The organism is Archangium sp. (genome assembly GCF_057119385.1).
On record NZ_DBNGVP010000095.1, the window covers coordinates 57,672 to 173,014 of the forward strand.

At 68.9% G+C, this 115,343-nt stretch carries 90 protein-coding genes and 2 pseudogenes (1 of these 92 only partly in view); 54 read left to right on the forward strand and 38 right to left on the reverse strand.

Translation table 11 applies throughout. The annotated features are described in order from the left end of the window. The first annotated feature begins 44 nt into the window (after window positions 1–44). Window positions 45–830 carry an SAM hydrolase/SAM-dependent halogenase family protein gene (locus AC16DP_RS23240; RefSeq protein ID WP_329726674.1) on the forward strand — a complete coding sequence of 262 codons (786 nt, stop codon included), beginning with the start codon at window positions 45–47 and terminating at the stop codon, window positions 828–830. A gap of 124 nt (window positions 831–954) precedes the next feature. Beyond that, window positions 955–1,560 (forward strand): DUF488 domain-containing protein, encoded by a 606-nt coding sequence (locus AC16DP_RS23245; RefSeq protein WP_329726673.1) that lies wholly within the window; start codon window positions 955–957, stop codon window positions 1,558–1,560. A gap of 125 nt (window positions 1,561–1,685) precedes the next feature. Here the strand turns inward: AC16DP_RS23245 and AC16DP_RS23250 are convergent. Continuing rightward, a pseudogene (locus AC16DP_RS23250) lies at window positions 1,686–1,844 on the reverse strand (tyrosine-type recombinase/integrase); the annotation flags it as partial. On the opposite strand from AC16DP_RS23250, the gene AC16DP_RS23255 reads away from it, so the two are divergent. Next, window positions 1,810–2,190, forward strand: coding sequence for a hypothetical protein (locus AC16DP_RS23255; RefSeq protein ID WP_329726757.1), 381 nt, complete (start codon window positions 1,810–1,812; stop codon window positions 2,188–2,190). The pseudogene AC16DP_RS23250 and the gene AC16DP_RS23255 overlap by 35 nt on opposite strands. A 104-nt stretch (window positions 2,191–2,294) precedes the next feature. Here the strand turns inward: AC16DP_RS23255 and AC16DP_RS23260 are convergent, their stop codons facing one another. The 3 genes from AC16DP_RS23260 to AC16DP_RS23270 all read right to left on the reverse strand — a co-directional run bounded on the left by AC16DP_RS23260 (window position 2,295) and on the right by AC16DP_RS23270 (window position 7,552). Continuing rightward, window positions 2,295–3,857, reverse strand: coding sequence for an SEL1-like repeat protein (locus AC16DP_RS23260; RefSeq protein ID WP_329726672.1), 1,563 nt, complete (start codon window positions 3,855–3,857; stop codon window positions 2,295–2,297). Between the two features lie 1,095 nt (window positions 3,858–4,952). Then, entirely contained in the window at window positions 4,953–6,224 is a 1,272-nt protein-coding gene (locus AC16DP_RS23265; protein ID WP_329726671.1) for an Ig-like domain-containing protein, read from the reverse strand. Between the two features lie 74 nt (window positions 6,225–6,298). Then, the gene (locus tag AC16DP_RS23270; protein WP_329726670.1) at window positions 6,299–7,552 is read right to left on the reverse strand and encodes an MFS transporter; all 1,254 of its coding nucleotides are present in this window, start codon (window positions 7,550–7,552) and stop codon (window positions 6,299–6,301) included. Between the two features lie 169 nt (window positions 7,553–7,721). Here AC16DP_RS23270 and AC16DP_RS23275 point away from each other — a divergent pair, with 169 nt between their 5' ends. The 5 genes from AC16DP_RS23275 (at window position 7,722) to AC16DP_RS23295 (ending at window position 14,905) form a co-directional block, all read left to right on the forward strand. Further along, window positions 7,722–8,096, forward strand: coding sequence for a DUF488 domain-containing protein (locus AC16DP_RS23275; RefSeq protein ID WP_329726669.1), 375 nt, complete (start codon window positions 7,722–7,724; stop codon window positions 8,094–8,096). Between the two features lie 51 nt (window positions 8,097–8,147). Continuing rightward, complete coding sequence (locus tag AC16DP_RS23280) at window positions 8,148–11,291, forward strand: tetratricopeptide repeat protein (protein WP_329726668.1); 3,144 nt, start codon at window positions 8,148–8,150, stop codon at window positions 11,289–11,291. A gap of 97 nt (window positions 11,292–11,388) precedes the next feature. Continuing rightward, window positions 11,389–11,757, forward strand: a complete 369-nt coding sequence (locus tag AC16DP_RS23285; protein ID WP_329726667.1) for an Hpt domain-containing protein — start codon at window positions 11,389–11,391, stop codon at window positions 11,755–11,757. A 2-nt stretch (window positions 11,758–11,759) separates the two neighbouring features. Further along, complete coding sequence (locus AC16DP_RS23290) at window positions 11,760–11,954, forward strand: hypothetical protein (protein WP_043392229.1); 195 nt, start codon at window positions 11,760–11,762, stop codon at window positions 11,952–11,954. Next, entirely contained in the window at window positions 11,951–14,905 is a 2,955-nt protein-coding gene (locus AC16DP_RS23295) for an ATP-binding protein (RefSeq protein ID WP_329726666.1), read from the forward strand. Before AC16DP_RS23290 ends, AC16DP_RS23295 begins: the two co-directional genes overlap by 4 nt. On the opposite strand, the gene AC16DP_RS23300 is transcribed toward AC16DP_RS23295, so the two are convergent. After that, the gene (locus AC16DP_RS23300; protein WP_329726665.1) at window positions 14,859–15,827 is read right to left on the reverse strand and encodes a hypothetical protein; all 969 of its coding nucleotides are present in this window, start codon (window positions 15,825–15,827) and stop codon (window positions 14,859–14,861) included. The two genes, AC16DP_RS23295 and AC16DP_RS23300, sit on opposite strands and share 47 nt — an antisense overlap. Window positions 15,828–15,998: 171 nt before the next feature. Between AC16DP_RS23300 and AC16DP_RS23305 the strand changes: the two genes are divergently transcribed. Further along, complete coding sequence (locus AC16DP_RS23305) at window positions 15,999–17,366, forward strand: sigma-54-dependent transcriptional regulator (protein ID WP_329726664.1); 1,368 nt, start codon at window positions 15,999–16,001, stop codon at window positions 17,364–17,366. 5 nt (window positions 17,367–17,371) lie between these two features. Here AC16DP_RS23305 and AC16DP_RS23310 read toward each other — a convergent pair whose 3' ends face one another. Beyond that, window positions 17,372–18,325 carry a MauE/DoxX family redox-associated membrane protein gene (locus AC16DP_RS23310; RefSeq protein ID WP_329726663.1) on the reverse strand — a complete coding sequence of 318 codons (954 nt, stop codon included), beginning with the start codon at window positions 18,323–18,325 and terminating at the stop codon, window positions 17,372–17,374. A gap of 255 nt (window positions 18,326–18,580) precedes the next feature. On the opposite strand from AC16DP_RS23310, the gene AC16DP_RS23315 reads away from it, so the two are divergent. From AC16DP_RS23315 to AC16DP_RS23335, 5 genes are all read left to right on the forward strand, one after another. After that, the gene (locus tag AC16DP_RS23315) at window positions 18,581–20,488 is read left to right on the forward strand and encodes a two-component system sensor histidine kinase NtrB (RefSeq protein WP_329726662.1); all 1,908 of its coding nucleotides are present in this window, start codon (window positions 18,581–18,583) and stop codon (window positions 20,486–20,488) included. Between the two features lie 271 nt (window positions 20,489–20,759). Next, window positions 20,760–21,311: an acetyl-coenzyme A synthetase N-terminal domain-containing protein gene (locus AC16DP_RS23320; protein WP_329726661.1), complete on the forward strand. Its 552-nt coding sequence runs from the start codon at window positions 20,760–20,762 to the stop codon at window positions 21,309–21,311. Further along, window positions 21,304–21,489 (forward strand): hypothetical protein, encoded by a 186-nt coding sequence (locus AC16DP_RS23325; protein ID WP_329726660.1) that lies wholly within the window; start codon window positions 21,304–21,306, stop codon window positions 21,487–21,489. The genes AC16DP_RS23320 and AC16DP_RS23325 overlap by 8 nt, the downstream gene beginning before the upstream one ends. 26 nt (window positions 21,490–21,515) lie before the next feature. Continuing rightward, window positions 21,516–21,794 (forward strand): DUF485 domain-containing protein, encoded by a 279-nt coding sequence (locus AC16DP_RS23330; protein WP_329726659.1) that lies wholly within the window; start codon window positions 21,516–21,518, stop codon window positions 21,792–21,794. Between the two features lie 16 nt (window positions 21,795–21,810). After that, the gene (locus tag AC16DP_RS23335; RefSeq protein ID WP_329726658.1) at window positions 21,811–23,436 is read left to right on the forward strand and encodes a sodium:solute symporter family transporter; all 1,626 of its coding nucleotides are present in this window, start codon (window positions 21,811–21,813) and stop codon (window positions 23,434–23,436) included. 67 nt (window positions 23,437–23,503) lie between these two features. On the opposite strand, the gene AC16DP_RS23340 is transcribed toward AC16DP_RS23335, so the two are convergent. After that, window positions 23,504–23,899 (reverse strand): RidA family protein, encoded by a 396-nt coding sequence (locus tag AC16DP_RS23340; RefSeq protein ID WP_329726657.1) that lies wholly within the window; start codon window positions 23,897–23,899, stop codon window positions 23,504–23,506. Window positions 23,900–24,050: 151 nt separating this feature from the next. On the opposite strand from AC16DP_RS23340, the gene AC16DP_RS23345 reads away from it, so the two are divergent. Next, a complete protein-coding gene (locus AC16DP_RS23345; protein WP_329726656.1) occupies window positions 24,051–24,359 on the forward strand; it encodes a hypothetical protein in 309 nt (102 codons plus the stop codon). Between the two features lie 19 nt (window positions 24,360–24,378). Then, window positions 24,379–24,978: an RNA methyltransferase gene (locus AC16DP_RS23350; protein WP_329726655.1), complete on the forward strand. Its 600-nt coding sequence runs from the start codon at window positions 24,379–24,381 to the stop codon at window positions 24,976–24,978. Window position 24,979: 1 nt separating this feature from the next. Here AC16DP_RS23350 and AC16DP_RS23355 read toward each other — a convergent pair whose 3' ends face one another. Then, window positions 24,980–26,170 carry a GNAT family N-acetyltransferase gene (locus AC16DP_RS23355; RefSeq protein ID WP_329726654.1) on the reverse strand — a complete coding sequence of 397 codons (1,191 nt, stop codon included), beginning with the start codon at window positions 26,168–26,170 and terminating at the stop codon, window positions 24,980–24,982. A 182-nt stretch (window positions 26,171–26,352) separates the two neighbouring features. Between AC16DP_RS23355 and htpG the strand changes: the two genes are divergently transcribed. Next, the gene (gene htpG / locus AC16DP_RS23360) at window positions 26,353–28,383 is read left to right on the forward strand and encodes a molecular chaperone HtpG (protein ID WP_329726653.1); all 2,031 of its coding nucleotides are present in this window, start codon (window positions 26,353–26,355) and stop codon (window positions 28,381–28,383) included. An 80-nt stretch (window positions 28,384–28,463) separates the two neighbouring features. Here the strand turns inward: htpG and AC16DP_RS23365 are convergent, their stop codons facing one another. Next, window positions 28,464–29,756: a hypothetical protein gene (locus tag AC16DP_RS23365; RefSeq protein WP_329726652.1), complete on the reverse strand. Its 1,293-nt coding sequence runs from the start codon at window positions 29,754–29,756 to the stop codon at window positions 28,464–28,466. A 393-nt stretch (window positions 29,757–30,149) separates the two neighbouring features. Between AC16DP_RS23365 and AC16DP_RS23370 the strand changes: the two genes are divergently transcribed. Together AC16DP_RS23370 and agmC are read left to right on the forward strand one after the other, a co-directional pair. Next, window positions 30,150–32,252: a PQQ-binding-like beta-propeller repeat protein gene (locus tag AC16DP_RS23370; RefSeq protein ID WP_329726651.1), complete on the forward strand. Its 2,103-nt coding sequence runs from the start codon at window positions 30,150–30,152 to the stop codon at window positions 32,250–32,252. Between the two features lie 318 nt (window positions 32,253–32,570). Then, window positions 32,571–37,505 carry an adventurous gliding motility protein AgmC gene (gene agmC, locus AC16DP_RS23375; RefSeq protein WP_329726650.1) on the forward strand — a complete coding sequence of 1,645 codons (4,935 nt, stop codon included), beginning with the start codon at window positions 32,571–32,573 and terminating at the stop codon, window positions 37,503–37,505. A gap of 404 nt (window positions 37,506–37,909) precedes the next feature. On the opposite strand, the gene AC16DP_RS23380 is transcribed toward agmC, so the two are convergent. Beyond that, complete coding sequence (locus AC16DP_RS23380) at window positions 37,910–39,718, reverse strand: OmpA family protein (RefSeq protein WP_329726649.1); 1,809 nt, start codon at window positions 39,716–39,718, stop codon at window positions 37,910–37,912. Between the two features lie 410 nt (window positions 39,719–40,128). On the opposite strand from AC16DP_RS23380, the gene tssJ reads away from it, so the two are divergent. The 14 genes from tssJ to AC16DP_RS23450 all read left to right on the forward strand — a co-directional run bounded on the left by tssJ (window position 40,129) and on the right by AC16DP_RS23450 (window position 58,634). Continuing rightward, window positions 40,129–40,665: a type VI secretion system lipoprotein TssJ gene (gene tssJ, locus AC16DP_RS23385; protein WP_483956863.1), complete on the forward strand. Its 537-nt coding sequence runs from the start codon at window positions 40,129–40,131 to the stop codon at window positions 40,663–40,665. Beyond that, window positions 40,662–42,029, forward strand: coding sequence for a type VI secretion system baseplate subunit TssK (gene tssK, locus AC16DP_RS23390; RefSeq protein WP_329726647.1), 1,368 nt, complete (start codon window positions 40,662–40,664; stop codon window positions 42,027–42,029). Before tssJ ends, tssK begins: the two co-directional genes overlap by 4 nt. Before the next feature lie 15 nt (window positions 42,030–42,044). Beyond that, window positions 42,045–42,737, forward strand: a complete 693-nt coding sequence (locus AC16DP_RS23395) for a DotU family type IV/VI secretion system protein (protein WP_329726646.1) — start codon at window positions 42,045–42,047, stop codon at window positions 42,735–42,737. Then, on the forward strand, window positions 42,734–46,360 hold the full coding sequence (gene tssM, locus AC16DP_RS23400; RefSeq protein ID WP_329726645.1) for a type VI secretion system membrane subunit TssM: 3,627 nt from the start codon (window positions 42,734–42,736) through the stop codon (window positions 46,358–46,360). Before AC16DP_RS23395 ends, tssM begins: the two co-directional genes overlap by 4 nt. A 2-nt stretch (window positions 46,361–46,362) precedes the next feature. Further along, entirely contained in the window at window positions 46,363–47,292 is a 930-nt protein-coding gene (gene tagF / locus AC16DP_RS23405) for a type VI secretion system-associated protein TagF (RefSeq protein ID WP_329726644.1), read from the forward strand. A 14-nt stretch (window positions 47,293–47,306) separates the two neighbouring features. Next, window positions 47,307–48,977, forward strand: a complete 1,671-nt coding sequence (gene tssA, locus AC16DP_RS23410; RefSeq protein ID WP_329726643.1) for a type VI secretion system protein TssA — start codon at window positions 47,307–47,309, stop codon at window positions 48,975–48,977. Between the two features lie 83 nt (window positions 48,978–49,060). Further along, window positions 49,061–49,558: a type VI secretion system contractile sheath small subunit gene (gene tssB / locus AC16DP_RS23415; protein WP_329726642.1), complete on the forward strand. Its 498-nt coding sequence runs from the start codon at window positions 49,061–49,063 to the stop codon at window positions 49,556–49,558. 21 nt (window positions 49,559–49,579) lie between these two features. After that, complete coding sequence (tssC, locus tag AC16DP_RS23420) at window positions 49,580–51,064, forward strand: type VI secretion system contractile sheath large subunit (RefSeq protein ID WP_329726641.1); 1,485 nt, start codon at window positions 49,580–49,582, stop codon at window positions 51,062–51,064. Between the two features lie 114 nt (window positions 51,065–51,178). Next, window positions 51,179–51,670 (forward strand): type VI secretion system tube protein TssD, encoded by a 492-nt coding sequence (gene tssD, locus AC16DP_RS23425; RefSeq protein WP_329726640.1) that lies wholly within the window; start codon window positions 51,179–51,181, stop codon window positions 51,668–51,670. 65 nt (window positions 51,671–51,735) lie between these two features. After that, on the forward strand, window positions 51,736–52,134 hold the full coding sequence (gene tssE / locus AC16DP_RS23430) for a type VI secretion system baseplate subunit TssE (protein WP_329726639.1): 399 nt from the start codon (window positions 51,736–51,738) through the stop codon (window positions 52,132–52,134). A 10-nt stretch (window positions 52,135–52,144) separates the two neighbouring features. Continuing rightward, window positions 52,145–53,896: a type VI secretion system baseplate subunit TssF gene (tssF, locus tag AC16DP_RS23435; protein ID WP_329726638.1), complete on the forward strand. Its 1,752-nt coding sequence runs from the start codon at window positions 52,145–52,147 to the stop codon at window positions 53,894–53,896. A 23-nt stretch (window positions 53,897–53,919) separates the two neighbouring features. Further along, window positions 53,920–54,900: a type VI secretion system baseplate subunit TssG gene (tssG, locus tag AC16DP_RS23440; RefSeq protein WP_329726637.1), complete on the forward strand. Its 981-nt coding sequence runs from the start codon at window positions 53,920–53,922 to the stop codon at window positions 54,898–54,900. A 69-nt stretch (window positions 54,901–54,969) separates the two neighbouring features. Then, a complete protein-coding gene (gene tssH / locus AC16DP_RS23445; protein WP_329726636.1) occupies window positions 54,970–57,621 on the forward strand; it encodes a type VI secretion system ATPase TssH in 2,652 nt (883 codons plus the stop codon). Window positions 57,622–57,629: 8 nt separating this feature from the next. Next, window positions 57,630–58,634 carry a hypothetical protein gene (locus AC16DP_RS23450; protein WP_329726635.1) on the forward strand — a complete coding sequence of 335 codons (1,005 nt, stop codon included), beginning with the start codon at window positions 57,630–57,632 and terminating at the stop codon, window positions 58,632–58,634. A 15-nt stretch (window positions 58,635–58,649) separates the two neighbouring features. On the opposite strand, the gene AC16DP_RS23455 is transcribed toward AC16DP_RS23450, so the two are convergent. Together AC16DP_RS23455 and AC16DP_RS23460 are read right to left on the reverse strand one after the other, a co-directional pair. Then, on the reverse strand, window positions 58,650–59,333 hold the full coding sequence (locus AC16DP_RS23455) for a hypothetical protein (RefSeq protein WP_329726634.1): 684 nt from the start codon (window positions 59,331–59,333) through the stop codon (window positions 58,650–58,652). A 38-nt stretch (window positions 59,334–59,371) separates the two neighbouring features. Next, window positions 59,372–60,235 carry a hypothetical protein gene (locus AC16DP_RS23460; protein ID WP_329726633.1) on the reverse strand — a complete coding sequence of 288 codons (864 nt, stop codon included), beginning with the start codon at window positions 60,233–60,235 and terminating at the stop codon, window positions 59,372–59,374. A gap of 113 nt (window positions 60,236–60,348) precedes the next feature. Here AC16DP_RS23460 and AC16DP_RS23465 point away from each other — a divergent pair, with 113 nt between their 5' ends. Then, complete coding sequence (locus tag AC16DP_RS23465) at window positions 60,349–62,007, forward strand: N-6 DNA methylase (protein WP_329726632.1); 1,659 nt, start codon at window positions 60,349–60,351, stop codon at window positions 62,005–62,007. Between the two features lie 88 nt (window positions 62,008–62,095). Continuing rightward, window positions 62,096–62,665, forward strand: coding sequence for a superoxide dismutase family protein (locus AC16DP_RS23470; RefSeq protein WP_329726631.1), 570 nt, complete (start codon window positions 62,096–62,098; stop codon window positions 62,663–62,665). 53 nt (window positions 62,666–62,718) lie between these two features. Here AC16DP_RS23470 and AC16DP_RS23475 read toward each other — a convergent pair whose 3' ends face one another. Genes AC16DP_RS23475 through AC16DP_RS23490 form a run of 4 tightly spaced genes read right to left on the reverse strand, consistent with a single transcriptional unit; the run spans window position 62,719 to window position 68,423 of the window. Further along, window positions 62,719–64,503: a hypothetical protein gene (locus AC16DP_RS23475; RefSeq protein WP_329726630.1), complete on the reverse strand. Its 1,785-nt coding sequence runs from the start codon at window positions 64,501–64,503 to the stop codon at window positions 62,719–62,721. Window positions 64,504–64,554: 51 nt separating this feature from the next. Continuing rightward, window positions 64,555–65,718: an N-acetylglucosamine-6-phosphate deacetylase gene (nagA, locus tag AC16DP_RS23480; RefSeq protein ID WP_329726629.1), complete on the reverse strand. Its 1,164-nt coding sequence runs from the start codon at window positions 65,716–65,718 to the stop codon at window positions 64,555–64,557. After that, the gene (locus tag AC16DP_RS23485; protein ID WP_329726628.1) at window positions 65,718–66,752 is read right to left on the reverse strand and encodes an SIS domain-containing protein; all 1,035 of its coding nucleotides are present in this window, start codon (window positions 66,750–66,752) and stop codon (window positions 65,718–65,720) included. Before AC16DP_RS23485 ends, nagA begins: the two co-directional genes overlap by 1 nt. Window positions 66,753–66,809: 57 nt before the next feature. Next, on the reverse strand, window positions 66,810–68,423 hold the full coding sequence (locus tag AC16DP_RS23490) for a hypothetical protein (RefSeq protein WP_329726627.1): 1,614 nt from the start codon (window positions 68,421–68,423) through the stop codon (window positions 66,810–66,812). A gap of 55 nt (window positions 68,424–68,478) precedes the next feature. Between AC16DP_RS23490 and AC16DP_RS23495 the strand changes: the two genes are divergently transcribed. From AC16DP_RS23495 to AC16DP_RS23505, 3 genes are all read left to right on the forward strand, one after another. Beyond that, on the forward strand, window positions 68,479–69,018 hold the full coding sequence (locus AC16DP_RS23495; RefSeq protein WP_329726626.1) for a DUF1697 domain-containing protein: 540 nt from the start codon (window positions 68,479–68,481) through the stop codon (window positions 69,016–69,018). Between the two features lie 120 nt (window positions 69,019–69,138). Further along, window positions 69,139–76,896: a non-ribosomal peptide synthetase gene (locus AC16DP_RS23500; protein WP_329726625.1), complete on the forward strand. Its 7,758-nt coding sequence runs from the start codon at window positions 69,139–69,141 to the stop codon at window positions 76,894–76,896. Between the two features lie 131 nt (window positions 76,897–77,027). Next, the gene (locus AC16DP_RS23505; protein WP_329726624.1) at window positions 77,028–78,338 is read left to right on the forward strand and encodes a golvesin C-terminal-like domain-containing protein; all 1,311 of its coding nucleotides are present in this window, start codon (window positions 77,028–77,030) and stop codon (window positions 78,336–78,338) included. Window positions 78,339–78,342: 4 nt separating this feature from the next. Here the strand turns inward: AC16DP_RS23505 and AC16DP_RS23510 are convergent, their stop codons facing one another. From AC16DP_RS23510 to AC16DP_RS23565, 12 genes are read right to left on the reverse strand one after another with little or no spacing between them, the layout of a single operon-like run. Next, complete coding sequence (locus tag AC16DP_RS23510; RefSeq protein ID WP_329726623.1) at window positions 78,343–79,746, reverse strand: class I adenylate-forming enzyme family protein; 1,404 nt, start codon at window positions 79,744–79,746, stop codon at window positions 78,343–78,345. 2 nt (window positions 79,747–79,748) lie between these two features. Then, window positions 79,749–80,327, reverse strand: a complete 579-nt coding sequence (locus AC16DP_RS23515; RefSeq protein ID WP_329726622.1) for a coronafacic acid synthetase — start codon at window positions 80,325–80,327, stop codon at window positions 79,749–79,751. Then, entirely contained in the window at window positions 80,324–81,445 is a 1,122-nt protein-coding gene (locus AC16DP_RS23520; RefSeq protein ID WP_329726621.1) for a beta-ketoacyl-[acyl-carrier-protein] synthase family protein, read from the reverse strand. The genes AC16DP_RS23515 and AC16DP_RS23520 overlap by 4 nt, the downstream gene beginning before the upstream one ends. Continuing rightward, the gene (locus AC16DP_RS23525; RefSeq protein ID WP_329726620.1) at window positions 81,439–81,933 is read right to left on the reverse strand and encodes a 3-hydroxyacyl-ACP dehydratase FabZ family protein; all 495 of its coding nucleotides are present in this window, start codon (window positions 81,931–81,933) and stop codon (window positions 81,439–81,441) included. The genes AC16DP_RS23520 and AC16DP_RS23525 overlap by 7 nt, the downstream gene beginning before the upstream one ends. After that, on the reverse strand, window positions 81,930–82,346 hold the full coding sequence (locus AC16DP_RS23530; RefSeq protein WP_329726619.1) for an acyl-CoA thioesterase: 417 nt from the start codon (window positions 82,344–82,346) through the stop codon (window positions 81,930–81,932). Before AC16DP_RS23530 ends, AC16DP_RS23525 begins: the two co-directional genes overlap by 4 nt. Further along, on the reverse strand, window positions 82,346–83,743 hold the full coding sequence (locus tag AC16DP_RS23535; RefSeq protein ID WP_329726618.1) for an aminotransferase class III-fold pyridoxal phosphate-dependent enzyme: 1,398 nt from the start codon (window positions 83,741–83,743) through the stop codon (window positions 82,346–82,348). The genes AC16DP_RS23530 and AC16DP_RS23535 overlap by 1 nt, the downstream gene beginning before the upstream one ends. After that, complete coding sequence (locus AC16DP_RS23540; protein ID WP_329726617.1) at window positions 83,740–84,012, reverse strand: acyl carrier protein; 273 nt, start codon at window positions 84,010–84,012, stop codon at window positions 83,740–83,742. The genes AC16DP_RS23535 and AC16DP_RS23540 overlap by 4 nt, the downstream gene beginning before the upstream one ends. Before the next feature lie 52 nt (window positions 84,013–84,064). Beyond that, the gene (locus AC16DP_RS23545) at window positions 84,065–84,523 is read right to left on the reverse strand and encodes an aminoacyl-tRNA deacylase (protein WP_073559293.1); all 459 of its coding nucleotides are present in this window, start codon (window positions 84,521–84,523) and stop codon (window positions 84,065–84,067) included. After that, entirely contained in the window at window positions 84,516–85,496 is a 981-nt protein-coding gene (locus tag AC16DP_RS23550; protein WP_329726616.1) for an NAD(P)H-quinone oxidoreductase, read from the reverse strand. Before AC16DP_RS23550 ends, AC16DP_RS23545 begins: the two co-directional genes overlap by 8 nt. A 5-nt stretch (window positions 85,497–85,501) precedes the next feature. Beyond that, window positions 85,502–86,032 carry a MaoC family dehydratase gene (locus AC16DP_RS23555; RefSeq protein WP_329726615.1) on the reverse strand — a complete coding sequence of 177 codons (531 nt, stop codon included), beginning with the start codon at window positions 86,030–86,032 and terminating at the stop codon, window positions 85,502–85,504. 33 nt (window positions 86,033–86,065) lie between these two features. Continuing rightward, window positions 86,066–87,298, reverse strand: a complete 1,233-nt coding sequence (locus AC16DP_RS23560; RefSeq protein ID WP_329726614.1) for an 8-amino-7-oxononanoate synthase family protein — start codon at window positions 87,296–87,298, stop codon at window positions 86,066–86,068. 54 nt (window positions 87,299–87,352) lie between these two features. Next, a complete protein-coding gene (locus tag AC16DP_RS23565) occupies window positions 87,353–88,207 on the reverse strand; it encodes an HpcH/HpaI aldolase/citrate lyase family protein (RefSeq protein WP_329726613.1) in 855 nt (284 codons plus the stop codon). Between the two features lie 538 nt (window positions 88,208–88,745). On the opposite strand from AC16DP_RS23565, the gene AC16DP_RS23570 reads away from it, so the two are divergent. After that, window positions 88,746–90,536 (forward strand): hypothetical protein, encoded by a 1,791-nt coding sequence (locus AC16DP_RS23570; protein ID WP_329726612.1) that lies wholly within the window; start codon window positions 88,746–88,748, stop codon window positions 90,534–90,536. 206 nt (window positions 90,537–90,742) lie between these two features. On the opposite strand, the gene AC16DP_RS23575 is transcribed toward AC16DP_RS23570, so the two are convergent. Beyond that, complete coding sequence (locus tag AC16DP_RS23575) at window positions 90,743–91,174, reverse strand: nucleotide triphosphate diphosphatase NUDT15 (RefSeq protein WP_329726611.1); 432 nt, start codon at window positions 91,172–91,174, stop codon at window positions 90,743–90,745. A 213-nt stretch (window positions 91,175–91,387) separates the two neighbouring features. On the opposite strand from AC16DP_RS23575, the gene AC16DP_RS23580 reads away from it, so the two are divergent. Beyond that, a complete protein-coding gene (locus AC16DP_RS23580) occupies window positions 91,388–92,491 on the forward strand; it encodes a hypothetical protein (protein ID WP_329726610.1) in 1,104 nt (367 codons plus the stop codon). 25 nt (window positions 92,492–92,516) lie between these two features. Continuing rightward, complete coding sequence (locus AC16DP_RS23585; protein ID WP_329726609.1) at window positions 92,517–93,356, forward strand: hypothetical protein; 840 nt, start codon at window positions 92,517–92,519, stop codon at window positions 93,354–93,356. A gap of 25 nt (window positions 93,357–93,381) precedes the next feature. Here the strand turns inward: AC16DP_RS23585 and AC16DP_RS23590 are convergent, their stop codons facing one another. From AC16DP_RS23590 to AC16DP_RS23610, 5 genes are all read right to left on the reverse strand, one after another. Further along, the gene (locus tag AC16DP_RS23590; RefSeq protein WP_329726608.1) at window positions 93,382–94,668 is read right to left on the reverse strand and encodes a WD40/YVTN/BNR-like repeat-containing protein; all 1,287 of its coding nucleotides are present in this window, start codon (window positions 94,666–94,668) and stop codon (window positions 93,382–93,384) included. Between the two features lie 9 nt (window positions 94,669–94,677). Then, window positions 94,678–95,145 (reverse strand): hypothetical protein, encoded by a 468-nt coding sequence (locus AC16DP_RS23595; protein WP_329726607.1) that lies wholly within the window; start codon window positions 95,143–95,145, stop codon window positions 94,678–94,680. 57 nt (window positions 95,146–95,202) lie between these two features. Beyond that, window positions 95,203–96,498 (reverse strand): M20/M25/M40 family metallo-hydrolase, encoded by a 1,296-nt coding sequence (locus AC16DP_RS23600; RefSeq protein ID WP_329726606.1) that lies wholly within the window; start codon window positions 96,496–96,498, stop codon window positions 95,203–95,205. 117 nt (window positions 96,499–96,615) lie between these two features. Next, window positions 96,616–99,894, reverse strand: coding sequence for a galactose-binding domain-containing protein (locus AC16DP_RS23605; protein ID WP_329726605.1), 3,279 nt, complete (start codon window positions 99,892–99,894; stop codon window positions 96,616–96,618). 166 nt (window positions 99,895–100,060) lie between these two features. Further along, a complete protein-coding gene (locus AC16DP_RS23610) occupies window positions 100,061–101,086 on the reverse strand; it encodes an aldo/keto reductase (protein ID WP_329726604.1) in 1,026 nt (341 codons plus the stop codon). 116 nt (window positions 101,087–101,202) lie between these two features. Between AC16DP_RS23610 and AC16DP_RS23615 the strand changes: the two genes are divergently transcribed. The 3 genes from AC16DP_RS23615 (at window position 101,203) to AC16DP_RS23625 (ending at window position 103,716) form a co-directional block, all read left to right on the forward strand. Next, entirely contained in the window at window positions 101,203–102,237 is a 1,035-nt protein-coding gene (locus AC16DP_RS23615) for a hypothetical protein (protein WP_329726603.1), read from the forward strand. Window positions 102,238–102,360: 123 nt separating this feature from the next. Next, the gene (locus AC16DP_RS23620) at window positions 102,361–102,972 is read left to right on the forward strand and encodes an aldo-keto reductase family protein (protein ID WP_329726602.1); all 612 of its coding nucleotides are present in this window, start codon (window positions 102,361–102,363) and stop codon (window positions 102,970–102,972) included. 120 nt (window positions 102,973–103,092) lie between these two features. Then, a complete protein-coding gene (locus AC16DP_RS23625) occupies window positions 103,093–103,716 on the forward strand; it encodes a glutathione S-transferase family protein (RefSeq protein ID WP_329726601.1) in 624 nt (207 codons plus the stop codon). Window positions 103,717–103,724: 8 nt separating this feature from the next. Here AC16DP_RS23625 and trhA read toward each other — a convergent pair whose 3' ends face one another. Both trhA and AC16DP_RS23635 read right to left on the reverse strand, forming a co-directional pair. Further along, entirely contained in the window at window positions 103,725–104,384 is a 660-nt protein-coding gene (gene trhA / locus AC16DP_RS23630) for a PAQR family membrane homeostasis protein TrhA (RefSeq protein ID WP_329726600.1), read from the reverse strand. After that, window positions 104,381–105,196 (reverse strand): fatty acid desaturase, encoded by an 816-nt coding sequence (locus AC16DP_RS23635; protein WP_329726599.1) that lies wholly within the window; start codon window positions 105,194–105,196, stop codon window positions 104,381–104,383. Before AC16DP_RS23635 ends, trhA begins: the two co-directional genes overlap by 4 nt. Window positions 105,197–105,279: 83 nt before the next feature. On the opposite strand from AC16DP_RS23635, the gene AC16DP_RS23640 reads away from it, so the two are divergent. The 7 genes from AC16DP_RS23640 (at window position 105,280) to AC16DP_RS23670 (ending at window position 110,046) form a co-directional block, all read left to right on the forward strand. Beyond that, on the forward strand, window positions 105,280–105,918 hold the full coding sequence (locus AC16DP_RS23640) for a TetR/AcrR family transcriptional regulator (protein WP_329726598.1): 639 nt from the start codon (window positions 105,280–105,282) through the stop codon (window positions 105,916–105,918). Between the two features lie 284 nt (window positions 105,919–106,202). Next, window positions 106,203–106,796 carry a transposase gene (locus AC16DP_RS23645; RefSeq protein WP_414640677.1) on the forward strand — a complete coding sequence of 198 codons (594 nt, stop codon included), beginning with the start codon at window positions 106,203–106,205 and terminating at the stop codon, window positions 106,794–106,796. 118 nt (window positions 106,797–106,914) lie between these two features. Continuing rightward, window positions 106,915–108,351 (forward strand): ice-binding family protein, encoded by a 1,437-nt coding sequence (locus tag AC16DP_RS23650; RefSeq protein ID WP_483956861.1) that lies wholly within the window; start codon window positions 106,915–106,917, stop codon window positions 108,349–108,351. Between the two features lie 140 nt (window positions 108,352–108,491). Beyond that, window positions 108,492–108,761 (forward strand): helix-turn-helix domain-containing protein, encoded by a 270-nt coding sequence (locus AC16DP_RS23655; RefSeq protein WP_329726596.1) that lies wholly within the window; start codon window positions 108,492–108,494, stop codon window positions 108,759–108,761. A gap of 200 nt (window positions 108,762–108,961) precedes the next feature. Beyond that, window positions 108,962–109,207 (forward strand): hypothetical protein, encoded by a 246-nt coding sequence (locus tag AC16DP_RS23660; protein WP_329726595.1) that lies wholly within the window; start codon window positions 108,962–108,964, stop codon window positions 109,205–109,207. Beyond that, window positions 109,208–109,576, forward strand: coding sequence for a transposase (locus AC16DP_RS23665; protein WP_329726594.1), 369 nt, complete (start codon window positions 109,208–109,210; stop codon window positions 109,574–109,576). Between the two features lie 176 nt (window positions 109,577–109,752). Beyond that, window positions 109,753–110,046 carry a Kelch repeat-containing protein gene (locus tag AC16DP_RS23670; protein WP_329726593.1) on the forward strand — a complete coding sequence of 98 codons (294 nt, stop codon included), beginning with the start codon at window positions 109,753–109,755 and terminating at the stop codon, window positions 110,044–110,046. 548 nt (window positions 110,047–110,594) lie between these two features. On the opposite strand, the gene AC16DP_RS23675 is transcribed toward AC16DP_RS23670, so the two are convergent. Next, a complete protein-coding gene (locus AC16DP_RS23675; protein WP_329726592.1) occupies window positions 110,595–112,880 on the reverse strand; it encodes a glutamine amidotransferase in 2,286 nt (761 codons plus the stop codon). 21 nt (window positions 112,881–112,901) lie between these two features. After that, the gene (locus AC16DP_RS23680) at window positions 112,902–113,660 is read right to left on the reverse strand and encodes a DUF4159 domain-containing protein (protein ID WP_329726591.1); all 759 of its coding nucleotides are present in this window, start codon (window positions 113,658–113,660) and stop codon (window positions 112,902–112,904) included. Window positions 113,661–113,716: 56 nt separating this feature from the next. On the opposite strand from AC16DP_RS23680, the gene AC16DP_RS23685 reads away from it, so the two are divergent. The 3 genes and pseudogenes from AC16DP_RS23685 to AC16DP_RS23695 form a co-directional block, all read left to right on the forward strand. Continuing rightward, on the forward strand, window positions 113,717–113,977 hold the full coding sequence (locus AC16DP_RS23685) for a molecular chaperone DnaJ (RefSeq protein WP_329726590.1): 261 nt from the start codon (window positions 113,717–113,719) through the stop codon (window positions 113,975–113,977). A gap of 9 nt (window positions 113,978–113,986) precedes the next feature. Then, window positions 113,987–114,703, forward strand: a complete 717-nt coding sequence (locus AC16DP_RS23690) for a hypothetical protein (protein ID WP_329726589.1) — start codon at window positions 113,987–113,989, stop codon at window positions 114,701–114,703. Between the two features lie 83 nt (window positions 114,704–114,786). Further along, window positions 114,787–115,343 (forward strand): annotated as a pseudogene (locus AC16DP_RS23695) (DUF6250 domain-containing protein); its annotated part runs 289 nt beyond the window's last position; the annotation flags it as partial.

Below are 115,343 nucleotides of genomic sequence, written 5' to 3' on the forward strand. Positions count from 1 at the left end.
ACTGAATCCCGGAACCGGGGCGGTGCGGCTATCCTCCGGGAGCGATGCCTCCACTCATCAGCCTGTTGACGGACTTCGGCGTGAAGGACACCTACGTGGGCCAGATGAAGGCGGCACTACTCCGGGTATGTCCGGGGGCGAGCCTCGTGGACCTGACGCACGAGGTGCCCGCACAGGACGTGAGGGGCGGAGCCTTCCTGCTGTGGAGCGCGGTGGAGGCCTTTCCCGAGGGCTCGCTGCACCTGGCGGTGGTGGATCCAGGAGTGGGCTCGACACGGCGCGCCGTGGCGGCGAGGACGCGGCGGGGAGACGTGCTGGTGGGGCCGGACAACGGACTGCTGGTGCCGGCGCTGGAGCAGCTCGGGGGACTGGCGGCGGCGGTGGAGCTGACGGAGTCCGCGTACTGGGGCCCGAGGCAGTCGAGGACATTTCACGGGCGGGATGTGTTCGCGCCGGTGGTGGGGCACCTGGCGGCGGGCGTCCCACTGGAGAAGCTCGGCCGGGAGCTGAAGGACCTGGAGCGGCCGATCTCATTCCCGAAGCCGGGGGAGGAGGACGGATGCCCGGTGGGCGAGGTGGTGCACGTGGACACCTACGGCAACCTCATCACGAACCTGCCGGGGGCGGTGTTGCCGGCGCGCTTCCGGGTGCACGTGGGGAGCACGATCATCGAGGACGCGCCGCACGCGCACTACCAGGCAGTGCCAGCGGGGAAACCCCTCTCCCTGGTGGGGAGCGCGGGATTGCTGGAGGTCTCGGTGAGGGACGGCAGCGCGGCGAAGGAATTGGAGACAGGCCGGGGAGCGCGAGTGCGCATCGAGCCGCGTTGAAGCAAGCCCCCTGAGAGCCCACGGTGGAACGCCCCCTCTCCCTCCGGGAGAGGGTCAGGGTGAGGGTGCCTGCTTCCCACCGTTCATCCCCGTGCCCAGGCTTCCCCCCAGGGGAATGCCCGCGATGAGCACGGAGCGGCCGAAACGAAAGGCCCCAGGCTGGGCCAGAGCGAGCATCTACACGGTGGGCCACTCGACGCGCTCGGCGGAGGAGCTGGTGGAGCTGCTCCAGGCGCACGGAATCCAGACGCTGGTGGACATCCGCACGGTGCCGCGCTCGCGGACGAATCCGCAGTTCAACCAGGACACGCTGCCGCGGACGCTCGCGAAGGCGGACATCCGGTACGTGCACCTGCCGAGGCTCGGAGGGCTGAGGCGCACGAGCAAGGACTCGCCCAACACGGCGTGGCGCAACACCAGCTTCCGAGGCTACGCGGACTACATGCAGACGGACGAGTTCGCACGGGGACTCGAGGAGCTACGAGAACTGACGCCAGACGGCCCCCTTGCGCTCATGTGCGCCGAGGCGGTGCGCTGGAGGTGCCACCGCTCGCTGGTGGCGGACGCGCTGTACGCGCGGGGCGTGGAGGCGCGGCACATCACCAGCCGCACCCGCGCCGAGCCGCACAAGCTCACGCCCTTCGCGGTGCTCCACGGCAGACAAGTGCTCTATCCGGGAGACCGGGAAGAGGAGCATCGACGCTCCTCCTCCAGCCCTTCGTCGGTGTAACGGAAGAGCGACCTGGCCGGAAGCCATCGGCGGCGTCTTCGATTCCCGCCGCCTCCACACTCAGAAGCTCAGCAATCCCGAGGGGTTGCTGGGCTTTTTCTTTGCCCTCGTTTCCGCATGTGCCCTCAGTGTGCCCCTTCGGCGCTTCTGGCCGGAGCAGCTTGGAGCTGGGGCACAGGAAGGTCGAGCTGCTGCACGGCGCTCGCCCGTACCTCAGGGGACAGGTGCGCGTAGCGCTCCGTCATCTCAATGGTAGCGTGCCCCATCAGTTCCTGGAGCGCCTGTGTCGCCGGGACGGGCCAGAGCTGCGACGGCGTGGACGGAGACGGCTGCCACGAGGGCATCGTCCAGTGCCATGGCGCCTGCTCCGACACCACGGGGACACAGGTCGAGGTCTGCGGCGATGGTCTGGACAACGACTGCAATGGCACCATCGACGACCGTTGCACCATTTGCGGCGACGGCGTGTGCGACGCGGGGGAGGACGGCATCTGCAACGCCGACTGCCAGCCGTGCGGTGACGGGTTCTGCAACTGGAACGAGCGCTGTGCGGAGGACTACGACTACTGTGGGGATAGGGACTGCTTGGCCCACGAGTATGGATACTGCTCGACGGACTGCGGCTCCTGAGTTCCCGGCCCCCGGTCCGTGGTCCGAGTCCATGGCCGGGCGTTGAAACAGGGCGTCAGGCGAAGGTCTGGCGCCCCGTGGTCTTCATGTCGCCGAAGCGAGCCTCAGAACGCCTTGGAGCTCTTCTTGCTCTGCTTCTCGGCCTCTGCCTTCTTGTTCGCTTCGAACTCAGCATCCATGGCGTGCTTCGCGGCGGGAACCGAGAAGGTCAGGAAGGTCGTGGTGGAGGGCCAGCCACGGGAGACGGTGATGATCACTCCATCCTGCCGCGACCAAGTATGCACCACCTTCCCGAGGCCGATGTCCCCTTGCTTGGAGGTCGGTGCTCCGTACTTCGCCTGGACCATGGAGGAGATCCGACCGACCTGCTCGGTGTCCAGGGAGGAGGGGAACTCGTACTCGAAGACCGCCAACCGACCCGTGGCGGAGACGTAGCCCACCCGGAGCTTCTCGGCGCCATCGATCAGACCCTTGGCCGAGTAGAGGTCGTACCAATAGGCGTCGTCCTCGCGCTCTGACACCGCGCCTTCCTTCTTGGCGGCAACCCGCATGGCCTGCCGCGTGGCGGAGGTGAGCACCACATCGAAGACGGTCGTGGGCGAGGCCGCCTCGCGCGGCTTGTCCTGGGCTCCCCCCTGCTCCCACTCTTTGAGGTACTTGCACGACGGGGTGACCCCGCCCTTACAGGCCTTCTCAAAGAGTGCGAAGGCGCGGCGCTTGTCCTTAGGCACGCCGCGGCCATCCGCGAGGTGATTGCCGAAATTGTGGCATGCCATGACAGACCCGTCCTCGCACGCCTTCTCATAGAGTGCGATGGCGCGGCGCTCGTCCTTGGGCATGCCGCGGCCATCCGCGAGGAGGCGGCCGAGATCGTTGCAAGCCGGGACAAACCCGTCCTTGCACGCCTTCTCGTGGAGGACGGCGGCGCGGCGCTCGTCCTTGGGTACGCCAAGGCCCTCCGAGAGGAAGACGCCGAGGTAGCTGCAAGACGGGACATGCCCGCCCCCGCACGCCTTCTCGAGCAGGACGGTGGCGCGGCGCTCGTCCTTGGGCACGCCGGTGCCATGCGCGTATTGCAGGCCAAGGTTGCTGCAACCCGTGGAGGAGCCGCCCTCACAAGCCTTCTCGTGGAGGACGACGGCGCGGCCCTCGTCCTTGGGCACACCACGGCCAACCAGATAGGACAGACCGAGGTTGTTGCAAGCCATGGCGAACCCGCCCTCACAAGCCTTCTCGTAGAGGACGACAGCGCGGCCCTCGTCCTTGGGCACGCCAATGCCCTTCTCGTAGTGCACGCCGAGACCGTTGCAAGCCATGGCGAACCCGCCCTCACAAGCCTTCTCGTAGAGGACGACGGCGCGGCGCTCGTCCTTGGGTACGCCAAGGCCATCCGCGAGTTGATCGCCGAGCGCGCTGCAAGCCGGAGCATTTCCGCCCTCGCACGCCTTCTCGAACAGCACCGCAGCACGGCGCATGTCTCGAGCGACCCCCTGTCCCTTCATGTGGAGCAGGCCAAGCTCATGGCACGCCGAGACACTCCCGCCCTCGCACGCCTTCTCGTGGATGGCGGCGGTGCGGCGCTCGTCCGGGCGAGCGCCACTGTCTGCCTGGGAGTGCTCGGCGCTGCCGGGTTTCAACTGGGCGGACGAGACCCCCTGTTGTGCCATGGCACATGGACCCAACAACCCGAGGACCACGCACAGTTCCCTGCTTCGCCGAGCCACGATTCCCATCCATCCAGACATGACAGCCCCTTTCATGTGTGGACGGGACCCTCCAGCGCCGCGGCCACATGGCCCAAAATCATACATTCCGGGAAACAGACAGCGCCAGAACCGTAGGCACGCTGCCCAGGCCGCGCTCCCCTCAGGTGTATGGCAGGGGCCTGGACCTCTTGGCTGGCGAGACTGGGGAACTCGGGCCGCTTGCGTCGGTGAGCGGGTTGACCCTGTGGGGCCGCATGTGCCCCCAGTGTGCCCCGCCAGCGGGGAAAGGGGCGGAACACGAGGGAACGGGGTGGGACGGGTCGGGATGACGAACCCCAGGAGAATCAAGGCAATAGCGGGTAACAGCGCGTCCTGCTTAGGGTTTTCCATCGCCTTGTTCACGGGTTCGATTCCCGCCGCCTCCAGATGGAGCAACAGGCACCGAGTCGGCCACGTGTTACGGAGAGTCGTGTGAGCCCGCGTTTGTACCGAGGATGCCGGTGAGTGGCTCCGCACGCTCGTCGATACCGTGGCAACCTGGAGCCGCGCGCAGACCACGGAGCTGCTCGCCGCCGGTACGCCCTGAGCCGCTCTGGCGCAACACCATGCCTGCTGGGCGTACGTTCAGGCGCGGCGCTTTGGAGTCCGTGGAGAGAGCGCCGCGTCGACTTCGCGCAGCGCGGCGGCGAGCCCCGGGAGCTTCGGATTCAGGCTGCATGCCGCCTCCAGCTTCTCCTTGGCGAGGTGGGCGCGCCCCTCGGCCCTGAGCTTGCCCAGCCCGAGCCATAGGAAGGCCCGGGCCGGGTCGCGGAGCTGAAGGTAGTGCTCGTGCAGCGCCAGGTAGGGCGCGGGCCGCTCGGGGGCCGCCCGGATCTGGGCCTCGAGGAAGCGCGCCGGATTCTTCTGTTCCGGAGGACTCGAAGTGCAGCACCTGCTCGTCGCCGCGTTTCGCGTCCCACGCGGGAACTGGCTCGAAGCCGGGGACGGAGAAGCTCTCGCTGATGCGCGTCTGGAGTTTCATGGGAGACAACCGTGTAGGCACACGCGATGCTGCCACTAATTGTCGAGCGCGCCCGCGAGGATCCACGAGCGGATCTGCGTGAGCTCTCCCGGGTTGAGATCGAAATAGTCGGAATCGCCCATGGGCATCCGGCGGCCGCACGCATCGCCGCTGATGCGCGTCACCAGCAGGGACTCGTCGGGGCGGCCGGGCGTGACCCGGGGGCCCGCGGCACACTGCCCCACCCCCGCCGCCATCAGCGAGGCATGCGACTTGCCCGCCTGCAGGTTCAGCCCCTCGGAGCCATGCTCGTTGTGGCAGTCCGAGCACTTCGCGCTCCAGATGGGCTCGATATCCCGGGCATACAAGGGAACGCCCACCTCCACGTTCACCGAACGTGTCTCCGAACGGGAGCCATCGGACACGGTGACCTTCAGGGTATAGGCGGCGGGCTTGTCGAGCTCCCCCGAGCGCCACTCGGCGGAGGCCTGGTTCGGGCGGGTGAAGGTCCCCGCTCCGCCCGGCTCCGTCGTCCAGGAATAGGTGAGCGGATCCCCATCCGGATCCCTCGCGGAGATGTAGACGGGGAGCACCTTGCCCGCGACGAGCCCCTGGGTGTCCACGCTGATGGCCGCGTCCACGATGGGCGCCTGGTTGAGGGCGGGGACGTTCACCACGGTGACCGACACCGTGCCCTGCGCCGAGCCCCCCTTCCCGTCCGAGACCGTCACCTTCAGCACGAAGGTCGTGTTGCTGGAGATGAACGGCGCGGTCCACGAGGCGGTGGAGCTGCTCCCCTCGGCGAACGTCCCCAGGGGCGAGAACGGGCTCTGGGTCCAGGAATAGGTGAGCGTGTCGCCATCGGGATCCGTGGCCGTCACCGAGAGGCTCGCGGTGGAGCCCTCATTGAGGGTCGTCTGCGTCGAGGCCACCGGTCCGAGCGTGGGGGCGCGGTTGGGCGGCAGGACGGTGAAGGAGATGGGGGCGGAGACGGTGCTGTTGCCCGCGGCGTCCTGGGCCTTCACGGTGAGCTGGTGGCTCCCCGGGGGTGTGCTGGACGCGTCCCAGGTGCACGAGAACGTCGAACCGGAGCTCCGCGCGGTGGCGTCCACGCACGCCGACGCGCCAGAGACGAGGAACTCCACCCGGGCCACCGTGCCCGAGTTGTCCTCGGCGGTGGCCCGGAGGACCCGCGAGCCCGAGACGCCCTCTCCCGCCGTCACGCCCTCCACCACCCGGACATTCACCGGCGCAACGGAATCCGCATCCCCCCCACACCCCATCATCCCCAAGACAAGACATCCCACGACGAGCCGAAGTGCTTTCATGGGACGACTATCGCATGCCCGGCAGGACTGGCTCGGGCATGTCTCGGGATGGGCAAGCGTCGCGCGCAGGGTATTCACGCCACACCGCCCTGCTGGGTCCGGCGCAGCAGCAGCAATCCAGCCACCGTCACGAAGGCCAGGGCGGACAGCGCGAGCGACACGTGGGGGTTGGTCAGGCTCCCCAGGAGACCCACGGTCACGCCGCTGAACGCCCGCAGGCCGGAGGCCGACATGCTGAAGAGCCCCAGCACGCGGCCTCGGATGGCGTCCGGCGCGTTCAGCTGCACGAGCGCCTGGGTCATGCTGCTGAAGGAGAGCTCGAGGAATCCGGCCAGGAACAGCACGCAGATGGCCGCCGGATACCAGCGCATGAACGAGAACGTGAAGAGCGAGCAGCCCCACAGGAAGGCGAGCTTCATCGCGGAAGCGGGCGCCATCCGCAGCCAGTTGCCGCGCGTCTCGAGCAGGATGCCCGCGAGCAGCGCTCCGGCCGCATCCGCTCCCAGCAGGAGCGTATAGGTCAGGCCGGGGTCCCCATGGCCCAGGTCATGGGCGAAGCCCGGCATCTGCGCATGGTAGCTGTTGCCGATGAAGAAGGAGGCCGCCCCCGCCAGCAACACCATGGCCGCGACCACGGGTATCCCGCGCACGTCGCGAAGGGTCTGGACGATGTCGGCGAAGCCCCGGACGGCCCGCCTCGCGCCTGGCGCCGCCCCGCGGAAGTGCCGGCCATACGGTGCGCGCACCAGCCAGAGCAGGAGGGGCAGATAGAACACCGTGTTGATGAAGATGCCCCAGGTCGGCCCGAACAACCGCATGACGAGGCTGCCCACGCCAGGGCCCACCAGGAAACCGAGGTACCGGGCCGTCGCGTTCAGGCGCACCGCGCTGGCCAGGTGGCTCGGGCCCACGATGTCGTAGAGCAACATCTGGCTGGAGGTGCCCCAGAGCACGCCCGCGCAGCCGTGGAGGGTGAGGAGGAGCATCGCGTGCCGCACCCGCAAGGTGTCCGTGACGAAGAAGTATCCCCACCCCACGGAGGCGGTGATGAAGAGCACCATGCCGGCCTGGATGAGGCGCCTGGAATCGAACCGGTCATTGAGCGCGCCCACCGGCACCGAGAACATCAAGAAGGGCAGCCAGTGGGACACCACCGCGAACCCACCCAGCGCCGGTGAGTGGAACTTCTGGAACGCCACCCAGTAGCTGATCACGTGCTCGATGTTGTCGGCCATCATCGCCAACAGGAACGTGATGAGGAAGGTCCGGAAGCCCGGGGCGCGGAGCGCGCTCGATTCAGCGGGGGCGGTGGCCACGGTGGAGGTCATGGAGGTTCGCGCACGGGCGGGGGGAGACCCACCATACCTCAGCAGGAAAGCGCCCCCCCGCCGCATCAACGGTGGCTACATGGAAGGCGAGGCGCCTGGCCCGTGTGCAGCGGAGCGAGCGGGCGCCCGTGGCTGGGATGACCGGGGGCCGTGCTAGTGTTTTCGGAGAATGCCGATCAAGACCCGCCGCTGGTGCGTGCCCGGGGAGCCCGATGACGGACTGCGCATCCTGATCTGCCGCTTCCGTCCTCGCGCGCTCCCCAAGGCCAAGGAGACGTGGGACGTGTGGATGAAGGACCTGGGTCCCAGTCCGCCGCTGCTCGCCGCCTTCCAGGGCAAGGGCCAGACGCCCATCTCGCTCGACGAGTACCGCGAGCGCTACGTGCGCGAGATGGAGTCCCAGCGGGACACCATCGCGGAGCTCGCGGCCCGCGTGGACCGGGGAGAGACGCTCACGCTGATGTGCTCCAAGGACTGCATCATCGACAAGGCGTGCCACCGCACCCTCCTCGCCGAGCTCATCGAGGCCGCCCGGGCGAAGTGAGCCCCCGCGCGCTCCGCGTCACGCCACCCGCACGCCACGCCACGAATCCCCATGAACACTCGCCCACGCCCTTCCCGCTCCCTCGCGCTCCTGATGTGTCTGGGAGTCGCGTCCAATGCCTGCTCGAAAGACGCCGAGACGCCTCCGCCCCGTCCCGCGGGACGCCCACTCCAGGTCGCCCGGGACGCGGACATCGCCAAGGCAGACAGCCTCACGGGTTTCCGGACCGCGTATGAACAGGCCTACCGGCTCACGCCGGATGCACGCTTCACCCGCGCGCTCGCCCTCCTCGAGCAGCTCCTCACCGGACAGCCCGCGCCCAAGGTGGAGGCACGCTTCCAGGAAGGCCAGTGGCACCTCCTGAGCAACGGCACCGAGGTGGGCTCGCTGCCCGAGTTCCCCGACTTCCCCCAGGCCCTCGCGCTGCTCGAGGCCCGGGCCCGTCAGCTCGGCACGGAGAAGCTCGACCTCCAGAAGGGCGCGGACACCGCCACGCCCACGCCGCCCTCCCCTCCCCCGAAGAAGAAGCCCGCCCCCAAGTCCGGCAAGCGCGGCTCCCGGCGGATGAAGAAGCTCGCCCAGCAGGTGGCGGGAAACGTCTCCGGCGACACGCTCCCGCTCGGACGGGCGGCGATCGACGTGCTGCACCAGCACGACCGGGACTGGGCGGCTGGCAAGCGGAGTGTGTCCTCGGTGCGGGAGGGAACCCGGGCCCTGGTGTCGCTCGCCTTCCAACTGGTGGACCTGACCGGGACGGCCGATGAGGTCCCCGCCCGCGCCCTGGCGCACCTGGCCCTGGCGCGCGTCGTCACGGGCGAGCCCCTCACTCAGGAGCAGGCGTTGCTCGCCAGTGCCCTCGGCCATGACCGGGCGGCGCGCCAGCTCGCGGAGACGCTCTCCGCCGGCTCGCCCGTGCGCCTCTACTTCCTGCGGGAGGATGCCCGGCTCGAGTCCCTCGCCAGGGAGCAGCAGGGGCTGGCCTGGTACCTGTGGCTGCGCCGGGCGTCGGAAGTGGGCCTCACGGAGCGCTCGCGCCGGTTGAGCAAGATCGAGCTCGACCCGCACACCGCCATCCACGAGCTCACCGCCCTGCTACACGGCAGAGAGTTCGATCTGGATCGCACCCTGGGCATGAGCCTCCCGCCGCTCGTGCTGCGCGAGATGGCCGCGGCCACCGGGCGGACCGACGCGGAGGAGCGCGCGCCCGCCAGGAAGGGGGCCCGCAAGACGAAGGGCCAGGAGATGGAGCGCCTGTTGAAGCAGCTTCACGAGCGCTTCAACCTCCTGCAGCGGGGCATCCTCCCCGCCTTCGAGGAGCAGCTCGCCCTGGTGGGCAACACCGAGGGCTTCTTCCTCGATGCCGGAACGGAGCGCGCCTACTTCCAGGGGCTCTTCTTCTCCGCGCAGTACCGCCTGGGGCTGCACCTCCTCGACTCGTTCGCCTCGGCCGAGGCCGCCGGCGCGTTCTCGAAGAGTCTCGGGAGCGGCGGTACGCCCGCGGGCAAGGAGTTCCAGGAGTGGATGTCGCGGCTCGTCGCCGCCGGGTCCGGCCAGCGCGTGGAGGCCTCGCTCATGCAGTCCCTCACGGAGCTGAAGAGCTTCGGCACCGCCCCCCTCCTCCGCGTGTACGAGGAGCTCCTGGACGCCGCCGATTGGATGGACCCGGCGCTCTCGTCGATGGCCCGGCGCATCGCCGCCCGGATGGACTCGCGGCCAGAGCACCGCTTCTTCCTGGCGCAGATCGCCCGGGGCACCCTGTACGACATCGTGCTCTCGGAGAAGCTCTACCGCGCCACCTTCGAGGCCACGGAGGGGGTCAAGAGCGGGGCCTGGGTGGCCTGGCTCGACCGGGACTCCGCGAAGCTGCAAGCGCTGCTGGACTCGCCCCACACCTACGGAAGCATCCGGCAGCAGGTGCTCGCGCATCTGCTGGAGTCCCAGCCGGTGCCGCCCGAGGCCCTGATGACGAAGCTCGCTCCCTTGCTGGCCACGCACGGGGACGAGTGGACCTTCACCTCGGGCTGCGTGGAGCTGCTCGAGAAGCACGGACGCTACGGCGAGGCCCGCGGGGTGGTGGAGCAGTGGCTGGCGCAGCACCCGAATCCGGGAGGGTTCCAGGGCATCAACGCCCGCACGACGCTCGCCCGGATGTACCAGCTCGAGGGCAACGCCCAGGCCGGGTGGACGGCGATGGAGCCGGCCCTGGAGAGCTACCAGTTCGGTGCCATGCGGCAGGCGGCGCTGCTGTCCCTGGACCTCGGAGAGGAGAAGCGGGCCCTCTCGCTGGCGGAGGCCGCGGCCGGCCGCTACCCGGGGCCGAAGAGCCTGACCCTGATGGCCGAGGTGCTGTGGCGCACCGGTGAGCTCGAGGCAGCGGCCGGACTCCTGGCGTCCCCCCAGCGCTCCCTGCGGGGCATCGACTGGCGCTGGAGCATTGGCGCTCGCTTCGCCGCCGTCTTCGGCAAACGTCCGGTGAAGGAGGGGCTGGAGGCGTTCAAGGCGCTCCAGAAGAAGGGCATCGGGGCCATGGAGCTGAGCCAGCTCGCGCTCGAGGTGAATCGCGCGGGCAACCCCGAGCTCGCCTTCGAGCTGCAATCGCGGATCGACGCCCCGGGTCTCCAGAAGCTGGAGATGATCATGGACGCGTACCGCTACCTGAAGAAGTGGAAGTCGGAGAAGGACGCGGTGGCGTGGCTGCGCACCCGGGTGCCGAAGAACCTGCTCGAGCCGCTGAGCATGTTCGCCTTCCGGGAGAAGGAGGACGGGGTGCTCTGGGACGTCATCCCCCTCGCGGAGGGCACGGCGGAGACGACGGACTACGTCTGGCTCACGCGAGCGGCCGCGAGCACCCGCGCGAGGGACACGGACGCGGCGCACCAGGCCGCGCTGCGCAAGCGCTTCGAGGTGGACCGCCCCGGCTTCTACCACCAGGTGGGCCGCCACCTGCTCGGCCTCATCCCCGAGCAGGCCGTCATCGCGGCGGCGGCCACGGCCAGGAACCGCCAGGAGCTGCCCTACTTCCTCGGCCTCGAGGCCCAGGCCGAGGGGCGCTACGAGGACGCGGTGACGTGGTACCGGGCCATCGTCGAGACGAGCAACCCGAAGGTGGGCGAGTACCAGTGGGCCTACGGGGAGCTCATGCGCTTGAAGCAGGCCGAGCTGAGCCTGGCCCTCCTGAAACAGCGCGCACAGTGAAGGCCCGCATGGGCGGGCGAGGACGAGCAGTGAAAGGAGGGCGGGGGCGCACATGGGCTTTTTCCGCCCGACGCAGGTAGGGCAGAATGCGCGCCCTATGGAGCAGCAGGTCCTCGCGATGGATGTGCGGCAACTGGAGAAGTTGAGCGTGCTTCAGGACGAGGACTCGCCCAACCTGGTGGCGGACATGGCCCGTGGGTACCTCGAGCGCACGCCCCAGCGGCTCGTCCGCATGAAGGAGCTGCTGGCCGCGAGGAACGCCCACCAGCTCGCGAGCGAGGCCCACGGCCTGGCGACGAGCAGCGGCATGTTCGGGATGATGCGCGTGCGCCAGCACTGCAAGGCGCTGGAGAACCTCGCGCGCGGCCCCAGCCTGGATGGCGCCGAGGCGCTGCTCGCCCAGATGGAGCAGGCCTACGTGGAGGCCCGGCCCCTGCTGATGATGCAGCTCGGCATCCAGGAGTGACGATGAAGCCCTCGTCCGGGCCGGGCGGACAGCCCGTCATGCTCTCGCTGTTCGTCTTCGCCGTGGCGGCGCTGCTCTTCGGCTCGCCACTGCGCCACCTGTGGCTGCGCGAGGGCGCCTCCTGGTACCAGCCCTTCGCCGTGTGGCTCGGCGTCATCGTGCTCGGCGCCTGGGCCGCGCGCCGGAGCGCGCCATGACGTTCGAGCTGGGCACCCTCGTCATCGCCTCGCTGACGTACCTGCTGGTGCTCTTCCTCATCGCCTACGCCGCCGAGCGCGGGCGCATCCCCTCGCGCATCACCCAGCACCCGCTCGCCTACGCGCTGGCGCTCGGCGTGTACGCCACCTCCTGGTCCTACTTCGGCAGCGTGGGCTACGCCTCGCAGCACGGCTTCCGCTACCTGGCCATCTACCTGGGCGCCACCCTCTCCTGCCTGCTCGTCCCGGTGCTGTGGCGTCCGCTGCTCGAGCTCACCCGGCAGTTGCGGCTCACCTCGCTGGCGGACCTCTTCGCCTTCCGCTACCCGGGCCAGGCCACCGGCACCGCGGTGACGTTGGCGCTGCTGGCCGGCACCCTGCCCTACCTGGCCCTCCAGGTGCGCGCCGTCGTCGAGTCCGCGCGCGTCCTCAGTCCCCCGGCCTCGGCCACCACGGTGGGCCTGGGCTTCTGCGCCATCTCCCTCGTCTTCTCCGTCCTCTTCGGCGCCCGCTACGTCACCCCGCGCGAGCGCCACGAGGGCCTCGCGCTGGCCATCGCCTTCGAGTCCCTGGTGAAGGGGGTGGCGCTGGTGCTCGTGGGCGCCTGGGCGGTGGTCTCCGTCTTCGGCGGCCCGGGAGGCCTCCAGGCCTGGCTGGACGCACACCCCGAGGCCCTGCGCGCCATGCAGCAGCCCGCGCGCGAGCAGTCCTGGGCGCCGATGCTCGTCATCTCCTGCGCCGCCGCCTTCCTCATGCCCCGCCAGTACCACGTGGCCTTCACGGAGAGCCCCGAGCGCGACACCCTCTCCACCGCTGCGTGGGCCTTCCCGCTGCTGCTGCTGTTGATGAACATGGCCGTGCCGCTCGTCCTCTGGGCGGGCCGCGAGCTGGGCCTGCCGGGGCCCGCGGACTTCCACGTGCTCGCCGTGCCCGCGGCCCGGGGGGCGCCCGCACTCGCGATGCTGGCCTTCCTCGGGGGCATCTCCGCCTCCAGCGCCATGGTCATCGTCACCACCCTGGCCATGGCGCCCATGTGCCTCACGCACCTGGTGCTGCCGCTGGGCTACGCGCGCTCGCCGGGCAACCTGTACCGCCGGCTCCTCTGGGCCCGGCGCGTCCTCATCGCCGCCATCATCCTCGCGGGCTACGCCTTCTACGTGCACCTGGACCGGCGCGCCTCGGGGCTGGTGGACCTGGGGCTCGTCGCCTTCGTCGGCGTGGCGCAGTTCATCCCCGGCCTGCTGGGCCTGCTCTTCTGGCCCCGGGCCACGCGCGTGGGCTTCCTCTCGGGCCTCGCCGCCGGCACCACGCTCTGGGCCCTGCTGCTGCTCGTGCCGCTGTGGAGTGGCTTCGGCCTGCCGCCCTGGGCGCGGGAGCTGGAGACGCTCCTGGGCTTCACCCCCGGCGAGCCGTGGAGCTTCGTCACCTTCACCTCCCTCACCCTCAACGCGCTGGCCTTCGTGGGGCTCTCGCTGGCCACGCGCCCCTCGCCCGAGGAGGCCGAGGCGGCGAGGCTGTGCGCGCGCGAGGCGCCCTCGTTGGCCGCGGGCAGCGTGACGGCCGGCTCTCCGGACGAGTTCCGCCGCCAGCTCGCCCCCGTGCTGGGGCCGCAGGCCGCCACCGCCGAGTTGGACCGGGCCCTGCGCGAGCTCGGCCTGTCCGAGGGCGAGCGCCGCCCCGCAGAGCTGCGCCGGTTGAGGGATCAGATTGAGCGCAACCTGTCCGGCCTGCTCGGCCCGGTGCTGGCGCGGCTGGCGGTGAGCGAGGCGCTGCAGGTGGACCCGCGGGCCCGCACGGCGCTGGCCGAACAGTTGCGCTTCGTGGAGGAGCGGCTGCGCGACGCACGGGGCATGACGGGCCCGGTGCGCGAGCTGGAGGCGGTGCGGCGCTACCTGCAGCGCATCCTCGAGGAGCTGCCGGTGGGCGCCTGCGCGCTGGGGCCGGACCAGGACGTGGTCATCTGGAACGAGGCACTGGAGCGGCTGTCCGGCCTGCGCTCGGAGGAGGTGCGGGGCCAGACGCTGGCGCACCTGCCGGAGCCGTGGGGCGGGCTGCTCGCCGGCTTCGCCTCGGGGCCGGACGCGGGCGCCGAGACACAGGTGAGGCTGGACGGGCGGGAGCGCATCCTCCGGCTGCACCGCTCGCTGGCCACGCCCTCGGAGACGCCCCGGGAGGAGCCCGAGCAACTGAAGGGCGCGGTGCTGCTGGTGGAGGACCTGACGGAGCGCAAGGCGATGGACGCGCGGCTGGCGCACCAGGACCGGCTGGCCTCGGTGGGACGAGTGGCCGCGGGCGTGGCGCATGAGATCGGCAACCCGCTGACGGCCATCACCAGCGTGGCGCAGAACCTGCGCTACGAGGAGGACCCGGCGGAGATCCGCGAGCGGGTGCAGCTCATCCTCCAGCAGGCGCGGCGCATCGACGCCATCGTGCGGGCGCTCGTCACCTTCAGCCACGCGGGGGTGACGGGGGGCCACGGCGTGCCCGTCACCCGCGTGCCCCTGGCGCCGCTGCTGACGGAAGCCGCGCAGCTCTCACGCCTGGGCCGCAAGGACGCGGACGTGCGGTGCGTGAGCCACTGCCCCGAGGGCCTGGAGGTGGTGGGCAACACGCAGCGGCTGGAGCAGGTCTTCGTGAACCTCATCACCAACGCCATCGACGCCTCGCCGCGAGGCGGACAGGTGGAGCTGTTCGCCGGAGAGGATGGCGAGCGGGTGCGGGTGCGCGTGGTGGACCAGGGCCACGGGATTCCCCCCGAGCTGGCGCAGCGCATCTTCGAGCCCTTCTTCACCACCAAGCAGCCGGGAGAGGGCACGGGGCTGGGGCTCGCGCTGGTGTCCAGCATCGTCCGGGAGCACGGCGGCACGCTGGAGGTGGACAGTCAGCCCGGAGCCGGCACCACCTTCACCGTGACCCTTCCGAAGGCGATGAGCCAGCGGGCGATGGCATAGTGGGCACCGCGCGCCGCGGCGCCGGAGGCGGCTCGCGCCAGAAGCGCACCACGAACCACAGACACACGACGAAGGCCACCAGGTTGAGGAGCCCCCCGGCACGGGAGGACCTCGGAAAGAGCCTGGGCGGAGGACCCGGGCGCGTCGCGCTGGCCCCGGGCGAGCCCAGCCTCGGCAGCTTCAAGCGCTCGCGCTGGGTCGCCCCCACGTCATGCACCGAGCGCACGGCCTGCCGCGCATAGCGCCACGCGCCCCTGCGCGTATAGCCGTACTCCCCGGGCGCCTCGGGCTTCCACCGGGCATCGCCACTGCGCACCCAGAGATTCACCGAGCGCTCGCTCAGCTCGCGCAGGGCCTCGAGGACCTGACCGGATTGCCACGTGCGCAGGGGAGCCTGGGCCTCGGCCTGGAGCCGTTGCTGGTGGAAGGCCTGGAGCTCCGCCGGGGCCGCGTGCAGCAGGCTCGCCATGGACGAGGCCCCGCCGAACTGGTCCCCCGTGCCGGGAAGATCGTTCGTCGTCACCACCTTGCCGCTGGCGTCCTGGCTCACCAGCACCGTGCGCTCGACGGAGTCCGTGGCGGCTCGCGTGGCCACCACCGCCCCGAGCGTGGTGCCGTCCGGAGAGAGCCACAGGGAGAAATCGGCCTGGGGAGCCTCTCCCGGGGGCACCTTCTGGCAGAAGCCCTCGAAGCGCCAGCCCAGCGCGGCGAAGGCCTCGTGGGTCGCACCGAGGTAGGGCCGGGCCTCCGGTGGCGGCGAGTCCCCCGGCACGGGACGCATGAAGTCATCCACGGCCAGCCGGGCGCTACGCACCTGCCGCCAGGCGATTCTCATCGTCAGCAACTGCCATCCGCCCACGAGCGCCGACAGCAGCACCACCAGGTGCACCGCCACCACGAACACGCCTTCGAGCAATCCCATGACATGCCCCCCTGCCACTCCGATTGCGGCTGCAACAGCTGACGGCAACGTACCAGGACAGGCAGGCGGACCCGCCATGACGCATCTCGTCATCCCACCTGGGAAGTGGACAAGGGACGGGGGCACGGGACTAGCCTGAGGGGCAGGTCTTCCGGGGGTTTCGAGCACCGCATGAGCCGCATCCTGGTCATCGAGGACGAGCCCATCATCCGCACGGAGTTGCGGCGGCTGCTGACTCGCGCGGGGCATGAAGTGTCCGAGGCCGGCGCGGTGCACGAGGCGGAGACGGACTCCGCGCTGGACACGTTCGAGCTCATCCTGAGCGACCTGCGGCTGCCGGGAGCTCCGGGAACGGACGTCATCGCCAAGGCGCCGGGAGTGCCGGTGCTCATCATGACCAGCTACGCCACGGTGCGCTCGGCGGTGGAGGCCATGAAGCTGGGGGCGGTGGACTACATCGCCAAGCCCTTCGATCACGACGAGCTGCTGTTGCAGGTGGAGCGCGTGCTGCGCGAGGGGCGGCTGACGCGGCAGAACGCGGCGCTCAAGCGCGAGGTGGAGCGCGTGTACGCGGTGGGCGGAATCGTGGGCCACTGCGCGGCGATGCGGGACGTGTTCGATCGCATCCGGAAGGTGGCGGCCTCGCCGGCCACGGTGCTGGTGCTGGGCGAGTCGGGCACGGGCAAGGAGCTGGCGGCGCGGGCCATCCACGCGCAGAGCCCGCGGCACGACGGGCCGTTGGTGGCCGTCAACTGCGCCGCCATTCCCGAGAGCCTGTTGGAGTCCGAGCTGTTCGGCCACGAGAAGGGCGCCTTCACGGGAGCGCAGGCGGCGCACGCGGGCCTGGTGGAGAGCGCGGATGGAGGCACGCTCTTCCTCGACGAGATTGGCGAGTTGCCCCCACCCGCGCAGGCGCGCCTGTTGCGGATGCTGCAGGACGGAGAGGTGCGGCGGGTGGGCGCCACGCGCTCGCGCAAGGTGGACGCGCGCATCATCGCGGCCACGCACCGGGACTTGCCCAAGCGCGTGCAGGAGGGCTCCTTCCGGCAGGACCTCTACTTCCGCCTGCGCGTGGTGGAGATCAAACTGCCGCCCCTGCGCGAGCGCGGAGAGGACGTGCCGGCGCTCGCGAAGCACCTGCTGGAGAAGGCGTGCCAGCGATTGAACCGGCCGCCCGCGACGTTCTCGCCCGATGCGCTGGTGGCCATCACCTCGCACCCCTGGCCCGGCAACGTGCGCGAGCTGGAGAACGCCATCGAGCGCGCCGTCATCCTCGCGGATGGCCCGGTCATCACGCCCGGACTGCTCTCGCTGGAGCCCGGCGGAAGTAGCGCCTTCGAGACGCACGAGTTGCCGGAGGCGGGGCTGGCCCTCGAGGGCAGCGCCTCCCCGGACTCGCTGGAGGAGTACTTCCGCCGCTTCGTGCTGGAGCACCAGGACAAGCTGGGCGAGACGGAGCTGGCACGCCGGCTGGGCATCAGCCGCAAGGCATTGTGGGAGCGGCGTCAGCGGCTCGGCATTCCACGCACCCGCGCGTGAGCCAGTCATGGCTCCTTCGCACCCACTGCCGGCGACTCATACTCCTCGAACTGCGTACTCAGGTACATCCTCGTCAGGAGGTATCCCTGGATGATGCCCGCCACGAAGAAGTAGACAATGATGGCCTGTGCGAAGGACGTCGCCAGACCTTCGACTTGATCACCCGCTTGCAGTGAGAGCGCCCTGCCGAGCTCGGCGGAGATGTTCCTCACGAACCCGCCAATGGCGTGGAACTCGATCAATCCAACACCCACGAGGGTCTTCGTCAGCCAGTCCGACACGACCTCGATATTGGAATTCGGGCGGTGCGTGCCCCACCGGACCGCATCCAGGGTCACCCTCGGTACACCAAAGAGGAATCCGACGAGTGCGCCGGTGGCAAGACACATCAGGCCCCAGAATCCAGCCGTCTCGGAAGCCCAACGCGAGGCCCAGATGCCCACGAACCCGGCGGTATTCGCCGCGAGCATCACCCCCGCGACCATGAGCGGTGGTCCCGGACGTCGGGGTTCCCGCCGGCGCGTCAACACCGCCTCCAGGGCTTGAGCCGGTCCCATCGCCGCCGACTCCCGCGACCGCCACAGATGCAGGGCGAACAAGACCAGCATGACATTGTTTGGCACGACCGTGACGCGCCAGAGATTGCGCCAGGCCACGCTGCCCGGAATGGCCGAGTCATTGGCCAGGATGTTGTAGACCGCGGGAACAAAGAGCCCCAGCAGCACGAGCGACGCCAGGGCCGCCCACCTGCGAGTACTGGGAAGCAGGATCAAGATTCCAATGACCACCTCGGCCATGCCCGTCGAGATGGCAACGAAGGTCTTGAAGGGAATGAAGTCGGGAATCTGCGCTTCCGCCAGCTCTCGGAAGGCGAAGTGGGTGGAGCCGAAGAACAGCCATTCCACGGAGAGCACGAGAATGGCCACCTGGGACACACGGGGTGTTTCTTGCTCGGGCATGGGGCCACCCTCCGGGATTTCCCAGCGGGGCTCAACACACCCCTCGCATCAACTGTCGGGCATACCATCGGGCACACAGCCCCACCCGAAGTGTGCTCTGTCCAACACGTTCCGGAGCCGGGACGCTCCGTGTTGGTGGGCCATCAACGTCCGCCCGGGTGAAAGACCCGCCCCTGGCACCCCGCGGAAGGCAGGCGTGCTCTCCTGATTCCCGATGTCTCCGGACGCCGGGGAATTCACGGGGGGTCCCTACCCATGCCCATCACGTCGACCATGGAAGCCCGGCTGCATGCGGACAGGCCGTCGCAGCCCTCCCTGCCCTCGGTGTCACGCCGGGGTCTGTGGGCCTGGGTCATGACACGGCTCGATGCGTGCCTCTCGGAGCCGCTGCGCCAGGGCTCTCCCGTGGAGCTCAGCCGGGGCCGGTTGCTGGTGGGCGTCCTTGGCATGCTGCTGCTGTTCGACCTGCACGTCCTCGTCTTCTTCTTCCGGGTGAAGCCGGACCCGTTGCCCTCCAGCCTCGTCGAGCTCACGTGCCTGGTGCTCTTCTCCGCGACGCTCTGGAGGCTGCGCCGGGCCCACTCGCTCCAGGGGCCGGCCCTGCTCCTGTGCTCCCTCGTGACGGCCGCCATCGGCGCCGAGTCCCTGCGGACCGGCTCGCAGGCCGTGGCCGTGAACGTCATGGCCATGCTGGTGCCCATGTTGACCGTGTACCTGGTGGGGGTGCGCTGGGGCTTGTTCTTCACCCTGCTCACCGCCGTGAACATCGGCCTCGTCCACCCGTACTTCTTCCCGCCGCCCAGGAGCACGGCGCTGAACCTCTATTCCGCGCTCTTCCTCCTGTGTGGCTGGCTGGTGAGCTGGATGTTCCTCGCCTCGCGTGACGAGGCGGTCGCGGCGCTCGAGCAGGCGCTGCGGACGCTGCGCGAGAGCGAGGAGAAGCTCCTCAGCCTCGTGGAGAGCACGGATGATCCGGTGTGCTCGCTCGACGTGTGGGGCCGGGTCCTCACCCTCAACCAGGCGGGGACGGACCTGTGCCGCCAGCTCTTCGGAGCGGCCCCCCTCCCGGGCAGCTCCCTCTTCGATGCGCTCCCTCCCGAGCAGCGGTCCGTCTGGAAGGAGCGGACCCGGCGGACGCTCGGCGGGGAGCACATCCGCGTCCAGCTGAAGCTCACGCTGGAGGGCCGGCCCCGGGTGATGGACATCAACCTCAGCCCCCTGCTCGGGGCCGAGCGGCGCCCGGTGGGGATGACGATCTTCGGGCGGGACATCACCGCGCTCAAGGAGGCCGAGGCCCGGCTGGGCGAGCTGCACCGCGGCCTGCTGGACGTGTCACGCCATGCGGGCATGGCGGAGATGGCCAACGGCATCCTCCACAACGTGGGCAACACGCTCAACAGCGTGAGTGTGTCCTCGGGGCTGCTCGTCCATCGGCTGCGGAAGCTGAAGATGTCCGGCGTGGCCCGGGCCTCGGCGCTGCTGCGCGAGCAGGCACAGGACCTGGCCTCCTTCTTCACCCGGGACCCACGGGGCCAGCAGTTCCCCCAGTACCTGGAGGTGCTCTCCCAGCACCTCACCACCGAGCAGGAGGCACTGCTGGCCGAGGCGCGGACGCTCGAGCAGAGCGTGGAGCACATCAAGGCCGTGGTCAGCATGCAGCAGGCCCACGCGCGCGTGACGGGCGTGGAGGAGGTGGTGTCGGTGCCTCAGTTGATCGACGACGCGGTGCGCCTGCACAGCGCGTCCTTCGAGCAGGCGGGCATCCAGGTGCGGACCGACTACGCCTCGCGGCTGCCTCCGGTGAGGGTGGATCGGCACAAGCTGCTGCAGATCCTCGTCAACCTGGTGAGCAACGCCCGGCACGCGGTGCTCGACAGCCGCAAGCCCGACAAACGCATCTGCCTCCGGGTGGAGCGGAGTCCCGAGGGGCGGCTGCGCATCCAGGTGGACGACAACGGCGTGGGAATCCTCGCGGAGAACATGCCGCGCATCTTCACGCAGGGCTTCACCACGAAGGAGGACGGGCATGGCTTCGGCCTGCACATCAGCGCGCTGGCGGCCGAGGAGATGGGCGGCTCGCTCACGTGCGCGAGCGCGGGCCCCGGCCAGGGGGCCACCTTCACCATCGAGCTCCCCTTCCAGGGAGGGGAGCCCCAGGCCTGAGGCCGTCAGCGCGAGCGGCGGCCCGGCTTCTCCGGCACCACCCAGAAGTAGAGGGTGCGCCCATCGGCCTCGATGGGCAATGCGCCCCGGGGCCACGGCCGTTACCGGGTGCTCGGCGGGGCGCCAACGGAGCGGGGGGCGGGTGTTACCCGCGTTACCTCGGGGACGGAGACGTTACCTTTCGAAACGTTCGACGCGGCGTGGCAGGCGCCAAGCGCCCGAGAACATTCATGCTGTGGGCTGGAATGAGCGTTGCTCATGGAGGCCCGCGATGATCTACGCACCCAAGGAAGGCTTCGGCAGGACCGCTCGCATCCAGAGCATGGAGGACTACCAGCGCCTCTACCGCAAGAGCATCGAGCGGCCCGAGGAGTTCTGGGGCGAGATGGCCCAGGCGCTCACCTGGTTCCACCCGCCGGAGATGGTGTTGGACGCGGACCCGGACCAGGTGGACTTCTCCTGGTTCGGCGGAGGCCGGCTCAACGCCTGCTACAACGCGGTGGACCGGCACGTGCGCACGCGGCCCGGCAGGCCCGCCATCATCTGGGCGAAGAACGAGCCGGGGCAGTACGAGCTCATCACCTGGAGGGTCCTGAAGCACAACGTGGGGCGCGTGGCCAACGTGCTCAAGGCGCACGGGGTGAAGAAGGGAGACCGGGTCTGCATCTACCTGCCCATGGTGCCGGAGCTGGCCTACACCATGCTGGCGTGCGCGCGCATCGGCGCGGTGCAGACCAAGGCCATCAGCGACGAGGCGGTGGAGCGCCTCTCGCAGGTGCGGTCCGTGGGACGGGTACTACTGGATTACGGGCCGCGTGGATGACGTGCTCAACGTCTCCGGCCTGCCCAAGACGCGCTCCGGGAAGATCCTCCGCCGCATGCTGCGGAAGATCGCCTGCGGTGAGACGCAGGACCTGGGCGACACCTCCACCCTCGCCGAGCCCACCGTGCTCGACGAGCTGCTCCAACAACAGTCCCAACTGCAGTCCCAGCGCTGCTGACCATCTCCCGAGGAGAACCCCGACCCATGTCCCAGAAAACCAAGGCCGAAGAGCTCGAAGCCCTGGCGGCGACGCGCTGGCGCGTGGCCGCCGTGCTCACCGCGGCCATGCTGATTTCCTATTTCGGTTTCATCCTGCTCGTCGCGTTCGACAAGCCCCTGATGGGCAAGCAGCTCGTCCCGGGGTTGTCGCTCGGCATCCTGCTCGGCGCACTGGTCATCGCCTCGGCCTGGGTGTTCACCGGCATCTACGTGATGTGGGCGAACAACCGCTACGACAAGGCCCTCCACCAGTTCCGCCGCTGAATCAGGAGCCACGCGAATGAATCCCCAACAGGCACAAACCACGATTGGCCAGCCGAACACCACGGCCATCCTCTTCTTCCTGGCCTTCGTGGGCCTCACGCTCGCCATCACGTACTGGGCGGCGCGCAAGACGAAGACGACCTCCGAGTTCTTCGCCGCCGGTGGAGGCGTCACCGGTCTGCAGAACGGCTTCGCGCTCGCCGGTGACTTCATGAGCGCCGCGAGCTTCCTGGGCATCGCCGGCCTGGTGGCGCTCTCCGGCTTCGACGGCCTCATCTACTCGGTGGGCTGGCTGGTGGGCTGGCCGGTGGTGACGTTCCTCATCGCCGAGCCCCTGCGCAACCTGGGCAAGTACACCTTCGCGGACGTGGTGGCCTACCGGCTGAAGCAGACGCCGGTGCGCATCTCCGCCGCGCTGGGCACCCTGACGGTGGTGGCCTTCTACCTCATCGCGCAGATGGTGGGCGCCGGCAACCTCATCCGCATGATGTTCGGCCTGTCCTACGAGGCGGCCGTGATGATCGTGGGCGTGGTGATGATCCTCTACGTGCTCTTCGGCGGGATGATCGCCACCACGTGGGTGCAGATCGTCAAGGCGGTGCTGCTGCTGGGCGGCGCGACGGCGCTGGCGGTGATGGTGCTGGCGAAGTTCGGCTACAGCCCGCTGGCGCTCTTCCAGGAGGCGGTCAACCAGTACGGCCCGGAGGTGCTGGCGCCGGGCAAGCTGGTGACGAACCCGCTGGAGGCGGTGTCGCTGGGCCTGGCGCTGATGTTCGGCACGGCGGGCCTGCCGCACATCCTCATGCGCTTCTACACGGTGCCCAACGCGAAGGCGGCGCGCAGCTCGGTGTTCTACGCCACGGGCCTCATCGGCTACTTCTACCTGGTGACGTTCATCCTCGGCTTCGGCGCGTCGGTGCTGCTGGGCCGCGGGGCGATTACGGGTGTGGACAAGGGCGGCAACATGGCGGCGCCCATGCTGGCCGAGGCGGTGGGTGGAACGCCCTTCCTGGGCTTCATCTCGGCGGTGGCCTTCGCCACGATTCTGGCGGTGGTGGCGGGACTGACGCTGTCGGGCGCGGCGGCGCTGTCGCACGACCTGTGGACGCATGTGGTGCGCAAGGGCAAGTCGCCCGAGCACGAGCAGCTCCGGGTGGCGCGGCTGGCGAGCCTGGGCCTGGGGATTCTCGCCATCCTGCTGGGCATCCTCTTCAAGGGGCAGAACGTGGCCTTCATGGTGGGCCTGGCGTTCGCGATCGCGGCGAGCGCCAACTTCCCGGCGCTGCTGCTGTCCATGTCGTGGAAGGGCTTCACCACGCGAGGGGCGGTGGCCAGCATGGTGACGGGCACGTTGAGCGCGGTGCTGCTCATCTTCCTGTCGCCCACGGTGCAGGTGGACCTGCTGGGCAACAAGGAGGCGATCTTCCCGCTGAAGAACCCGGGCATCATCACCATGCCGCTGTCCTTCCTGGTGGGCTGGTTGGTGTCGCTGCTCTCCCCCGAGCACGAGGCCTCCAGCCGCTACGCCGAGGTGAAGCACCGCATGCACGTGGGCGCCGAGGCGGATGCACCCGAGCATCCGGCCCCCGGCACGACCGCGGCGGCCACGCCCGTGACGACGCCGAGCACGCAGACCACCTGAGCGCCCTGCCCTGCCCTCCCCTGCCCTCCCTCTCCCTCTGGGAGAGGGTCGGGGTGAGGGTCTTCCCTCAAGTGGGCGGAACCACCGCGATGCAATCGATCTCCACCCGCGCGCCCTTGGGCAGGCCCGCCACCTGCACGGTGGTGCGCGCGGGGGGAGTCCCCTGGAAGTAGCGGCCATACACCTCGTTCATCTCGGCGAAATCAGCCATGTCGACGAGGAACACGCCACACCGGACGACGTGGGAGAAGTCCAGGCCACCGGCCGCGAGCACCTCCCGCAGGTTGTCCATGGCCCGAGCCGTCTGGACCTTGACGCTGCCCTGGACGAGCTCGCCGGTGGTGGGGTCGATGGGCGTCTGACCGGAGAGGAAGACCATCCTCCCGAGGCCCACCTCGACGGCCTGCGAGTAGGGACCAATGGCCTTCGGGGCCTTGTCGGAGTGCAGCGTCTTGCGAGCCATGGAGACCTCCAGGAGGGCCTGTCTACCACGCGGCCTCGGAGGGTGGACCGCGTTCAATACAAGACGCCCACGCGTATCCGCCCGTGGGAGGACAGGAGCCCGGGAGCATGCTCGGCGTTCCACCCCCCTGCACCCAGCAAGGAGTCCTGTCATGAGCGTACGCACGATGTTCCTGGCCCTCTCCACCACGGCGCTGCTCGGCTGTGCCAGCACCCCGGCCGCGGGCACGCGGACGGAGGCCCGGAGCGGCGAGACGGAAGCGAAGATGTGCAGCTGCGACCACAAGGCGCAGGAGGGCGCGCAGACCACGGAGGGCCATGCCGCCGGGTGTAGCTGCCCGCACTGCGGACACGCCAGGAGCGGGGAGGCCCAGGGCACGGAGGGCGAGGCGGCCACCTGTGGCTGCGCGCACGAGCACGAGGAGCAGGGCCGCGCCCACCACGAAGGCCACCAGGGCTGAGAGCGAGGCACGCCCCCACGTGGTCCGCACCGAGCACGACGCACTGGAGCTCATCCGCACGAAGCGCATCATCACCGAGGTGCCGGCCCTGGGGATGAGCTCGCTCGTCGAGGCCGTGGCCGGAGGAGAGGTGCACGGCAGCTGGCGCCACCACGCCAAGGGCCGGCTCATGTACCGGCTCGGCCGGATGCTGAGGGCCTCGGACGAGGTGCTCGCGGTGCGGCTGGTGGAGGGCAAGGTGGCCTTCGTGGACCCGGTGCTGTGGGCGGTGGTGTACCGCGTGGCCATGGAGCCCTCGCGCCGCCGCCGCTCGCTGGAGGGGCTGTCCGCCCAGGCCCGCGCCCTGCTGACGGCGGTGGAGCGGGACAAGGAGGTGCGCCTGGAGAAGAACAGCGAGTGGACGAAGGGACGCGAGGCCCTGGAGGAGCGGCTGCTCGTGCACGTCTCCGAGGCGGAGACGGAGGAGGGCCGCCACGTGACCGTCCTGCGCTCCTGGAGGGACTGGGTCTCGCCCACGGTGAAGGAGGCCGCCGAGTCCCTCGGCTATGAGGATGCGCTCGCCCGGCTGCGCGAGGCGTGCGGTGGAGCCCCGGCGGGGCTCGGCCCGTGGGTGCCCTGACTCAGTACATGTCGGGCATGGCGGGCGGCGGGCTGGAGAAGATGGCCGTGGCCGTGCGCAGGGCGGACTCATCGGCCTCGAGCGCCCCGGTGCTCAGGAGGGCCAGGGGCGAGAGGAAGCCGCTGTAGAGCGGAGCGAGCGCCCGGACGTGCAGCTTCACATCCCCATCCCCGCCCGGGCGCACCTCGGCCTCGCCGTTCTCCACCTCGAGCACGAAGCGGCCGCGGTTCTCCGGGAAGAGGTCATCGTCCACCTCCAGGTGCAGGGCCCCCGAGAGCCCGGCCGGGTAGCCACGGGCCTGGAGCGCGGCGGGCACGTCCAGCAGCCGCAGCATCCAATGGAGGAGGTGCTTCACCTCGTACGTCTGCTCGCGCAGCAGGAAGAGCAGAGGGTCCGCCGGTCCGCCGCGCCACACCACCTCCTGGGCCATGGAGCGGTGGTCGCCGAGGAAGCTCAGCAGCCGCCGGCCCGCGGCGGGGGTGAGCGCGACGATGTCGGGGAGGTTCAACTCCTGCCACATGCCCTGGGAGACGACCCGCCGCGTGAGATAGACATAGCCCTCGATACCGGCGCTGCCCTCCACGAGGTAGCCATAGGCGGTCTCCCCCTTGGGATGGGTGACGCGGCTCCAGGTATAGGCCGAGCGGTCGATCCACCCCTGCTGCCGCTGCGCATGGCGGCGGTAGACATCGCGGAGGGCCGGCATGTCGGCCTCCGTCACCGGCCGCAGGGCCAGGGTGCGCTCCTGGAAGTCGAGCCCATGGAGCTGCACGCGGATTTCATGGCGTGAGCCGGCCTGCTCGAAGCCCACGCGCCGGTAGAGCGGCTGGGTGGCGGGGTAGAGGCTGGCGAGGGGAGCGCCCTGGCTTCGCAGCTCCCGGAGGGCCGTGCGCATGAGCCGGGTGGCCGTGCCCTGGCCGCGGCGCTCGGGGGCCACGCCCACGCCGCCGATGCCCACCATGGGCACCCGGCGCCCGTTGAACCACTGCCCCATGGGGATGAGGACGATGGTGGCGGCCACCGAGCCCCCCTCGCGCAGCACGCGCAGCCAGGCCTCTCCGGCCTCGACCTTCTGCTGCCAGCCCCGGGCGTCCTCGGGGGTGAGGGCGAAGGACTGGGCGCGGATGTCCTCCGCCTGGGTGTGCTCCCGCTCGCCCTGGGGCGGGCCAAAGTCCGGCGCCGTCGTGTCCACGCTGTCCTCCCGGAGTCCGAGGCGGCGCAGCCTAGGAGGTGGGCGGGCAGGCGCGCCAGGGCCTCCTCCGCCGCCGCCCCCCGAGCGATCCTCCCCGGGAAACCGTCTTCGCCGCTGGACAACCCGTCTTCCATGGTTACAGGGAGGGCGATCGCGCCCCGCGATGGGCGCCCGGAGGAGACATGTCCGTCGACACCCAGCGGGAAACCCACAAGTTCCAGGCGGAGATCAACCAGCTCCTGAACCTGGTCATCAACTCCCTCTACAGCCACAAGGAGATCTTCCTGCGCGAGCTCGTCTCGAACGCGTCGGACGCGTTGGACAAGCTGCGCTTCCGCTCCGTCACGGAGCCCGAGCTGCTCGAGGGGGCCTCCGAGCTGGAGATCCGCCTGATTCCGGACGCGGAGAAGGGCACGCTGACCATCGAGGACACCGGCATCGGCATGACGCGGGACGAGCTGGTGAAGAACCTGGGCACCATCGCGCACTCGGGCTCGCGCGAGTTCCTGGAGCTGGTGGCGCAGCGGGGCCAGAAGGACGTGAACCTGATTGGCCAGTTCGGCGTGGGCTTCTACAGCGCCTATCTGGTGGCGGACCACGTCGAGGTGGTGAGCCGGGCGGCGGGCAAGAACCCGGCGGCCTGGAAGTGGGCCTCGGACGCGAAGGGCTCCTTCACGGTGGAGCCGGCCGAGCGCGCCACGCGCGGCACCTCCATCACGCTGCACCTGAAGGAGGACCAGAAGGAGTTCCTGGACGAGTGGCGTATGCGCTCGCTGGTGACGCAGTACTCGGACTACGTGAGCCACCCCATCAAGCTCCAGGTGAAGAAGACCACGGGCGAGGGGGACGAGAAGAAGACGGAGACGAAGCTCGAGGTGGTGAACAAGGCGAGCGCGCTGTGGCAGCGCTCGAAGAGTGAGATCACCGACGAGCAGTACCAGGAGTTCTACAAGCACCTGACGCACGACTGGGAGGCGCCGCTGGCGTGGACGCACTTCCGGACCGAGGGCAACCAGGTCTTCACGGGACTGCTCTTCCTGCCGAAGAACCCGCCATTCGACTTGAACACGCCGCAGCAGCGAGGGGTGCGGCTGTTCGTGAAGCGGGTGCTCATCATGGACCGGTGCGAGGAGATGCTGCCGCAGTGGCTGCGCTTCGTGCGGGGCGTGGTGGACTCGGACGACCTGCCGCTGAACGTGTCGCGCGAGCTGCTGCAGGACTCGGCGGTGGTGCAGGCCATCCGCAAGCACGTGACGAAGAAGACGTTGGACATGCTGGAGAAGCTGGCCAAGGACAAGCCGGAGGACTACCGGACGTTCTGGAAGAGCTTCGGCACGGTGCTGAAGGAGGGGCTGGCGATCGAGACCGAGCACCGCGAGAAGCTGGGGGCGCTGGTGCGCTACGAGAGCTCGCGGGAGGAGGGACTCACCTCGCTGGCGGACTACGTGTCGAGGATGAAGGAGGGCCAGAAGGCCATCTATTACATCTTCGGCGAGACGAGGAAGGCGGTGGTGGACTCGCCGCACCTGGAGGCGCTGAAGAAGCGCGGGTACGAAGTGCTGTACATGACGGACCCGGTGGACGAGTGGGCGACGCAGGGGCTGAGGGAGTTCCAGGACAAGCCGCTGGTGTCGGCGATGCACGCGGACCTGAAGCTGGAGGAGACGGAGGAGGAGAAGCGCGAGAAGGAGCAGCGCGCGAAGGGGCTGGGGCCGCTGGCGGACCGGATGAAGGAGGTGCTCAAGGAGCACGTGCGCGAGGTGCGGGTATCGGACCGGCTCACGGACTCGCCGTGCTGCCTGGTGGTGCCCGAGGGCGGCTCGCACGCCTACGTGGAGCGGCTGCTGCGTGAGCGGGGCCGGAGCGTACCGCGCGTGAAGCGGATTCTGGAGGTGAATCCCTCGCACCCCATCGTCGAGCACCTGAAGGCGCTGCAGGAGAAGGAGCCGGCCTCGCCGCAGGTGACGGAGTGGGTGGAGCTGCTCTACGACCAGGCGCTGCTCACCGAGGGCAGCAGCGTGGAGGATCCGAACCGCTTCGCGCGGCGGATGACGGCGCTGATGACGCAGCTGGCGGCGCACTCGCCGGTGAAGGGCACGCACACGCCCGCGGGCGCGGTGGCCGCCGGCCCCGAGACGCCGACGTCGGAGGCGAAGCCCACGGAGGGGGCCGCGGTGGCCGCGGGTCCCGAGACGCCCGTCCGGCCCAACTGAGCAACGGGACGGTGTAGCAAAGCAAAGGGGCGAGGCGAACAAGCCTCGCCCCTTTTTAATCAAGGGATTGCGCCCACTTGCTACGGGAGCAGCACTTGGAGGCCCACGCCACCGGGGCCAATGCTGAGCGAAGCAGAGCCCGGCGCCTTGGTCTCCGACGGCTTATCGATGAACCACAGAGCGGCACCGACTCCGATGAGGCCGACTCCCACCGCGCCGCTCACCAGAGCCTGCGTGCGATTGCGCTCGATGTCACTGCGCAAGCGCGCAACCTCGTCCCTGAGACTGGGGTCCGGAGCAGCACCATTCTCGTAAAACTTCGCGAGCTCATCATGGGCAGTGCCGCCCTGGCTGGCGAAGATGGCGGCCAACACCCCCCCGCCAACCAAGCCCACTCCCGCCGAGGCAATGCCTACCGGCGTCTTCCATGTCCGGACCGCCTTTACCCGCACCGTCGTACGCACCCCACCCGCAGCCGGTTGGAGGGTGTACTCGCCCGCCTCAGCTGGCGTCCACTCAGCGATGTACGTGCCCTTCTCCGTCTCCTTCTCCTTCAGGGTCAGTGCTGTCGAAGCCCCGCCGTCGCTGCGCGCCACCGTGAAGTCCAGCTGCCCTGGAGCGGGCTGTGTACAAGCCTCACGCATTTCCAACCGGGCCTCCACCGCCACCTTCTCCGAAACCTTGAACTCAGCGCCCTGCGCCGGTTTCTGGAGACTCAGCGAGTAGCAGTCCACGCACCCCTTCATCGTGCACAGCTGCTGCTCCTTGCATCCCGGGGAGCACTCCGGAACCACCTTCACCCGCACCGTCGCGCTCAACCCCCCCACCGGGTAGGCCACCTGGATGAGGTAGTCCCCCGCCTTGGTTGGCGTCCACACCGTGCTGAACTTGCCCTTCTCAGCCGCCTCCTTCTGGGCCAGCGTCGTCGACGCCTCATCACCGCCGCGCGCCACCGTGAAGACCAGTTGCTGAGGCTCCGAAGGGTGGTTCTGTACCCCCTTGCGCAGCACCAACAGGGCCTCCACCAACACCTCCCCGCCGGACACCACGCTGTCCTGCGCGGGCTTCTCGATGCGCAACTCCGAGTAGCGCTTCGCGCCAAGCAGATGGGGACGCATCTGCTTGCTCAGCTCTCCAACTGCGATGGGGGTGAAGACCTTCGGGGCGCGTTTCTTGGGATCCTTCGGTGTGGAGAGTTCCTTGTCGCCCGTCAGTTTCTGGCGGTACAGCACCTCCCCCCCAGCACTGACGACAACGCCCTCGATGCTGGTGATCTCCTTCTTGCCGACAGTGAGGGTGACGAGCACGGCCCGGTTGGCGCCGCTGCTTGTAGCCAGCTCGCCGAGACAGCTCTCGCGGTTCTGCTCGCTCACACAGCCCGCCTTCCCCCGAGGCGGCAACATACGCACCTCGTCGGGGGACACCACCTCCGCAACACTGGCCTGCACCGCACTGGCGCACGCCCCTTGGAGGCTCTTGATGTCACTGGGAGTAGGTTTGACGCCCGCCTCCCCTGTGACGATACAGGGATGGAGCACAACGGACTCCGGCTTCGGCTGGCCCCAGGCCAGCGGGGAGAGCAGGAGCGTGATGACGAGCAAAGGGGAAGAGCGAACAGGAATGGAGCGGCTCACGGAGTGGCCCTCATGGATGCTTGAGGCGAGACTGTCACCGGAGTGCGGACCGGGTGGACGGATGGAGGCTGCGTAGACCGCCTCTACCATGCTATCCCCGCGTCTGATTCGTCAAAGGGTTTGGAGGTTACCGTGAAGCTGCGCAAGGTCTTTGGAGCGCTATTAGCGCTGGGGGCGCTCGAGGGTTGCGACATCAAGGGCAGCTGCGAGCAGGACGCAGAGTGCCCCGAGCAGCATTTCTGCCATACCGAAGTGAAGCAGTGCTTTTCTTCCCGCTACTCGGAGCTGAAGATCCTGACGCTGGGGGAGAACGCCGTGGTGGGCGGTGCGCCTGTACAGATCCAGGCCCGGCTAGAATTGGAGTCGGGTGCCAACCCCGTGTACCCGCCGCAACTGAACCTCACGGTGACTCCGGCCAGCGGAGGAACCCCCACCACCGTGACGCTCTCACGCACGGGGGAGGGAACATACAGCGCCGAGTGGACCCCTCCTCCGGGAGAAGGAACGTACACCCTCCAGGTGGCCCATCCCGCGTCGTGGGGGCCGACCCGCTCGGTGCAGGTGACGGTGGATCGCACGGCGCCGGCGTTGGCGGTTCAAGTGCCCGAGGCGCAGCCCGCGACGCCCAAGGACGGCTTCAGCTATGCGGACCCGATGGCGGGCTCCGCATGGGTGAGAGACCAGACCGTGACGGTGCTGGTGGAATCGGATTCAGCGGATATCGATCCGGCGAGCCCGCGAGTGGTGGTCCGGGGGCACAACGGCGGTACGGACGTGACGGACCTCGCGGTGAGGCAGGTGACCCCGTGCACCAAGGCCTACTGCGGCGCGGTGGACGTGCCGCTGTGGCGTCCGGGGCTCGAGGCCTTCCGCGGCACCTTCCAGATCGAACTGGCGGTGAAGGACCGGGTGGGCAACGAGCGCTCGGCCAGCGGGAGCATCCCGGTCACGCGCTGGAAGTGGGCGTTCGATGGGGCGTCCGGGCCCATCGTGAGCACCCCCGCCATCGGTGAAAAGGGGACCGTCTACTTCGGCACCAGCGGCACCAACGGGAAGGTGTTCGCGCTCAACCCCGAGGGCACTCCGAAATGGGAGGCGCCACTCGGTCCGGTGAGCGGCAGCCCAACCGTGGGTCGCGCCCCCGATGGGACCGAGCGCATCTACGTGGGAGCCGCTCCCGCCACTTCTGGGGGGGTCCTGTTCAGCCTGAATGGCATCACCGGCAATACGACTTCGCAGTGTCCAGAGGCGGGCCGGAACCTCGGCTGGGGGCCCATCCGCTCAGGCACCACGCTCTTCGACTCGAGGCTCGGTCCGGGTCTTCCCGCCACCGAAACCGCAATGGCTTTCTCCCATGGGAGCGCGGTGATCATTCTCGGGCCCGACGTCAACCGGTGTGGCAGCCTTGGCTCTTTCGGCACCATGCCTGGATCGAGCGTGCTCTCGAGGGGCCTCGATGTCTACTACAGCGTTGCCTACCCTCAGGATCCGCCGTTCGAACAGTTCATGATCACCGCCCTGAACTTCGAACTCGGAAGCAGTCGTGCTAAGGAAGGCTACTCCGTGCCGGAGCCGCGGGCTCCGGTGACGGGCATGGCCTTCGCGCAGACCGGCACGGAAACCTACCTGTTGACCGCCCAGGGAGAGAACTCGTCGAACTCGGGAGGAATCCAGGCCTTCGACGCCGAGCGGGGCAACAATCCAGCGTGGAATTATCCGTCCTCCTTCTCGGGAGTAGCGCCGGTGCGCAACCTGGCCCTCGGAGCGGGCAATGTCCTGTTCTTCGGCCATGAGGCCGCGACGGGTTCAGCGCCACTGACGGCGATCGACCTGTTCGCCACGGCCCCCCGCATCAGCGTTCCGAACGCGGGAAGCTTCTCGGGAGGCCCGGTCCTGGGCGCTGGCGGTGCGCTCTATGCCGCCTCCGCGACAGGACCGGCCGCCGGCATTGGCGAGGTGTCGGCTTGGAGTTCGAACAACCTGACGCTGCGTTGGAAGCTCAGCGACAGCGTTGGACGCGCACAGGCGACGCCATCGCTGGACTGCGCACGCCAGGCAGATGGAACCCCAGCGGCTCAGGCCAAGGGGGTGCTGTACGTGCCCGCCCTCGACGGCCGGCTGTACGCGCTCGTCGTGGACAGCCCGGGCCTGGACAAGAATGCCCCCTGGCCCAAGTACCAGCACGACGCGCGAAACACCGGAAACTCCGGGGCTCCGATCACCAACTGTCCGTAACACGCGTTCACGGGCTCCAGCCCCACCATGCCAGGAGGCCCCCCACACTCGGGCCTCCTGGGGGACGAGCCCGTCCTATCGGCAGGTCTCCCCACTCATCCCCCCTGACGCCTTCCCCACTACCGCCACGGACTCCGTGACGGGTGGCCGGGCGAGCATCCCGCGTGAACCGGGGGCTCGCCTGGGGTAACTTCGCGTCCTGGATCTGCCCCTGGGGGGGCCAACGAAGACCGAGCAGCGCTCATACGGCTGAGCGAGGAGCGATCAGTGGATGACCACCACCTCAATCCAGGCGCGGGGCGCCGGAGACACGAACTGATGAGATACGTGTATACGCGGGCACTGTTGTTCCTGGTGCTCCTCGCATCTGGCGTCGCCGTGGCGGAACCGGACACGTTCGGTCTGGGAACCCATAGGGATGGCGCTCTGAACGCGCGCAATCCCTCGATCGTCAACGCCTACGCCCATGTTGTCACGAATCCGCTGGCTCCTGGGGACATGGAGATCCTCATCAGCGGCGTGCGGGAAGGCAATGAGACTGGGAGAAATACAGCAGACACTGCCTTCCAGACGGGCGATCTGGTGATGGTCCTGCAAACGACCGGCGCCGTGCCTCCCATCCCGACTGGATTGACCACGGCTGTCGACCTCGAGGCCTACAATGTCGGAAGGTGGGAGTTCGCTCGGCTGGCGTCAGCCAGCACCAGCAAGCTGACCCTCACGGCGCCGCTCATGCACGGGTACCCGGTCACCGCCACCCAAGTCATCCGCGTGCCCGAATACAGCACCGTCACTGTGGGCAACTCGAAGGAAATCACAGCAGAGACATGGGATGGCAGATCGGGTGGCGTCATCGCCTTCCTGGCCGATGGAGCTGTCACCGTCACCGGCACCGGCACCAACGCCGGCATCATCAATGCCAGTGAATTGGGATTTCGCGGGGGAGTGTATAAAAATGGTTCGGCAGCCTCCACCAGTTGCACGACCAATTCTGGCTCGTCCCCAGACTATGCCCAGAAGGGTGAAGGGGTGGACAGCACGCGCTACGCCGCATCCGGCGACCTTGGTGCCAATGAAGGAGCAGGTCGCGGCAACTTTGCGAACGGAGGCGGTGGAGGCAACTGTCCCGTCTCGGGCGGAGGAGGCGGAGGAAACGCCGCGCTGGGTGGTAACGGTGGACCGAGCACCACCGGAGGAATGGGAGGAGTGCCTCTGCTCTACTCCCTGCTCGATCGCCTCACCTTTGGAGGCGGCGGCGGAAGTGGCCACGGAACACGGCTCTCCTTTGGTCAGTCTAATGGCGGACGTGGGGGCGGCATCATTTTCATTCGGGCAGCAAGTCTGACCCTCGAGAGTGCCAATTCCATCCGTGTATCCGGCAAAGCAGGTACTGCTGGCGGCAACAGGTTAGTGCTAACCGACCCAGCGGACGGTGGTGGTGGTGGTGGGGCGGGAGGCACCATCCTCGTGAGACTGACGGGTACCCTCAACTGTAATAACCAAACCATCATTACAGCCAGAGGAGGAGCCGGAGGGGACGTAGACTCTGGAGCTTCGCCCACGCCGAGTGCAGGAGGAGGCGGCGGTGGCGGCCGGGTGCTCTACCAGATGGGCACGACAGAGATGTGCTCCAGTCCGATCGCGACAGTGTCTGGCGGTCTTCCTGGCTCAGGCACAACGGTGGGTGCCACAAGTGGCGGAACAGGCTCCGTTTCTTCGCTTCCGGGTCCGTTTCCAACACTATTGGCACCCACGTTGGACCCGGTGGCCCCAGCGGATGGCGGGTACACCAATCTGCGAAGGCCCACGCTCACGGGAGGACGTGACACCGCTTATGCGGGGCGTCAGGTGGTCATCTATCAGGGCAGTGTGGAAGTGGGACGCACGGTCGCCGACGCCAGCGGCCGTTTCTCCTTCAAGATGCCGCAGGACCTCTTTGATGGTGTGTATCAAGTCTCGGCGGCCTTCGCCTATCAGGGGGTCCAGAGCCCGAAGAGCACGGTCCAGACCTTCACCGTGGACGGGACGCCTCCGGCGAATCCCCTGGTGGATCTGCTTGCATCGAGAGAGGCAGTCCCAAACATGCTCATCGGCCTGCCTGACCTGGAGGCTGTCACCAGCAAGCTCTACATCAGCGGAAGGTCGGAGCCGGGAAGCACCGTCACCGTCCAGCAAAACGGTCCGAGTGGTACCTTCCCCCCAGCGTCGGCCACCACTGATGCCCTGGGCAAGTGGCGGGTGGGTATCGTCCAACCCTCCAACGTGGAGACCGCCACCTACACGCTCACGGTGTCGGCTGAGGATAGAGCGCACAACACGAGCCCACCGTCGATCACCCTGACATTCCGTCTGGACACCAAGCTACCGGCAACTCCCGTGTTTCAGACAGTGGGAGGAGTGACGGCAGGAGGCACCGTGCCCGCCAATTCACTGCGGCCGGTCTTGGAGGGAACGGCGGATAACGGAAACAAGGTGGTCGTGACGCTGAGCAGGACGGGAACCGGCGCGGAGAGCCAAACCCTCGAGACCACCTCGAGTTCGGGAGGTTGGAAGGTCGTTCCGTCCGTCCCACTGACGGACGGCGCCTCCTATAATGTGGACGTGACGGCCTTCGACTTGGCTGGAAACGAGCAGGCCGGAATGCGCAAGAGCTTCAGCGTGGATGTGTCGCCTCCTGCGTTGGTGATCTCCAGAGTGGGAGCCAGCAGCAGGTCGCCGGCGTCGGGCATGCTCATCGGCACGCCCGACCTGTCCTCTTCGAGCCTCTCCCTCAGCGGGACGGCGGAGGCGCTGAGCAGCATTACGGTGCGGCAGATCGGCCCGGGTTCGCCCGCGGACCAAGTGACGTCCGCTGATGGGTCGGGCAATTGGAGTGTGAACCTCGCACAACCGGCCAACACGGACACCACCTACTACTCGCTGGAGGTGAAGGCCAAGGACACGGCGAACAACACGACCACGGCCACGCTGGATTTCAGGTTGGACACCAGGATACCGACGGCACCCTTTGTCACCTTCGTTGGCGGAGTGGCACCTGACGCCAGCTGTGCCGCGTCTGGCGTCTTCGTCACGACCAGACAGCCGTTGATCCAGGGAACGGGTGAAGCCAGAGGAACCGTGAACGTGACCTTGGTGTCCTCCTCTACCGTTCCGTCGACCGTGGTGAACGGTTCGGGAGCATGGAGCGTTTCGCCGACCGGCACGCCCTTGACTGACGGCGCCTATACCTTGACCGCGACGTTGACGGATGAGGCCGGCAACCCAAGTGAACCGGCCACCTACTGCTTCAACGTGGATGCGACCAGGCCAGACAAGCCGACGGCCATCGCGGTCGTGACGACGTCAGCATCCGGTACAGTGACAACCCCGGCGGTCAGTGGCATGCGCATTGGCCGGGCCCTCCTGACGGAGGTCAGGGACGTACCTGTATCCGGTGAACCCGTGCCGAATGGCAAGCTCAGCATCACCGGTAGTGCCAATGACACCACGGGTCCTGTTGCCAAGGTGCAGTTGAAGCTGATCCCCCTCAACCCGGCGTTGGCGGTGATGGAATCCCTGGTGACCGTCACGTCCGGAACCTGGACCAAGGACTGGCCCGGCCTGGCGAGCGGCTCCTACGCGTTGGAAGCCCGAGCAGTGGATGCGGCCAACAACATCGGTGATCCGCAGACGATCTTCTTCGAGCTGGATCTGATCCGCCCGACCGCCACGGTCACCGGACGCCCAACCGAGGGCACCATCACCGCCTCCAAGGAGTTCGCCTTCGGTTTCGACACTTCGGAGCGTGTGCAGGCCTATGAGTGCACGATCAACAACAGCCTCGTGCCTTGCACCAACCCATTCCTCTCCTCGGTGGCGATTTCGGGCACCTATCAGCTCAAGGTGTGGGTGACGGATATGGCCGGCAACAAGTCCCTCGACCCGGCCACGCGGAATTGGACCGTGGATACGGACCAACCCGTCGTCTTCATCCTGAACCGCTCCTCCATTCCCACCGGGGGTAGCTCCACGCAACAGACGGACATCACCTTCCAGTTGCGCGCGAACAAAGAGGGCCTGGATATCTACTGCCAGAAGGATCTCGATTCCGCGGAGTGGGCCAAACCCTGCGAGTGCACCAGATGGGAACCCGCTTCAGATGGAAAGCTGCCGCAGGTTTGCATCAAGACCTATACGGATCTCTCCGAAGCCCCCCACGTGTTCGTCGTGAAAGCCGTTTCGCCGACGACGAATGCCGAGACCTCCGAGGCCGAGCGGCAGCGGAACGAATGGGTGGTGGATAAGACGAATCCCGACACCTTCATCACGGAAAAGCCGGGCGACTGGGTGGCAGTCAATTACGCGACGGTGAAGTTCGCCACGCCGACCGAATCCCAGACTCCCGACTTCCAATGTGAACTGACCAAGCCGGACAGCACCATCGTGGTGTCCAAATGCTCCGGGTCCAGTTCCCACTTGATGTCGGGTCTCGCGGACGGGAGTTACACGCTCCGGATCAAGGCCATCGATGCAGCCGGCAATGAGGAGACAGACCCCGCGGTGGTCTCCTGGACGGTGGACACCCAGGGACCCGCCGCGCCCGTTCTCAATGTCCCCTCGGCGGGGAGGCGGTACAAGGATCTCCTCCTGACGGGAACGGCGGCTGGGGAGCCCTTCAGCGTCGTGTCGGCCTACGTCGATGATCCTGAAGGAACAGGGACGCCCATCGGAACAGCGACAGTCACCGCGTCGGGAACATGGCAGCTCACCGTCGCGGCGGAACGCAAACCGGAAGATGGGCTCCATTCCGTCACCCTCAAGGCAACGGACAGGGCTGGCAATCCGGGGACGCTGTCCGTGCCTGTCAGCTTCTTCATGGACAATCAACCCCCCTCCGTGCAGATCAGCGGGCCAGACAAGAACACCGCGAGCCGAACCGCTGCGTTCCAATTCATCACGAACGAGGAGGGCGTCACCTTCCAGTGCAAGCTGGACCTCCAGGACCCAGTGGAGTGCGGCACGAACGTGTCGTACGCCGACCTCGAAGAAGGACCGCATACACTCAACGTCTATGCGGTGGACGAGGCTGGAAACAGGCGGGAGGTAGGCTACAGCTGGAGCGTCTATCTGGGCCGTGACATCCGCGCCGAGGGCGGAGGACTGGGTTGTTCCACCACTTCGGCACAGTCTCCAGCGCTGTGGCTGCTCGGGCTGTTCGGGCTCCTGCTCGACAAGGCCTCCCGGCGCCGGGGAAAGACGGCGGACAGGCAGTAACGTGGCGGCGGGTGTCGGAGATGGGCCAGGCGCCTGTCTCCGCCCACCTGCCGCTCCGTGCTCCACCCCGATGGATGAGCGGTGAGGCCTCGCGGTTGCGTGAGCCTCCCGCACCAGTGGTGGCGAGCCAGCCTCCTGGCGACCCTGGAGTTCGGGCCTCAAGCGGACGCGCGGGTCACGCGGGGGTGCATCATTCCGCAAGAGCCGGCTGCCCTTCGCGCTCATGACTGGTGGCCCAAACCAGACGCGCCGCAAGCCACGGCTGCAACTCTTCAAAAGAGCCCGCTGGCTCGGGCATCGAGCACCACCAGGCCAGCAGGCCCTACGCCCGCCAGTGGTCCCCACCCGTGCCACCCGGGAAAAACACTCCCCAGGAGGCACGAGGCGGAAGACCGGCTACTCGCCTACCGCTGAGGTGCCACCGAGCCAGCCTCGCTGTCTCGGATGATGAAGAAGTCCACCCGGCGGTTGTTCTCGCGGCCAACGGACGTGGCGTTGCTGTCGATGGGCCGGTCAGAACCGTATCCCCTGGCATCCAACCGCTCAGCGGCCACGCCCTTCCCGATGAGGTAACGCCGCACCTCTTCAGCGCGCCGCTGGGACAGCCGCTGGTTCTCATCCCCCAGGCCACGGTCGTCCGTATGCGCCCCCACCACGACCCGAGGAAGCTCCGGGTGCTCGCTCATCACCCTGGCCACCCAATCCAGCACCGAGAAGGAGCGCTGCTGGATACGGGCCTGCGAGGCCTCGAAGTACACCTTGCCGCGGAGTTCGAGTTGCCTGGCGGTGATGGACACCAGCGGAGTCTCGTGCTCCGGGCAGCCCAGATTGCTCTCAGGGCCAGGTTGGTTGACGCAGCTATCCACCCGGTTGGGCACGCTGTCCTTGTCCGAGTCGTCCTCCGGGCAGCCCTTGCGCTCGATTGGACCGGGCTCGTCCGGGCACGCGTCATCATCGTTGGGGATGTTGTCCTTGTCCCGGTCCCTCACGGGGCAGCCCCGATCGGGGCCCGGTTCCGACGGACAGCTGTCGTCGTCGTTCTTGAACCCATCGCCATCATCATCGGGCACCGGACAACCCTGGTTGGCCGCGGGACCTGGCTCCGCGGGGCACCCGTCCAGCGTGTCCTCGATGCCGTCGCTATCACTGTCCCGAGGGGGACAGCCCTTGCGATCCGGCGTCCCCTGCTCGGTGGGACACATATCGGAGATGTTGAGCACGCCGTCTTTGTCGCTATCCATGTCCGGGCACTCCTCCGCGGAAACGGAGAGTCCCAGCTCGCACCTGACGGAAGATTCGCCAGGCCCGCGGCGTGGCATCACATTTCCAAAAGAGCCTCCCGCCAGTACCCGGAACAGCGGCGTCCCCGGCGTCTTGCCTACCCCCACGCCGGCAAGAGCGAACACCTCGAGCGACGGGTTCACCAGGTAGCGCACCCCCGGCATCAGCTCCACCGAGCTTGGCTGCTTCGACAGCGCCACCATGCCCCGGACGTTGACCTCCCACCGCATCCGGCGCCCCGTCGACACCAGTGCCGCACCGATGCGCAGTTCGTTGCCCAGCTGATCCTGGATTTCGGAACCCGCGTCGGTGATACGCCCTCCCGGGCGAATCATCACTCCCGCGTCCAGCGCCGTCCGGAATGCACCGAAGCGCCGCCCCACCATCACCCTCGGCAGGTAACGCAGCCCATCATCCCGTGCATACGCAGCCTCGTTGCCCACATTCAGCCCAACATCCCCCCCTACCGCCACATCGAACCCGCCCTGTGCGTCCTGGGTGAGCAGCCCCAGACGCACCCCCACCGTGGGTGTGCCCAGCAAGAAGGATTTCGGAGCATCCGGGTCCGGAGCGCCCGGTCCGAGATTCTGCAACAACACCACTGGTAGCTGGACACCTACCTGCAACCAATTCATCAACGCATAGGCTGCGGACACATGCATCGTCCCCCGGCCGCTCACGGCCTCCTCTGGCTTCCCCTGCCGGAACAGCATCAGTGGCCGGTGCGCGTAATGACCCACCGCGGAGAGGCGGAAATGCCCGGGCTCGAGCAACTCCCCCGTTCCCACGACCAGCGAGCCCTCCGCTCCGGGATTCAGGTCCAGACGCTCCAATTCGAAGGGCTTGAATGCAGTCGTCTGCGCGAAGGCCGCGATTCCCGGCAACAACAGGAACAGCACCAGTGCGCCAAGCGCGAGAATCCTTCGTCCCATGGCTCCCCCGCTTCGGGTGTGTCGTGGCGCAGTACGGCTGCGCCACAGCGTAGATCCGCCGGTCAACAAGCGGCGGCACTCTAGCAGGAAATGATCCTCAACCACGGTCATCTCGTGGGACCAACGCCTCGACTGCGCCAACACATCCGTATGTAGCGCTACAGGTCTGTCCCGCCGCTCGGGAATCCCTTACGCACTGATCGTGGACTTGCAGCCTGTCGGACACTCTGGCAGGTTTCACCCCGCCAATCCGACCTGTTGTGGGGGGCTTACCGCACGTGCGAAGAGGACTCGTGAAGGCGCAGCCACACGCATGCCCCGAGGCATTTGTCCGCTCCAGTCGTCGCGGCAGGGGAGCTCTGCTCTCGCTCCTGCTCGCGGCCACCGCCGCTACCTCGTGCGCCAAGCGCATCGCGCCCAAGCCGTGCGAGACCCCTCCCCCCATGCAGGTCGTCCTGGACGTCTCGGACCAGGTGAATCCTGATCCGCGCGGGCGCTCGCTGCCCACCGTGGTCCAGGTCATCCAGCTCAAGGACAGCGCGAAGCTGGAGCGCGCGGGCTTCCGCGACCTGTGGGGCCGCCCCAAGGAGTTCCTCGGGGAGGACCTGCTGGCGGTGGCCGAGTTCACCGTCGCCCCCGGTCAGAAGTTCCAGCGGTGGATCCAGCGTGATCCCAAGGCCCGCTTCATCCTGACCATGGGCCACTTCCGCCAGCCGCTCGGATACTCGTGGCGCACCGTGTCCGCCCTGGACCCCGTGCCCGAGCCCTTCTGCGTGGAGCGGCCCGCGGGAGATCAGGGCGAGCCCAGGCCCGGTGACGTGCAGCTGCGCTACCGGCTCCAGGGCTATCAGATCGACATCCTTCGCACCCAGTTCTCGCTGACGCAGCCGGCTCCCGCCGTCCCGTCCGCGGCCGAGGTGCCATCCCACCCCAAGGGGAGTGCATGAAGAACGCGCAACGCGTCGTCTGGTCGGAGGGGATGTTCATGAGTCCCCACCACATGCAGCAGCTCGACCTCTACCACGAGAACCTGCTGGATCTCCGGCTGGGCGCGCTGGAGCCGTACCCCTGGGGCGTGTTCTCCCTGGAGTTCGACATGGAGGCGCTGCGCGCCGGCCGCGTGCAGCTGCGCCACTTCAACGGCGTGCTCCCCGATGGCATGCCGCTCGCCCTCCAGAACGGAGACCCCGAGGCCCCGCCGTCCCGCCCCACCGAGGGCGCCTTCCCGCCGGCCCAGCAGGTGCTGGACGTCTACCTGGGCGTCCCGCGTGAGCGCAGCGGCGTGGAGAGCTACGGCGGCAGCGAGCGCACCAGTGGCAACCCCCGCTTCACCCCGACCAACCGGCCGGTGAACGACCTGACCTCGTCCACCTCCATCGTCCCGGTGGCCTTCGCGCAGCGCAACGTGAAGCTGCTCTTCGGCACCGAGCCGCGCGAGGACTACGACGCCATCAAGATCGCCGAGCTGTCCCGCGACCGCTCCGGCAGCCTGACGCTCGTCGAGAACTACATCCCGCCCACGCTGCGCATCGACGCCTCGCCCTACATCATGAGCGAGCTGCGCAACCTGCTGCGGCTCATCGTGGCCAAGCAGCGCCAGCTCGCCTCGCGGCGCAAGCACCGGGACGCCTCGGCTCTCGAGTTCACCGCCTCGGACGTGACGCTCTTCCTGGAGCTCAGCTCCCTCAACGGCATCATCCCGCTGCTGCAACACGCCATCGACGCGGGCAACATGCGGCCCCACGCCCTCTACCTGGCGCTCAGCCAGTGCGCCGGGCAGCTGAGCACCTTCGTGGCGGACGCGGATCCCACCACGCTGCCTCCCTTCCAGTTCATCCAGCTGCGCGCCACCTTCGAGGAGCTCTTCCGCCGCCTCCAGTCGCTGCTGCGCTCCGTGGCCCTCGAGCAGTGCCTCTCGGTGGCGATGCAGTCCGGCGAGGACCGGCTCTACCGCGGCAAGCTCGAGGACGAGCGGCTGGATCGCTGCGGCCAGTTCTTCCTCTCCGTGCGCAGCGAGCTGCCGGAGAAGGTGGTGGCCGAGCAGCTGCCCAAGCTCGCCAAGCTGGCCAGCTGGGTGGACATCCAGAGCATCGTGCAGGCCGCCTCGCCCGGCGTGCCCATCCAGGTCAACTACCGTCCCCCGCCCGAGGTGCCCATCCAGCCGGGGACGCTCTACTTCTCCCTCTTCACCTCGGACGGCTACTGGAGGAGCGCGATGCGGGATCGCACGCTGGCCCTCTACCTGCCGCACCCCTTCGACGCCGCACAGACGACGGTGGAGCTGCTCGCCGTCCCCACCGCCAGCCGCTGACGACGACCCCACGCCATGCAACGAGTCACCGAAGCCACCAAGGACTGCTTCGACGCGGCGATCCGGATCCGCAACTCGGATGCCGCCTCGGTCCCCCCTCCCGAGGTGCTGCACCACCGTCTGCGCGGAGTCGTGGACGAGATGCTGCGGCGCGCCGCCGTGCTGGGCTTCAGCCACCAGGACGCCCAGGACATGGCCTACGCCATCGTCGCCCTGCTCGACGAGGCCGCCCTCACCCGGCCCGAGCCCTACCGCTCGTTCTGGATGACCAACCTGCTGCAGCTCCAGTACTTCAACGAGAACGTCGCCGGTGACGGCTTCTTCCACCGCCTGCAGGGCATCCGGAAGGATCCACACCGCGCCGAGGTGTTGCAGGTCTACTACCTGTGCATGCTCTTCGGCTTCCAGGGCCGCTACCGCATCCGCGGCGGCGAGCTGGAGCTGATGACGCTCATCGACTCGGTCCAGAAGGACCTGGAGCGCGCCAAACCCTTCGACTACGACGTGCTGTCGCCGCACGGTGAGCGGCCCACCGAGTCCATGCTCACCGGCAAGCGCAGGCTCTCGCCGATGGTCATCTCGCTGGGGGCGATGATGCTCGCCCTGCTCGTCTATGGCGGGCTGATGCTGGGTCTGGATGGCAGCGTCGAGACCTTCCTGAACGAGATCAAGCTCCACGTGGCCACCAACGGCGGAGGCACGCAATGATCTGGGCCATCGTCATCACGGCGCTGGCGGGCCTGGCGTGGGGAGCGATCTCCATGCTGGGGATGCCTCCGCTCCTCACCGGGCTCGCCACCACGGGACTGCTGCTGCTGTTCGCGCTCGGCAAGTGGATCGTCGGCAAGGTGAAGGCGCGCAAGGCCGCCAAGAAGCTCGAGGGCGCGCTGGAGCAGCAGGCCGAGGAGCAGATCAAGACGGTCCGGCCGGACCTGCAGCCGGAGATCAAGGCCATGCAGGCCGAGTTCTCCAAGGCGGTGGAGGCGCTCAAGACCTCCAAGCTGTCGCGGGGCCGCAAGGACGCGCTCGCGGTGCTGCCCTGGTACCTCATCGTGGGACCGCCGGGCGCGGGCAAGAGCACCGCGCTGCGCAACTCGGGGCTGAAGTTCCCCTACCTGTCCGCCAAGGGCGGCGGCGTACGGGGCGTGGGCGGCACGCGCAACTGCGACTGGTGGCTCACCAACGAGGCCGTCATCCTCGACACCGCCGGCCGCTACGTGAGCAGCGAGGACGACAAGCCCGAGTGGTTCGCCTTCCTCGACACGCTGACGAAGTACCGCCCCAAGCGGCCCATCAACGGCCTCATCGTGGCGGTGAGCGTCAGCGAGCTGATGGGGGTGGATCCCCAGGTCGCCGGTGAGCTGGGACAGAGCATCCGCGAGCGCCTGGATGAGATCACCTCGCGCCTGCGCACGCTGGTGCCCGTGTACCTGATGATCACCAAGTGTGATCTCATCCCCGGCTTCACGGAGATGTACGCGGACCTGACGCGCTCCGAGCGCGGGCAGATCTGGGGCTTCACCTCGCCCATGAACGCGCAGGCGGAGGCCTCCACGGACCTGCTGCTGGAGCGCTTCGACGAGCTGGTGACGGTGCTGGAGCAGCGCACGCTCAAGCGGCTGGGCCAGGAGCGCCGGCTGGAGTCGCGCGAGAACATCTACCAGTTCCCCCAGAAGTTCGACTCGCTGCGCAAGAACCTGGCCGAGTTCATCCAGCCGCTCTTCCTGGACAACGTGTACCAGGACACGCCGGTGATGCGCGGGTTGTACTTCACCAGCGGCACCCAGGACGTGAAGCCGATGGAGCGGCTGGCGAACTCCTCGGGCGAGTTCTTCGGGGACTCGCGCCCCCAGGAGACGAGCGCGGAAGGCCGCAGCTACTTCCTGTGGGACATCTTCACCAAGGTGATGTTCCAGGACCAGGAGATGGCCGTCCGCAGCTCCATCGAGGAGCAGCGCTACCGCAGACGGCAGCTGGTGCTCACGGCCACCTACTTCACGGCCGCGGCCCTGATGCTGGTGCTGCCCATCGTCTCCTACTTCCAGAACAAGTCGCTGGCGCGCGACGTGCGCGATGCCATCACCGCCGTGCAGCTCGATGCCCGCGACGACATCGCGCGCATGAAGGACCTGTCCCCGCTGCAGGCACGGCTCCAGGAGCTGACGAAGCACAAGGCGGAGGGTGTCCCCTTCTGGCTGCGCTTCGGCATGTACCAGGGGGACAAGCTCTTCCCGCAGGCGCAGTCCTTCTACAACACCGCCCTGCGCCGGGTGCTGCTCGGCAACCAGTACGAGCGCATCGAGCAGAACCTGAAGATCTTCTCGGACAACCAGGACTCGCCGGATTGGAAGCCCGGCGCCGAGGATTACGCGCAACACTTCGACGCGTTGAAGATGTACCTGCTCATCACCTGGCCGCACGCCCAGCGGGAGCCGTCGCTCGACGAGGCCCATCAGGACTGGCTGGTGGACCAGATGGTGCGGCACTGGACGCACGTGAAGGGCGCGGGAGGAGAGGCCCACCTGCAGCAGGCCATCAGCCGTCACGCCCGCACGTACATCCAGATGCTGGCGGCGGACCCGGAGCAGCTGGGCTTCGCCCGTGACACGAAGACCGTGCGCGCCGCGCGCCGGGCCCTCAACCGCGTCCCCGTGACCACGCTGGAGATGGACCGCATCGTCGCCGACGTGGGCCGTGAGTACCCGGATCAGACGCTGGACGACATCGTCGGTGCCGTGCCCGCCATGCATGCCACCAAGCGCGTCCGCGGCGCCTTCACCAAGACCGCCTGGGACCAGGTGGTGCGCTCGCGCCTGGAGTCCGCCTTCAAGAACAAGGAGGCCTGGGTGCTGGACCGGGACGCCAAGGAGGACGAGGAGCAGTCCCGCGCCGAGCTGCGCACGCGCTACTACCAGCAGTACATCCAGGAGTGGCGCGACTTCCTCAACTCCATCACCGTCCGGCCTCCGGATGACGTGGACCAGATGCAGGCCCTGCTCGAGAGCCTCACGCGCGGCAAGCCGCCCGCCTTCGGCAAGCTGTTCCGGGCGCTCGCCTACAACGTGCAGCTGGTGCGCACGCCGAAGGAGGAGGAGAAGAGCACGGCGCGCAAGATGCTCGAGAAGGTCCTGCCGCCCGACAAGCAGGACGAGAAGAAGCTGGTGGATCCGGACGCGGCCACGGGCGAGTACACGCTCGGTCCCAAGGACGTGGAGAAGGAGTTCGCCACGCTCATCCGCTTCAGCAACGAGAAGTCCCCCTCGGGTGACGGTGAGGAGCAGCTGACGGCGCAGGACTTCTACCAGGACCAGCTCGCGCTGGTGCTCAACGCCCTGCTGGGCGTGAAGGAGAAGCCCTCGGAGTCCGGCGCGCTGCTCGAGAAGATCAAGACCACGCGCGAGAGCGTGGCCATGCTCGTCAAGAAGTACGAGAGCAACGTCCCCATCCTGGAGAAGCTGCTGCTGCCGCCCTTCCAGGACATGCGCTCCATCGTCTTCGCCGGCGTGGCGCAGAACAAGAGCAACGACTTCTGCGAGGCCGTGGCCAGGCCCCTCAACGCGCTCATGGCCAACCGCTACCCGTTCGTCCGCGAGTCGATGCAGGACGCGCCCCTGGCCGAGCTCTCCGAGTTCCTGCGGCCCTCGGGCGGCACGCTGCGCAAGTTCCTCCAGCAGCACCTGGCCGACGAGGTCATCACCTCCGGCCGCAAGTGGACGTTCTCCAACCTCAACACGCGCGAGATGTACCGCGACGACCTGCTCACCTTCCTGGAGAAGGCGAACAACCTGTCCACCACCCTCTTCCCGGGGGACACGGTGGATCCGCTCGTCCGCTTCCAGGTGCGCGTGCGCGCGGGCACCTCGCCCGACACGGCGCCGTCGGAGATCTCCGCCATCACCCTGACGATCGACGGCACGGACGAGCTCTACCGCAACGGCCCGGACAACGTCTGGAAGCCGATGAGCTGGCCCGGCCAGGCCGGCAAGCTGGGCGCCCACATCCACGTGGAGAACGCCTCCGGGGCCACCGCCGACATCGACGAGCCCGGGGAGTGGGGCCTGTTCCGCCTGCTCGAGCGCGTGAAGCGCATCGAGCCCAGCGGTGACGGCCGCTTCTTCACCGCCGTGTGGGAGATCGAGGACATGAACGGAGCGCTCGTCGCCATCGACTTCCGGCCCGAGCGCACCGCCAACCCGTTCTTCGGCCTGTCGGGCAACAACACCTCCCGGCTGCTGCAGATCTTCCGGGATCCGGGCCTGTCGCCGCCGCTGGGGATTGCCCGCGGGGGCAAGGGCTGCATCGAGATGGTGAGCACGAACGGAGCCCCCTGAGGATGACGCAGGCGCCTCACATCGGGATGCTGGGCAAGGCTCCGCGCCACGCGGAGTTCGTCCGGCACAACGCGGCCAGCCCCCTGGCCCGGTACCTCTTCCGCTGGATGGAGGAGAGCACCGGCCGGCTGCACGGGGCCCGGAGCGCGTTGCCCACCACTCCCGTCAGCTTCGTCTTCACCGCACCCGGCGAGAGCTCGGTACTGGTGGGCGTGCTGGCGCCGAGCTCGGACAGTGTGGGGCGTGCCTTTCCGCTGGCCATCTTCCAGGAGCTACCCGCCGCGGACGTGGCCGGGCGTTATTCGCTGCTGCCGGAGACCCACCAGCCGTTCCTCCGGGCCAGCGAGGCGCTGCTGCGCGAGGCCGCCTCCCTCGAGGTTGCCCAACTGCAGGAGCGCACGGCGAAGCTGCCCACCGCGCGGCCCGGTGACCTCCGCGTGGCCGAGCGGCTCCGGGAGGCCCTGCTGTCCGAGAAGCGCTGCACGGAGCTGCTCCAGCACGTCGTCGGAGACCGCCCCGCCGAGGGGCGCTACTACGCGCTGCACACCTTCCTCACCGCCTGCACGGGCGAGCGCCACCGCGAGCAGGGCATGGCCGGCGTCATGCTGGACTGCCCCTACCCCTCGCACATGGGGCCCGTCACCTGGCTGGAGCTGTCCACGCGGCTGCTGCGTTGGGCCGCCCAACCCCCTTCCTTCTTCTGGTCCGACGGGCAGCAACCCCGGCTCGTGCTCTGCCTGGGCGCCGCGCCCCCTACCCTCCTGTTGCACCTGGCACAACCCTCGCGCCCGGCCACCAACGTCTGGCCCCTGCGCACCGACAAGCCCGCCGCCATGGAGCAGGCGAAGCAGGCCCTGTCCGCTTCGCAGCGCCAGGTCATCGATTCCTCCCACAGCACGCTCGAGCAGCTCCTGCGTGCCCTCGCCCGCTGAAAGGAGCGCCCCCCATGACGCCCTCTCCCGACAGCCTCCGCGAGCGTGCCAGCCAGTGGCTCGAGCCCATCTCCGCCGAGGCGCCCACCGGAGCCGCCTCCAAGCACCACCCCACCTACGAGAGCGTCTTCGCGGAGGTGGCCCGGCTCGAGTCTCCCACGGGCGATGCCGTGCGGTGGGACGAGGTCGTCCGCGATGCCGGGGAGCTGCTGCGGACCACCACCAAGGACCTGTGGCTGGCCTCCTACCTCGCCTACGGGCTGTACATGACGGAGGGCCTGCCCGGCGCCATCACCGGGACGACGCTGCTCGCGGAGCTGACCGAGCGCTACTGGCAGGGCCTCTTCCCCGAGGCCTCGCGCCTGCGCAGCCGGGGGCTCGCGCTGTCCTGGTACGTGGAGCGCATGAAGCACGTGCTCCCCACCCTCCAGGCCGACAGCACCTCGCCCGCCGTGGTGGACGCCCTGTCCACCGCCGTGTCGAAGCTCGCCGAGGTGACGCGCACGCGTCTCGCCTCCCAGGGCCCGGCGATGGGACCGCTCCTCACCCCCCTCGAGCGGCTGCGCGCGAGCATGCCCGCCGAAGCCGCGGCTCCCGCGGTGGCCACGCCCACGCCGTCCGCGCCCGCCGCCACCCCGCCCGCTCCGGTCACCGCCGCGCCACCCGCCGCCACACCGGCCCCCGTGGCACCGCCCGCACCGGTGGCCGCCAGCCCCGCTCCACCCGCCGCGCCTCCGCCTGCTCCGACCACGGCCCTCCACGCCTCCCAGCTGCCCGCGGTGCCCGGTGGCGAGCTCACCAGCGTGGATGCCACCACGGACTTCCTGCGCAACATCGGCTCGACGCTGACGAGTGCCTCCAGCGTCATCCGCCGCGCCAACCCGGCCGACCCGCTCTCCTATCGCTTGCTGCGCACCGGGCTGTGGCTGCACATCACACAGCCACCTCCCACCGGCGCAAATGGCAGGACATCCCTCCCGCCCCTGCCCGCCAACCTGCGCACGAAGCTGGAAACCCTCTCAACCCACTCCCGCTGGGCGGAGCTGCTCGACGAGTCCGAGTCCGCCCTGGCCCAGTATCGCTTTGCGCTGGACCTGCAACGTTTCAGTGTCCATGCCCTGGCATCCCTGGGCGACACGCATGCCGCCGCGCGTGAGGCATTGCTGTTGGAGCTGAGCAGTCTGCTCAAACGCATGCCCGCGGTGGTGGAGCTGGTGGCGTCCGACGGCACGCCCATGGCGGACGCGGCCACGAAGGAGTGGCTCAAGCGCGAGGTGCTCGCGAAGCCCGGCACCGCGCCACGCGCCGCCATCTCCATGCCCCTTCCTCGCGGGCTCGAAACTTCCGCTCCGGGTGCCGCTCCCGAGGGAGAGGCCCAGGCGCTGCTCGCCTCCGCCACCACGGCCCGCGCGCTCTTCGTCGCGCGGCTGCAATTGGCGCGCACGTATGCCCAGGCAGGACAACTCACCACCGCCCGCGCGCTCTACGAGGTGCTGGATGCCGAGTGCACCGCTCACTCTCTCGATTCCTGGGAACCGGCACTCGCCGCGGCCTGTCTCGAGGGATTCCTCACCTGTTGCCTGGCCACGAAAGAATCACAGGACATCCTGGTAGGAGATTACTGGATCCGTTATCGTCGTCTCGTCCAGCTCGACCCCGCTGCCGCCCTGCGCGTTCAACCCTGACAACGGGCAGCAACTCACGGACAAGCGCCACCTGGCGACGAACCCACCGCATCACCCACTTCACGTGAGAGGAGAAGCAGCAGATGAGCAAAGAGAGTTCCGTCGCCCCTACCGAACGCGTCAACATCGTCTACAAGCCCGCTACGGGCAACATGCAGGAGCAGGTCGAGCTGCCCCTGAAGATGTTGATGATGGGTGACTTCACCGGCCGGCAGGATGACCGCGCCCTGGAGGATCGCGCCCCCATCAACGTGGACAAGATGAACTTCACCGAGGTGATGGCGCAGCAGAACCTCAAGGTGGACATCTCCGTCACGGACAAGCTGTCCGCCGAGGAGGGCGCCAACCTGCCCGTGTCCCTGCAGTTCAAGAGCCTGGCGGACTTCGCTCCCGAGAGCATCGTCAACCAAGTGCCCGAGCTGCGCAAGCTGCTGGAGCTGCGCAGCGCGCTCAACGCCCTCAAGGGGCCCCTGGGCAACGTGCCGGCCTTCCGCAAGAAGCTCCAGGCGATGCTCGCCGACGACGAGGGCCGCAAGCGCCTCATCAACGAGCTGGGCCTCAACAACGGTGAGACCAAGTAGTCCAGAGCGGGAGCGAGAATCATGAGCACTCAGACCCAGACCCAGAATGCCGCGGGCGCCGCGGCCGCCGTTTCGCCCTCCCTGCTCGACGAAATCCTCTCCGAGGCGAAGATCAAGCCCAAGGACGAGGGCTATGACATCGCTCGCAAGGGCGTGGAGGCCTTCATCGCGGAGATGCTGGCCCCCAACCGCTCCGAGGAGCGCATCGACAAGGCCCTCGTCGACGCGATGATCGCGGAGATCGACAAGCGCCTCACCTCCCAGGTCAACGAGATCATGCACCACGAGGAGGTCCAGAAGCTGGAGTCCTCGTGGCGCTCGCTGAAGTTCCTCGTGGACCGGGTGGACTTCCGCGAGAACATCCGCGTGGAGATGCTCAACGTCTCCAAGGAGGACCTGCTCAAGGACTTCGAGGACTCGCCCGAGGTGGTGAAGAGCGGCCTGTACCGGCTGGTGTACTCCAACGAGTACGGCGTGTTCGGTGGCAAGCCCTACGGCCTGCTGCTGGGCAACTACGACTTCGGCCCGGGCCCGCAGGACATCGATCTGCTGCGCAAGTGCGCGTCCGTGGCGGCCATGGCCCACGCGCCCTTCATCGCCAACGCCAGCCCTGAGATGTTCGGCGAGCAGAACTTCCTCAACCTGCCCAACCTCAAGGACCTGAAGTCCCTGTTCGAGGGCCCGCAGTACGCCCGGTGGCACTCGTTCCGCGAGAGCGAGGACGCGCGCTACGTGGGCCTGTGCATGCCGCGCTTCCTGCTGCGCCTGCCCTACGGTGAGAAGACCATCCCCGTGAAGGCCTTCAACTTCACCGAGGACGTGGTCGGGCAGCACGACAAGTACCTGTGGGGCCACGCCTCCACGGCGTTCGCCACCCGCGTGGCGGACTCCTTCGCCAAGTTCCGCTGGAGCCCGAACATCATCGGTCCCCAGTCCGGTGGCGCGGTGGAGATGCTGCCGCTGCACCAGTACGAGGCCATGGGGGAGATCCAGACCAAGATTCCCACCGAGGTGATGCTCACCGAGCGGCGCGAGTACGAGCTGAGCGAGGAGGGCTTCATCGGCCTGGTGTTCCGCAAGGACGCGGACAACGCGGCGTTCTTCTCGGCCAACTCGGCGCAGAAGGCCAAGTTCTTCGGCAGCACGCCGGAGGGCAAGGCGGCGGAGACGAACTACCGGCTCGGCACGCAGCTGCCCTACATGTTCATCATGACGCGGCTGGCGCACTACGTGAAGGTGCTCCAGCGCGAGCAGATCGGCAGCTGGAAGGAGCGCTCGGACCTGGAGCGCGAGCTCAACCAGTGGATGAGCCAGTACATCGCCGACATGGATGACCCGGCGCCCGCCGTGCGCTCGCGCCGCCCGCTGCGCGCCGCCCGCGTGACGGTGGAGGACGTGGAGGGTCAGCCCGGCTGGTATCGTTGCAGCCTGCAGGTGCGCCCGCACTTCAAGTACATGGGCGCGTCCTTCACCCTCTCCCTGGTGGGCAAGCTGGACAAGGAGTGAGCCCGTCGCACCCGTGATACGTGGTTTCGCTGATACCGGGCTCCATCAACGCCGGGCCCCCCACCAGGGGCCCGGACTTCCGCGCCGTACGCGGCGCATACAACGAGGTGGCGAATGGCTGAGACTGTACACCTGTACCTGAAGGCGAACGGCACGGACATCAAGGGAGACAGCACCCAGACGAGCCTGGGCCGCGAGGGCTCCATCGAGTGCATCTACTTCGAGCACGAGGTCATCACCGCGCGTGAGTCCGGCTCCGGTCTGGCCACGGGCCGCCGTCAGTACCCGCCGATGAAGATCGTCAAGCGCATCGACAAGGCCTCGCCGCTGCTGATGAAGGCGCTGTGCGAGAACCAGGTCATCGAGGCGACCTTCAAGTTCTTCCGCCCCAACCCGACCGGCGACGGCACCACCGAGCAGTTCTACACCATCGCCATCAAGAAGGGCCGCATCAACAGCATCAAGCAGCACGTCCCTGACAGCTTCGTGCCGGCCAGCACCAACCTGCCCGCCATGGAGGAGATCACGTTCGTGTTCCACACGATCGACTGGACCATCACCAACGGCGGCGTGACGCACACCGACACCTGGGACACCCAGCGCTAGTCCGCTGTGCCCATGGTGCGCCCGGGTGAAACATCCCGGGCGCACCAGGGCCGGGCCCGCACGCCATGGCCGAACGAGGACTCCTGACACGTCTGGCCTCCAGCAGCCACGGCTCGCTGGCGCCCCGCGGCAACGTGGTGGCCGCCATCTCCGAGCACCTGCGGGCCCTGCTCAACACCCGGAAGGGAGAGGCCGCCGCGGCCCCTGCCTACGGGATCATGGACTTCAACGACATCATCCACATCCTCCCGGCGGCCATCCCGAGGATGCAGCAGTCCATCCGCACGGCCATCCAGGAGTTCGAGCCGCGGTTGAAGAACGTCGTCGTCACGCACGTTCCCGATGAGCAGGACCCCACCGCCCTGCGGTTCGACATCATCGCGCAGCTCAACGCCAAGGACGCGCGCGGCATGGTCCGCTTCCACACCGAGCTGAAACCCGGCGGCCGGATGAACCTCTGGTGAAAGGGCGAGGATGTTCAGCAAGTACTACCTGAGCGAGCTCAACTACCTCCGGGAGATGGGCCGGGCCTTCGGGCTCGCCAACCCGAGCGTCGCCGGCCTGCTGGTGGAGCGCGGCGCGGATCCGGACGTGGAGCGGCTGCTGGAGGGCTTCGCCTTCCTCACCGCGCGCATCCGCGAGCGCGTGGAGGACGACGTCCCGGAGATGGTGCAGGGGCTCACCGAGCTGCTGCTCCCCCACTACCTGCGCCCGGTGCCGGCGTGCTCCATCGTGGAGTTCACGCCCCAGATGCGAGCCCTGCGTGGCCGCTCGCGCATCACCGCGGGCGCCGAGGTGGCCTCCACGCCCCTGGATGGCACCAGCTGTATCTTCCGCACCACGCACGACGTGGACCTGCTGCCGCTCAGCGTGCAGGACGCCCTGCTGGACCGCTCGTCCGTGTCCTCGCCCGTGCTGCGCCTGTCCTTCCAGACGACGGAGCAGGGGCGCGAGGAGCTGCAGAAGCCCCTCGGGCTGCGCCTCTTCATCCACGGCGACATGTCCGCCAGCGCCCTCATCATGCTGTGGCTGCTGCGCTACTGCCGCCAGGTGCGCGTGCGCGGCGCCACCAGCGGGAACGAGGTGGTGCTGGACCCCAAGCGGAGCATCCGCCCGGTGGGCTTCGACCGGCACTTCCGCCTGCTGCCCTGGCCCCGGGCCTTCGACGGGTACCGCCTGCTCCAGGAGTACTTCACCCTGCCGGAGAAGTTCCTCTTCTTCGAGGTGCATGGCCTGGAGGCGGCCGCGTCCGCGCTGGAGGAGCGCTTCGAGATCTCCTTCCACCTGGAGCGCCCGCCGCCCCTGGACGCGCGCATCACCCGGGAGATGTTCCGCCTGCACTGCGCCCCCGTCATCAACCTCTTCCGGGCGCCGGCCAATCCCCTCTTCCACCACGCGCTGGGCCGCGAGCACCTGGTGCGGGCCGCGGAGTTGCAGCCCCCGCACGCGGAGGTGTACTCCGTGGACTCGGTGACGGGCCTGACGGCGGGCCGCAGCGAGCGCCGCACCTACCGGCCCTTCCACGAGTTCGAGCACACCCAGGGCGAGGGCTCCGAGCCCTCCTTCTACCGCCTGCGGCGCATCCACTCCCCCGTGGACGACGGCATCGACACCTACCTCACCCTGGAGACGCCGCGCGACGTGGCGCCCTCGCTCGGGACGGAGGAGGTGCTGTCCATCGATCTCACCTGCACCAACCGCTCGCTGCCCGCGCGGCTGCAGGTGGGGGACATCACCCAGTCCACCCCGGCCTCGCCCACCAACGCCAAATTCAAGAACATCACCCCGGTGAGCCGCCCGGCCCGCGCGCCCCTGGGCACGGAGCTGCACTGGCGGCTGCTCTCGCACCTGGCCATCAACCAGCACTCCATCGCGGATGGCGCCGCGCTGCGCCGCCTGCTGGACCTGTACAACTTCCAGGCACTGGCGGACAACCTCGCCGCCCGCGCCAGCCGCCTGCGCATCAACGCCATCCGCACCGTGGAGAACAAGGCCCTCACCCGCTTCCTGGAAGGCTCGCCCGTGCGCGGCAACCGGGCGCTGGTGGAGCTCGACGAGACGAATTTCATGGGGGTGGGAGACGCCTTCCTCTTCGGGTGCATCCTCGATGAGTTGCTGGCCTCCCATGTCACCCTCAACTCCTTCAACGAGCTGGCCATCCGGCTCCAGCCCTCGCAAACAGAGTTCGCATGGCTTCCGAGGAACGGCTTCCTGACCCTCTTGTAGAGGCGGCCAGGCTGCTGGGGGGAATGGCCAAGGAAGTCGGCTTCTTCCAGCTCGTGGCGTACATCGAGCGGCTCACCGCCGGGGCCGCCCGCGTGGGCAGCGTGGGCCCGGTCATGGAGGAGATGATCCGCTTCCGGCATGATCCCTCGCTCGGCTTCTCCTCGGGAGACGTGAGCGAGGTGACGCTGCGCAAGGTGCCCGTGCGCGCGGAGGAGCCGTACGCCCGGCGCCAGCTCTTTGAAGTGGTCACCCACTTCCTCGGCCTCACCGGCTCGGTGAGCCCGCTGCCGATGTACATCGCCGAGGAGATCGCCCAGGAGGACCCGGACCAGGCCGTGCGCCGGGAGTTCCTGGACCTCTTCCATCACCGGCTGCTGTCGCTGCTCTACCGCATCGAGTCCAAGTACCGCGTCACCAGCGAGTCCAACTCCACCAACACCGACCAGTGGTCCCGCCGGCTGCTGGCGCTCGCCGGTTTCGACACGTACGAGACGGAGCGCACCAGCAAGCTGCCCACGCGCAAGCTGCTGCGCATCGTCCCCCTGCTGGCCTCCCGCGCGCGCACCGCCGAGAAGATGGAGGCGGCCCTGGAGGACGTGCTCGGTGACCAGTTGGAGGGAGCGCGGGTCCGGGTGGAGCAGTTCGTGGGCCGCTGGGTGGACATCGACGCCCGGCTCCAGCTGGGCCGCAACAACCACATCCTCGGCAAGAACACGGTGCTGGGTGGCAAGGCGTTCGATCGCATGGGGAAGATCAAGATCCACATCGAGCCCCTGCCCACCCACCTGTACCGGAGGATGATGCCGGGTGGAGATCTGCTGCCGCAGGCCCGCGAGGTGGTGCGGCTCTTCCTGAAGGATCCGCTGGAGTACGAGTTCGAGCTGGGCCTGACGGAAGGCGTCACCCAGACGTTCAACCTCTCCAGCAAACAGTCGGCCCAGTTGGGGCTGGACACATGGCTGGGCAAGGGCAGGCAGATCCGCCTCTCGATTCCAGTCGTGTGAAGCACGGCCCTGGGGGGTGCCGGCAACCGACGGCGCTGGCACTCCTGATAGATTTTCCGCCGTCCCCTGTTGGAGGGTGCCGCCATCCGAGTCGAACCGAAAGCCCTCGTCCGCCGCCTCACGCCGACGGCCACCCGCACGCTGGAGGCCGCCGTCGCGCGTGCCAGCAGTGGGCGCTTCTATGAAATCGTCCCCGAGCACATGCTCGCGCAGATGCTCGAGCCCGAGGACTCGGACGTCGCCCGGCTGCTGCAGCACTTCCAGGTGGACCGCCGCCGGCTCGCCGCCAGCATGGAGCGCGCCCTCCAGGGCCTGCGCTCCGGCAACGCGGGCCGGCCCGTCTTCTCCGAGACGCTCTTCCAGTGGTTCGAGGACGCCTGGCTGATCGCCTCCGTGGAGCAGGGCGCCACCCGGCTGCGCTCCGGAGCGCTCTTCGCCCAGTTCGTCACCCGCCGCAACCGCTACACCGCCGAGCTCTTCCCCGAGCTGGACTCCATCTCCCGCGACGAGCTGATGGCCGCGCTGGACGCGGTGCTGCGGCCCTCGCCGGAGACGCTGGAGGTGGGCCCCGAGTCCGCCGCTGGAGGGGCCACCCCCGCGGCGTCCGCCCAGGGTGGCGCCGTGGGCGGCGAGGCGCTCGGCCGCTTCGCCACGTCCTTCACCGGCCGCGTGCGCGAGGGGAAGATCGATCCCATCTTCGGCCGCCACCGGGAGATCCGCCAGATGGTGGACATCCTCTCGCGGCGCCGGAAGAACAACCCCATCCTCGTGGGCGAGCCCGGCGTGGGCAAGACGGCCCTGGTGGAGGGCCTCGCCTGGGCCATCGTGAAGGGCGAGGTGCCCGACGCGCTGAAGAACGTGGAGCTGATGGGGCTGGACCTCGGCGCGCTGCAGGCCGGCGCGGGCGTGCGCGGTGAGTTCGAGAACCGCCTCAAGTCCGTCATCAACGAGGTGAAGGCCTCGCCCACGCCCATCATCCTCTTCATCGACGAGGCGCACACGCTCATCGGCTCCGGAGGCACCGCGGGCGGCAGCGACGGCGCCAACCTGCTCAAGCCGGCGCTCGCGCGCGGAGAGCTGCGCACCATCGCCGCCACCACCTGGGGCGAGTACAAGAAGTACTTCGAGAAGGACGCCGCGCTCGAGCGGCGCTTCCAGCCCGTCAAGGTGGACGAGCCGGGCGTCGAGGACGCCGAGCTGATGCTGCGCGGCCTGCGGCCCACCTACGAGGCCTCCCACGGCGTCACCATCCGCGACGAGGCCGTCTCCGCCGCGGTGCGCCTGTCCAGCCGCTACATCTCCGGCCGCCAGCTCCCCGACAAGGCCGTGGACCTGCTCGACACGGCCGCCGCGCGCGTGAAGATCGAGCTGTCCACCAAGCCGGATGAGCTGGTGTCGCTCGAGCAGGAGATCTCCGGCCTGGAACGCGAGCGCGATGCGCGCCAGAGAGACCTCGCCGAGGGCCACCCGGGAGACGCCGAGGTGGTGGAGACGCTGGAGCACAAGCTGGCCGCCCTGCGCGACCAGCGCGTCTCGCTGCAGGCCCGCTGGGAGACGGAGCGCACCGCGGTGAGCGCGCTGATGGAGGCGCGCAAGGCCCTGCTCTCCGCTCCGGCCGAGGCGGACAAGGCGCCCCTGAAGGCCGCGGTGGACGAGGCCGCGGCGAAGCTCGCCGAGGTGCGCGGCGAGGAGCCGCTGGTGCACGCGGAGGTGGACGCGGACATCGTGGCGCGCGTGGTGGCCAGCTGGACGGGCATCCCCGTGGGCAAGATGCGCAATGATCTGCTCACGGCGGTGCTGGGCCTCGAGGCGCGGCTCACCGAGCGCGTGCGCGGCCAGGAGCCCGCCCTGCGCAAGGTGGCGGAGATCATCCGCATCTCCCAGGCGCGCATCAACAACCCGGACACCCCCATTGGCGTGCTGCTCTTCGTGGGCCCCAGCGGCGTGGGCAAGACGGAGACGGCCCTGGCACTCGCCGACGTCCTCTACGGCGGCGAGCGCTTCATGACCACCTTCAACATGAGCGAGTTCCAGGAGAAGCACACCGTCTCCCGGCTCATCGGCTCGCCCCCCGGCTACGTGGGCTACGGCGAGGGCGGCCTGCTCACCGAGGCCGTGCGCCAGCGGCCCTACTCCGTCGTGCTGCTCGACGAGTGCGAGAAGGCCGACCTGGAGGTGATGAACCTCTTCTACCAGGTGTTCGACAAGGGCGTGCTCAACGACAGCGAGGGCCGCGCCGTCGACTTCCGCAACACCGTCGTCATCCTCACCAGCAACCTGGGCTCGGACATCCTCATGAAGATGCACGAGACGGGCGCCACGCCCACCGCCGAGGAGATGATCGCCAAGGTGCGCCCCGCCCTCAGCAAGCACTTCAAGCCCGCCCTGCTGGCCCGCATGACCATCGTCCCCTACGCCCCCGTGGGCACGGACATCATGCGGGAGATCGTCGCGATGAAGCTCGACAAGCTCTCCAAGCGGCTGCTGGCGGCCCATGGCGTGGAGACGACGCTCTCCCCCGAGCTGCTCGACGAGCTGGCCCGCCGCTGCACCGAGGCCGAGACGGGTGCCCGCAACGCCGAGCACATCCTCCAGGGCTCGCTGATGCCCGCCATCTCGCGCGAGCTGCTCGAGCGCATGGCCGGCGGCTCGGTCCCCAAGCGGCTGAACATCTCGCTCGACCCCCAGGGGGGTTGGGACATCCGGTTCGCCGAGGCATGAGGAACCCCATGACACAACGACTCCTGGCCGCAGCCCTCGCTCTCACCACCCCACTGGTGGGCTGCGCCACCGTTCCGAGACCCCAGCTGTGTGAGGCCACGGTCGGCGCCCAAGAGCGCTCCTACCCCACGCCCGACACGTGGTTCGGCCTGCTGCTGCACGGCTTCGATCCGGAGCACGGCGCGGCCCCCCGTCCCTCCGTGGACTGCTCCGGCGCTCCCGTGGCCTGGGAGGAGCCCTCGGCCGACGAGTGCCGCGAGGCGGGCCCCCAGCCCAAGCCGCTCCCGCCCAAGGAGCGGCTGGACGAGACGGACCTCATCCTCGAGACGCCCCAGGCCAACGAGCGGCTGGTGTGGGTCATCACCCGGCGCTTCGACAACGGCGAGGGCCTGGGCCCCGTGGCCCTGGTGGATCGCACCAAGGTGGGCTTCATCGTCCGGGGCCTCGGCTCGCTGCGCGGCATGACGGAGAACGTGCGGCTGCGCATGGAGCGCGTGGGCTCCACGGAGGTGCTGGTCGCCGAGGGTGATGCGTGCACCAAGGAGGAGCCGCAGGTGTGCCGGCGGGCCGCTCGCATCCTGCCGCTGCGCAACGGGCGCTTCTTCTCGGAGTCCGTGTCCGACTCCGAGCGCGCCTGCCTGGGCGCCGGCTGGTTCCCCCTCAGCCGCGTGCAGACCTTCGAGATGCCCAACGGCCTGCGCCGCAAGTTCGAGCTGACGTCCACCCTCGTCTTCAACTCCGACGACATCACCGTCCAGGAGCAGGTGTCGGTGAGCGACTCGGACCCGAAGCAGCCCTCCATCCCCGAGCGCCTCTACCGCCGCGCCCAGAACGAGCGGAAGCTCAAGGTGGAGGAGAACGTGCTGGTGGGCAGCGCGCCCTCGCTGTGGACGCGCATGGTGGAGTTGCAGCTCCAGGCCGGTGCCAAGGCCCTGCCCGATGTGCCCACCGTCGTGCCCGCGCCTCCGAAGGAAGATCCGAAGGCGACGGGCACGGCCAAGAACATCCCCTGAGGCGACGCCGCCGGCTCACAGGCCCGCGGCGAGCCCCTTGCGCAACGCCTGCGCGGGCGGCACGGGAGCGGAGGGATCCACCGAGACCTTCCCCGTGTCGCCCTCGAAGGACGCCACCGTGTTGCGGCCCCTGGCGAACGCCACCCGGGCGATGCGCCGCAGGGTGTCCCGACCGTTGGGCTCCTTGCCGATGAGCCGCAGCGCGTGCGCCACCGCGTTCATCGCGTCCTCCAGCGCGCGCCGCCCCGGCTCCGTGTCCAGCTCCACCCAGTCCACCTCGAAGCTCAGCGGCTTGCCGCCCAGCTTCTGCTCTCCCGGCCAGAACTGCTCGGTGATGCCGTGCGCCAGCCGGTCCGCGTGCCGCAGCAGATCCTCCCGGTTCAGCGCGGGCCGCAGCAGGAAGGGCACCTGGTTGAGCACCGCCGGGGACTCGACCGTCACCGCGATCACCGAGGTGAACTCCACGTACGTCACCGACTCGCTGCGCGACAGCAGCCCCTCCTTCGCGGACGCCAGGAGGATGGCCTCACGAGGGAGGTAGTCCAACAGCACTCCCGACAGCCTCACGCCCTGCGCCAGGTGCAGCGTGAGCGTGAAGGTGGGGACGTCCTCCCCCGCCCGACCACGCGCCACCTGCGCGGCGAGAGCGTCCAGCATCTTCTCCACGCGACGTGCGACCAGCCGCTGCACCCCTTCCATGCGCTGCGCCTCCTGTGTGTCGGGTGTCCCGAGCCGATTCAGCGCCCGCCCCGGCGGCGGGCCTCGGCATCCATCACGCGCTTCTCTACCTTGACCCGGGCGAAGTTGGAGAACAACCCGTCCGGCTGCACTCCCTGCATCGCGCGCATCTGCTGGCGGAGATCCTCCAGCGTCTTCTCCGCCCTCCCCCGCCGCGTGGCCAGCTCCGCGTTCGAGGCGAAGCGGATGGACAGCATCGTGTCCACGTCCACACGGCCATCCAGCTCGCGCTCCTGAAGCTCCAGCGAGATGGGGCGCGGCACCGGGTCCTCCAGCGTCCTGGCCACCAGGGCCCGCAGCTCCTGGGCCCTCGCTCGCAGGGTCTCCTCGTCCGGGGCGGCCTCCAGCCGCTCCATCCCCGCGGCCAGTGCATCCACCAGCGGCGTCATCGCCTGGCGGCCCGGCGGAGACAGCAGCTGCGTCACGTAGGCATCCATCCCGTCCCCCCCGGCCTGCTCCACCACCTGGCGCAGCAGGGGCAGCCAGTCCGCCTTGAGCTGCTCGCGCACGGACGGCAACGGCGCCCTGGCCTGCCCGGCCTTCTGGAGCGCCTCGTCCAGGCCCTTCAGGACGGCCCCGGCCGGGAGCACACCGCGGGGCGCGGCCGAGCGATCATGCCAGCGGCTCTGCCGGACTTCCGGCGCCACCCCGGTGAAGGCCGGGCTGCCCGGGCTCGTCGTCTCCCCGTTGAGCGACGGCATGCCCGCGTGGCCTCGCGGCTTGTCGAAGATCGGACGCCCCGGATTGGTGGGCACGTCCGACGTGTCGAAGCCGTCCCCCCTCGAGCGCGCGGGCACTCGCGGCAGCCCGAGCCTGCGCGGCTCGATCGTCGTCGGCTCGTCGTCGTCCTGCCCCAGTGGCACACCCCGGGGAGGACCCTTTGGTTTCGACGGAGGTGGCGGCATGAGGTTCCTGGGGGCCATGTTGCTACGGCGTGGCACGGCAAGCAAAGCCACCCGGAGTAGGATGACGGCGGATGCCGCGCGCCCCCCATGCTCCTCCCGTCCTCGACGAGGAGGCGCTCGTCCACCAGTTCCCCGGACTCGACCGGCGCGCGCTCGGCGCCTTCTACACCCCCGCGCCCCTCGTGGAGCGCACCCTCGCGCTCGCCCTCTCGCATGCGGGAGAGGGGCCGCTCGCCGTGGTGGACCCCGCTTGTGGTGCCGGTGCCTTTCTCGCCGCCGCTGCCCGCGCCCGCCCCGAAGCGCACCTCTCGGGCCTCGAGCTCTCTCCCGAGGTCGCTCGTCTGTGTCAGGACCGCGTCCCCGCTGCCGATGTCCGCGTGGGCGATGCGCTGCGCGGTGGGTTGGAGCCCCTGCTCGCGAGCCTCCCTCCGGCTCGCCAGGAGGTGTGGATCGGCAACCCGCCCTACAACGGCACTTCCTCGCTCCTGAAGGACCGCGATGCCTACGCGCGTCTCCGTGCCCTCCTGCCCCTCGCGCTCCCCCAGGGCACCAGCCTGCGCGATGACTTCGCCTTCTTCCTGCTGCTCGCCGCGCACCGGCTCTCCTCTCGCCCCGGCGTGCTGGCCTTCATCACCCCCACCAGTCTCCTCGACGCCTTCCTCTACGCTCCCCTGCGCGAAACGCTCCTGCGCATGCTGTCCCTGCGTGAAGTGGTCGACCTCGGCCCCGGTGCCTTCGCTGGGACCCAGGTGCGCACCTGCATCACCGTGTGGACCTCTCCTCCGGATCCGCGGGTTCGGCCCGTCTACTCACGGGCCTCGGATTCGCGGCCCGAGTACTCCCGGCACCCTCACCCCGTCCCTCTCCCGGAGGGCGAGGGGATGTTGACGCAGGGGGGTTCGATATTGGGGACTCGTTTTGTCCCCGAGGCTCCTGAATGGCGCCTGGCGCCCACTCCTCCCGATGCCTCCGAGCTCGATGCCCGCTGGCGCTCCGAGGGCGAGCCCCTCGATACCCTCGTCCCCGTGAGTCTCCCCGGTGTGAAGACCCGCTTCGATGAGCTGCTCGTCGATGACGACCCTCAACGGCTCCTCGCCCGTCTCGAGGACTTCGCACGCTCACCCCCGGAGGCGCTCGAGGACTTCGCCCGGAGCCATGCCATCCCTTCCGCACTGCTGCCCAAGCTGCGCGCCTTGAAGGACGGGCCTCCCTTCACCGTGGACCCCTCCTGCGTGCGCCCCTTCTTCCGCTATGCCGGCGCGCGCCACCGAGGCACCCTCCCCCCCGAATCCCGCGCCTTCTGCTACCTCGACCGGCGCCTCATCCCTCGCGGAGACCACCGCCTCCGCGGTCCGTGGGATCCCCATCGCGGCGCCGTGAAGCTCCTCTTCAACGTGCGTGAACTTCCCCTCTCCGCCGCGCTCCTGGAGGAAGAGGGCTGCGTGCATGATCACCGGCACGCCCGCTTCGCGCCCCTGCTGGTGCCCCAGCGCGTGCGCGACGAGGGGCTCGACATCACCCGCGTCACCCGCTCCGAGGACTCCCTGGGCCCGCTCGTGCCCAACCTCTCGCCCCGTGGGCTGGCATGGGCGGAGCAGCTCGGCGGCCCGCTCGCCGTCTTCAAGGCCCTCGTGCGCTTCCTCAACGGACCCGATGTGCAGCGGCGCTGGGCTCCCGTGTACGGCGCCTCGCGTGTCGTGCCCGTTCCCCTGGCTGCTCTCCAGCCTTGAGGAACGCGCCCGGCGCATTAGTGTCCACCTTCACTCTCGTTCCGGAAGTCCGGAATCGGGAACCCTCGCAGTGAAGGAGACATCGTCCATGAAGACTCGTGCGCTGCTCACCGCCGCCGTTCTCTGCCTCGCCGGCCCCGCCCTCGCCCAGGGGAAGGCCCCCGCCGCCAAGGAGAAGGCCGCCGCCAAGAAGGACGAGAAGATGGCCGCCGCCGCGGGTGCCACCGCCAAGGCCGAGCTGAAGGACCAGAAGGGCCAGTCCGTGGGCGAGGTGACGCTCTCCGAGACGCCCCACGGCGTCCTCATCAAGGGCACGCTCTCCAACCTCCCCCCGGGCGAGCACGCCATCCACATCCACGAGACCGGCAAGTGCGAGGCCCCCTTCCAGACCGCCGGTGGCCACCTCAACCCCAACAAGAAGAAGCACGGCGTCCTCGCCGCCGAGGGCAAGCACGAGGGCGACCTGCCCAACCTCTACGTGGGCGCCGATGGCAAGGCGCAGTTCGACGCCTTCGCCCATGACCTCAAGCTGAAGGACGTGCAGGACGCGGACGGAGCGGCCGTCGTCGTCCACGCGGGCGTGGATGACTACAAGAGCGACCCCGCCGGCAACGCGGGCGACCGCATCGCCTGCGGCGTCGTGCAGGTGCAGAAGTAGCCTCGACTCGACGTGAGGGGCTGGGAGCCGGAATCGGGTGTCCCAGCCCCGGCCTACAACGGCCGCGCCTCGGGCCCTCCCGCCACGGCGGAGAGATCCACCTGCTTCCCCTCCGGCGGCGGCGTGAACCGGCGCAGCGTCCCCTCTTGCCAGCGCAGGAACACCAGCGAGGGGTCCTCGAGCGGCACATCGAACTCGAAGCCCAACCGTGTCGGCCCCTGGGCGTCCGCGGCCAGCACCGTCACCCGCATTCCCTCCAGCTTCACCTCCGCGCCCCGCGCCAGCATGTGCTCCGGAGAACGGAGCGTCTGCTCGGCCTCGGTGGCGAGGAAGTGGCCTCCGTTGGGGAGCTCCAGCGCGAGCGAGTTCGGCCCGGTGCGCGTGACGATGGGCGACTCCTGCACCATCGCCAGTGGCCACCACGAGCGGGGCAGCACTTGTCCTTCCAAGGCCCAGTGGACGGGGATGTACAGCAGCACGCCGATGTCCCGGGCCTCGAGCACCACCACGCGCTGGGACGCGATGCGCGCCGGATCCAGCTCGCCCCTCACCTTCCGCGCCAGCTCCACGGAGCCCGTCCCGAGCTGACGGATCATCATCGACATCGCGGGCCAACTCAGCGGCGCGAGCACGAGGTGGAACAGCGCGAGCACGGCCCCCGCCACGGCCATGCCCCGAGGACGCCAACCCCTCGCCCGCGAGCGCCACGCATGCCGGAGCACCACGGCCAGCAGCACCGAGGCGCCCAGGCTCGGCACGAACAGCAGCCGGCCCATGGGCATGCTCGAGGTCACGGGCAGCAGCGACAACAACGCGCCCACGGCGAGCCAGCGGCTGTGCCGTTGCTCCTCCTCGGAGAGCCCGGGCCAGGCCGAGCGCACCAGCACGACGAGTACCGCGAGCCCGGCCACTCCCAGGGCCACCAGCGCCGGACGGCTGGCCAGAATGATGCCCCAGAGGTCCACGGGAACCCCCACCAGTCCGCCGATGAGCGCGGGCACCCGGCCGAGCGCGGCCACCAGGTAGCGTCCCGGCTCTCCCACCGGATCCAGGTACATGGCGGACCCGTACGCGCCATACCCGAGCGCCTTGTACACACCGAGGTAGGCGACCGCGAGCACCGCCGCGGGAGCCACGGCCCGCAGCCGCTCCGCCACCGTCCCCCGGGCACCCGACAGCTCATACGCCAGCACGTAGGCGAAGACGCCCAGCGCCGACTCCCCCGCCGTCAGGCTCGCCGCGAGCGCGACGAGCGAGACCGGCAGGGCCCACCGCTTTCCCGCCTCGCGCCACTCGAGGTGCATCCACAGGCCCACCAGGGCCAGAGCGGTGGACACCAGGGCGTTGCGGTTGGAGATCCACCCCACGGGCAGCAGGTGCGCGTCGTCCACGGCGAACAGCAGCAGCGCGAGCACCGCGAGGGAACCGGGCATCACGCGCCGCAGCAGCCCCCCGAACAGGGCCACCACCCCGAGGTACCAGAGCACCGAGTGCACGTGATAGCCCACCGCGTTACGGCCGAAGAGGCGGTAGTCCAGCGTCTCGAGCGCGCTCGACAGCGGGCGCCAGAAGGCGATCTTCAGCTCGGGCAGCGTCCACCAGGGATAGGGCCCCTCCTGCACGATGCGGCGCATGCCCTCGGCGTCTCCTCCGGCGAAGCGGAAGAGGTCCATCGGCGAGCCCAGGGGCCACCTGCCCTCGAAGATGAGCAGGTGCAGGTTGTCATCCAGGGCGAACCCCATGCCCAGCGTGGACAGACCCAGCACCAGGGCCACGGCGAGGCAGGCCCAGAGGGCCCGGGGAGAATCGTATCCGCACTTCGAAGAGGAGTCGTCCATGGGGGCGTGACCTCCGACAACGCCGCCACGCCCCGGGTTCCCCGTGGAAGCTCAAGACCCCTGCTCCTGGCCCGCCACCCACGTGGCGAGCACCGTGAGGTCCTCCCGGAGCAGCGTGAGATCGGCGCGGTAGCCCGGCGCCAACCGGCCCAGGTGTCCGTCCAACCCGAGGTAGCTCGCGGGATGGAGCGACGCCATGCGCAGGCACTCCTCGAGCGGCAGCCCGAGCAACCGGACGCAGTTGCGCACCGCCGTCACCATGTCGATGTCCGCGCCGGCCAGTGTTCCGTTCTCCGTCACGAGGCGGCCCTCCCGGCGCAGGATGGTGCGGCCATACAGCGTGAACGAGGCCGCCCCGGTGCCCACCGGAGGCATGGCATCGGTGACGAGGAAGACCCGGCCGGGCCGCTTGACCTTCAGGAGCAGGCGCAGCATCGCCGGATGGACGTGGATGCCATCCGCGATGACCCCGCACCACGCCTCGTCCGCTTCGAGCGCCGCCACCACCGGGCCCGGCTGACGGCTCTGCGCGGGCGGCATGGCGTTGAACAGGTGCGTGAACCCCCGTACGCCCGCCGCCAGGGCCTCGCGCGTCCGCTCATACGTCGCCGCCGTGTGGCCCGCCGAGAGCACCACCCCCGCCGCGGCGAGCCGCCCGATGACGGCATCCTCCACGCACTCCGGCGCCAGCGTCACCACCAGCCGGCCCCCCTGCCCGGCCAGGCGCTCCGGCAGCGCGCTCAGGTAATCGACATCCCCGGCGCCGGGCACACGGATGAAGCGTGACTCGTGCACCCCGGGCCGCTCGCCACTGATGAAGGGACCTTCCAGGTGGATGCCGAGCACACCGCTGGCCGGCCGGCGCATCGCTTCGAGCGCGGCCTCGCAGGCCTCGCGCATCCTGTCCGGCGCATCGGTGATGAAGGTGGGCAACAGCCCCGTGGTGCCCGAGCGCCGGGCCGCCGCCGCGATGGCGAGCGCCGCCTCGGGGGTGGGCGTGTCGTTGAAGAGCACGCCTCCGGCTCCGTTGACCTGGGCATCCAGGAAACCCGGCACCAGCAGCGTGCCCCCCGGCAACCGCTGCACCTGGGCTCCGGCCGGCACGGCGTCCAACGGCACCACCGCGCGGATGCGCTCACCCTCGAGCACCAGCCCGTGGTCCTCGAGCATGCGCTCGCCGGTGAAGAGGCGTGCTCCCGTGAGGATGCGTGTCATCACACCGTCTCCGTCACCTTGCGCAGGTGCGCGGGGACATCCGGGTCCATCCCGCGCGCCACCGCCAGCCGGTGGACCGACATGTAGAAGCTCTGCACCTGGCACAGGGGCGCGATGGCGCTCGGCACTCCCGGGACCACGGGCAGAAGCTCGGCTCCCGGTACCGCGAGCACCGAGCGGACATCCGCTCCCAGCTCCACCATGCGGCGCACCACGCTCCGCGTCCCCTCGGCCGAGCTGTCCTCCTGCCCCAGCGCCAGCACGGGGAAACCGCGTCCCACCAGCGCGAGCGGACCGTGGATGACCTCGGCGGTGCTGAAGGCCTCGGCGTGCAGCCGGCACGTCTCCTTGAACTTCAGCGCCAGCTCGAGCGCCGCGCCGAGCCCCATGCCCCGCCCCAGTACGAACAGGTTGTGCGCTCCCGTGAGCCGCTCCAGCGCCGGCCACCAGTCCAGCGCCCGCGCCGCCTCCAGCGCCTCCGGCAGCCGCGCCACCGCATCCCGCAGCACCGCCTCTCCGGACCAGTGCGCCACCAGCTGCAGGAAGGCGAGGCCCGAGAGGATATAGGACTTCGTGGCGGCCACGCTCTGCTCGGGGCCGGCGCACAGCGGCAGCCCGATGTCGCAGAGCGAGAAGAGCGGCGAGTCCTCGTTGTTGATGAAGCCGATGACCAGCGCGCCTCCCGCTCGGGCCGCCTCCGTCAGACGCAGGAGGTCCGGACTGCGGCCGGACTGCGAGACGGCCACGAAGAGGCACTCCCGGAAATCGAAGCCCCGGGTGTTGTAGACCGAGGCCACGCTCGGACCCACCGAGGCCACCGCGCGCCCCAGCGTGGTTTCGATCAGGTACTTGCCGTAGCTCGCCGCATGGTCGGAGCTGCCCCGCGCACAGGTGACGACGAAACGCGGAGGCCGCTGGCGCAGCCGCTCACCCAGTCCGGCGAAGGCCGCCTCGCAACGGGAGATCTGCCGGCGAGCGGCCTCGGCCGACTGGGCGGCCTCGAGTGCCATGGCGGGAAGGGAGGAGGTGTCCACCCTTCCAATCTAATCCCCACGGCGGCCCTGGGGAGACCCCACGGCCCGCGAGCGTGCTCAACGGCACAGAGGCCGCGAGGACGCACCCGCGTTGGACGCGAGGAGCCCGAGGAACTCGCTCGCCTGGGGCTCCTGGCCGCTGGACCAGAGCGCGGACTCCGCCCAGCACTGCACCCACGGGGTGCTCCAGTCCGCCGGGAGCTCGCCGCACTGGCCCCGGCGCCAGGTGCCACGGGCCTGGGCATCCCGCTTCACCGCCTCCAACACGTAGGGCGTGAGCTGCGCGACGAAGGCGTCCGCGTAGGCCTGCTCGGCCGGAATCACCAGCGGATCCGCCTGGAGCCCTCCGGGCCGGAAGCCCACGTGCTCCTGGTCCTGGAACCGCAGCGCCCCCGCGGCCTGCACGGGCTCGGTGGACCCCGGCGTGCTCGACTGGAGCTTGAACCGGTAGTTCGACGACCAGTTGTAGGTGAACACCGAGTAGGCGAAGGTGTCGTGCACGTCCTCCAGCACCGTCTCGGAGGTGTTGGACAGACTGTCGCGCGCGGCCTCGAGCTCACGCGAGCTGCTCTCGTACCCGTCGGCCGCCTTCTTGGCTTCGGCGCAGAGCGTCTTCTTGTCCGGAGGAGGGGGGCAGCCCACGCACGTCGCGTCGTGGACCTTGTCCGCGCGCTCGCACGCGGCCTGCTTGTCCGCCTTCACCTTCCGGGCCTGCTCGAAAGCGCTCTCGGCGAGATCGAGACGCTCCCGGGCCCTGCGGTACTCGGGGTTGCGGACCTCCCGCCTGCCACTGACGTAATCCAGGTTGCGCACGTCCTCGGTGACCGTCTGCACGGCGCGCTGGATGAGCGCATCCACCCAGACCTGGAACACATCCGGCTGGCCCGTCACCGTTCCCGTGGACGCGCACCGCGCCCAGGCCGGCAGCGACGAGGCCATGCGCTCGCACAGGCCCGAGAGCCCGTTGGCGATCCGGGGAGACATCGAGCCGTCGAGGTGGGCCATCACGGGAATGGCGCTCTGGGCATAGAAGCTCTGGCGGGCCGAGACGACCCGCGAGGCCGCCTCCGAGGAAGGCGAGAGGCACTGCGCCGCGGACATCAGCACGACGGAAGCGCCATGCGCGTCCGCGCCCCGCGCCGTGGTGGCGAGCTCCGAGAAGCGCGAGGCCAGCCCCGCCGCGCGCTCGGTGATCAGCGTCTGGAAGCCCGGGACGGGGAGCTGCTGGGCGCGCGACTGGAGACAGGCCAGTCCGGCCACCGCCGTGCCCAGCGGGCCCTCCGGCTGCCATTGCGAGCAACGCTGCACGTGGAGCTCACTGGCCTTCTCGAGCAGCCCGTTGACCTCGGCGTGCGCGGGGATGAGGTCCTTGGCGTCCAGCAGCGGAGGGAGGCACCGGTCGAGGTCGCCCGCCTCGCACGGCGGACGCGCGGACTCGAGGGCCTGGTCCGTCGCCTTCTGCGCGAAGAGAGGGAAGCGGCTACACGCGTCCTTGTCATCGGGAGCGGCGGCACAGGCCGAGCGGTAGGCGCGGGCGGCGGTCAGGAAGTCACCACGCACCGCCGCGTCCTTGGCCTGGGCCATGGCCTCACGGTAGGCGGTGTTGCAACCACTCGCGGCGAGGAGAACGAGCAGCAGGGAGAAACGCGAGAGCAGGGGATGGGAATGCATTGCCCCCGCATCCTAACGCCTAACGGGGGTTCCGCGTGTGCTAGGACTCGCGCCCATGGCCAGGTACATCGCCCTGCTGCGCGGAATCAACGTCGGTGGGAACAAGAAGGTCCCCATGGCTCAGCTCCGCGAGCTGATGGAGGGGCTCGGCTACACCGAGGTCGCCACCCTGCTCCAGAGCGGCAACGCCGTGTTCACGTGCAAGGAGAAGAATCCGGCGAAGGTCGCCCGGCAGCTCGAGGCGGCCATCATCCAGGAGTTCGGCTTCGAGGTCTCCGTCGTCCTGCGCACGCGGGACGAGCTGGAAGCGGTGATCAAGGCCAACCCCCTGCCCGGCGCCGAAGACGCTCCCTCCCAGTTCCTGGTGACGTTCCTCTCCGAGGCACCGGACCCCAAGCGGTTCGCGCAGATCGACCCGGCGGCCTACCTGCCGGACGAGTTCCGCCTGGTCGGCCGGGAGATCTACGCCCGGTTCCCGAACGGCGTCGGGAGGTCGAAGCTGGCCCCCGTGCTCGGAGGGACGCGCCTGGGGGTCATCCCGACCGCTCGCAACTGGAGCACCGTCACGAAGCTCCTGGAGCTCGCCGACGGCTGAGCGGGGGGCCCCGCTGACATCTCGATGTAGGCAGAGCCCGACATGGAGGTGGGCTGTCCTCTCCACTCGCCGCTCCGCTATTCTCCGCCCCCCGCCCTTCCACGCGAGACGGAATCCGAGATGACGCCAGTTCCCCGCACCACCGAGGCCACGGCAGCCCGCCCCTCTTCGACTCCCGACGACGTCCGCGTCGTTCCCGCGGCAGTCGCCCAGCGGCGGCTCTGGGTCATGGATCAGTTCGAGCCGGGCAGCTCCTTCTACAACCTGTCCACCTCCCTGCGGCTGCCGGGCACCCTCGACGCCGCCGTGCTCGAGCGCGGCCTGGATGAGCTCCTCCGCCGTCACGAGGTGCTCCGCACCACCTTCGCCTCCGTCGACGGGACGCCCATCCAACGGATCTCCCCCCCGCGGCCCTTCGCCCTGTCCATCATCGACCTGAGCCACCTGCCTCCCGCGGAGCGCCAGGCCGAGGCGTCTCGCCTGGCCACCCAGGAGGCAGGCAAGCCCTTCGAGCTCTCCACCGCCCCCCTCATCCGGGGCACCCTCCTGCGGCTCGGCGAGCAGGAGCACCAGTTCCTCCTCACGCTCCACCACACCATCTCCGACGTGCGGTCCCTGGGGGTGCTCCTGCGCGAGCTCCGGACCACCTACGACGCGCTCGCCGCCGGCCAGCCCGCGCCCCTCCCCGAGCCCTCCACCCGGTACGAGGACTTCGTCCGCTGGCAGCAGGAGTTCCTCCACGGTGAGGCCGTTGCGGGCCTGCTCGACTGGTGGCGGAAGCAGCTCGCCGGAGTCCCCAACATCCTCGAGCTGCCCACGGATCGCCCTCGGGGGACCGTCCAGAGGCAGGAGCGCGCCAGTCATTCCGTGACGCTCCCCGCGTCCCTCACCCGGGGCCTCGAGGCACTCGCCCAGCGGGAGGACGCCACGCTGTTCATGACGCTCCTCACCGGCTTCAGCACCCTGCTCCACCGCTACTCCGGCCAGGAAGACGTCGTCGTCGGAGCCCGTGTCAGCGGCCGCACCCGGCCCGAGCTGGAGAACGTCGTTGGCCCCATCGCCAACACGCTCGCCTTGCGCAACAACCTGTCGGGCTCCCCTCGTTTCGTGGAGCTGCTCGCCCGCGTGCGCGAGGTCACGCGCGCCGCCCTGGCCCACCAGGAGCTTCCCTTCGAGACGCTCGTCGAGGCGATCCAGCCAGAGCGCAACCTCGGCCACGCGCCCATCTTCCAGGTGATGTTCGACCTGCAGGACGCGCTCACGGCCAGCGCTGGGGCGCCCGTGATCGCCCGGAGCGCCAAGACCGATCTGACGCTGTTCATGGCCCGGACGGCCGAGGGCCTGAGCGCCACCTTCGACTACGACATCGACCTCTACGACGCCGAGCGCATCCAGCGCATGGCCGGCCACTTCCAGCTGCTGCTGGAGTCCGCGGTCGCGCGGCCCTCCCAGTCCATCTCCTCGCTCCCGATCATCCCCGAGGCCGAGTGGCGCACCCTGCGCGAGTGGAACTCCGCCACCTTCGACTTCCCTCGCGACCGGTGCGTCCACGAGATCTTCTCCCAGCAGGCCGCCCTCACCCCTGACGCTCCCGCCGTCACCTACGGCCCCAGGTCCTTCACCTATCGCGAGCTCGACGAGCGCTCCAACCAGCTCGCCCGCCACCTGCGCGCCCAGGGCGTCGGCCCCGAGGTCCTCGTCGGCCTGTGCGTCGATCGCTCCGTGGACCTCATCCTGGGCATCATGGGCATCCTCAAGGCGGGCGGTGCCTACCTGCCCCTGGATTCCGCCTACCCCGCCGAGCGTCTGGCCTTCATGCTCGAGGACGCCAGCGTCAGCGTGCTGCTCGTCCACCAGGACAAGCTCCGGCGCTTGCCCGCCTTCTCTGGCCCCATCGTCCGGCTCGACGCCGACGCGGACCTGAAAGCCATCGGCCGCGAGTCCGCCGAGCCGCTTCCTCCCACCGCCTGCCCCGACAACCTCGCCTACGTCATCTACACCTCGGGCTCCACCGGCAGGCCCAAGGGCAGCGCCATCTACCACCGCACCATCTTCGCCCTCGTGGACGACAAGGACCTGCACCCCTTCGGCCCGAAGGACCGCGTCGCCCAGACGTCCAACATCTCCTTCGACCCCAGCGTCTTCGAGATCTGGGGCGCGCTGACCCACGGCTCCCACCTGATGGGAATGACCGCCGACCCCGCGCGTGCGCCCGAGGACTTCACGGCCCAGGTGCGGGACCAGGCCATCAGCGTCATGTTCTGCAGCACGGCGGTGCTCAACCTCCTGGCGCGCCAGTACCCGGCGACCTTCCGGAACGTCGACACGCTCTTCTTCGGTGGCGAGGCGGCGGACCCCACCGCCCTGCGCGAGCTCTTCAAGCACGGCCCTCCGCGCCGGCTGGTCAACGGCTACGGCCCCACCGAGTGCACCGTCTTCTCCACCTACTACGATGTCGCCACGCCGCCGCCCGCCGGCTCGTCCGTGCCCATCGGCCGGTCCCTGGGCAACGGCGCCATCTACATCCTCGACAAGCACATGCAGCACGTCCCCATCGGCGTGCCCGGTGAGCTCTACGTCGCCGGTGAGCGGCTCGGCCGCGGCTACTTCAACCGCCCCGATCTCACCGCTCGCATCTACGTGCCCGACCCCTTCAGCTCCACCCCGGGTGCCCGCCTCTACAAGACGGGGGACCTCGGGCGCTTCCTGCCCGACGGCCGCATCGAGTACCTGGGCCGCATCGACCACCAGGTGAAGATCCGCGGCTTCCGCGTGGAGCTGGGGGAAATCGAGGAGCAGCTGCGCCTGCACTCCAGCGTCAAGGATTGCACCGTGCAGGCCGTGGAGGCCGGCGGAGACCGGAAGATCGCCGCCTGGTTCGTCCCCCGCGAGAACGCCGCGCCCACCGCGTCCGAGCTGCGCTCCTTCCTGCGCGAGCGCCTGCCGGAGCACATGCTGCCGGCCTCCTTCACGACCCTCTCCGAGCTGCCGCTCACGCCCAACGGCAAGGTGGACCGGCGCGCCCTGCCCGCTCCCGACACCACGCGCGGAGACGAGGACAGCTATCAGCCTCCGAGCACCCCCACCGAGAAGACGCTGGCCCGGCTCTGGAGCTCGCTGCTGGAGCTGGAGCAGGTCAGCGTCCATGACAACTTCTTCCACCTCGGTGGCCACTCGCTGCTCGCCACCCAGCTGCTCACCCGCGTCAACGAGACGTTCCGCCTCCAGCTCCCCCTGCGCCGCATCTTCGAGGCCCCGACCCTCGCGCAACAGGCGGAGGTCGTCGAGGCCACCCTGCGCAACGGCGCGACGGATCTGCGCCCGGAGCTGCGGCCCATCCCCCGCGGCGGCGACCTCCAGATCTCCTCCACCCAGGAGCGGATCTGGCTCATGGAGCAGCTGCACCCCGGCAACCTCGCCTACCGGATCCTCGTCTCCTACCGCATCACCTCGCCGCTGGACGTCGCCGTGCTCCAGCGCAGCCTGGATGAGCTGCTGCGCCGGCATGAGGCGCTCCGCACCCTGCTCGTCGCCACCGGCGAGGGGGTCCCCGTGCAGCGGATCGCTCCTCCTGGACCCTTCTCCCTGCTCGTCACGGACCTGAGCCACCTGCCCCCCGCGGAACGCGAGGCCGAGGCCGCGCGCATGTCCCTCGTGGAGCTCCATCGGACGCTCGACGTCACCACCGGCCCGCTCATCCACGGCACCCTGCTGCGGCTGGGCGAGCAGGAGCACCAGCTCCTCATCACGGTCCACCACATCGTCTCCGATGGCTGGTCCCTGCGGGTGATGATGCCCGAGCTGCGCACCCTCTACGGGGACTTCGCCGCGGGCCGGCCCTCGTCGCTCCCCGAGTTCCCCCTCCAGTACGCGGACTTCGCCGCCTGGCAGCGGCAGTGGCTGAAGGGCGAGACCCTCGACCAACTGCTCGCCTACTGGAAGAAGCAGCTCGCCGGAGCCCCCGCCATCCTCGCGCTGCCCACGGACCGGCCGAGGCCTCCCGTCCACCGCTACAAGGGCGACATCCTGACCATCCGCCTGGGCGAGACGCTCACCCGGGCCATCGAGAACCTCGGCCGCGAGAAGGGTGTCACGCTGTTCATGACGCTCCTGGCCGGCTTCAACGTCCTGATGCAGCGCTACTCGGGCCAGGATGACATCGTCGTGGGCTCGCCCATGGCGGGCCGCATCCAGCCCGGACTCGAGCGCATCATCGGCATGTTCATCAACACGCTCGTGCTGCGCAGCGACCTGTCGGGGGACCCGACCTTCGTGGAGCTGCTCGGCCGCGTGCGCGAGACCACCCTCGGCGCCTACTCCAACCAGGAGATGCCCTTCGAGAAGCTGGTCGAGGACATCCAGCCGGAACGCACCCTCAGCCACTCGCCGATCGTGCAGGTGACGTTCGTGCTGCAGAGCGTGCCCACGCTGGAGGCGGATCCGTCCGCCCCGCTGCAGATGACCGCCACCGCGGAGCCGTGGGAGCTGTACAGCGGCGCGTCCAAGAGCGACCTGACGCTGTTCATGGCCCGGTATCCCGAGGGCCTGAGCGCCACCTTCGAGTACGACACCGATCTCTTCGACCGTGAGCGCATCCAGCGCATGGCCGAACACTTCCAGATGCTGCTGGAGGCCGCGGTCGCCCAGCCCGCTCAGCCCATCTCCTCGCTGCCGATCCTCACCGACGCCGAGCGGCGGACTTTGCGCGAGTGGAACTCCGGCACCCGCGACTTCCCTCGCGACCGGTGCGTCCACGAGCTCTTCTCCCAGCAGGCCGCCCGGACTCCGGACGCTCCCGCCGTCACCTACGGCCCGCACTCCCTCACCTACCGCCAGCTCGACGAGCGCTCCAACCAGCTCGCCCGCCACCTGCGCTCCCAGGGTGTGGGCCCCGAGGTCCTCGTCGGTCTGTGTGTCGATCGCTCCGTGGATCTCGTCGTGAGCATCCTGGGCATCCTCAAGGCGGGTGGCGCCTACCTGCCGCTGGACTCCTCCTACCCCTCCGAGCGCCTGGCCTTCATGCTCGAGGACGCCAGCGTCAGCGTGCTGCTCGTCCACCAGGACAAGCTCCAGCGCCTGCCCGCCTTCTCCGGACCCGTCGTCCGGCTCGACTCGGATTCGGACCGGGAAGCCATCCGCGGCCAGTCCGCCGAGCCGCTTCCTCCCGCCGCCTGCCCGGACAACCTCGCCTACGTCATCTACACCTCCGGCTCCACCGGCAGGCCCAAGGGCAGCGCCATCTTCCACCGCGGCATCTGCGCCCTGTCCTACGACAGGGACTTCCACCCGTTCTCCCCGACGGACCGCGTCGCGCAGGCCTCCAACGCCTCGTTCGACCCGAGCACCTTCGAGATCTGGGGAGCCCTGCTGCACGGTGCGCATCTGGTGGGCATCACCGCCGACCCCGCGCGTGCACCCGAGGACTTCACCGCCCAGGTGCGGGACCAGGGCATCACCGTCATGTTCGTGACCACGGCGGTGCTCAACCTCCTGGCGCGCCAGTACCCGGCGACCTTCCAGAACGTCCACACCCTCGTCTTCGGTGGCGAGGCGGCGGATCCCCTGGCGCTGCGGGAGATCTTCAAGCACGGGCCTCCGCGGCGGCTGGTCAACGGCTACGGCCCCACCGAGTGCACCGTCTTCTCCAGCTTCCACCCCGTCGCCTCGCCGCCGCCCGTGGGCCTTCCCGTGCCCATCGGCCGGCCCCTGTCCAACGGCCCCCTGTACATCCTCGACAAGCGCCTCCAGCACGTGCCCGTCGGCGTGCCCGGTGAGCTCTACGTCGCTGGCGAGCGCCTGGGCCGCGGCTACTTCAACCGCCCCGAGCTCACCGCCCGCATCTACGTGCCCGACCCCTTCAGCGCCACCCCGGGTGCCCGCATGTACAAGACGGGTGACCTCGCGCGCTTCCTGCCCGATGGCCGCATCGAGTACCTGGGCCGCATCGACCACCAGGTGAAGATTCGCGGCTTCCGCGTGGAGCTGGGGGAGATCGAGGAGCAGCTGCGCCTGCACCCTGGCGTCAAGGACTGCACCGTGCAGGCCGTGGAGGTCGGTGGAGACCGCAAGCTCGCCGCCTGGTTCGTTCCCCGCGAGCAGGCGCCCACCGCGTCCGAGCTGCGTGCCTTCCTGCGCGAGCGCCTGCCGGAGCACATGCTGCCGGCCTCCTTCACCGAGCTCGCCGCCCTGCCGCTCACGCCCAACGGCAAGGTGGACCGCCGCGCCCTGCCCTCGGCCGAGCCCACGCGGAGCGACGATCACAACCACGTCCCTCCGCGCACGCCCACCGAGGAGGCCCTGTGCCGTATCTGGGCCGCTCTCCTGGAGGTGGCGCGTGTCGGCATCCACGACAACTTCTTCCACCTCGGCGGCCACTCGCTGCTCGCCACCCAGCTCATCTCCCGCATCCGGACGGAGTTCGGGGTGCAGCTGCCCCTGCGCTTGTTGTTCACGGGTCCCACGGTGGCCGAGATGGCGCAGCACCTCGGCGAGCGGCCGGGACAGGTGGTTCCCGTCGTGGAGCTCCAGCGCGCGATTCCGCCGCTGGTCCATGCGCCTCGCGGCGGCTCGCTCGCGGTGTCCTTCACCCAGGAGCGCTTCTGGCGCTTCTTCCAGCGCGCCCCCGAGTCCAGCGCCTACAACATCCCCTGCGCGTTCCGGCTGCGCGGCCGGGTGGATCCCCGCGCCATGCGGGGCGCCTTCCAGGCGCTCATCGCCCGGCACGAGTCCCTGCGCGCCACCTTCTTCGAGGAGCAGGGCCGCCTGCGGCAGCGGATCTCCGACTCGGTCGACTTCCAGATGCGGGAAGTGGATCTGCGCGGGCGGGAGAACGGCGAGGACGAGGCCCGCAAGCTCATGGCCGAGGGCGCCGCACGCCCGTTCGATCTGACGCGCGGACCGCTGCTGCACGCCACGCTGATGCGGCTGGCGGACGAGGATTCCCTGCTGTTCTTCTGCGTGCACCACATCGCGTCGGACGGCTGGTCCATGGGCGTCATGGCCCGCGAGCTGGGCGCGCTGTACTCGGCGCTGGTCGACGGCCGTGAGCCCGAGCTGCCGCCGCTGCGCTTCCAGTACCCGGACTACGCGGCCTGGCAGCGGAGCTGGCTGGCCGGTGAGGAGCTGGAGCAGCGGCTCGGGTACTGGAAGAAGGCGCTGGCGGGCGCACCCACGGAGCTGGCGCTCCCCACGGACAAGCCGAGTCCTCCGACCCGGACCTTCCAGGGCACCTACCGCGATGTCGTCTTCGGCCGGGAGCGCAGTGCCGCGCTGCATGCGCTCTGCCAGCAGGAGCGGGTGACGCCGTACATGGCCATTCTGTCGGCGCTCGGCACCGTGCTGGCCCGGCGCTCGGGTCAGGAGGAGGTGGTGATTGGCTCGCCCATCGCCAACCGGCTCCTGTCGGATGTCGAGCCGCTCATCGGCATCTTCGTCAACGGGCTGGCCCTGCGCGTGGACTTGAGGGGCACGCCGGGCTTCCGCGAGCTGCTGCGGCGGGTGCGCGAGGAGACGCTGGGTGCCTTCGCGCACCAGGAGGTGCCCATCGACCTGGTGGCGGCGACGGTCGCGCCACAGTCTCCGCCGAACCGCTCGCCCCTGTTCCAGGTGATGTTCGTCCTGCAGAACGCCCCGGAGTCGCCGCTGGAGATGAAGGGACTCACGGTACAGCCGTACGGGGTGGACCGCGGCAACGTCACCTACGAGCTCGCGCTGTCGCTGCAGGAGACGTCCGAGGGCTTCGCCGGTGTGCTGGAGTTCAACACCGACCTGTTCGCGCCGGCCACTGGCGAGAGCATTCGCTCGGAGGTGATCCGGTTGCTGGACGCCGTGCTGGCGAATCCGGAGCTGCCGGTGGGTCCGGGCATGCGGGAGGTGTGAGGTAGCGCGGGCGCCCTCTTCCTCCGGGAGAGGGTGCCCGGGCCTGTGTCCGGGCGCAGGTGAAACGAACACGTGAATTCCTGGGATTGGGGCTTTTTCTCATCTCCATTTCGCGCTACGAGCGCGGTCCCATGAAGACCTCTTGTACGCGCCACGTCCTGTCCCCCTCACTGCTCGCCCTCGCCGGTCTGCTCGGGCTGTCCTCCTGCGCTCCCGAGACACTCGAGCAGGAGGAGCCCGGCACCCTCCGGTCCGCCCTCTACTACCCCTCCATCACCTACGGCACGCTCCAGACGCTCGCGCCCGGGGTGACGTACCGGCACGCCAGCGACGTGTCGGTGCCCTGGCAGCTCGACATCATCGAGGTGGACCTGGCCAACCCCAATGTGGAGCTGGTGCCGCTGGTGCGCGCGGGGACGGGCGTGGAGCGGACGAGCGCGATGGCGGCCAGGGCGGGCGCCATCGCCGCGGTGAACGCGGGGTACTTCGCCAGCACGGGACAGTCCTACAGCCACATCGAGGTGGATGGGACCGTCCTGGCGACGAATGCCTCCTCGCGGCCGGCGCGCTCCACCTTCGGCCTGTCGGCCCAGCACAACGCCACGCTGCTCCAGGTGCGGGTGGACTCCACCAACACCCCCGTGCCCGCGGAGCCGGCCTACGGCTCCATCCTCGATGCCATCGGCGGAGGCCCCAACCTGGTCACCAACGGCGTCGTGGACGTGCGGGACGTGGAGGAAGGCTTCGATGCGGCCAGTGGCATCGGCGCCACCACCCGTAGCCCCCGCACGGCCCTGTGCCACAAGAGCGCCTCGAAGAAGGTCTACCTGGTCACGGTGGATGGCCGCCAGAGCGGCTGGAGCGTGGGCATGACCCTGGCGGAGATGGCCCGGCTGCTCGTGGACCTGGGGTGTGATCGGGGCATGAACTACGACGGAGGCGGCTCGACGACGGCCTGGGTCAACGGCGCGGTGGTGAACCGGCCCTCGGATGGCACGGAGCGCTCGGTGGTCTCGGCCTGGGGCGTGGTGCCGTCCTTCGTCATCGACAACGGCGACGCCGAGTTCAGTGCGGTGGGCACCTGGACCGTCTCGGCCAACGCCGGCTACTACGCCACGGAGTCGCTGTACCGTGTCGGCGGCACGGGCGCCAACAGCGCGACGTGGCGCCCCAACCTGGCCCGGAGCGGCAAGTACAACGTCTACGCGTGGTGGGTGAGCTCCAGCAACCGTGCCTCCGCCGCGCCCTTCGATGTGCGCCACGCGCTGGGCACCACCCGGGTGACGGTGGACCAGCGTGCCCAGGGCGGTCAGTGGAACCTGCTGGGCACCTTCTCCTTCAACGCGGGCACCGCGGGGGCGGTGACGCTGACGGATGCGGTGCCCTCCAGCCAGGTGCTCTCCGCGGATGCGGTGAAGTTCGTCTACGCCGGCACGCTGTAGTCACCTACTTGTGCAGCGAGGTCGTGGCCTCGTCCGCGGACACCACCTGGATGCTCCGCGGGCGCTCGGCGATCTTCAGGAGACGCGCGAGCGCTCCAGCCAGTTGCTCGGTGGGGCTCGGCGTGCCCGCCACCGTCAGCACCATCTCGTAATCATCCCCCTCCGAGCCGGAGATGATCTGCGTGCGCGCGGTAATCACACCCGGGAGCGTCGTGGCCAGACGGCGAACCGAGGCCATGCAGATCTTCTCGCCGCCCTTCACGAGGAAGTCCGAGAACCGCCCCTGGAAGTACAGGTAGCCCTCCGCGTCGATCTCGAACCGGTCTCCGGTGGCCAGCACTCCGGGAGCACGCAGAGCCAGGAGCTTCTCGCCCTCCACGAAGCCGATCCGGCGCTTCATCACCGTGTCCGAGGACACGATGAGCTCCTTGTGCCCACCGGGGCGGGGAGACAGCGACACCTGGACTCCAGGCAGCGGCAAACCCACCGAGGCGAAGCGGTGCTCCGGCTCCGCATGGGCCGCCAGCGTCGCGACACGGGGCCCGGCCTCCGAGAGGCCATAGGTGAGGTACAGCTCGCCCTTGGGCCGCAGGCGGAGCAACTGGGCCACGTGCTGCGGGGAGAGCACGTCCCCACCCACCCCCAGACAGCGCGTCTCCTCGGGGAAGGGCCCACCGTGCTGGAGCAGCGAGCGCACCAGGAGCGGCGTCAGCGCGGAAACGGTGATGCCACGCTCGGCGAGTATCCGCAGGTACGAGGCGGGCTGGAACGGAGGCCCGCGGATGATGAGGTCCGCGCCACGCAGCAGCGAGGCGAAGGCCTGCGCCACCATCGAGTACGAGTAATACAGCGGCAGGTCCACCAGCACCCGGTCGCCCGAGCGCAGCCCGACGGCATCGGCATGGCGGAGCGCATTGCGGAACAACGCCGCCAGGTCGAACACGCACCCACTGGCGAAGCCCGAGGTCCCGGACGTCAGCAACACCATCTCCCCGGGTTGCGCCCCCGGAGGCAGCGTGTCGGAGAACAGGGCCACCTCGGCCCTGCCCAGGTTGAAACGCTCCACGTCCTGGGCCTGGGGAGCCGGGCGGCGCATGGCCACCAGCGCGCGAGCCGGGAGCGCCTCCACGAGCGACTGCTGCCGCGAGGCCGGCGCGGACGGAGACACCAGCGCGGGCACGCCCCGGGCGAGCAGGATGCCAAAAACATGGGCCAGCAGCCCGGCACCATTCGGGAGGGCCACGAGGACGACATCTCCCGGCCGCAGACCGTGGGCCCGCCACGAGGCGGCGAGCTGCTCCACCGAGTGCTCCAGGGGCCCGGAGTCGGTCAGGTCCTGGATGCGGTCCAGGAACCCCTGGATGGAAGACAGGGACACACCAGCCAGCTCAGCGGGCGATTGGTTCATGGTCACGAGGCTCGAGGAAGGAGGGTCCGCACGACGAGCGCCGGGTCCACGCCCGGTCCCGTACCCCGGGTGAGCACGACACAGGCGGCGTGGGGCGGCTCCCCGGGGAGGGAGGCCGTGGTTCCGATGAGCGCGTAGTCGACGACACCGCGCGAGAGCCACGCGGCGGAGAGCGCCAGGGCCGTCCCCACGCCGTCCGGCACGGGCAGGGTCAGGGCGAGCGTCGGCCCCCGCAGGGCGTGGACGATGCACGCCAGGCCGGCGGGGGCGCTCGGGGTGGACGAGGGAAAACGGATGGGAGAGGCGAAGCCGCGCTGCGCCTCGCTGGCCACCTGGGCCATGGCCTCGCGCGGGCCCTCGGGGCCCAGCTGGATGAGCGAGCACCGGTCCTTGGCGGCCTGGAAGGCCTCGCCCAGGGGCGCCGTGGCCTCACCGACGGCGAGCACCAGGGCCCAGGCCATGGGGTCCGCATACCGAACGATCGTCTTCACCCGGGCCGCATACGGGTTGGACGCCTCCCCGCGCGCCACCGCGCTGCCAGACAGCACGAGCGCGCTCTCTCCAGGAACGGACGGGCTCATCGCGGCACCTCGAAGACGAGGGAGGTATCGAAGCCTCCGAACCCGAGCGTCAGGCTCAAGCCGAAGCGGGCCTGATGGCGGACCGGCTTGCCCACGGGGAGAGGACAGGGGAAGTCGGGGTCCGGCTGCTCCAGGCCGACGACGGGAGGAACCACGCCCTCGCGCAGCCCGAGGATGAGCGCGATGGCCTCCAGCGCGCCGGTGGCGCCGAGGCTGTGCCCGAAGGCCCCCTTGGTGGCGAACACGAGCGGAGCCGCGCTCGCGCCGAAGACGGCCCGGAAGGCCTCCGCCTCCGCCCGGTCATTGAGGGGCGTGGCCGAGCCATGCGCGTTGATGAGGCCGATATCGCTGGGGGACAGCCCCGCGTCCGTGATGGAGCGGGAGATGGCGAACCGGGCCCCCGCGGCGGACGGGTCGGGAGACGTCATGCTCGCCGCGTCATTGGCCGAGCCAGCGCCGCGGAAGACGGCGAACACCGGCGCCGAACGCGCCTGGGCATGCGCCATGGACTCGAGCACGAGGAAACCCGCCCCCTCGCCGAGCAGCATGCCGTCATGGCCCTGGTCGAAGGCGCGCAGCCGCGTGGGCGACATCGTGGAGAGCGCCGAGTGCGCCAGCCGCTTGCTCTGGGCGAGCACATCCACGCCGCCGCAGACACACACCTCGGCCAGCCCGGCGCGAATCAACTCCGCGCCCACGAGGATGGCATCCGCCCCCGAGGAGCAGGCGGTGGAAATGGCAACGGGCGGAGCAGTCGAGCCAACCGTCCGCGCGACCTCCTCCACCCAGGCGTGGAGCGGACCTTCCCGCTCCTGCGCATCATCGAGATACGCGCCCAGGCTCGTTCCGAGCACCAAGCGCGCGTTGGAACCACCCGTCGCCAGACCGGCCTCGGACAGGGCACGGCCCAGCGTCTCCACCGCCAGACGGCGCAGGCGGGGCGCGGGGGCGTCCTCCGAGGGGCGGACCACCGCGGCCAGCCCGTTGCGCAGACGATGCGGAGAAGGGATCTCCACGAAGCCGTGCTCGCCCGCCAGCAGCCGGCGCCACACCTCGTCGAGTCCATTGCCGAGCGCCGTGCTCCACGCGGCGCCGGTCACGGCGACGGGCGTTACCATAGGGGCGAGCCCAGCTCCGAAACCTTGGTGCGGACCAGACTGGCGCGGAACGCCGCCACGCGGTTGCCGCCCACCGTCATCTTCCCGGAGTACTGGAACATGTTGCCCACCAGGCGGTTGGCGGTAATCCGCAACACGATCTGGTCTCCCGGCACGACGACCTTGAAGAAGCGCGAGTCCACCGAGCCGATCAGCGTCAGCTCGTCCTCGGCCAGCATGGAGGTGCTCATCTGGTAGAGGATGATGCCGGCCTGGGCATTGGCCTGCATGAGGTTGCTGCCCGGGTAGATGGCGCGCTCGGGGAAGTGGCCGGCGATGCAGTCCACGTTGCCCGAGATGGAGATGAGCGCCTCGAGGAACTTGCCGGGCTCATGGTCCGTGATGCGATCCAGGAGGACCATCGGGTGGCGGTGCCGCAGCCACTTGCGCAGCTCGGTGAAGCCCAGGGGCTTGGGCTGACGCACTTCGTTCGCGGGCGTGGCGCTCACGGGGACGGGGCCTGCTGCTGCAGCGCGGCCTTCAGGTTTTCCGGGATGCATACGGGTGCTCCACTCTCATGGTTGACGACGGCCAGATCCAGACTGCCGGAGGCGAGCAACACGGGCTCGGGACCGGTGCCCTCGCGGTACACCTTCACCACGACCTTGAGGCTCGCGGGCCCCACGTTCTCCAGGGCCGGGACGAGCAGCATCACGTCCCGGAAGCGCGCGGCGTTGCGGTAGGTGATCCGCAAGTCCCTCACGCGCAGCTCGAGCCCTTGAGCCTCGAACACGCCGAGCCCGACGCTCCGGCGCTCCAGCTCGTCCAGCGCCGCCGTCTCCATCAGAGAGGCGTAGCGGGAGAAGTGGACGACGCCGGCGGCATCGGTGTCGACGTGCTCGACGCGATGACGCACTTCCATTACGGCGTCCCCTCGGCGAACTTCCGGACGCCCTTCTGGATGCGCGCGACCAGCTCGCGCAGGTCATCCGCGCCCGCGATGAGGGGCGGCGCGATGCGCATGGCGGGGAACGTGTAGCGCAGCCCGTGCGAGCGCTTGCCCGCGCCGGCCATGAACTCCACGAAGGCGCCCGCCTCGATGACCCGGGTGCGCAGCTTGTTGAGGGCACCCGCGGACTTCTCGGTCAGCTCGATGCCATTCATGTAGCCCAGGCCGCGGACCTCGCGGAACAGCTCGGGGAAGGCCTCCACCACGTCCTTCTTCAGCCGGCCGCGCAGCTCCTCGCCCAGGGGACCGGCGCGCTCGACGAGCTTCTCCTCCACCAGGTACTGGAGACCGGAGCGCAGCACCGCGCTGGTGAGGGGCCGCAGGTCCGACGTGGACACCGCGCCGCTGGAGCGCACGGACAGCTCGCGCCGGGCGATGACCATGGACGTGGAGACGACACCCATGCCGAGGCTCTTGCCGATGACGGTGATGTCGGTGGGGATGGGCCCCTGCTCGTCCGTCATGCCGAAGAACCGGCCCGTCTTGGCGAAGGTGAGCACCTCGTCGGCCACGAGCAGCACCTCGTGCTCACGGCACAGCGCCGCCAGCCGGCGCAGGTAGCCGGGAGGAGGCACGATGATGCCGCCATCACCCTGGATGGGCTCCACGAAGACGGCGGACAGCTTGCCGCCGTTCTCGGCGAAGAAGCGCTCGAGGATCTCCGGCTCGGCGTACGGCAGGAAGGACACCTCCAGACCGTAGGGAGCCTCGGTGCTCGGCTGGGGCAGACCGAGGCGATAGTGCCGGCGGTTGAGCAGGCTGAGCAGACCGCCCGTCCACCCGTGCCAGGCACCCTCGAAGGCCAGGATGGTCCGCCGGCCCTCACGGCCCGCCTTCGGCGACAGCCGGCGCCGGTCGAAGCCGGACTCCAACACCAGCCGCAGCGCGAGCTCCAGACCCTCGGAGCCGGAGTTGCGGCCGCTCGCGTGGTACTGGTCGCCCGGGAAGCGGTCCGCCCAGAGTCCACCCGGGCCGAACAGCTCCTCCAGCAACTGCACGCGCGCCAGCGAGCCCAGCTCGTCCGTGACGTAGCCGCTGCTCTCCAGGCCCTCGCGCAGCGCCTGCTGCATGCGGGGGTGGCCGGCGCCCAGACAGGCACTGGCGTAACCGCCGCTCGCATCCATCACCTCCAGCACCAGGCCCGCGTCCGGACCCTCGAGCGGCACCATGTGCTGCACGAGCCCGCGCGCCTGGAGACAGGAGAACGGCAGACGCCCACCGGCATAGTGGTCCATCTGCAGCGCCATGCCGGCGCGCAGCCGCTCCACGTCCTGGGGGCTCAGCCTCTCGCCCACGGCGGGCACCTTCATTGCGCCACTCCCTGCGCGGCCTGGAGGTTGGAGATGAGCGACGCCAGCTGGTTCACGGTCCGGAAGGTGTCCGCGTTGAAGTCCTCATCGGAGATGCGGATCTTGAACTGGTCCTCACAGATGACGCGCAGCTCGAGGAAGCCCACCGAGTCCAGGCCGATGACGGACTGCAGGCCATCGTCCAGGCCGATCTGGTCCTCGGGGATCTCCACGAAGAGGTTGGTGACCAGGATCTTCTTGAGGCTGGATGTCAGTGCTTCGTTCTTCATGGTGTGCGAATCCTCGCTTGGGGGGAGTGTCTTCAGGGTTCTCTTCGGAGCCCTACCGGCTCACGCACCCGAGGGTGCCTTTCGTCACGCGCAACAACTCCTGGGGCCGGATCCGGAGCAACAGCTCGGGGCGGCCGCCACCGCCATACCCCTCGGGGTACTGGAGCACCGCCTCATCGAGGATGACGCGGAGGGGCTTGGGGTAACCCAGTGGCGGCGTGCCGCCGGGAGGATACCCCGTTTCCTGGAGAGCGAGCTCCTCGCTGGCGAAGGACACCTTGGCGCACCCCGCCACGCGGGCCACGGCCTTGAAGTCCACGCGCTTGTCGCCCGGCAGCACGGCGACCAGCACCTCGCCGGTGTCCGCGCGGAGCACGAGCGACTTGAAGATGCCGCCCACGGGAATGCCGAGCTGCTGCGCCGCGGCATCCGCCGTCTTCATGGGCACCTGGAGCTCGATGAGCTGCGCGTCCACGCCCTCGCGCGCCAGGAAGTCTTTCAAATCAACCATGGCTCAGGACGATCTTCCCGATGTTGCGGTTGGCTTCCATCTCCGCCTGGGCCTCCGAGAACCGCTCCAGCGGGTACTCGGCGTGGACCACGGGAGTCAGCTGCCCCCGGGCGAGCACCTCGGCCCAACGCCGGCGGAAGTGCGCGTTCACCTGGCGCTTCTCGTTCATCGGCCGCAGCCGCAGCGACGAGCCCTTGATCTGCAACCGGCGCTGCACGACCTTCAGCAGGTCCAACCCGGCCGACATCCCGTCCAGCAACCCCACCACCACGAGGCAGCCCTCGTGCTTGAGCAGGGACAGGTTGCGCTCCAGGTACGCGCCGCCGATGAAGTCCATCACCAGCTCGACGCCCTCGTCCCGGGTCAGCCGCATCACCTCGCGGGCGAAGTCCTGCTCCTTGTAGTTGAGGGCCTCGTCCGCCCCGATGGCGCGCAGGGCCTCCACCTTCTTCTGTGAGCCCACGGTGCAGTACGCGGTGGCCCCGATGTGCTTGATCATCTGCACCATGGTGGTGCCGATGCTGCTGGCGCCCGCGTGGACGAGCACCGAGTGCCCGGGCTGGAGCCCGCCCAGCGCGAACAGCGTCTCATTGGCCGTGAGGAAGGACTCCGCGGTGGCCGCGGCCTCGCGGAAACCAAACGACTCGGGGATGGGGTTGGCCATGCCCTGGTCGAGCAGGCAGTAGTCGGCGAACGCGCCGCCCTCCACCACGCCGTAGACGCGCTGTCCCCGGACGAAGCCCTTCACGTTCTCGCCCCAGTCCTCCACCGTGCCGGCGATCTCCACGCCGGGGATGGCCGACTGGCCCTCGGGCACCTTGTAGATGCCCTGGCGCTGGAGGATGTCCGCGCGGTTGAGCGCACTGCCGTGCACCCTCACCAACAGCAGGTCCCCCGTGGCCACCGGCTTGGGGACCTCGCGCAGCTTCACCACCTCGGGCCCGCCAGAGCCCTCGTAGACAACGGCTCGCATGGTGCTCAGTACCCCGCCTTTTCCTCGATACCCTTCTCGCGCGTCGGCACGAGGAAGCTGCGCTCGAACGAGAGGAACTTCTCACCCGTCGCCTTGAGGCCCACCGTCTCGCAGGTGATGATCCCCTCGCCCGGACGCTTCTCGGAGGGCCGCTTCGCCAGGATGCGGCTCTCCGCGTAGAGCGTGTCCCCCGCGAAGACGGGGTGCGTGAGGCGGATTTTATCCCAGCCGAGGTTGGCCACGGCCCGGCCGCTCGTGCTGCGCACGCTCATGCCGCACACGATGCTGAACGTCACCAGCGAGGAGATGAGGGGCTTGCCCCACTGCGTCTCCTCGCAATACGCCGCGTCGATGTGGAGCGGCGACGGATTCATGCTCAGCAGGTTGAAGAGGAGGTTGTCGGCCTCCGTCACCGTCCGGCCAGGACGGTGCTCGAAGACATCCCCCACGGTGAAGTCCTCGAAGTAGAAGCCGATGACCTCGCGGTACCGCTGCGGTCCGACCTGCTTGTATCCCGTGATGCCGGTGCCATCCATGAGGGCTCGTCCTCGCGCCGCCGCGGGCGGGGGTCAGAAGTGGGCGACGATTTCCTTGACGGTGGCGCAGAAGGCGAGGACCTGCGCCTCGTCCATGTCCGCGCGCAGCATGAGGCGCACGCCCGCCTCGCCCTTGGCGACGATGGGGAAGAACACCGCCGAGCAGTAGTACCCCCGCTTGTACAGCTCCTTGGACAGCCGGACGGCCTTCTCCTCCTCGCCCACCGGGAGCAGGCGCACGGGCATGCCGTTGCCCGCCAGCTTCGTGGGGAACTCCCGGTCGAACAGGGCGATGTTGCGCTGCAGCTTCTCCTGGAGCTGCCCCAGCTCGGGCGAGCGGTGCAGCGCGATGCTCGCCAGCGAGGCGCCGATGGAGGGAATCTGCATGTTCTGCGACCAGGCCAGCGGACCGCCGTTGCGGTTGACGAAGTCGAAGATCTTGTCGCTGCCCAGCATGGCCACGCCACCGGACGTCCCGAACGCCTTGGCCATCGAGGCGACGATGAGCGTCAAGGGGTTCATCTTCATGCGCGAGCGCACGTAGCCCTCACCGTTCTTGCCGGTGATGGACAGCGAGTGCGAGTCGTCGAAGTAGAGGAAGAGCCCGTAGCGCTCCTGGAGCTGGAGCAGCCCCTCGAGCGCCGTCAGTCCGCCCATGGAGTAGGCGCCATCGGCCACGTAGGCCACGCGCGGGTACTTCTTGCAGACGTCCTCCAGGAAGTTGAGGTCGTTGTGGGGGCTCGTCAGCGTCAGGCTCTCATCGCCGCAGATGGGCTTGATGTAGGCCATGGAGAAGTGACAGAAGCGGTCGAACACCATCACGCGCGGCTTGCCATCCTCGGTGAGGTGGCCCGAGGCGATGAGCGGCAGGATGCCGGAGGACAGCGCGCTGCACGAGGCGCCGAGCAGGGCCGGGCCGCCGTAGAGCGAGCTCAGCTCCTCCTCCAGGCGCACCAGCAGGTTCGGCCGGATGCGCACGGTGGACAGCGACAGGCTGGTGGTGCCGCACTCCTTGAGCGCGTCGATGGCGCCCTGGAGGATCTTCGGGTGGTGGTTGAGCCCGAGGTACGAGCACGAGCACAGCACCATGAACTCGTGGTTGTGCGCCGTGTCGATGAGCCGGTTGTTGGAGTCGAAGTCCACCTTGATGCCGATGAGCCCGTCCTCGGCGGCGCGCAACCAGCCGCGGTCGCCCACGGCGATCATCTTCTCGTTGTTGCGGTACTGCCGGGGGCCCACGACGTTCGGGGCGGTGCTCGACTCCATGGAGACTCCTCTCAAAGGGTGGCTGACGTGTGTGGTGCTGCCGGGGCGCGGGGCTCAGCCCTCGCGATTCCCGAACTCCTCGAGCATCCGCCGGGCGGCCTCGATGAACGGGGTCCCCATCATGGTCCCATCCACGACGGCGATGTTGAAGTCCTTGGCCTGGCTCTCGGCCAGAATCTTCCGGGCCTTGGCCAGCATGCGCTCGTCCGGGGAGAAACCGGGCTGGATGACTTCGATCTGCCCCGGGTGGATGGCCACCTTGCCGCTGAAGCCCATGTTCCGGGCGAGCGAGACCTCGCGGCGCAGCTCCTCCACGTTGGGGATGTCGAAGAAGGGCGAGTCGATGACGTGCAGGTTGGCGGCGCGCGCGGCGGTGACGAGCCGCGCACGCGCGTAGTACAGGGGCTCCCAGGACAGGGACGCGCCGATGTTGAAGGAGAAGTCCGCCGAGCCGAAGACGAAGCCCTTGAGCCGCGGCGTGGCCCGGGAGATGGCGTCCACGTTCTCGATGCCCCGGGCCGTCTCCACCAGCGCGAGCAGGTCCACCTGGGCGCCCTGGGAGCCGAGCACCTGCTCGACGATCTCCAGGTCGCGCGGCGACTCCGTCTTGGGCAGCATGATGACGTCCGGCTTGACGGCGTAGTCGCGGATGGCGAGCAGGTCGCGCAGGCCCTCCGGCCTGGTGATGGAGTTGATGCGGACGGCCCGGCGGCCGGAACCGGAGGCGGTGCGCGGCGCGGTGAAGAAGGCCTCGGCCTTGGCCCGCGCGGCGTCCTTGAAGGGCGCGGCCACGGAGTCCTCCAGGTCCACCAGACTCATGTCTGCACCGGACTGCTGCCCCCGGGCGAAACGCTCGACCGCCAGCGCCGGGGTGAACAGGATGGAGCGGCAATACGTGGTGAATCTCATGGCTGGCTGCCTCCGAGGGCGAGAGGACTGCCCCGCCTCACCCGTCCCCCAGGGCGGCCCACCGCCTGGAAACACGAACTCTGGCGGTTACGCGGCATTCGTTGATTTGCCGACTGTCTGGCTACCCTTGATTTCGCGCGGCGTCAAGGCGGGCAGACCCCCATGCCGCGCCTCCCCACCACGGCCTGTCTTTGATGGAATTTTCCACCTCGTGACCGCCTCTCCACAGAGTGGAAACCGGCCCCAAACCAACGCGTCGCGCATTGACCTCCCGGGTGGCGGATGTGGTAGGCGCCGCCGGGCCGGTTCCCCCCGCCAAACCAGACATCTCACGTCTCGCGATGGCAGCCGTCTCGACATGACAGTCATTGGCGTCCTCGCGGTGCCAGCGATCGCCCGCCCTCCAGGCAGGCGTGCGTCCAGCGGTCCTGCTCGCATCACGAACGCCGGGCCGGTGCTCACTCCGCATGAACCACACCCAGCTGGAGCAGCCCTTCCGCGCCTGAGACTCCCGGGCTCGCTCCCAGGAGCCCCCCGCATGAGTCAGGAAGCCGTATCCGTTGAGCCCCACGAGACGCTGTACGTGCCCATGCGGCGTCGCTTCACGCGCGAGTACGTCACCACCCCCGAGGGCAACCGGGAGCTGCACCTCTTCTTCGGCATCAAGGAGATCACGATCGACGAGCCGGACCTGCACTCCTTCGGAGAGGCCCTGCTCCAGCAGGACCAGTTCATGGCCGGCAGCGCCACCACGTGGAGCGAGGGAGCGCCCTACCCCTGGGAGCGCGTGAGGGAGCTGCTCGAGGCCCTCCTGGCCGAGGAGATCCTCTCGCGCGAGGCCCCGAAGCCCTCACCCCGGGCCGAGCTTCATCAGCGCTTCCTGGAGACCGAGGACCGGCGGGAAGCGCCCACCGAGCCCCTGTGGTGGAACCCGGACTGCGCCCGCGTCATGGAGCGGTTGACGGGGCGTCCGTTGGAGCTGGGCTTCCTCGAGGCGGTGCTCCCGTTGCATCGCGTGGCCCACCCGGCGTTCGACGCGGAGGGCCGCCATGTCGGGGAGATGAACGTCTTCCCGGAGGCCATGCGCATGAAGCTCCCGACGGAGTGGAAGGCGTGTCCCTACCCGGGCAGCCGCTTCCGGGACGAGGCGATGATGAACGTGACGGCGCTCCGGGCCATGACGCGGCACTGGAAGGCCGTGCTGCAGGGGGTGCTCGCGGTCCGCGAGGAGTTCCTGCGCCGCCGTCCCCTGCTCCCGGATGGGCGCTGGCGGCTCGGGGATCTCCACGCCGTCTCCTACGCCGTGCTGGCCCTGCCCACCCTGTTGCTGATGCGCGGCCACGACCCCGTCTCCAACGGCGGGTTGGATCCCATCCTGTCCTCCATGTTCCGGGTGACGGATGGGGTGCGGATGGTGACGTCCTATCTGCTCTACCACCCGGGAGAGCCGATGCCGTACGACACGCCCATCTCGCCGGCCGAGCTGTACCGCATCAGCGAGCATGAGAATCAGTTCCTCTCGAGCCGCGGCGTCTGCGCCGGCCCTCCGCACATGGTGGAGGAGTTCTTCGCGACGTTGATGGATGGCAAGCCCGTGGCGGGTCCACCCACGCCCCTGCCCAAGTGGGCAGCGGCCATCCCCGAGGCCATGGACTACGGGATGCTCGGGTTCCTGCTCTATCTGTTCCAGTTCACCCTCTGGGGCCGCATGTGCGAGGTCTACGACGAGATGCGCACGGCGCTCCTCCAGGTGGAGGAGCCGGGTGGTTTGCTGGGCCGGCTGCGCGCCCGGGTCGAGAGCGATTGGCAGTTGATCACGACCACGGGACTGAGCCAGCCCTCCAACCGGGACCGGGTCGAGTCCCGCCGCGTCGAGCAGTACGAGAACACCTTGCGCACCCTGAGAGGATTCCGGGAGGACACGCCACGGCACCTCCAGGACGCCTTCATCCCCGCCAGGGACGCGGTGGATGAACAGACCCGCCAGCGGCTCCGGGAGCTGCTCCGCTCACGCGCGGACGCTCCCTCGGAGGCCCGGAGCGGCGTCCTCGATACCCTCGCGGACGCCCTGGCGGAGTACCTGTCCATCGAGCGCCCGGTGCTGCGCGCCATCGAGGGGGTTCAGCACCAGGTCAATGCGTTGCTCCAGCGCCCCCACCCGGAGCGGAGCTTCTCCAGCGTGGATCTCTCGCTCAGCCACCAGCTGCGCACCGGCATCATGCGTCCGCTGCCGGATCTGCTGGAGCTGCTCCGGGATGAGCTGGGCCTCTCCGTCGAAAATACGGAGAAAACCACGCGAATCACAAACACGCCCTCCCACGCTCAATAGAGATGAAGCGAACAACCCACGAGGAGCACACACAATGAAGATCAAGACGAACATCCGCGGCGGTCTGGCCATCTCTGGCGGCTTCTATGGTGGCGGCAACTGCCGCCTGTACGCCGTCGCCTGACGTAGAGCACCCTCGGCGGAACGAGCCGCCAGCGGACGGGACACCCACCGCTGGCGACTCGTGCGTTGCGGGGCCAGCGCGCTCAGTCGCGCTCGTAGAAGCTTCCCCGGAGCAGACACGCCACCCCGCGTCTGCTCGCCTCGAAGTGGGGCTCGGGAAGCTGGCGAGGATCGTACCAGCCCCACCCCTCACACTTGCCGGGCTCCATCACCCCGGGCTCTCCGCGGAACCGCCGGGTGTGCAGGATGACCGAGACGTGGTGCTTGCCCGTGCGCCGGAAGGTCTCGAGGTTGTTGGTGACGGCGATGACCCTGGGGTGGAGCAACTCCAGACCCGTCTCCTCCCGGACCTCCCGGATGGCGCCCTCCTCGAAGGTCTCGCCCGGCTCCAGCAGCCCGCCAGGAATGGAGTAGAGGCCGCCCTGCCAGCCCTTGCGCTGGCCCAGCAGGATCTCCTCCCCTCGTTGGATGATGACCCCGAGCCCGACGCTCGGGTGCTCCGGTTTCTGGCTCATGTGCGCACCCCCTCGTGACACTCAGTCACACTTGTCTCTCCTGGCCCGCGAGGTCGGAAGCGGGGCTTTCCAGGATGCCAACGATTCCCAAGATGGGATATGCTTTTCCCAGTTCGTGAGAGTCCCGTCCATGGCCCCGTGTGGGGGTGCTTTTCGAGGGGAAGTACAGGATGCTCGTGGGTCGACCCGACCGCTTCTACCCGAGGAGCACTCATGAGAAGACCGCTTGCCCTGCTCTCGCTGTTGGCCCTGACGAACACGGCCTGTCCCAGCACCGTGGACCCCCCGGACCCCGGCCCGACGGACCCCGTCCCGACGGATGCCTTCGCGCTGGACCCGGTGCCCGCGGGTCAGGGGTTCCAGTACATCACCCGGGAGACCGAGGTCCCCCAGGGTGTCGAGCAGCAGGACTGCTACTTCTTCAAGGCGGGAGACATCGCGGCGGCCAACGGCATGTCGCCGACCGAGCCCATCAACCTGCACCGCATCCAGATCTCCCAGCGGGATGGCTCGCACCACATGAACATCTACCGGGTGCGCACCATCGTGGGGCTGGACCCGGCCAATGGTGAGTTCCAGCCGGCCTCCAACGGCTCGGGCCCCTGCTTCAACAGCGCCAACTGGGCGGACTGGCCCCTGCTGGCCAACACCCAGCAGGATGGGACCATCGACTGGACGTATCCGGAGGGGGTGGCCAATGTCATCCAACCGGAGGAGTGGTTGATGTTGCAGTCGCACTTCGTCAACGCCTCCACCCAGAAGACGCCGCAGAACTACGGCCGGGTGTGGGTGAACTTCTGGGTCATCCCCAAGGAGCAGGTGAAGCACGAGCTGGGCACCATCTTCGCCACCAAGCAGTCCATCCGCGTCTGCACGAAGAACCCCACGCCCACCTTCGATGGGACCTGCAATCTCAACAACAAGACGCCCGTGCAGATCATCGGAGCCAACGGCCACTTCCACAGCCGCGGCAAGGAGTTCCGCATCTACGCCTGGGATGGCATGAGCCTCGAGCGGCCTCCGGAGGACCAGCGCTTCTACACTTCGGAGGTGTGGGACGATCCCCCCATGAAGCGCTCGCCCGAGCTGGACCTCACGCTGCCCGCGGGCAGTGGCATCTGGTACACGTGCAACTACGAGTGGACGCCTCCTCCCGTGGGCTGCGCGGCCCTGGATGAGTTCGACAAGAAGAAGTACTCGACTCCCGACCGGCTGCTCGACTGCTGCTACACCTTCGGACCGCAGGTGGATCAGAACGAGCACTGCAATGCCTTCATCTATTACTACCCGAAGCAGGACAACGTGAACTGCTTCTGACGGGGCCGCAATGCGAGTGCATCTCATGAAGTCCGTTCCCGTCGTCCTGCTGTCGCTCTGTCTGGTCATGAGCTGTGACCCGGATGGCGGCGACTCCACGCAAGACGGGGGAACCAGCCAGGACGCGGGCTCGAACCCGGACGCGGGCACCGGGCAAGACGCGGGCTCGAACCAGGACGCGGGCTCGAACCAGGACGCGGGCATCCCCGATGCGGGGACGACGCCCGACGCGGGCACGGCCGAGGACGCGGGGTCCATCACTCCCGACGCGGGCACGGCTCCCGACGCGGGGTCCACTCCGGATGCGGGGACGACGACCGACGCGGGCACCATTCCCGATACAACGTGCGGCGTCCCCTACCTGGGGGATCCCAATGGGGCGCTCGACTTCAAGATCAAGGCGCTGGGGCCTGACTGGACGTCCTCACCGCTCACCACGGGGAGCACCCTCACCGTCATCGAACCGATCCAGGGCGGGCGGGTGTCGTTCGTCGGCGTGTACGACGTGGTCAACATCGACCCCTGTGGTGTGAAAATCCTGGGCGCGCTGAGGGATATCCCGACCGGCAGGGTCCAGCTCGACGCACGGACCGCCAACCTGCAGCGGCATCCGGACGGCCGGGGCTCGAACATCGACGCGGACGACGCCTCGTTCTCCAACATCCCGCTGTGCCCCAACCAGTGGTCCAGCAGGGACCTCTACGACCAGGAGTACGAGCTCGTCGTCATCCTCAAGGATCGCCTGGAGAAGAAGGTCCTCCAGAAGACCCTCACCGTCCGCCCCGCCTGCAACGTGCCCGGGGAGGATGCGTTCTGCCGGTGTATCTGCAAGGCGGGCTACGTGTTGGGCTCGCCCTGCCCGTAGCAAGGAAGGACCCGCGCTCCAGGACTCACCTGGGGCGCGGCGTTCCCCGCGCGCGTCGGCGCAACAGGGCCACCAGGAGCAGCGGGGCCATCCCCGCGCTCCCGGCCGCGGCACCGCACCCGTCCGGCTTCGGAGGTACTTCGTCGTCGGGCACTCCAGCGTCCGTTGGAGCGGGCGAGACGGTTGCGCCGAGCTCCTGCGCGAGCTGAGGCCACAACGGCGTGCACAGCTCCCTCACGGGCGTGCCCGCCGGGCACTGGTGGACGCCCTGCACACCGCGAAGGCTGAAGAGGGGCTCCCAGGACGTGCCCTCGTCGGTGCTGCGAGCCAGGGCCCACTCGTGCACCCAGGTGGAGCCGCAGGCGAAGAGAGCATCGCCCTCGCGCGTCACGCACGCATTGCCCGTGGGCTGGGACAACGGAAGGAAGGACTCGCCCTCGCGCCCCCGGTACAGGTGAGTGTAGGTGGCCACCCAGGTGGTCCGGCCATCGGCCGAGACGTCCATGTCGACGAGCGGGTCCTCCTGCGCCAGCACGGACGTGAGCGTGCGGCCCCCATCGTCACTGCGCAGCACGGTGTAGAGGATGCCGCCCGCCGGAGTCCGCGAGGACACGCGCATCCACAGCACGTCTGGATTCGCGGGGCTCACCGCCAGCAGCTTCAAGTCATACGCGCCCTCGAGCTCCGTGGGGAATGACTGGGGCAGGTCCTCCCAGGTCTCGCCCGCGTCGCCGCTGCGGAAGAGGTACATGGCGTAGCCCTTCCAGCCGCTGAGGTAGAGGCGCTTCGGGTCGGAAGGGGCCACGCGCACCGCGGAGAAGACGGCATCACGGCTCAGCGAGGTGGGCGACCACGTCTCCCCGCCATCCCGCGAGCGGTACAGGAGGTTGGTCACCGCGGGCCTTCCCGTGGCCACGTAGAGCAGGGAGTCATCCGTGGGGTGCTCGGCGAGGCTGGAGACCCAGGCGTCCTGGAACGCCGTGGAGGCAGCCCAGGTGCACCCGCCATCGCGCGAGCGCAGCAGCGCCTTGCCGGTGGCCGTGAGGATGTCTCCCCCCGAGAGCCACACGTAGCGTTCCGGAGGCCATCTGCCATAACCCATGGCCTCCTCGCACACCCAGCGCCAGGCGGCGCCGCCGTCGCGGGAGATGAGCGTGCCCCGGGTGAAGCCCATCAACCGGTCTTCCGGGTGTCCCCGGCGCGAGGTGTAGCTCTGGGTCTCCATCAAGCCCCCGTGTGCATGCACGGAGGCCGCGGACAGCAGGCCCAGGCAGGTGAGGAGTCTCCAGGACGCCATGGCGTGGAGTTTCATGAATCCCCTCTATTCGAGCACGGCGCCCTGTTGAATCCACAGCTCCAGCATGTCGAGGGACTCCTGGGGAAGCGGCGTGCTGCGCTGGGGCATGCGCTCGCCACAGGAGCTCGAGGCGCACGGCAGGCCCGTGTAGTCCCCCGTCACCTTGCGCAGCAGGAAGCTTCCCGAGGGGTTTCCCGGGTCCACCAGCGGCAACGAGGGCTCGCGGACGCTCTTCTCCTTCAACCGGGCCAGGAGCGCGGCGGCGTCTCCGGTACCGGTGGTGAGCTGGACGTGGCCCGCCGACTGGGCGGTGCCATGACACCCCGAGCCGAAGCCACACGAGCCCTGGAAGAGGGGAACCACGTCCTGGGTGAAAGTGGGGCGCTTCTCCATGGGCGCCCCGCCTCCGTCACAGCCTCCCGCCAGCGCCAGGCCACCCAGGAGGAACACCCAGCGCCGCAGCCGCTTCCCGCCGGGCAGGAGAGAGGTCACCGCATCTCGTTCCGAGTCATCGAGCCGCATGCGCCCTACCCTACCAGCCGCACCGCCTCACAACCTCACGAGCAGCTCGCGAAGGATGGAGAAGCCCTGCCGGAAGTCCTCCAGCCGGGCCTGCTCGTTGGGCGCGTGGTAGTACGCCATCTCCCCGAAGCCGGTGATCTGCACGTCACAGCCCTGACGCTGCAGGTCCCTCACCAGCGGCAGTGAGCCGGTGAGGGAGAACGGAGTGGGCGCCACGCCACGCACCGCCTGCATCGCTTCCTTCAGGGCCTGGAGGCCCGGCGAGTCCAACCGGCAGGCGATGCCTTCCATCCCGCCGCCCTGGAAACGGAACTCGAGCGAGCCGCGCTTCCCCGCCGCCGTGCGGGTGCGCGGGAAGCCGGGGATGACCTCGTCGCGCTCGATGCGGGCATCCAGCTCGCGCACGAAGTTCATCACCGCCTCGCGCACCTCCTCGAGGTCGTAGAAGGGCGTGAGGCGCAGGTCACCGCGCAGCGTGACGTCCGCGGGAATCTTCGTCTCCTTGGTGTTGGAGCCCTCCACCACGGTGGCCTTGAGGCTGGACGAGGACAGGAAGCCGTACCTCTTCTCGTCCTCGGTGGGAGGGAAACGCGCGTGGAACCAGCGGGCCAGCTCCAGCGACGCGGCCATGCCCAGCTCCAGCGCGTTGACGCAGTTCTGCGGCATCCCCGAGTGCCCGCCCACGCCCGTCACCTTCAGCTCCCACTGCGAGATGCCACCGGTGCCCAGCGTGGGGCCGAAGTTGGCGCTGTCCAGCCAGTACACCGGCTGGCCCGCCAGGTCCTTCAACCGCCCCTGCTCGGCCACGTAGCCCAGGCCCAGGCCCGGCAGATCCGAGGACTCCTCGTTGGAGATGAGCACCACCTTGAGGGTCCGGCGCGGGCGCACGCCACGCTCGGCGAGCTGCGCCAGCAGGTCCGTCAGCACCGCCACGTGGCCCAGGCAGTCGGTGACACCCCGCCCGTAGAGGACGCCCCCGGGCCCCTCCCACAGCGCGAAGGGGTTGCGCTCCCAGCCCTCCCCCTTCTCGTCCGCGGGGACGACGTCGAAGTGCGCACCCACGAAGCCGAGCGCTCCCTCGCCCGTGCCCTTCACGGTGAGCACCAGACTGGGCCGCGCCTCCTTGCCCGGAGCCGCCAGGGACTCGGCCTGGATGAAGCCACTCTGGAGGTGCGGCGCCAATGTCTCCAACACCACCTGCGCGGCGAGCCGCTCCTCGGGCACCAGCCCCGCGCCCGGATTGTTCTGCAGCCTCGGCGTCAGGGCGATGAGACGCCGGAGCACTTCCAGGAAGCGGTCTTCACGGAGCGAGAGCGAATGCATGGGCGCGGATTGGACCCCATGCCTCCGGCGAAGTCATCCCGGATCGGCCGCGAGGACCGCGGGGCCTCGTGAACCCACCTCCGGAGATGGCCTCCGGAGGTGTCACGGCATGTCACGTCAGCGGAGCGAGGACTCGAGCGTGGTGGCCCTCTCCTCCACCGCCGGCGCGAAGGCGGGGCTGAACTGGCCATTGAGGCAGGGCGTCATGTTCGCCGCGCGGTTGAGGCCATCCGGCACCAGGTAGTCCACGACGAGGAAGCGGTGCTCGAAACCATCGTTCGAGCGATCCGTCACCTCGTAGTAGTAGGGCCGCACCTGGTAGTTGCACTGGGAGGGCCAGAGCACCACCTGCCCATTGATGGTGGACGGGAAGCCGCCCACACCGCCACCCAGCTCCAGGCTGTTGGTCCAGGAGAGGGTCCGCGACTCGCTCCGCGTCACGCCCGAGGCGAACTCGTACGCGACTCCGAGGTGGACCTTCTTGATGGCGCCGATGCTGGCCTCCATGGAGATACCGACGCGCGCGGTGTTGGACTTCGCGTCCGCGCTCGTCTGGGTATTGGTGCGCTCGTCGATCAACGACCAGGAGGCGATGCCACCCCCGGGGCCGATGGTCTTGCCACCCAGCACGTTGTCGTTGGCTCCATTCCACAGCAGGTTGCCCCGGACGGACACCCACTGGGCGGTGGCGGTGAGCTTGTTGTAGATCAGCGCCTCGAACTTGCCATCGTTCTTCACCAGGTCCTGCACGGCCATGGGGTAGCTGTCCGGCTCGACGTGGTTGGCGCCGAAGATCTGCACCTCGGCCAGCGAGAGGATACCGACTCCCGCCAGCTGCACCCGCACGTAGCGGCCCGTGACGGGCGCGCCCTGCTGCAGTGTCAGCACCGTGCCCACTTCACCGACCACGTCCGCGTAGGAGAAGACGCGCACCCGGGAGTCGTTCTTGAGCACGTTGGGATCATTGGAGATGGTGCGGAAGTCCGTGTCCGAGACGAAGACGTAGAAGTTCTGCAGCCGCTCCCGGCAGGGACCCTCGTCGCAGTAATCGCTCTTGCTGCGGTTCCACACCCGGACCTTGCCCACCTGCTGCGAGGAGCCGAGATCGATCTGCCACCAGGGCGTGTTCTCCCGGTACGTCTGGGTCATCGAGCCGCGGCTGAAGACCCCATCGAGGTTGCCATCGGCGGCCCTGGAGGCGACACCTCCCCAGTCGGTGCTCGACTGCACCGCGCTGCCCCCTCGGAAGAGCGCCAGGTTGCTCCAGTCGCGCACGACCGGCGCCCACTGAGAGGTATTGGCGTTGTTGAGCGGGCTGTACTGGACGTCCCAGGTATTGAGCACCGGCGACTCCTCGCTGATGCTCTGGAGCTCGCAGAAGCGCGCCCAGGCGTCGATGGGCGTCGTGCCCTGACGGACCTGGTAGGAGTAGCAGTTGTAGGTGTGATTCTCGACGACCGCGAAGTCATCGGAGTTGGTCCAGCCCGTGGTGATGCTCCGGCTCTCGGCCTTGCCCGTGGTGCGCGTCTGCGAGGCGGACCACTCATAGCCACCGGTGACCTTGACGGCCACCTCGAAGGCCTCCGCATCCACCCCGCCACCGATGTAGCCAGAAACCGAGTGCGAGGAGGTCGTGGTCACCGAGCTCTCGTTCGACTCGCCGTACCGGCTGGACTCACCAATGGAGCCGCTCTTGAGCTGCCAGTTGATGTTCTTCCAGAAGGGCGGCACGAAGATGGCCGAGGAGATCTGCGGCTCGACGACCGTCTGGCACCGCAGCGTCGAGCCCGTCACCGGCTCGTAGTGTCCGCGCAGCGAGTCGTCCGTCCAGTCGCCGAGCGCCACCGAGATACCGCTCGCGGACGTCAACGTCGTGTCCCGCCGGGAGCTGAGCAACTGCAGGCCCGCGCCGGGGGTCTGCTGGTCCTCGAGCCGGACGAGCTGCAAGGCATTCCCGCTGTCCCTGAAGCCGGCGACGAGGTCCTGCATCCCATCCTTGTCCAGGTCTCCCACCGCCAGCGAGAGGGAGTCGAGCGAGGTGCGGGAGTCCGCCGGGGAGTAGAGGTGGTTCTGGGGGATGAGGGTGCTGTACTCCGCGTTCAGCGTCAGCGCGTTGAAGCCGGTGCCAATGTTGATGACGGTGGGCCCCCCGGTGATGCTGGACTCGAAGCCGTGGAAGGCCAGGGCGATCTCTCCCAGCCCGTCCCGGTCGGTATCCCCGATGGCCAGCCCCAGGTTGCGGAAGCGGAACTGGCGATCCCAGGAGGACAGCGGGTTGAGCGTCGTCTTGCTGGGGCCCAGCTTGAAGGTCCGCAGCTGCAGCTGCGTGGCCATGGTGACATCCGGATCACGGACTCCGAAGCCCACCACGAGCTCATCCTTGAAGTCGCCATCGATGTTGCCCACGGCGACCTTCAGCTCCGACGTCTCCGTGCCCAGCAACCCGATGCTCGTCGTGGCGAGCTCCCGGTAGTGGACCGCCTGGGAGTTGGGCAGCGTGTAGCCGGACTCGAACTTCAGCACGACGAGCTGCACCATCGACAGCCCATCCAGGAACGCCAGAACGATCTCATCATCGAAGCCGTCGCCGTCGAGGTCTCCCGTCGCCATGTCCAGGTAGCGCACGCCCACACGTCCCGCCGCGGTGCTGCGGCGCCAGTAGCCCTGGGCACTCCCGTTCGCATGGTTGATGGTGCCCGTGGCACTGCCATCGAACATGAACACCTGGAGCATGTTGTCGGAGTCGATGAACCCCCAGACGAGCTCGTCATCCGCGTTGCTGGAGCGATCCAGGTTTCCAGCGGCGCTCGCCGTCGCGCGGTAGTTGTTGAGATTGGACCCGTACCAGTAGGACACCGAGGGAGAGCCCGTCCCCGGGTTGGTGACGGTCATGAACTGGGTACCATTGCTGGCGTCCTTGAACGAGTGCACCAGCTCCGAGCGCCCATCTCCGTTCAGGTCCGCCGCCACCGTGCGATGCAGGGAGGTGCTGTTGCGCCCGCTCTCGGCGTTGGAGAACGTCCAGAGGCGGTCCAACGTCTCGGCGCCGGCAGCACCCCCACGCTCCTGGGAGAAGGTGAAGGGATGGCCCTGGGACGCGCGGAAGCCCACGTAGACCTCATGCTCGCCGCCCACCAGCAGGCGCCGGCCAAAGGGGCTCACCGCGCAATCCAGCAGACCGTTCGTCAGCGTTCCCGGCGCGGGCGTGCTCACCTCGGCCGGGAGCGGATCCACCCGGATCTCCTCCGACGACGGCCGCGATGCCTCCGAGCCACAGGCCGGCAATACGCCGAGCGCCAGCGCCGGAAGCGCCCACTCGAGGAAGACCCGCCGGTGGGCACGTGGCCGCAAGGGATGGAGATGGGATGAACGGGCTGTGTTGGACGAATCACTCATCAGAAGCTCCTTCCACGGACTAAGCGGGCAGAACCGCTAGTCGCGAAATCCATGTCAGACGAGCAAGACTCCGTCCAGGCATCCTTGGCCGGGGGAAAAGCCTCCCCGGCCTCATTTGTTGGGTTCTGAACATTCTCACCGAGAGAGAATGTCGTCGTCGAGGTGATTACCAGCGGCCCTGGACGCGCTGCAGGAAGTCGTACGGGTAGCCCAGCTCCAGGGAGCTGGCCTCCTCCAGCCGCTTGAACTGGGCATCGTCCAGCTTCAGCTCGGAGGCCTTCAGGTTGTCCTCGAGCTGCTCCACGGTGCGCGCGCCGAAGATGACGGAGGTGACGGCGCGCTTGCGCAGCAGCCACGCCAGGGCCACCTGCGAGGGCGAGGCGTACAGCTCGGCGGCCACCGCGTCCACCGCCTCGAGGATGCGCCAGTTGCGCGGCGTGTCGAAGCCGGCCAGCCGGTCCTTCCACTTCGACAGACGCGAGGAGTCCGGCGGGGGCTGGCCCTTGCGGTACTTGCCCGACAGGAAGCCGCCGGCCAGGGGCGACCACGGGAGGATGCCCAGGCCGAACTGCTCACACACGGAGACGTGCTCGCGCTCCAGCTCGCGCACCACCAGGCTGTACTGGGCCTGCAGCGCCACGAAGCGCGAGAGGTGTTGCGTCTTGCTGGTCCACAGGCTGTCCACCAGCCGGTATGCGGCGTAATTGCTGGCACCGATGTAGAGCACCTTGCCCTGGCGCACCAGGTCCTCCAGCGCCCGGAGCGTCTCCTCCTCGGGCGTGTCGATGTCCTGCATGTGCACCTGGTACAGGTCGATGCGGTCGGTCTGCAACCGGCGCAGGCTGCCCTCCACGGCCGCGCGAATCTGATAGCGCGAGGCCCCCGTGTCATTGGGCCCCTTGCCCATGCGGAAGCGGAACTTGGTGGCCACCACCACCTCGTCGCGCCGCCGGGTGCGGTTGAACCAGTTGCCCAGCACGCGCTCGGAGAGCCCTTCGTTGCCGTAGACGTTGGCCGTGTCCCAGAAGTTGATGCCTGCCTCGAGCGCCCGGTCCATGATGGCGAAGGACGTCTTCTCGTCCGCCGAGATGCCGTGCATCATCGAGCCCTCCGTCGGCTCGCCGAACGTCATCGTTCCCAGGCACAGGTTGGACACCTTCAGGCCGCTGTGGCCCAGCTTGCGGTATTCCATGACTTCCCTCCTGCGGCGGCAGGCGCCGCGAGGCTCCCGGCCTAACCTTTTTTTCATGCCGCCCGCAACCAGGCGCTTCCTCCCGGGTTGGAGGCTCCACCAAGGAGGAATCACGCATGAAGCGGACGTGGAAGACGGGCCTCATCCTGGCGAGCGGGTGGCTGACGCCGGGTCTCATCGGCTGTGGCCCTGGGAGTGACGGCCTCGACGCCCTCGCCGGCGCGGACACCGGCACCTCGCGTGCGGCCCTGACGGTGTACGAGCAGGCCGCGGTGGACACGGCCAACGGCTCCCCGGACTGCACGACGCTCGGGGACTTCTACTGGGAGCTGGGCAACGGGACGGCGAAGCTCTTCGGCCTCTCCCGGGGCAGCACCGTGACGGAGACGACGGTGATGCCGCTCGCCTCCGCGAGCAAGTGGCTCTACGCGAGCGCCTATCTGCAATCCAAGGGCTACGCGAACCTCAGCGCGGACGAGAAGAAACGGCTCAACTTCACCAGCGGCTATCTCGAGAGCGGCGACATCGCCTGTGGAGACACGGGGACGAGCGTCTCCGCGTGCTACGGCCCGAGCTACAAGAACGTCTCGTACCGCGCCCTCCGGGACGGCCAGTTCTTCTACGACGGGGGGCACATGCAGAAGCTCGCCCTGGATGACATCGGGGCGAGGCTGGGCACGGGCATCGCCAGCGTCCCCGACTGGCTCAATGCCCAGCTGGGCACCAGCCTGCCGCGGGCCGCGGGCTCCGTCGCCGTGGCCGGTGGATTCTGGGGCAGCGCGGCGCAGTACCGCGTCTTCCTTCAGAACCTGCTCAACAACCAGTATGCGATGTCCGTGCGGCTGAACGCCGACGCCGTGCCCGCGTACACCGGTGGCCCCGGTGTGGCCTACACGCCGTGGACGCTGGGCCAGGCGTATTACGGGCTCGGGCACTGGCTGGAGCGCGAGTCCGTGAACGGCGTCTGGAGTGTGACGGGCCACTCCTCGCCGGGAGCGTTCGGGTTCTACCCGTGGGTGGATGCCGGGAAGAGCCAGTACATGATCCTGGCCCGCGCCCGCGCCAATGGCCCCGGAGGCGAAAGCGGGCTGTCGCTCCTGTGCGCGCAGGACATCCGCAAGGCCTACGCGACGGGGGTTCCGCAACTGTGAGTCACGCCCGGCAGGTGGCCAGCCTGCCGGGCGAACCCGCTTCCCAAACACGCCCCGCGTCCCCAGCGTGTCCCATTGGACCCGTGGGGGACATGTATGGCCGACGTGGAGAGGCGCGGAGAGATGCCGTATCGGACCCTGGGCCGCACCGGGGAGAAGGTGTCGGCCATTGGCATCGGGGGCTGGCACATCGGACTGCCCAAGGTGGACGAGAAGCTGGGCATCCGCATCGTGCGCGAGGCCATCGATCGCGGCATCCACCTGTACATGCTGGAGGTGGCCCGGGAGAACGGCTTCACGTTCGACGCGGTGCAGATGCCGTTGAACCTGATGGACGCGCACTTCCGCAGCTTCTCGAAGCTCGTCCTGCCCGAGCTCGTGAAGGACGGCATCGGCGTGCTCGCGATGAAGACGCTCGCCAATGGCTCCATCCTCCAATCGAAGACGGTGTCGGCCATCGAGTGCCTGCACTACGCGCTGCACCTGCCCACCTCGGTGGTCATCACGGGCGTGGACAGCATGGCCATCCTCGACCAGGCCTTCGAGGCGGCACGTACCTTCAAGCCCTTCTCGGACGCGGAGCTGCAAGCCCTGCTGGCCCGGACGCGCGAGGCCGCCGCCCGGGGCCAGTACGAGCCCTTCAAGACCTCGTCCATCTACGACGGCACCGCGGTCAACCCGAAGTGGCTGGGCGAGGAGCCGCCGGAACTGCAGGCGTTGATGATGCAGGATTAGAACAGACTGCCAGTTGGAGTCGCAGTCCCATCCGCCGGACCCCCAAGCCCAAGCCTTGACGATCCACTCGACGTCACGAATCGGGATAGGGTCGCGCCCCCAACCCCAAGGGAGAGACTCATGTCCGACGAGCTCGTTTTCTACACCCACCCGATGTCGCGTGGCCGGATCGTCCGCTGGATGCTCGAGGAGATCGGCCAGCCGTACCGGACCAAGCTGCTCGAGTTCGGCACGACGATGAAGGCGCCCGCCTATCTGGCCATCAACCCGATGGGCAAGGTCCCGGCGATCCGCCACGGCGACACCGTGGTCACCGAGGCGGCGGCCATCTGCGCTTATCTCGCGGACATCTTCCCGCAGGCGGGCCTGGCCCCCGCGCCGGGCAGCCGCGAGCGCGGCCCCTACTACCGCTGGCTGTTCTTCGGCGCGGGCCCCATCGAGTCGGCGGTCTCCAACAAGGCCCTGGGCTTCCAGGTTCCGCCCGAGCGGACCGGAACGGTGGGCTACGGCAGCCTCGACTCGGTCCTCAACACGCTCGAGGGCGCGCTGTCGAAGAGCGATTACCTCACCGGTGACCGCTTCACCGCCGCGGACCTCTATGTCGGCGCGCAGATTGGCTGGGGCATGCAGTTCGGCAGCATCGACAAGCGCCCGGTCTTCGAGCGCTACGCCGCGCGCATCAACAGCCGCCCCGCCGCCATCCGCGCCCGCGAGATCGACGACGCCCTGCTGAAGAAGAAGTAGGCGGGCCCTCAGGCGGGAGCGGAGCGGACCAGCAGGAGCACCGCGATGAAGTGGAGCACCGCGCCGACGATGGTCAGTGCGTGGAACACCTCGTGGTAGCCGAACACCCCGGGCCGGGGGTTCGGTCGCTTCGAGGCGTACGCGAGCGCTCCCGCCGTGTAGGCCACTCCGCCCGCGAGGATGAGCGCGAGCTGCGTCACGCCGAGCGAGCGGTACGCCTCGCCCATGTAGGGCACCAGCGTCCAGCCCACCCCGACGGCGAGCGCCGCCGTGATGACTTTCGGCGCATCCACCCAGAACAGCGACTGCAGCACGCCCAGCAGCGCACCGGCCCAGATGGCACGCAGCAGGCTGTTGCCCGAGGCCTCCGGCAGGCCAATGAGGGCCACGGGCGTATAGGTGCCCGCGATGAGGATGAAGATGGACGCGTGGTCCATTCGCCGCATCCACGCCCGCGCCGGCACGGACCAGGTCACCCGGTGGTACGTCGCGCTCACCGTGAACAGGGTGACGAGGCTGAGGGCGAACACCGCCGCCGCCGTGGCGGCCCGTGCGCCAGGCGCCATGGAGATGAGCACGAGCCCCGCCCCCAGCGCCACGGCGGCCGCGAACTGGTGCAGCACGCCCCGCATCCGGGGCTTCTCGCTCACGGCCTCCGCGACACTCATGACTGGGCCTCGGCCTCGAGTTGATCCACCATCACCGGCACGGGCTGGGCCGCCGCCTCGCTCCGCGCGCGTGGGATGAGATAAGCACGGTTGATACGGGCCAGGCCCAGCTTCTCGAGCATCACGCACGCACCATAGCCCAGGTCCACCTCGTGGCGGCGGTATGAGAAGGATGCCGAGCCCGGGTAGGCATGGTGGTTGTTCTGGAAGCCCTCGCCGAAGATGAGCCACGCGGCGAAGTGGTTGTTGCGCGAGTTGTCGGACGTCTCGAAGTTGCGCGGCCCCATCGCGTGGCCGAGCGAGTTCACGAGGCCGCCCTGCACGGGGTGACTCATCATCCCGAGGAAGTAGGACGCCCCCAGCAGCCAGCCCACCCCGAGCGCCAGCCCGAGCCCCACCCCGGCGTGCACCACATAGGGGAGGTACCAGCGGTTCGTGCGGTTGAGCACGTTGAGCGGGAAGTCGAGGTCCTTCGTGTACCGGGTGTAGGCCGGATCATTCTTCAGCAACCCCACGATGACGCGCTCGTAGCTGCGCAGCTGCTCCAGGGCGATGCCGAGGATGCCCACGTTGACGGGCGAGTGGGGATCCAGGGGCGTGTCGGAGTGCTCGTGGTGCAGGCGGTGCATGACCACCCACGCCTTCGGGTCGAGGCCCGTCAACCAGTTGCCCCCGTGGATGACCCACTGGCGCAGGACGGGGTGCAGACGCACCGCCTTGTGCGCCAACCCCCGGTGGTAACCCACTGTAATCGTGAGGATGTTCAGCAAATACGCGATGGCGAAGACAGCGATGCAAGCGGCGAGGTACACGAGGACTCTCTCTCTCTCACGGCGGGTTACCGCCGAGTAACTTACGATTCAGTAACCTACCCGAGCGTAGGTTCGAGGTCAACATGGCCAGGAAACAACGCCTGTCGGGCGCGGAGCGCCGGGTGCAGTTGATGGAGGTAGGGAGGGAGGTCTTCGCCTCGCACGGCTACGCGGCGACGTCCATCGAGGAGATTGCTCAGAAGGCGGGGGTGTCCAAGCCCATCGTCTACGAGCACTTCGGAGCGAAGGAGGGCCTGTACGCGGCCATCGTGGACCGGGAGATGGACAACCTGGTGGCGCGCGTATCGGAGCGCATCGCGAAGGGCACCCCGCGCGAGCGCTTCGAGGCGGCGGTGATGGCCTTCCTGACGTACGCGAAGGAGGAGCCGGCGGGCTTCGCCGTGCTCACGCGCGACTCACCGAACGACGAGGCCCGGCGAGGGCTGACGCGCGTCATCGACGACCTGGCGCAGCGCGTGGGGGACATCTTCCAGAGCGAGTTCGAGCGCGCGGGCTACACGCCGAAGGTGGCGCCCATCTACGCCAACGCGCTCGTGGGGATGGTCACGCAGGTGGGGCAGTGGTGGGCGGCGGAGGGCCGCTCGTTCTCCATCGACCACGTGGCGCGCCACGTGGCCGCGCTCGGCTGGATGGGGCTGCGCCACCTGCCGAAGGACCCGGTCTCCCCCGCTGCCAGGAGTGGAACGAAGCGGCGGGGCTGAGCAGACCAGGAGAGAGTCAGTCCTCCAGCGATTCACAGACCTCGGAGAATCGAGACAGACGTGCGTGGCCGGCGAGATACATACCGTCGTCCTGGGTCCATGGACCCTGGAAGATCCGCCCACTCCAGAAGCCCACCGCGTCGTTGATGCGCTCGTACTCGCTCGTGAAGACATCCGAGCCCCAGGAGAGGGTGAACTCCAGTGTGTTCTTCGAAGGTATCTGGACATCGATGATGCGCTAGAAGCGTCATGCGGAGGGGAAGAACGAGAGCCTGGCACGGGGCATGGACTACGTGCAGCCCAAGCGGGCCTCGGAGCACCTGGACAAGTGGTGTCAATGGGCCAGCCACTCCAGGCTCGCCCCCTTCGCGAAGCTGGCGAAGACAGTCAAGCGGCACGAGGACGGCATCCTCGGCCAGCAGGGCAGCGGAGCCAGGCGCTCTGTCATGCACAGCCGCGGCTTTCTGGCCCCCCAGCTCGTGCCCCTGTCTCATTCATGCCTCGAGCTCTGGCGGGGACTCGAGTCCCATGGCCATCGCCCGGCTCCGCACGCCCTTGAACCCCAGTCCTCCCCATGCGCACGGCCTCTGGTCCTCGGCCCTGCCCACTCGACGTACCGAAGACCCGAGCATTCTGGGCGAGGGTTGCCTTTCCTCGCCTCGTCTTCCTCGAGCTCCTGCCGTCACGTCCACCACGGGCATGGGCATATCCTGCACAAAGCGCACCCTGTGGCCCTGGACAATCCCATCCTGCTGTGCCTGGGCGGCTGCCTCGCCGCGGCCGACGCCAATTTCTGGCATGCCAGCTCAAGGCCATTCGCACCGGGGCCGTTTGACATTGTCCCAGAGAGGCCTATGTTACAAGACGCAACCGCCTGACGAGTGATAACGTTGGCGGCGTGTACCAAAGACATATCGCTCATTCCTGGGCGTGGATGCTCTTCGGTTCCTCGAATCAATCTCTCGCACAATCCAGCATCTTCCCCGGAGTACCTTCTTGGTCACTCAGCGTAACAGCGCTTTGCGTATTGCCTTGGCCCTCACCTTCTCCGCCATTTTCGTCACCTCCCCCCTGGCCGCCTGCGGGGGGACGGACGACACCGGCGACGTGCCCACGGTGAGCTCGTCGAACCCCATGGATGGAGCCAGCGGCGTGCCCCTCAATGCGAAGGTCTCCGTGGTCTTCAGCAGGGCGATGGATCCGCTCTCGCTCACCACGTCGACCTTCGTGGTGAAGCAGGGCTCCACGCCGGTCTCTGGCACCGTGGCCGCGGGGGCAGACGGGACGACGGCGATCTTCACCCCCACCAGCAGCCTGGCGGGCAACACGGTCTTCACGGGGGTCATCACGGCCAAGGCCAGGACTCCCGCGGGCCAGGCCCTGGCGAAAGATCACACCTGGAGCTTCACCACGGGAGCCACCGCTGACACGGCCCCGCCCGAGATCAGCGCGACCAACCCTTCCAACAATGGAACTGGTGTCGCCATCAACGCGAAGATCACCGCGACGTTCAGCAAGGCGATGGACCCCCTCACCCTCAAGACGTCTACCTTCACCGTGAAGCAGGGCACCACGCTGGTCCCGGGCACCGTGGCCTACGGGACCACGGGCACGACGGCGATCTTCACCCCCACGAGCAACCTGGCCGGCAACATGGCCTTCACCGCCGAGCTCTCCACCGGCGTCCTGGATCTGGAAGGCAACCCTCTGGCCCGTGCGTTCTCCTGGAGTTTCACGACTGGCACGACCGAGTCGAGGGGGCCGGCGCCCGTGGGCCTTGGGATGGCCGGTAATTATGTGGTGCTCGCCAAGACCGCCATCTCGACCGTTCCGCCCTCCGCCGTGACGGGAAATATCGCGGTCAGCCCCGCGGCTGCGACCTTCATCACGGGCTTCTCGCTGGTCGCCGATGCGACGAATGTCTTCTCCACCTCGTCTCAGTTGGTCGGCAAGGCCTACGCCGCCAACTATGCCGTGCCGACTCCTTCCAACCTCACCACGGCCATCAGCAACATGGAGAGCGCGTACAGCGACGCCGCCGGACGGCCCACGCCTGACTTCCTCGAGCTCGGCACCGGCAACATCGGTGGGATGACCCTCGCCCCGGGGCTCTACAAGTGGACGAGCACGGTGACAATCCCAGTGGATGTCGTCATCTCGGGCGGCGCGAACGATGTCTGGATCTTCCAGACGACGGGAGACCTCACGATGGACGCGGGGAAGAAGGTCACCCTGAGCGGCGGCGCGCAGGCCCGGAACATCTTCTGGCAGGTCGCCGGCAAGACGACCTTCGGAGCAAACTCCCACTTCGAGGGGATCGTCTTGTCCAAGACGGACATCACGCTCCAGACGGGTGCGACGATGAACGGCCGGGCGTTGGCGCAGACCCAGGTGGCGCTCCAGCAAGCGACCGTCACCCAACCCGCTCCGTGAGCCCTGGGCGCTAGTGGAGTGTCCGACTAGTTTTTCAACATAGTCGAGACCACAGGGTAGGTTGGGTGGAGGAAGAGACCGGATAAGTTGGGTGGATGAGGAGACGACCGCCGCATCTGCTCCACCTCTCGCCTGGGGAAGTGGCCTACCTCAAGACGCTGGTGGAGGACGGACGTACCGAGCAGCGTGTCGCGCGCCGAGCGCGCGTGCTGCTGGCCATGACCGACCCGGACACCGTCGTGTCGGAGCTGGCCGACAGACTGGAACTGGAGCGCACCACCATTTGGAACTTGTGCCGTCGCTACGAAGCGTACGGTGTCGATGTGGTGCTGGATGCACCCCGCTCCGGCCATCCGCGGGAGCATTCCCCCCCTACAGCGAGTGGAAGTGGAGCAGTTGGCATGTTGTGAGCCGGCGGGCGTCGGCTTGGAGATGACGCACTGGTCCACCCGGAGCCTGGCCCTGGCGGCACGTCAGCGGGGCATTGCGCCCACCATCTCCCACTCCACGGTGGCGCTCATCCTGCACGACGCTGACTTGCGACCGCACCACACGCGTTACTGGAAGACACCCACCCTGGACGACACCTTTCGTCACAAGGCGGCCCCAGGTGCTGTGGTGCTACGAGCAGGCGCAGCAGTTGGCCCAGAAGGGCGAAGTGGTGTTGTGCGTGGACGAGAAGCCCAACATCCAGGTGCTGCACGGCGACCAGCCCGTGCGGTCCATGCAGCCCGGCCGCATCGAGCTCCGGGAGTTCGAGTACAAGCGGCACGGGACGGTGAACCTCCTGGCCAAACTGGTAGTGCACTCCTGCCGTATGCGCAGCTGGGACCTGGAGAGAAACAACGGGGACTGATTGCGAGCCGTACTGCCGCAGTTGCTTGGGGACCATCGCCACGCCAGGCGCATTCACCTCATCTGGGACAACGGCTCCAGTCACACCGCCAGGCAGACGCACGACTTCCTTCGCACCCACTACCCGCACGTCCGGGTGCTTTTCACTCCAGCCCATGCCTCCTGGCTCAATCAGGCGGAGTTGCTGCTTCGCGCCTTCACCGAGCGCTACCTGCAACGAGGGGACTGGGCCAGCCGTGACGAGCTCATTGAGCACCTCGACGCCTGCTGGCCCGAGTACAACCGCCTCTACGCCCACCCCTTCTCCTGGTCCTGGACTCGCGCCAAGATGCACTCGTGGGTGGACCGGCACCTGTCCTCACTATGTTGAAAAACTAGTCGGACACTCCACTAGACCCGGTCCTCATCGAATGCCACGCCGCGCCCCTCGAAGACGCGGAAGAACTCCCGGGGGGCGCGTTTCTTGCGCAGACAGCGCGTGGCGTCGCGCATGTAGCAGAGCGACAAACCGCGCCGTCGGTACCCCTCGCGGCTCGGGCCCGAGCGGTGCCAGAGTTGGTTGTGGAGCAACACCACCTCGCCCGCCTGGACCGGCAGGGGGACGGCACCACGGCCCTGGACACCGGCCATGTCCTCGTTGCCGGTGGGTACAACGCCTCCGCGGAGGTCCATGACCCCGAGACCGGTATCTGGCGCGGCGCCGGCGCGGCCCCCCATGCCTATCGCGAGGCCAGCGCCACCCGCTTGCTCGACGGTCGGGTGCTGGTGACGGGCGGCACCGACTCGGTAGGAGCGCGCCTGAGCTCCGCGGAGGTGTTCGACGTGGCCAGCGGAACCTGACGGTTCCGTGAAGCTGGAGGCAAGGGCGGAGACGGGGGACTTGCTGGACGTGAGCCTGCGCGAGGGCAACGTGCACAGCGCCAGCGGGGCGCTAGAGTTCATCTCGGGGTTGCTCGAGCGGGTGGAGAAGGAAGTATGCGAGGTGGCGGCGGTGCGCATGGACGCGGGCTCGCCCGAGGAGAAGCCGGCGCGCTACGGCCCAAGTCCAACTACCAGGGCCATCCGCCCGTGCGGCGCTCGGTTTCAATCGATGCCTTCGCCCACAACGAGGTGCGCCTGTGGTGCTGCTCATGGGCCAGGAGTCGGCCAGTCTCTGGCGCAAGCCGAGGAACCAGCTTGGCTCGCTGAGTACGGCCCACATCACCTGACCTCGACAGCGATTGCCGCTCATCCGTCGAGTCGTTCGCCGCACCCTTTCCAACCACTTCTGCTTGCTACCCGCGGCCCCGGGAGGGCCGGCGTCTGTTCCATGCCCGAAGTCGCGCACAGGAGCCCCTGGCTCCTGCTCTCGTGCAGGCATTGGGCCAGTCGTCATGAATATGGTGGGTTCACACGTACCCGAAGCGGCGGCGCAGGAACCACTCGGTGCCCAGCAGCCCCACCAGCGCCACCAGGTAGTACCAGCGATCCCACAGCGGACGATCCTTCGCCCGGCCCACTTCCACCACCGGCGGATCCAACAGCGGCACGTCGTCCGGCAACCCATCCATCGGCAGCCGGAACGCCTTGCCTCCCGTGTACTTCGCGATCTGCTCCATCAACTCCGGCCGCACCGACGCGTCCGACAGCTCCGGGCCCACCGCTCGCACCGCCACCGCGTCCTCGCCCTTCCCCAGGTCCGTCTCGCCCTTCTTCGCCGTGGCCACCAGCTTGTACGGCCCCGGGGCCGGCGGCGCGAACTCCAGCCGCACCACCCCATCCGGACCCGTCTGCCCCGTCTGCACCGCCACCGGCTTCTGCGTGTCCACCGACACCAGTTCCACCCGTACCTGCGCGTCCTGCGCCGGCTGGTAGTCCGCCGTCCTCGAGGACACCACCACCCCCACCGCCTTGCCCGGCTCCACCGAGGGCGGATCCGCCGTCACGTTCAGCGTCGTCAGGTCCGGATCCCTCACCAGCCACCGCAACGCATTGCTCCAGAACCGGTCATACGCCCGGCTCGGCGCTCCTCCCTTGTGCGCCGTGAACGCCCAGTACCAGCTCGCATCCGTCGCCACCACCATCGACCGGCCCCGCCCGTAATCCCACACAGACACCAGCGGCGCGTTCTTCCCGTCCACCGTCATGAACGGATGGTCCATCAGCACCGTCGCCCCTTGCTTCGCCCGCGTCTGGTTCGCTCCCGGAATCGCCGGCAGCTCCGCCCACACCGCCTCCGTGCTCGCCCCTCCCGACGCCATCGCCGTCACCGGGTGTCGCATTCCCTCCGGCGTCAGCCTCGCCTTGAAGGGCTCCACGTTCGCCGGGCCCGCTCCCTCCACCGGCAGCGTCTCGTACAGCGTGGGCATGTTCGCGCGGCCCTCGCCCAGCACGCTGTCTCCGCCAATCATCACCAGCGCACCACCGTTGTGCACGTAGCGCTCCAGGTTGCGCTCGTACTGGGCGATCGACAGCGACGTGTCCGTGTAGCCAAAGTTCTGGAAGATGACGACGTCGAACGTGTCCAGCTTCGTGTCGAAGATCTCCTCCATCGGGAAGGGAATCAGCGACAGCTCGCGCTCCTGGCTCACCACGCCCGGGTCGTCCGACATCGTCCGCAAGATGTAGAAGGACACCAGGTCCACGTTCGCGTCCTGCCGCAACAGCCCGCGCAGGAAGCGCTCGTCCCACGACGGCCTCCCCACCACCAGCAGCACGCGCACCCGGTCCCGAATCACCTTCAGCACGAACGAGCGCGTGTTGTTGTCCCCCACCGCCTCGTCCGGGAACACCGGCATGCTCACCGTGTACACGAAGCGCCCCGTCTGATCCGGCGTGAACGTGAAGCCCACCGGCTTCACGTCATCCGAGGACTCGAAGCGCACCGACTTGCTCGCCACCACCTTGCCTTCCTGCTTCAGCACCACCGGCACGTCCTGCCCCGAGAAACCCCGGCCGTGCACCTCCACCTCCACCGTGATGGAGTTGCGCACGAAGGCGAAGTCGTCCACCTTCACCCGCTCCACCGCCAGGTCCTTCAGCGCCTCGCGCCCCACCAGGAAGGTGGACACCGGCACGTTCAGGTCCGCCAGCGCCGCTCGCGCCCGGCCCACCGCTCCACCCGCCAGTTCCACGTTGTCCGCGCCGTCGCTCACCAGCAGCACGCCGCCCAGCTTCTTCGTCCCCTGCGCCCCCGCTCCCACCGAGCGCAGCGCCGACAACAGGTCCGACGTCCCCGCTCGCGCCGGCTCCTTCGCCAGCGCCTCGGCCGACGTGGGCGACAGCTCCGGATCGAAACCGTACACCTCCACCGTGTACCGGTCCTGCAGCCCCGCCAGCCCCGGCGCCGCCTTCTCCAGGAAGGCCGCCGCCTGCGCCGAGCGCGTCACCCCTCCCGGCTCCACCGGGAAGTTCATCGACGCCGAGCGGTCCACCAGCACCGCCAGCCGGTTCTTCATCCGCGCCACCTGCAGGTTGCGGATGCCGGGCTCCAGCAGGAAGAAGAGCGCCGCCAGGCCCGCGCCCGCGCGCAGCGCCCACAGGGACCAACGCCGCAGCCGCGCCGGCTCGCGCCGCACGCCCCACGCCGCCAGCCCCACTCCGAGCGCCAGCCCCACGCCCATCAGCACCAGTGCCCACACGGGCAGCGGCGAGAGGCTGACGAGCTTCCAGGCATTGAAAGGCGTGGTGTCCATGAATGAGTCGGGGGCCTCGTGTCAGCGGCGCTTGTTGAGGATGAGCGGCAGGTGGACGGCGTCGTCCTTGTAGTCCAGGCAGAGGGCGTACATGCAGAGGTTCACCCCCAACCGCACCGCCAGCTCGCGTTGGGGCTCGCCGCCCGGGGAGACGTCGAATTCGTAGTCTCCCGCCTCGCTGCGGTTCCACGCCCCGGCCAGGTCGTTCTGCGAGTACATCACCGCCGCCCGCTTGCCGAGGTTGGCCGCCAGCAACTGTGGCTTGTTGAGCAACCGGCCCGGCGCCGAGTCCAGCAGGAAGAAGCTCTTGAAGACCACGTGGGTGGAGGGCACCGGGGTGAGCGGGCTCTGCGGCAGCACCCGCGCCATCTCGCGGCGGAAGCTGGCGTCGAAGCCCTCCCCGTCGCTGCCGTCATTGGCGTCCGCCAGGAGGAAGCCGCCAAACGTCAGGTAGCGCCGCAGGTTCTCCACCTCCGCGTCGCTGAAGGGCGGAAACGCCCCGTCCCCTCCCAGGTACAGGAAGGGGTAGTCGAAGAGCTCCGGGCTGGAGAGGGCGAAGGGCCGGGCGTCCGGCAACACCTCCACCGAGGTGCGCCGCTGCAGCTCCCAGGTGATTCGTCGGAGCCCCGACAATCTCGTATCCCACCGGCCACCATGGCGGGCCACGGCGGGGATGAAGCGGCTCTTCTCTCCGAAGGCGAGCGCACGTCCGGACAGCAGCGGGACGAGCGCCGCGCTCCCGAGCAGGAGGGTTCGACGGCTGAGGGGGCGCACGGGCATAGGGGTTTCTATATACCGTCGACGCGCCCTTGCATTCCCCGCTATAGAGGTTCCCCATGGCGAAAGGCGGACAGACGCTGAAGGATCCTGCCTCCCCCCGGATGCAGGCGGCGTGGAAGCTCAAGGACTCGGGGGACGTGGTCGCCGCCCGGCGGGAAGCCGAGCGCATCCTGGCGGACAACCCCACCCCGGAGGACAAGGCGCAGGCCGAGGAGCTGTTGCGCCGCTCCTCCACGGCCCCCGCCCTCTACGGCTTCGCCATCCTGGCCGCCGTCCTCCTCGTGCTGCTCGTGGTGCTCGCCGCCACGCGCTACTAGGACACCGTCGTGGACTCGTACCTCGAAGCCCTCAAGGCCTACCAGACGTTCAACCCCGCCGGCTGGGTGGCCATCTACCGGTTGCTGCCCATGTGGGCCGGCATCGTGTGCTGTGTGGTGGGCCTCGCGATGCTGCTCTTCGGCGGCGGCCGCGTGTTCCGCGTCGTCGCCGGGCCCCTGGGCGCCCTCATCGGCCTCACCTGGACGGGCGTGCTGCTCGCCAGGTTCCACATGGCCGCGGACCCGCGCATGCCCACCGCCACCGCCGCGGTCCTCTCCGTGCTGGGCTTCCTCTTCCCGCCCGCCATCATCTACCTCGGCGTGGGCATCCCCATTGGCCTGCTGGGCGGGCAGATCGCCGGTCCCGGTGACTTCCTCATCGGCTTCGCGCCCGGCCTCATCCTCGGGGGCCTCGTGGCCGCGGTGCTGCACCGCCAGGTGGCCGCCATCATCGCCTCGCTGCTCGGCGGCTGGCTGCTCGTGCTCGGCGCCATGGCGGCCCTGCACCAGTTCGGCGGGCTCGTCAGCGCCATGGCCAGCCAGCCCTGGGGCCTCATCATCGCCGCGGGCCTCTTCGCCATCGCCGGCAGCGTCTATCAGATCGCCGTGCGCCCCTCGCCCGAGGAGGAGGAGCGCCAGCACGCCGAGCGTCAGCGGTTGAAGATGCGGCAGGCCGAGCTCAAGGCCACCGAGAAGCGCTGGAGCGCCCCCCGGGGCGGCAAGTAACCGGGGCGGAACCGGCCTTTACCTCCACCGGGGCCGCGCATACAGTCCGCGCCCCCTCCACCCCCCCGGGACGAGCGACACCCATGGGCCAGGCCACACGCAAGGCGAAGAACCTCGAGAACCGGGAGCCCAAGGCCCCCGAGGCGGAGGGCCCTCCGGCCGCGGACACCGAGGCCACCATCGCCTGGAAGAAGCCCGAGGGCCTGTCCGGCAAGGGGTGGGCGGTGCTCGCCGCCGTCATCCTCGCCATCCAGTTCCCGCTCATCCACTACGCCCTCTTCCGCGGCGAGCCCGCCACCACCGCCACCGTCCCCTACAGCCAGGACTTCTCGGACCCGTCCGTGGTGCAGCGCGACTTCTTCTCCACCGGCGGCCACTGGCGCGTGGTGAACGGGCAGCTGCTGTCACCGGGCGTGAAGAACAACCCGCTCTGGCTCCAGGCGAAGCTGCCCCGGGACGTGGCCGTCGAGTTCGACGTGCGCTCCCAGTCCCCCGAGGGCGACATCAAGGTGGAGATCTTCGGCGACGGCTCGGACCATGCCTCCGGATACATCCTCATTCACGGCGGGTGGAACAACTCGCTGTCCATCATCGCGCGGCTGGACGAGCACGGCGCGCCCCTGAGCTCGCTCCAGCAGCA

What these genes read in the sequence shown, in the direction of transcription:
- AC16DP_RS23240 (WP_329726674.1), top strand. Translation starts at nt 45, where the DNA reads ATGCCTCCACTCATCAGCCTGTTGACGGACTTCGGCGTGAAGGACACC.
- AC16DP_RS23245 (WP_329726673.1), top strand. Translation starts at nt 955, where the DNA reads ATGAGCACGGAGCGGCCGAAACGAAAGGCCCCAGGCTGGGCCAGAGCG.
- AC16DP_RS23255 (WP_329726757.1), top strand. Translation starts at nt 1,810, where the DNA reads ATGGTAGCGTGCCCCATCAGTTCCTGGAGCGCCTGTGTCGCCGGGACG.
- AC16DP_RS23260 (WP_329726672.1), bottom strand. Translation starts at nt 3,857, where the DNA reads ATGGCACAACAGGGGGTCTCGTCCGCCCAGTTGAAACCCGGCAGCGCC.
- AC16DP_RS23265 (WP_329726671.1), bottom strand. Translation starts at nt 6,224, where the DNA reads ATGAAAGCACTTCGGCTCGTCGTGGGATGTCTTGTCTTGGGGATGATG.
- AC16DP_RS23270 (WP_329726670.1), bottom strand. Translation starts at nt 7,552, where the DNA reads ATGACCTCCACCGTGGCCACCGCCCCCGCTGAATCGAGCGCGCTCCGC.
- AC16DP_RS23275 (WP_329726669.1), top strand. Translation starts at nt 7,722, where the DNA reads ATGCCGATCAAGACCCGCCGCTGGTGCGTGCCCGGGGAGCCCGATGAC.
- AC16DP_RS23280 (WP_329726668.1), top strand. Translation starts at nt 8,148, where the DNA reads ATGAACACTCGCCCACGCCCTTCCCGCTCCCTCGCGCTCCTGATGTGT.
- AC16DP_RS23285 (WP_329726667.1), top strand. Translation starts at nt 11,389, where the DNA reads ATGGAGCAGCAGGTCCTCGCGATGGATGTGCGGCAACTGGAGAAGTTG.
- AC16DP_RS23290 (WP_043392229.1), top strand. Translation starts at nt 11,760, where the DNA reads ATGAAGCCCTCGTCCGGGCCGGGCGGACAGCCCGTCATGCTCTCGCTG.
- AC16DP_RS23295 (WP_329726666.1), top strand. Translation starts at nt 11,951, where the DNA reads ATGACGTTCGAGCTGGGCACCCTCGTCATCGCCTCGCTGACGTACCTG.
- AC16DP_RS23300 (WP_329726665.1), bottom strand. Translation starts at nt 15,827, where the DNA reads ATGGGATTGCTCGAAGGCGTGTTCGTGGTGGCGGTGCACCTGGTGGTG.
- AC16DP_RS23305 (WP_329726664.1), top strand. Translation starts at nt 15,999, where the DNA reads ATGAGCCGCATCCTGGTCATCGAGGACGAGCCCATCATCCGCACGGAG.
- AC16DP_RS23310 (WP_329726663.1), bottom strand. Translation starts at nt 18,325, where the DNA reads ATGCCCGAGCAAGAAACACCCCGTGTGTCCCAGGTGGCCATTCTCGTG.
- AC16DP_RS23315 (WP_329726662.1), top strand. Translation starts at nt 18,581, where the DNA reads ATGCCCATCACGTCGACCATGGAAGCCCGGCTGCATGCGGACAGGCCG.
- AC16DP_RS23320 (WP_329726661.1), top strand. Translation starts at nt 20,760, where the DNA reads ATGATCTACGCACCCAAGGAAGGCTTCGGCAGGACCGCTCGCATCCAG.
- AC16DP_RS23330 (WP_329726659.1), top strand. Translation starts at nt 21,516, where the DNA reads ATGTCCCAGAAAACCAAGGCCGAAGAGCTCGAAGCCCTGGCGGCGACG.
- AC16DP_RS23335 (WP_329726658.1), top strand. Translation starts at nt 21,811, where the DNA reads ATGAATCCCCAACAGGCACAAACCACGATTGGCCAGCCGAACACCACG.
- AC16DP_RS23340 (WP_329726657.1), bottom strand. Translation starts at nt 23,899, where the DNA reads ATGGCTCGCAAGACGCTGCACTCCGACAAGGCCCCGAAGGCCATTGGT.
- AC16DP_RS23345 (WP_329726656.1), top strand. Translation starts at nt 24,051, where the DNA reads ATGAGCGTACGCACGATGTTCCTGGCCCTCTCCACCACGGCGCTGCTC.
- htpG (WP_329726653.1), top strand. Translation starts at nt 26,353, where the DNA reads ATGTCCGTCGACACCCAGCGGGAAACCCACAAGTTCCAGGCGGAGATC.
- agmC (WP_329726650.1), top strand. Translation starts at nt 32,571, where the DNA reads ATGAGATACGTGTATACGCGGGCACTGTTGTTCCTGGTGCTCCTCGCA.
- AC16DP_RS23380 (WP_329726649.1), bottom strand. Translation starts at nt 39,718, where the DNA reads ATGGGACGAAGGATTCTCGCGCTTGGCGCACTGGTGCTGTTCCTGTTG.
- tssK (WP_329726647.1), top strand. Translation starts at nt 40,662, where the DNA reads ATGAAGAACGCGCAACGCGTCGTCTGGTCGGAGGGGATGTTCATGAGT.
- AC16DP_RS23395 (WP_329726646.1), top strand. Translation starts at nt 42,045, where the DNA reads ATGCAACGAGTCACCGAAGCCACCAAGGACTGCTTCGACGCGGCGATC.
- tssM (WP_329726645.1), top strand. Translation starts at nt 42,734, where the DNA reads ATGATCTGGGCCATCGTCATCACGGCGCTGGCGGGCCTGGCGTGGGGA.
- tagF (WP_329726644.1), top strand. Translation starts at nt 46,363, where the DNA reads ATGACGCAGGCGCCTCACATCGGGATGCTGGGCAAGGCTCCGCGCCAC.
- tssA (WP_329726643.1), top strand. Translation starts at nt 47,307, where the DNA reads ATGACGCCCTCTCCCGACAGCCTCCGCGAGCGTGCCAGCCAGTGGCTC.
- tssB (WP_329726642.1), top strand. Translation starts at nt 49,061, where the DNA reads ATGAGCAAAGAGAGTTCCGTCGCCCCTACCGAACGCGTCAACATCGTC.
- tssC (WP_329726641.1), top strand. Translation starts at nt 49,580, where the DNA reads ATGAGCACTCAGACCCAGACCCAGAATGCCGCGGGCGCCGCGGCCGCC.
- tssD (WP_329726640.1), top strand. Translation starts at nt 51,179, where the DNA reads ATGGCTGAGACTGTACACCTGTACCTGAAGGCGAACGGCACGGACATC.
- tssE (WP_329726639.1), top strand. Translation starts at nt 51,736, where the DNA reads ATGGCCGAACGAGGACTCCTGACACGTCTGGCCTCCAGCAGCCACGGC.
- tssF (WP_329726638.1), top strand. Translation starts at nt 52,145, where the DNA reads ATGTTCAGCAAGTACTACCTGAGCGAGCTCAACTACCTCCGGGAGATG.
- tssG (WP_329726637.1), top strand. Translation starts at nt 53,920, where the DNA reads ATGGCCAAGGAAGTCGGCTTCTTCCAGCTCGTGGCGTACATCGAGCGG.
- AC16DP_RS23450 (WP_329726635.1), top strand. Translation starts at nt 57,630, where the DNA reads ATGACACAACGACTCCTGGCCGCAGCCCTCGCTCTCACCACCCCACTG.
- AC16DP_RS23455 (WP_329726634.1), bottom strand. Translation starts at nt 59,333, where the DNA reads ATGGAAGGGGTGCAGCGGCTGGTCGCACGTCGCGTGGAGAAGATGCTG.
- AC16DP_RS23465 (WP_329726632.1), top strand. Translation starts at nt 60,349, where the DNA reads ATGCCGCGCGCCCCCCATGCTCCTCCCGTCCTCGACGAGGAGGCGCTC.
- AC16DP_RS23470 (WP_329726631.1), top strand. Translation starts at nt 62,096, where the DNA reads ATGAAGACTCGTGCGCTGCTCACCGCCGCCGTTCTCTGCCTCGCCGGC.
- AC16DP_RS23475 (WP_329726630.1), bottom strand. Translation starts at nt 64,503, where the DNA reads ATGGACGACTCCTCTTCGAAGTGCGGATACGATTCTCCCCGGGCCCTC.
- nagA (WP_329726629.1), bottom strand. Translation starts at nt 65,718, where the DNA reads ATGACACGCATCCTCACGGGAGCACGCCTCTTCACCGGCGAGCGCATG.
- AC16DP_RS23490 (WP_329726627.1), bottom strand. Translation starts at nt 68,423, where the DNA reads ATGCATTCCCATCCCCTGCTCTCGCGTTTCTCCCTGCTGCTCGTTCTC.
- AC16DP_RS23495 (WP_329726626.1), top strand. Translation starts at nt 68,479, where the DNA reads ATGGCCAGGTACATCGCCCTGCTGCGCGGAATCAACGTCGGTGGGAAC.
- AC16DP_RS23500 (WP_329726625.1), top strand. Translation starts at nt 69,139, where the DNA reads ATGACGCCAGTTCCCCGCACCACCGAGGCCACGGCAGCCCGCCCCTCT.
- AC16DP_RS23505 (WP_329726624.1), top strand. Translation starts at nt 77,028, where the DNA reads ATGAAGACCTCTTGTACGCGCCACGTCCTGTCCCCCTCACTGCTCGCC.
- AC16DP_RS23510 (WP_329726623.1), bottom strand. Translation starts at nt 79,746, where the DNA reads ATGAACCAATCGCCCGCTGAGCTGGCTGGTGTGTCCCTGTCTTCCATC.
- AC16DP_RS23515 (WP_329726622.1), bottom strand. Translation starts at nt 80,327, where the DNA reads ATGAGCCCGTCCGTTCCTGGAGAGAGCGCGCTCGTGCTGTCTGGCAGC.
- AC16DP_RS23520 (WP_329726621.1), bottom strand. Translation starts at nt 81,445, where the DNA reads ATGGTAACGCCCGTCGCCGTGACCGGCGCCGCGTGGAGCACGGCGCTC.
- AC16DP_RS23530 (WP_329726619.1), bottom strand. Translation starts at nt 82,346, where the DNA reads ATGGAAGTGCGTCATCGCGTCGAGCACGTCGACACCGATGCCGCCGGC.
- AC16DP_RS23535 (WP_329726618.1), bottom strand. Translation starts at nt 83,743, where the DNA reads ATGAAGGTGCCCGCCGTGGGCGAGAGGCTGAGCCCCCAGGACGTGGAG.
- AC16DP_RS23540 (WP_329726617.1), bottom strand. Translation starts at nt 84,012, where the DNA reads ATGAAGAACGAAGCACTGACATCCAGCCTCAAGAAGATCCTGGTCACC.
- AC16DP_RS23545 (WP_073559293.1), bottom strand. Translation starts at nt 84,523, where the DNA reads ATGGTTGATTTGAAAGACTTCCTGGCGCGCGAGGGCGTGGACGCGCAG.
- AC16DP_RS23550 (WP_329726616.1), bottom strand. Translation starts at nt 85,496, where the DNA reads ATGCGAGCCGTTGTCTACGAGGGCTCTGGCGGGCCCGAGGTGGTGAAG.
- AC16DP_RS23555 (WP_329726615.1), bottom strand. Translation starts at nt 86,032, where the DNA reads ATGGATGGCACCGGCATCACGGGATACAAGCAGGTCGGACCGCAGCGG.
- AC16DP_RS23560 (WP_329726614.1), bottom strand. Translation starts at nt 87,298, where the DNA reads ATGGAGTCGAGCACCGCCCCGAACGTCGTGGGCCCCCGGCAGTACCGC.
- AC16DP_RS23565 (WP_329726613.1), bottom strand. Translation starts at nt 88,207, where the DNA reads ATGAGATTCACCACGTATTGCCGCTCCATCCTGTTCACCCCGGCGCTG.
- AC16DP_RS23570 (WP_329726612.1), top strand. Translation starts at nt 88,746, where the DNA reads ATGAGTCAGGAAGCCGTATCCGTTGAGCCCCACGAGACGCTGTACGTG.
- AC16DP_RS23575 (WP_329726611.1), bottom strand. Translation starts at nt 91,174, where the DNA reads ATGAGCCAGAAACCGGAGCACCCGAGCGTCGGGCTCGGGGTCATCATC.
- AC16DP_RS23580 (WP_329726610.1), top strand. Translation starts at nt 91,388, where the DNA reads ATGAGAAGACCGCTTGCCCTGCTCTCGCTGTTGGCCCTGACGAACACG.
- AC16DP_RS23585 (WP_329726609.1), top strand. Translation starts at nt 92,517, where the DNA reads ATGAAGTCCGTTCCCGTCGTCCTGCTGTCGCTCTGTCTGGTCATGAGC.
- AC16DP_RS23590 (WP_329726608.1), bottom strand. Translation starts at nt 94,668, where the DNA reads ATGAAACTCCACGCCATGGCGTCCTGGAGACTCCTCACCTGCCTGGGC.
- AC16DP_RS23600 (WP_329726606.1), bottom strand. Translation starts at nt 96,498, where the DNA reads ATGCATTCGCTCTCGCTCCGTGAAGACCGCTTCCTGGAAGTGCTCCGG.
- AC16DP_RS23605 (WP_329726605.1), bottom strand. Translation starts at nt 99,894, where the DNA reads ATGAGTGATTCGTCCAACACAGCCCGTTCATCCCATCTCCATCCCTTG.
- AC16DP_RS23610 (WP_329726604.1), bottom strand. Translation starts at nt 101,086, where the DNA reads ATGGAATACCGCAAGCTGGGCCACAGCGGCCTGAAGGTGTCCAACCTG.
- AC16DP_RS23615 (WP_329726603.1), top strand. Translation starts at nt 101,203, where the DNA reads ATGAAGCGGACGTGGAAGACGGGCCTCATCCTGGCGAGCGGGTGGCTG.
- AC16DP_RS23620 (WP_329726602.1), top strand. Translation starts at nt 102,361, where the DNA reads ATGCCGTATCGGACCCTGGGCCGCACCGGGGAGAAGGTGTCGGCCATT.
- AC16DP_RS23625 (WP_329726601.1), top strand. Translation starts at nt 103,093, where the DNA reads ATGTCCGACGAGCTCGTTTTCTACACCCACCCGATGTCGCGTGGCCGG.
- trhA (WP_329726600.1), bottom strand. Translation starts at nt 104,384, where the DNA reads ATGAGTGTCGCGGAGGCCGTGAGCGAGAAGCCCCGGATGCGGGGCGTG.
- AC16DP_RS23640 (WP_329726598.1), top strand. Translation starts at nt 105,280, where the DNA reads ATGGCCAGGAAACAACGCCTGTCGGGCGCGGAGCGCCGGGTGCAGTTG.
- AC16DP_RS23645 (WP_414640677.1), top strand. Translation starts at nt 106,203, where the DNA reads ATGGACTACGTGCAGCCCAAGCGGGCCTCGGAGCACCTGGACAAGTGG.
- AC16DP_RS23675 (WP_329726592.1), bottom strand. Translation starts at nt 112,880, where the DNA reads ATGGACACCACGCCTTTCAATGCCTGGAAGCTCGTCAGCCTCTCGCCG.
- AC16DP_RS23680 (WP_329726591.1), bottom strand. Translation starts at nt 113,660, where the DNA reads ATGCCCGTGCGCCCCCTCAGCCGTCGAACCCTCCTGCTCGGGAGCGCG.
- AC16DP_RS23685 (WP_329726590.1), top strand. Translation starts at nt 113,717, where the DNA reads ATGGCGAAAGGCGGACAGACGCTGAAGGATCCTGCCTCCCCCCGGATG.